The organism is Bacillus sp. GC_Bacil_1 (assembly GCF_026540675.1).
GTDB lineage: Bacteria > Bacillota > Bacilli > Bacillales > Bacillaceae_G > Bacillus_A > Bacillus_A cereus.
In genome coordinates, this window is the sequence record NZ_JALNUG010000024.1 from 1 (window position 1) to 86918 (window position 86918).

Below are 86918 nucleotides of genomic sequence, written 5' to 3' on the forward strand. Positions count from 1 at the left end.
ACTGCTCCACCCCGCGATAATACTATTCATATAAAATTCATATGGTGGAGGATGACGGGATCGAACCGCCGACCCCCTGCTTGTAAGGCAGGTGCTCTCCCAGCTGAGCTAATCCTCCGAAGTGGTGACCCGTACGGGATTCGAACCCGTGTTACCGCCGTGAAAGGGCGGTGTCTTAACCACTTGACCAACGGGCCAATATGTATGGCAGAGAAGAAGGGATTCGAACCCTCGCACCGCGTTAGCGATCTACTCCCTTAGCAGGGGAGCCCCTTGAGCCACTTGGGTACTTCTCTGTATGGCTCCGCAGGTAGGACTCGAACCTACGACCGATCGGTTAACAGCCGATAGCTCTACCACTGAGCTACTGCGGAATAATGAAGACAATTTGTATCTTATAAAAATTCTTTCTGTAAGTCAAGAAGTTTTTAACAACATCTTGTTCAAACGTGACATGTTTATAATATACTGGATTGCGTTTTTACTGTCAAGATGTTTTCGATATCGGTTTGAGTTTCCCTTTACACTTTCCGCAGACATATCTTTTTGTATTTATTTGACGCCTTCTTACATATTGAAGTAAACACTCCATACATTCATACTTATAAATCTTTTTTTCCTTCTCTTCATTAATCATTCGTTTACAAAAACGAGGTGCATCAACTTTCTTTAACAACTCACGAAAATCTCTGTCCCTGTGCTTATACCCTCTTCCTGTAATATACAAGTGATAATGACACAGTTCATGTTTGATGATTCCGATTAACTCCTCCTTACCATACATTTCGTAATATCGATAATTCAGTTCAACATTGTGACTCTTCAACAAATAACGCCCACCAGTTGTACGCAGCCTACTATTGAACGTTGCTTTATGTAAAAACGGCATTCCGAAGTATTGTAGCGATACTTCTTCCACTAGCCGTTGAATTTCTCCCTCGCCCATTCTCATTCCTCCTAAACAAAAAAATATTTTTACACTTTTCACGCTTCTTATACATATATTAAATAGTACATATACCCATCCTCATTCAAGACGCGTGGTTTCTAAAAACACAACATGAATAGAAATCCACTCACCAACCTCTCATCAATAGCACTTTAGATTTTTGAGAGTAGGATTAAACAAGGAGGGATTCCTATGCCTACGTGGCTAAAAAAACAGATGCAACGTGCATATTTCGAAAAAAACCGGTATCAAATTAAATTGCTAAATGAATGCTGGTTTTATTATAGCAAAATACATCAAAACTCATAATCCATTACACTTTTTATTCTATAAAAAAAGAGCAGTTTCATCTGCTCTCTTCTCTTACTATTCAATCGGCAACATAGATAGTGCAACGCGTCCTTTTTTTGTATCAATATCATCTACCCATACTTTTACAATTTGTCCTACTGATACAACATCTAACGGATGCTTTACAAACTGTTTACTAAGCTTAGAAATATGCACTAAACCATCTTGCTTTACGCCTACATCAACAAAAGCACCAAAATCAACAACGTTACGCACTGTTCCTTCTAGTTCCATACCACGTTTTAAATCTTCTAATTTCAAAATCCCTTTTTTCAGAAGTGGTTTAGGCAACTCATCCCTCATATCTCGTTCTGGGCTAATGAGCGCATCTATAATATCAACTAACGTCGGCTCCCCAACCCCCGTTTCTTGAGACAACTTAGAAATCTCTACTTCTTCCAATCTCTTTTGTAATTGCGGTTGTCCTACGTCATCTATCGATAACCCTAAACTCTTCAATAACAATTCAACATTTTTATATTGTTCGGGATGAATACCTGTTCGATCTAATGGATTCGCTCCTTCTAATATACGCAAGAAACCTATACATTGTTCGTACGTCTTTGCACCTAAACGTGGGATTTTCTTTAATTCCGTGCGCTTTGTGAATTTCCCATCCTCTTCTCTCTTTGCCACAATATTTTTCGCAACAGTTTTCGATAAACCTGAAACATATTGTAACAATGCAACCGAAGCCGTATTTACATTAACCCCAACTTGGTTAACAGCTGTCTCTACTACAAATGTTAATGACTCATTCAATCTCTTTTGAGATACATCATGTTGGTATTGTCCAACCCCAACTGATTTAGGATCAATTTTCACAAGTTCAGCCAGTGGATCTTGCAGACGTCTTCCAATAGAAACGGCACTTCTCTCTTCAACCTGTAAATTCGGGAATTCTTCACGAGCTAAATCAGAAGCTGAATATACACTAGCACCCGCTTCATTTACAATAATATAAAAGACTTCCTGTTTCACACTTTGTAATACATCTACTATAAATTCCTCTGTTTCTCTAGATGCTGTCCCATTACCAATTGCAATCATTTCAACTTGATATTTATCTATAATAGAAAGAACTTTCGTTTTTGCGTCATCATATTTACGAACAGGCGGATGCGGATAAATAACATCAATATGTAGTACTTTCCCCGTATCATCTACTACAGATAATTTACAACCAGTTCTATATGCCGGGTCTACTGCTAGCACGACTTTCCCTTTCATCGGAGGTTGTAATAATAAGTTACGTAAGTTCTCAGAGAAAATATGTATCGCTTGTTCTTCAGCTGTTTCTGTTAATTCTTTACGAATTTCTCTTTCAATTGAAGATTGAATTAATCGTTTATAACCATCTTCAATCGCTAATTGTACATAATGCGCACTTTTAGAATCGTTATCACGAATTACTTTCTTATATAAGAAATTTAATATCTCATCTACTGGTGGGACAACAGAAACTCTCAATATATCTTCTTTCTCACCGCGATTCATTGCTAATACACGATGTGGTACTACTTTTTGCAATGGTTCTTCATAACTGTAATACATTTCATATATATTCTTTTCATCTTTTTCTTCACCTTTTACAGACGAAGACATAATACCTTTTCTAAAAGTAATATTTCGAATCCAACTACGATATGTAGCTTCATCTGAAATCATTTCTGCAATAATGTCTTGTGCACCTTGTAAAGCTTCTTCTGCAGATTGCACTTCTTTCTCTGCATTAATAAATTCCACTGCCTTTTTAGCCGGATCTTCTTTCTTATATAACAACAACCATTCAGCTAACGGTCCTAACCCTTTTTCTTTTGCAATCGTTGCTTTCGTTCTTCTTTTCTCTTTATATGGACGATATAAATCTTCTACTTCCTGCAACTTTGTAGCTTTAACAATTTGCTGTCTCAGCTCTCCTGTCAGTTTTCCCTTCTCATCAATAAGACGAATAACTTCTTCCTTCCTATCTTCAAGTTGCATCATATATTGCCATCTCTCTAAAATCGCACGAATTTGCACCTCATCTAAAGAGCCTGTCCATTCTTTTCGGTAACGAGCAATAAATGGAACTGTGTTACCTTCTTCTGTTAATTGAATAACATGACGAACTTGCTTTTCGCTAAAGCCTAATTCTTTCACTAACATTTTCATTAACGCTTGTCGATTATCTACCATTTCCATATACAACCGTAACCTCCTCTATAATAAAAAAAGTTGCCCTTCAAAGAGAGCAACTTAAACTGCCGATTTAAAAATCTATTAGTCCTAAACTAATTTGTAACGCTTCATCTACACGACTCATCATCACTTCATCTAAATGAGTGATTTTGTCCGTTAAGCGTTGCTTATCGATTGTTCGAATCTGCTCAAGTAAAATAACAGAATCTCTCTCAAAACCATACTTTTTCGCATCAATTTCCACATGAGTGGGTAATTTCGCTTTTTGAATCTGTGCAGTAATAGCCGCTACAATCACCGTTGGACTAAAACGATTTCCGATGTCATTTTGAATGACAAGAACCGGACGAACGCCTCCTTGCTCAGAACCAACAACTGGGGAAAGGTCTGCAAAATACACGTCGCCGCGTTTTACAATCAAAATATTACCCCCCGCTAACTAAGCGTTCTACTGTATGAGCTGCTTCATACTCCGCTAAGAAAGCTTCAGATGCAATACCAAGATTAATTTTTCCCATTTCAATATACCCACGTCGCATTGATTCATGTTGGTAGCGTTTCTTCGTCTTATGTTGACGCAATAACAATTGTGTTGCCTGGCAAATTAGTTCATGGCGATTCTTATTCTCTTGTTTTCCAATTCCGTCCAATTCCGTTACCATTTGCTTTGGCAACCGAACCACGATTTCAGTAGTTACACTTGATTCGGACACAAAAATACACCTCCACCGTCAACTACACACCCAAATATATATATGACACCTATTGTAATAATACCATTGTATGGAGCCTGTTGCAAAGACTTCCTTATTCCTTGCTTATGTTTTCCAATTCATAAACAAAACATTCATCTTCTTAAATTTTTTATCTCATAACTAACTAAAAACAATAGAACTCCTCTTCAAAACTTACGTGTAACTTATATAAAAAATGATTATAAGTAAAAAGCTTCTCATCAAAAAGAGCTTATTATCCAGCAATGAACAGTCACTCCAATGACAAGAAGCAATCATACTACCTTCTATATATTGTTCAAGTAATTAATTATCTCTACAACCTTACCATTCCGTATAAATATTCTTGGCACACGGAAACTGATCGTTGCAATAATTTCATAATTAATAGTCCCTGAATATTCCGCAACCTCTGTAGCGCTAATATACTCATCTCCCTGCCTTCCAATAAGCGTAACTTTCGTACCAAGCGGCACTTCACAAGGAAGATGAATCATGAACTGATCCATTGTTACTCGCCCTACAATCGGTACCCTTTTACCATTTATAAGCACTTCAAATCCTTGTAATCTTCTAAGCCATCCATCTGCATAACCAATCGCTACAGTCGCGATCCATTCTTCAGTTTTCGTTCGATAAGTGACGTTATAACTAATTCCATCACCTTTAATCACCTGTTTAATATGAGCTACTTTCGTATGCAGTGATAGCGCCGGTTCTAATTCAAATGGTAAAAAAGGACGTATTTCTACAGAAGGAGATAATCCATACATTGCAATCCCAATTCGCACTGCATTAAATGTAATCCCTTGAAAACGTAACGTGGCAGCACTATTAGCTGTATGGACAAACTTAGGATCCACTCCGAATTCTTTCAACCAACTTAACTGCTCTAAGAACGTGTTATATTGCTTATCAAAATACGAAGTCTCTACCTCATCTGCCGTTGCAAAATGCGTGTATACTCCTTCTAACTCTAAAAACGGTGCACCTTCTAAACTCTTTAAAAATGCTTTCAGTTCTTTTCTTTCACGTATTCCAATTCTCCCCATACCACTATCAAAGTTAATATGGAATTTCATCACAGATGAACCATCCCAAAGTTTAATTGCTTCGTCCACCCATTCTTTTTGAAAAACAGTTAGCGCTACATCATTTTCAGCAGCTACATTTACATCACGCGGCGGCGAGGGACCTAACACTAAAATCGGCACAGTAATACCAGCCCTCCGAAGCACTAAAGCTTCATCTAAAAAAGCCACAGCTAACCTTGTTGCACCCGCTTCTAATGCCGTTTTAGCCACCGGTACATAATCGTGCCCATACGCGTTTGCTTTAACTACAGCAAAAATCTCTACATCACTTGGGATGAACTCTTTAATATGTGTAACGTTGTTATAAATGGCATCTAAATCCACTTCCACCCAAGTGTCACGGTAAAATGGTGCTTCTTCCATAAATACACTTCCTTATACACGATATGCGAAGCTTATTCTTTTATATGCTTCTTTTATGAAATCCACCTTCAAACTAAGAAAAGACGTGGTGCACATATATCACCACGTCTAAGAAGTCTACTTCACCTGCTTCGCTGTAACTGAACGAGCAACCATTAGTAGCTCCTTCGGCTCTAAACCTTTAGACACGAGCATATATTCTACTCCGTTATGCGACCACGTTACAGAGTCTTTCGTCAATGCACCAATCGTAAACCCAAGATCAACTGGTTCTCCACTTACACTTACCGCTGATGAAGCCTCTGCAACTTTTGCCTTTTCTTGTATTAAAGTAAAGGATTTCTTATTTCCAGTGTATGTGAGTATCGCACGCTTGCCACTGTCTGTCTTCAACTCTTTTTCATCTTGCAGAGTCATACCTTGCGGTGTATCAAGTGGATACAAAATAGCAAACGGTTTGTCTTCTTTCGCTGTTGTTTGAACATCTACCTGCGCTCTAGACATATTTTGTTTCGTATCAAATGCACCTTTATCAAATTTCGCATCGAATTTCACCTTAGAGAAATCTACTTTTACAAGAACATTTTGATCATTATCCATTAACTTCACTGAAACTGGAGTCAAATCGCTCTTCTTCAGCGTAATCTCTTGTTTCGGCAACATATTTTGATGTTGATAGTTTGTTTTTGTTTTAAAAATATAATACTTATCTATTTTCTCGAAAGTAAGGTTTTTCTTATCCTGCAAAATATCTCTTACAAGTGATTCATATAAATAAGCCTGGCTGCTATTTTGCGGCCAATCACTTTGAAAACGGAAGCTCTTATTAAGTGCTGGCGTTAATACAAATACACCTTCTTCATTTCTTAAAATGATTTGGCTCTGATCTTTTTTTGCATTCTTTAAATTCACACGATAAAAAGACGGTTCCTTATGCCAAATCTCTACATTATACTCCTGAGGCTCATTTCCTGTTTTAATAGATAATTTCGCTTCAGCTTGATAACTTTTCATCCCTTTTACTTTCGCCTCTAAATCTCTCACGACATCATCTTGTTTCTTTTCCACACAACCCGCCAACACAAAAACGGTCAACAAACCGACAAGAACTAAAAACAGACGCCTTTTCATCACTTCAGCCCCTTTGCCCCTATAAATGAATGGAAGATGTACCTTCCTTATCGCTACCTCAAATATATGAGACAAAGATATAAAATATGCAGACTAGCGTGACGAGCTTTCTAAAACAACTTGAGCAACAGCAAATTCCTTACTATGACTAATTGATAAATGAACAACACACTCTGCACTTGTAATCAGAATCGGCTTACCTCTTTCATCATTTTTCACTTCAATATCTAAAAAGCTCACTTCTTTCCCGATACCAGTACCTACAGCTTTTGAATACGCCTCTTTCGCTGCAAACCTTCCAGCTACAAACTCTGTAAGACGACTTCCTTTCAGCTCCATAGCAACATTACGTTCATTTTCTGTTAAAATACGTTCCATAAATTTAAGCTTTCCATCTAGCATTTTTTCAATACGATTTAATTCAATAATATCGATTCCAATCCCTATAATCATTTCAAAATCCCCTTCTTCTATTTAACTTTCTTCTTTCATATTGATAAGAATAACAGAGAATCTTTCTGATGCAAAAGGGGTGATAGTAACCGTATGCTAATAAGATCTACTCAAATTTCTTTACAACCGACTATTCTCACCTTACTTTTTATTCACTTAGTCATGATGATATTAGGCGACTTTTTCCTCTTCCCACTGGCAGCCTCTAATGAATATATCGCTAAAGGAGAATGGTGGCGTGTCATAACTTCCCTTCTGGTACACGTAGACTTACAACATTTTCTTTCTAATAGTATTTTTTTGTTTGCACTTGGTTCTTCTATCGAAAAGCAACTCGGACACTTTTCTTTTTTTATTCTATTTTTTCTTTCTGGAATTTCCGGAAATATTTCTTCTTATATTATTATGCCTCCTGAATATATTCACGCAGGTGCATCAGGTGGTATTTTCGGACTATTAGGCGCACAATTATTTTTATTGTACAATCGATACCGCTCTTCAAAACCAAAAGAAATTGCCATTTTCTCAATTGTGATACTTCTATTACTGTTATTTACTTTCTTTAATCCTTCCGCCAATCCGATCAGTCATTTAACAGGTCTAATAACCGGCGGCATTTTAACTCCCTTTTTAACAAAAAAAAACGATGGTGCAAAGCTTATTTAATATAAAAGCTTGCACCATCGATAATTTCTACATCTACCTGTTCGTTTAAATCCCTCATTAATTGAAATAAAGACTCATCCTTCATCTTCGCCTCAATCATACAATCAATTTGCGGAACACTTCCCTTTATCCTTCTTAAAAAAGATAAAAATGCGTCTACATTAATATAATCTGCATGAGCTCTTGGATCTTTTCCCTCTCTAGGGCTAGAGATATGCATTTTAACCGGTAACAAAGATGTTTCCCACGTATGAACAACACGTGCCCAATCTTCATACCAATCTTCTTGCTCATTATTCATCATATGGTGATGCAAATCAAACACGACGGGAATATCTAATTTTTCTCCTAAATATAATGTTTCCTCTAACGTAAAAGTTGTATCATCATTTTCTAATATAATCATTTCTTGAATACCCCTTGGGACATTAGACCAATTCTCTATAAAACGCTCTAATGCAAGTTCTTTATCTTTATACCCTCCTCCAACATGTAGTACACATCGTTGCTTATGTTCAATCCCCATGCCTTTTAATAATTTTTTGTGCATCTGCAATGTCTTTACAGATTGTTTAAAAACACTCTCCTCAGGTGAATTTAGTACAACAAAATGATCTGGATGGAAATCAATTCGCATATTCATATGAATTGCATATTCACCTAATTCTTTCAATTTTTCTTTTAAAGGACGAATATAGTTCCACTCTAGCAATTCCTCATGATTCGCTAAAGGAATGAGCTTAGAACTAAGCCGAAAGAAAGATATGTCATGTCCCTTATTATGCTTTAATAAACGTAAACAATTTTCCAAATTGGAATTAGCAATTCTTTCAAGTTTACGAATTGCAGCATCACGATCATCTATTTTCTGAAACTGTGCGTACGTCATCGTTTGAGATGGGGATGCATTCTTCAAATGCACACTCATCGCAACGTAACCAAGCCTTACAAGCATATAACAGCCCCTTTTCTATCATAACTACTATGTAGTATGCACAATTACAGAAATAAAAAAAGAGAATGCCAACAAAGGGCATTCTCTTTTTTATTAAGCTTGTGGACGGCTATGATGTTTTCTTTCGCCGCGTCCATTTGAAGATCCTGGGCGACCTTGACCTTCACCTCTACGACCACGACTGCCACCATCACGATTACGATCACGGTTTCCATCACGATTGCGATCACGGTTTCCGTCACGATTACGTCCATCACGGTTACGACCATCGCCACCGCCACGTCCGTCACGACTACGATTACGGTTACCATCACGGTATCCGCCTCCGTTACCGCCACGTTTTTTAGAACCGCCACCTCTTGAAACAACTGGTGGTTCTGATGTTAAAGCGATCGGAGTTGTATCCGGCTCTTTAGTCATCATTTTTAAAGCAGCAGCTACTACTGTTACAGAGTCATTCTCTTCTAACATTTCTTCTGCAATACGCTTGTAGTATGATAAGTTCTCATTTTGGATTGTGCTTTGAAGTTTTTCAGCGATTAAACGTTGTTGACCTTCTAATGCCTCATCAAGTGTCGGTGCTTCCATACGATCAACTTTACGCTTTGTTGTACGCTCGATATTTTTTAATTGTCCTGATTCACGTGGTGTTACAAATAACATTGCAATACCTTTTTTACCTGCACGGCCAGTACGACCGATACGGTGAACGTATGATTCTGGATCTTGTGGGATATCGAAGTTGTATACGTGTGTTACGCCTGAAATATCAAGACCACGTGCAGCAACGTCTGTTGCAACAAGAACTTCAATAGCACCTTCTTTAAATTTACGTAATACAGACATACGTTTCGCCTGTGTTAAGTCACCATGAATACCTTCTGCTGCATAACCACGTAAGTTTAATGCTTCTGATAATTCATCAACACGACGCTTTGTACGACCGAATACGATCGCAAGCTCTGGAGATTGAATATCTAGTAAGCGTGTTAACACGTCAAACTTTTTCTTTTCTTGCACTTCTAAATAGAACTGCTGAATGTTTGGCATTGTTACTTCTTTTGCTTTTACTTTAATGTGTTGAGGCTCAGTCATGAAACGCTCAGCAATACGACGGATTGGATCTGGCATTGTCGCTGAGAATAATAATGTTTGATGTGTTTCTGGCACATCTGTTAAAATCGCTTCAATATCTTCAATGAAGCCCATGTTTAACATTTCATCCGCTTCATCAAGAACAACAGTCTCTACGTTTTGTAAGCGAAGTGTTTTACGGTTAATATGATCTAAAATACGACCCGGCGTACCAACAATAATGTGTGGGTGTTTTTTTAGAGCACGAATTTGGCGGTTAATATCTTGACCACCATAAATTGGTAGAATACGAACACGTTTATGTTTACCAATTTTGTATAGCTCTTCTCCAACTTGAATTGCTAATTCACGCGTTGGCGCGATAACAATACCTTGAACTGCTTCTTTATTTGTATCCACTTTATCTAATAGTGGTAATCCGAATGCTGCTGTTTTCCCTGTACCTGTTTGCGCTTGCCCAATAATATCCTTACCTTGCAATGCATGTGGAATTGTTTCAGCTTGAATCGGCGTAGCCTCTTCAAAGCCCATACTTTCAACCGATTGCAGTAAAGACTCACTTAATCCTAATTCTCGAAATGTTGTCAATGTTACTTCTCCTTTTCTATCCTATACTTATCATTTAAAAAAAGGCGTTTTCCGAATTTGCGGAAAAGCCCTTTTCCTGAATGCTCACGTATATAACCGGGCGTATATTCTTCACGAAAATACTTCTAAACGTTATTACACTTTATCAATTATAAGTTTTGTATGTGTAAAAAGCAAACCCAACTGTTACCTTATTTTATATTCAGGGCCTTTTTCTTTACTTTTATTTTTTTATCATTTACTGTAAGCGCTTATTATAAGTTTCTTCTATTTTCGTGACTATCATCCCTATTTATATACACCAATTATTTCAACATCGTAATTACTTCTTCTAATTTCATACCGCGAGATGCTTTTATTAATACAACATCTTTCGCATCGACTACTGCTTGTAAATCTCTTACTAACTCTTCTTTATTATCATACGCCTTTACACGTTCATTAGGGAAATTAATTTTTGCTCCTTCAGCAATTTGAGCTCCTAATCTACCGTATGTGAATACATGTGAGATTTTTGCTGGATCGATTAATTTACCTACCTCATAATGGAACTGCACTTCTTGATTTCCAAGTTCTAACATATCACCAAGCACAACGATTTTTTTAGTAAACCCATCTAAACCATTCATTAAATGGAACGCTGCCTCCATAGCCGTCGGACTTGCATTATAAGCATCGTTGATAATTGTTAATCCACTATCTGTTTTTACAATCTCCATACGCATGCCCGTCATTTGAAGTGTTACTAAACCTTGTTTCATTTCTTCCCACGTCACACCAAAATGTGTCGCAATTGCCATTGAAGCAAGTGTATTGTACACATTATGTTTCCCTAACACCGGTAGGTAGAATGAAATATTTTCATCTCTATTCATTTTAAAATGTGTCCCAGTTGCCTGTAATGTTACAGTTGTTGGATAGTAATCGTTGGCTCTTGCATCACCAAACGTAACTGTTTCCGCTGCTAAATTCATTTCAGGAACACGATTCGTTAATAACGGCTCATCTCCATTATATACGAACACGCCACCTTCTTGTAACCCTGTAACAATTTCTAATTTCGCTTCAGCAATGGCCTCACGAGATCCTAAATCCATTAAATGTGCTTCACCAATATTCGTAATGATAGCTGCATTAGGACGAGCTAACTTAGATAAAAATTCAATCTCTCCTCGGCTTGACATACCCATTTCTAATACAGCTACTTCTGTATTTTCTTCTAAGTTTAAAATAGTGAGAGGTAACCCAATATGGTTATTGAAATTTCCTTCTGTTTTTTGAACTTTGAACTTAGTCGCGAGAATACTTGTCACAATATCTTTCGTGGATGTTTTACCGTTACTACCTGTCACACCAACAACTTTAACATCCAATTGATCGCGATAGTTTTTCGCTAACATTTGCAGTGCAGATAGCGTATCTTCTACAAAAATAACCGGAAGATTCTCGGGTGGGTTTGCTACATCTTTCATCCACAATGTAGCTACAGCTCCATTTTCAACTGCTTTATCTACAAAAGCATGTCCATCAAAACGCTCCCCTTGAATCGGAACATATAAGTTTCCTTTTTCAATTTTTCTCGTATCAATAGACACGCCTTGAATAATAGTTCCCTCATATTGCTCTGCTAATCCAGTACCATTTACCATCTGTTCTACTTGCTTTAACATTCGCTTTATCATATAGAAACGCTCCTTACATAGAGGAAGCACTATTCCTACGAATAGTGCTTCCTCCTTTTTTTGTTAGATTGTATATTTAATTTTTTGTTTTTCTTCGTGACGTTCAATCGCTAAACGAATTAACTCTTCGATTAACTCTGGATACGGTAACCCAGTATGTTGCCATAATAGAGGGAACATACTAAACGGTGTAAATCCTGGCATAGTGTTTACTTCGTTAATATACACTTCTCCGTCTTTCGTTAAGAAGAAATCAGCTCGCGTTAAGCCTGCACCATCTAATGATTGGAACGCAATAATTGCATCACGCTTAATCACATCAGATTCTTCTTCTGTCATTTCAGCTGGAATAATTAACGCCGTATCACCATCGATATATTTCGACTTATAATCATAGAAGTCCTTTTTCGGAACGATTTCACCTACAACTGAACATTTCGGCTCATCATTACCTAGTACCCCAACTTCTACTTCACGACCTACAATATTTTCTTCTACAATAATTTTGCGATCAAATTGGAATGCCTCTACAAATGCATTCTCAAGTTCTTCACGATTTTTACACTTATTAATACCAACACTTGAACCAAGGTTTGCTGGTTTTACGAAACAAGGATATCCTAACTTATCTTCTACTTTAGAATAAGCTTCCTGGCGATCTTTTTCCCATGCACTGCGAATGAAAGACGCATATTTTGCTTGTTTTAAACCAGCCTCTGCAAAGATGTTTTTCATAACAACTTTATCCATACCAGCAGATGATGCTAGAACACCATTTCCTACATAAGGAATATTCATCAATTCTAATAATCCTTGAACCGTTCCATCTTCACCGTTTGGTCCATGTAGTAATGGGAAAATAACGTCAATAGCGTTTTCCTCAGAAGCTGCAGATGGAATAATCTCTGTACTTAATGATAACGGAGAAATCGCATTTTCTGCACTACTCATTTTTAAAGCTTCAACATCTGTTACTTCACCTTCAATACGCTCACCACGTACCCATTGACCTTGTTCTGTAATATAAATTGGATGAATCTCGAATTTATCTTGATTTAACGCTTTAATAGCAGCAAGAGCCGTCTGTAACGAAACTTGATGCTCAGCTGATTTTCCACCATATAATAAACCTAATTTAATTTTTGTCACTGAAATCACCCTAACCAATTGTTTTCATTTTTCTATTTTAGCACTTTTTATAAAAATAGGTAGTTCCTATTTGAAATAAAATGTAACTTCCACAAATAATTAAATGACACTACTTATTGGTTTTCTACACTTTTTCTATTCCACTACTATACAAAGGTGAATTTTAAAATGAAATGGTAATCCTATCTAGTTATGTACCTAAAATATGTAGAAATCCCCTTTTTTGTGTATGTCACCTATTTACTAAGAAGATTGTTTGGTTAGTGTATCTTTTTGCCTTTGCTCAACAAGGCGATCTAAAGAAATATATACAATACCTGCAACTACACATCCTACAGCTAAAATTGTAAATAGCAAGTGGCCAAGTAATCGATCTAATAAAAAGCCTCCCAAAAGTGGACCAAATGCGCTTCCTGTAATCCACTGCAAACTTGCAGCGCCCATATAAGTCCCTCTCAAATGCTCAGGGGCCAAGTTTGCTACAAATGTCATCTGTACAGGCGACATAATCATCTCACCTAACGTATATATAGCATAAACGAACAGTAGTGTTATTAAAATAACTGTAGCATTTGTATTAAACTCTCCAAACCACTTCGGTAACCACCCTATAAAAAATAATCCAATCCCGAACAAACATGCACCATATAACATCGTCTTCCCGACTGGTTTATCCGTAGCCCATTTTGAAATTTGAAATTGGAATAAAACAACTAATAGTCCGTTTAACGCCATTAAATATGGATATGGATTATTCGCTCCAAAAATACGCTTCATTTCGTTATCAAAATGTAGTGGCAACATGCCTTCTGTTTGAGAAAACCCCATCGAAATGATAATACCTGCTAATAAGTAAATCATTAATGCCTTATCTCGCATGACAATTTTCCAAACTGCCCCAGATTCCTTTTCTTTATGTTCTTCCTTATCTGTCCTCTTTGGCATCGTCTCTTGAATAAGAAGTAATACAAGTAACGCATAAAATAGCATTGTAGAAGAGGCAATAATAAACACAAGATTCTTTGACAACACAACTACTGATGCTCCCATTATCGGACCAATCGCAGCACCTATATTGTGTCCCATTCGTAATAAACCATATGCCTCTGTTCTTTTTTCTGGTGCCGTTACATCTGCGACCATAGCTGATGCAGCTGGATGAAATAAAGAATTACTCAATCCTAAAAAAATAGATAAAATTGCATATGGAATAAATCCTTCTATAAATAGAAAACCGAGCATTAATAATGCATTACTTGCCATAGAAAATATCATAATCGGCTTTCTTCCATATATGTCAGCAATTCTCCCTCCTATAAGTGAACCAAAGCTCGCAGCAATTGGAGAAAGCGCCATAATAACCCCAACTTCCAACAACGAATCTACCTTATCTTTTAAATATAATGCAAAAAAAGGCATTAACATCATCATTGCAATTCCATTTAACGTCTCTCCAATAAATCGAATCCATACGTTACGGTCCATCTCCCTTAACTCACGCCACGTATTTTTCATCATTTCACTCCTTTAGTTAGCCAACAATTATCTTATAATAAATTCATAAAAATGTAAATTTTCAAATAAAAATCCATTCTAACAGAATTAGAATGGATTTTTTTCGCTTATAAATTCGCAACATCTTCTTCTTTTTTACTATTATTTAAAGCACTATGTTTTCGGCTATATAAGAAGTAAACCGCTATACCAATAACCATCCATATCCCAAAACTAATCCATGCTGTCCCCGATAATTGAAGCATTAAGTATAAACAGAAAATCACTGTTAACGCTGGTAAAAATGGTACAAGCGGAGCCTTAAATGCCCTTGGTAAGTCTGGATGGGTTCTTCTCATTACAATTACCGCAACAGCTACGAGTGCAAATGCTGACAATGTCCCCATGTTTACAAGATGTGCTAAAACATTTAAATCTATTAATCCTGAAATCAGTGCCGCAATAATTCCCGTTGTCCATGTATTTAAAAATGGCGTTTTAAATTTCGGATGAACTTTAGCAAGACGCTTCGGTAATAAACCATCTCGGCTCATCGCATAAGAAACACGAACTTGCCCATACATCATAACTAGCATTACTGTTGTAATCCCTGTAATTGCTCCTACTGAAATTACCCCCGCTAAGCCATCTTGTCCAATAAATTGCAGTGCAAAAGCAACTGGATCTGATATATTTAGCTGGCCGTATGGAACAATTCCTGTCAAAATAAGCGAAACAACGATATAAAGAACTGTACAAATTAATAACGATGCAATAATACCAATTGGTAAATCACGTTGCGGACGTTTCACTTCTTCTGCCGCTGTTGAAACTGCATCAAATCCTATAAATGCAAAGAATACTGTGGCCGCTCCAGCCATTACACCATCTAAACCAAATGGCATAAAAGGCGTCCAGTTTTCAGGTTTCACATAATTAAAACCAGCAAAAATAAAAATAAGAACAACTGCTATTTTAATAAATACCATAACGTTATTTACTCGTGCACTTTCACGAACACCTCTAGATAAAAGAACTGTCATCACTAAAATAATTAGAACTGCAGGTAGATCAATTATCCCACCCTTTCCTGTACCAGGAGCCGAGGAGAGAATAGTCGGAATGTGGATTCCAAACCCCTTTAATAAAGATTGAAAATATGCAGACCAACCGTTTGCTACAGCAGATGTAGCAAGTAAATATTCAAGCATTAAGTCCCAGCCAATTAAAAATGCGAATACTTCCCCCATCGTCGCGTATGTATACGTATACACACTGCCCGAGACAGGAACTGAAGAAGCAAATTCAGCATAACAAAATGCAGCAAAGGCACAAGCTAGCGCGGCAATCGCAAATGATAATATAATAGCTGGCCCAGAATGTTTCGCTGCCACAACACCCGTTAGAACAAAAATACCAGTTCCAACAATTGCTCCGATTCCAAGCATAGTTAAATCTAGCGCGCCCAATGTTCTTGCTAACGTTTTTTGCTTACTTTCTTGCATTAACTTTGCAATTGGCTTCTTTTGAAAAATTTGCTTCATCTTTCACTCCTCCAAGTTTTAAATTTTCTGAAAATTTTTAATTCGCTTTTTTATTTTACTCATTACGCTTTTCCTAGTCAATACTTTTGTCGAAACAAGTAGAAATTCTTCTGAATATGCACTATCCTTATCATTCTTTCTATATATCTTTCGACAACTCTTTTTGGTATTATTATACATGTCGATTCCACAAAAAAGGCATGCTCCCTTATTGAGAGCATGCCTTTTTTTACTTATTTCACAGTATATGAACCTTGTTCAATCCAGCTATACATATACTTTTCATCTTCTGTTTCATGTGCTTGTTTTACAATACGAAGCGGACGGAATGTGTCTATCATAACAGCTAATTCAAGTGTCTCTTTCTTCCCTATACTTGCCTCTGTTTTCCCCGGATGCGGCCCATGGGGAATTCCGCTCGGATGAAGTGTAATAGAACCTTCTTCCACACCTTTGCGACTCATAAAGTTTCCTTCTACATAGTAAAGAACTTCATCACTATTAACATTACTATGATAATATGGTGCCGGAATTGACTCTGGATGATAATCGTATAAACGTGGTACGAAAGAGCAAATAACAAAATTATGCCCTTCAAATGTTTGATGTACTGGCGGTGGCTGATGAATGCGCCCTGTAATTGGTTCAAAATCCTCTACATTAAATACCCACGGATATAAATAGCCATCCCATCCAACAACATCTAACGGGTGGTGTCCTAAAACATGTTTATGCATATAGCCTCTTGACTTTGTCATTACGACAAACTCGCCTTTTTCATCATAGGTCTCTAATTTTTCTGGACCACGAAGATCTCTTTCACAAAACGGACTATGCTCTAACAATTGTCCATATTCATTTCGATAACGACGCGGCGTTGTAATTTGGCTATTCGCCTCTACAACGAGAAACTTAGTCTCACCTTCATCTGGAATAACACGATAAATCGTTCCAATTGGGATCGTTACATAGTCGCCTTTTCTATAGTGTATCGTTCCAAACATCGTTTCAATTTTCCCTGTTCCATAATGAACAAATAACATTTCGTCGCCATCACCATTACGATAGAAATAATCCATTTTTTCTGTTGGGCTCACTACTCCAATTAACAAATCTTCATTTCCAAGTATGAAATTTCGTCCACTTATTGCATCACCACTTTTTTTATTTTCTTTCGTTCGGAAGTGGCGATGAGAAAGAGCAACATCCTCTTCATACTGCAACTGACAAGAATGCGATAATGCAGAATGACCTACTTCTGTTGGCATATAGTGATGATACAAAATAGACTGCGTACCAGAAAATCCTTTCGTTCCCATTACCTGTTCACGATAAAGCGATCCATCTTTTTTACGAAATTGTACATGTCGTTTATGAGGTAGTTCTCCCATGTGACGATAAAACATGCCCATCACCCGCTTCCTTTTCTTTTTTGATCGTATTACGTAGTGTACCTAAACCAGTAATCGACAGCTCTACAACATCTCCATCTTGTAGCCACTCTTCTGTACCAAGTTCTAAAATACAGCCTGTTCCTACTGTCCCAGAACCAATCACATCTCCTGGATATAACGTCACGTCCTCTGAAGCACGTTCAATCATTTCAGCAAATGTATAGTAAATATCTTGGAAGTTTCCCTTTGATAATAGTTTTCCATTTACATGAGCAGTCATTTCTAAATCATATCGATCACCATTACGATAAACATCTAATTCCTCTTTCGTAACAAGATGTGCTCCTAACGAAGTTGCAAAGTCCTTTCCTTTCGCAGGACCGAGACCTACTTTCATTTCTGTTGCTTGTAAGTCTCTCGCACTCCAGTCGTTCATAATACAATAACCAAAAATATATTCCTCTGCTTGCTCACGAGAAATATTTCGCCCTTCTCTTCCTATTACGCAAGCAATCTCCAACTCGTAATCAAGCTTTTTAGACTTTTTCGGACCAATTACAAAATCACCGGAACCAATTACAGCACGATGATTAGTAAAATAAAAAACCGGAATATCATACCATTCAGGCACAACATCTAGTCCTCTTCGTCCACGAGCTGTTTTTACATGTTGTTCAAATGCGTAAAAATCTCGAATACTACTCGGATTAGGAAGAGCAGCTGTCAATTGTACTTCTTCTAAAGCATATATACCCTTATTTGGATTCTTAATATTCCGTACTACTTCTACATACTCATCCGTTTTCTCTAAAAAAGCCATTATAGAAGAAGGGATTTTCCCTTCACTAGCAAGATTCATATCTATTACTTTGTCACCTTCAAGCCATCCAGCCCGTATTTCTTTTGAAGGAAGACGAAATGTAACAAATTTCATCCTGATTCCTCCTTATAAAAATGAAATTTCCACCAGCAAAGGGACTTTTGCTGGTGGATATAAATCTTATAAGTTTCCGCGACGCTCTTGTTCTCTTTCAATTGATTCGAATAACGCTTTAAAGTTTCCTTCACCAAATCCACGAGAACCTTTACGTTGAATGATTTCAATAAATAAAGTCGGGCGATCTACAATTGGTTTCGTAAAGATTTGTAGTAAGTAACCTTCATCATCACGATCTACTAAGATCTTTAATTCTTTTAATTTATCAATTTCTTCATCGATTTTTCCAACTCGTGCAGTTAACTCATCATAATAAGTATCAGGTGTATCTAAAAACTCCACCCCATTTGCACGAAGCGCTTCAACCGTTTTAACAATATCACTTGTTAATAAAGCAAGATGCTGTACACCAGCTCCATTATAGAATTCTAGATACTCTTGAATTTGTGACTTTCTCTTTCCGTCTGCTGGTTCGTTAATAGGAAACTTAATACGGCTTCCATTTGTCATAACTTTCGACATTAAAGCCGAATACTCTGTACTAATATCATCATCATCAAAATGAATCATTTGTTTAAAGCCCATGACATTCTCGTAATAACTAACCCACTCTTCCATTTTTTCAACATTACCAACTACATGATCGACAGCAATTAAGCCAGACTCTTCAAATGGAATATTAAACTCTACCTTTTGGAATCCTGGCATAAATGCCCCTTTATAATTTTTACGCTCTACAAGCGTATGAATTGTATCACCATACGTACCAATAACTGCTTTTTTCAATGTACCGTCCTCATCTGTTAATTCCTCTGGTGGAGCAATTGCGACGGCACCACGTTTCACTGCTTCTGAGTATGCTTTATCAACATCATCAACAAGTAGTGCCACATCCTTCACGCCATCACCATGAGTCTTTACAAACTCTGCAATACGATTTTCACTACTTAAAGCTCCAGACACAACAAAACGCATATTTTTTTGCACAAGAACATAAGATACCTTTTCACGGTTTCCAGTTTCTAATCCAGAGTAAGCCACAATTTTGAATCCGAATGCTCTCGCAAGATAATAACTCGATTGCTTTGCATTCCCTACGTAAAATTCTAAATGATCTACATCACGTACTGGAAAAAAGTCCTCCATTTGTGCAGCTAGCGTATCCATAGATTTTTGTTTCATAATATCTTCATCCCCCTGTAAATAGATTAAATGGTCCATACTTAAAACCGACCGAAAACGCTTCCAACATAAATAAATAGAAATTAGTTAGCAAGCTAACAAATTCTGACCTTTAAAATTTTCTATCTTTTCTGTCAAATTCCTCTTTTTTTCTTACATATAAAATTCGACTTTTTTCTCTTTGAAATAAAGTGAAACTTTAATCAGCCCTCACCAATTAGGCTTTTACTCAGTGGATTTTTGATTACTCGTTGAATCAAGTTGCAACCGCAGCGTCTAATTAGCCATGGATGCTAAATAATGAGGTAACTTTAATACTTGAAGGTATATAAGAAGAAAATAAAAAAGACTCCAACATATTAACTACTTACTAATACGTTAGAGTCTTTATTTTTTTTGAATGGTTGTATTTACATATATCATACTAATACACTTGCAAGGAATAGAATAAATGATGTTAATATTACCGCTCCACCTAAGGATCCTAATAAATCTGTTTTTGTTACTTGAAACACTTGTTCACTGTTCATATCCCTCATTCTCCTTCCATTTTTGTTTGATTTAAAACTTCTATTATACTAATACACTTGATAGAAATACGATTAATGCTGTTAATACTACTGCTCCACTTGCTGATCCTACGAAGTCACCTTTTGTTACTTGTAATACTTGCTCTTTCATATCTTTCATTCTCCCTTCTTTTTCTTTTGTTACAAAGTTTCTATTATACTAATACGCTTGATAGAAATACGATTAATGCTGTTAATACTACCGCTCCACTTGCTGATCCTACGAAGTCACCTTTTGTTACTTGTAATACTTGCTCTTTCATATCTTTCATTCTCCCTTCTTTTTCTTTTATTACAAAGTTTCTATTATACTAATACGCTTGATAGAAATACGATTAATGCTGTTAATACCACCGCTCCACTTGCTGATCCTACGAAGTCACCTTTTGTTACTTGTAATACTTGCTCTTTCATATCTTTCATTCTCCCTTCTTTTTCTTTTGTTACAAAACTTCTATTATACTAATACGCTTGATAGAAATACGATTAATGCTGTTAATACTACCGCCCCACTTGCTGATCCTACGAAGTCACCTTTTGTTACTTGTAATACTTGCTCTTTCATATCATTTATCCTCCCTTTTCATAAGTTATCTATATGTAATTTCTAAGAAATGTTTATTTCATAGTTTTTATGTTAACGTTACATTAAATTCGATAACGTAACGTTTGTAACATTAATGTAACATAACTATTGTTACGTTGCAATATAATAACGTGAAATTTATTACACTTTTTTTACGTTTTTTTATAACACTCCCCAAAAACCCTTATTTAATGCACTTTTCACTAAGCTCACACTTGTAACATTCTTGTAATATTAAAGTCATAAAGTGAAATGTAGTCATCCTTCTCTCTATTTTTGTTACAAACAGTTTATTTAGTGACACTAAACCTATCTAATCTTTACTTACTTTTAATATGAGATAAAATACCGTCTTTCCAAGATAAGTTTATATGTTTCCTCTATATAACTATGTATAATAAAAACAAAGAGGTGGTCATTTTGAAATTAATCGCATTAGATATGGATGGTACACTACTATCATCTAATCTTGAAATCTCCAAAGAAAACCTACAAGCAATCCAAACTGCACAAGAAGCTGGTCATATTGTAATGATTTGTTCTGGTCGTGCGAAAGAGGATGCTTTAAAGCTATTGGAAGAATATAAATTATCTCTTCCAGTCGGAGCAAGCAATGGGGCTATTGTTTATGTGGATGGAAAAGTAATTAACTCTCGTTGTATACAAAACGACAAAGTGTACAAACTTGCAAAATTACTAGAATCTGAAGGTTTCCCATATAAGCTATATACGAATAAAGGAGTTTATTCTCCATATACATGGCAAGATCAAGTGATGCAAGCGTTCGAAGAAAATAAGCATGCGCTCGATGTTACATTAGAGGAGCTTGAACGAATTACAGAAAAGCAAAAGAAATCAAACCTAATTACTGATTTCAAAAAAATAGAAGATGTTGTAAATAACCAAGAACTAGAAATATCTAAATTCTTCATTTCAACATTTAATGCAGCGCATCGCGCACAGCTATTAAGCGTGTTACAAGAAGACGCTGATATTATGGTTACAGCATCAGCTCCTACTAACTTAGAAATTATGGATAAGAATGGACATAAAGGAAACGGGCTACAGCAGATGGCAGCTCATTTTAATATCCCTATTGAAGATACAGTTGCTATTGGTGATAATTTTAATGATGTACCAATGCTAGAAGTAGCAGGCTTATCTGTTGCAATGGGCAACGCTGAAGAAGATGTAAAAAAACTATGTGATGTTGTAACACTAACAAACAATGAACATGGTGTTGCTCACGCAATCGAGCAATTTGTATTGAAACAAACTTCATCTAGTAAATAAAAAAAGGACTCTTTCAATTTGAAAGAGTCCTTTTTTTATACATGATGACAAGAAACAAAATGATTATCACCAACATTACGAAATTCTGGTATTGTTTTTTTACAAACATCTGTTGCAAACGGGCAACGTGTATGAAAACGACAACCCGAAGGTGGACTTGCTGGACTTGGAATATCCCCTTCTAGTATAATTCGCTCTCGCTTCACTGTTGGATCTGGTATTGGAACAGCTGATAACAATGCTTTTGTATACGGATGTAGCGGATTGGTAAATAACTCATCACGCGGCGCCGTCTCCACAATTGTACCTAAATACATAATTCCGATTTTCGTACATAAATGTTCTACTACACTCAAATCATGTGAAATGAATAAATAAGATAATCCCTTTTTCTCCTGTAACTCACTAAATAAATTAATAATTTGTGCTTGGATAGATACATCTAGTGCCGCCACAGGTTCATCAGCTACAATGAATTCTGGATTTAATACCATAGCCCTTGCTATTACGATACGCTGACGTTGTCCACCAGAAAACTCATGGGGATACCGGTCAATATGATAAGGAGCTAAGCCACATAACTCCAATACTTCAATTACCTTTTCACGAACATTTTCTTTCGTCGCTAATCCGTGGGCCAACATCGGCTCTCCAAGCGCTTCACCAATTCTCATTCTCGGATTTAATGAGCTAAATGGATCTTGGAAAACGAGCTGCATATTAGGGCGATGTTTTCTCAATTCATCCTTGGATAAAGAATGAACATCTTTCCCTTTAAACTTCACTTCCCCCTCCGTTTTTTGAACGAGACGTAAAATTGTTTTTCCTATCGTTGTTTTTCCGCTCCCTGATTCGCCAACGAGACCAAACACTTCACCTTTATTAATAGTAAAACTTACTCCATCAACTGCTTTTACATGCCCGATCGTTCTACTAAATATGCCACCTTTAATTGGAAAATATGTCTTTAGGTTTTTCACCTCTAATAATGGTTCACTCATTGTTCCGCACGCTCCTCATATAACCAGCAAGCTACTTTATGATTTTCATCATTTACATTTAGATTTGGGGCTTCTTTTTCACATATTTCCATACAATGCTCACAACGCCCACTAAAGTAGCAAAACTCACCTAAACCAACTAAATTCGGAACTTGCCCTGGAATAGAATATAGTTTATCTATTCGTTTTCCCATTACTGGTTTTGATTTCAACAATCCTTTCGTATAAGGGTGTTTTGGATTTTGGAATATCTCTAGTACTGGAGCTTCTTCAATAACTTTCCCGCCATACATAACGACAACGTAATCAGCCATTTCTGCTACGACACCTAAATCATGTGTAATTAATAAGATTGACGTTTTAAATTCTTCTTTCACTTGTCTTAGTAAATCCAATATTTGAGCTTGAATCGTAACATCAAGAGCTGTTGTTGGTTCATCTGCAATTAATAACTTAGGATTACAACTAAGCGCAACAGCAATCATAATACGTTGTAACATCCCGCCGCTCAGTTCATGCGGATAAGAATGAACAATTTCATTAGCACGGGCTATGCCAACTTTACGAATTAACTCAATTGCTTTCTTATACGCTTCATTTTTACTAAGTAATTCATGCTCCCTTAGCGTTTCTACAATTTGCTCACCTACAGTGAAGACCGGATTTAGCGATGTCATCGGTTCTTGGAAAATCATCGCAATATCATTGCCTCGTAAACTACGAAGTTCTTTCTCTTTCATTCCTAAAAGACTTTTTCCTTCATATAAAATGTCTCCACCTACTACACTGCCAGATTCAGCAATAAGCCCCATAATAGATAAAGCCGTTACACTCTTCCCGCAACCTGATTCTCCTACTACACAAACCGTTTCACCTTCTCGAACAGCAAAGCTAACATGGTTTACAGCCTTCACTGTCCCTTCCTCCGTTTGAAAGTGTGTTTGTAAGTCTTTTAGCTCTACTACCGCTCTACTCATACCTTCTCACCTACCGTCTCATCTTTGGATCTAACGCATCACGAAGTGCATCACCAAGTAAATTAATTGATACAACTGTTATAAAGATTGCAAAACCAGGCGGAATCCATAACCACGGACGCTTTTGGAAATCAATTAATGAGTTAGCTGCGCTAATCATGTTCCCCCATGATGGCGTAGGTGGGACGACGCCGAGACCTAAGTAACTTAGTGCAGATTCACTTAAAATAGATCCAGCCACACCTAGAGTTGCTACAACAATAAGTAACGGAAAGACGTTAGGAATTAGATGATGAATGATTTTCCGAGAATCTTTTAATCCTAATACATCTGCCGCTTGCATAAAGGCTTGCTCCCGCAATGTTAAAATTTGTCCCCTCACAAGACGGGCAAGTCCTGGCCATCCTACTAAACTTAAAATAATCATTACAACATATAAACGGTACTCCGATGGTAATTTCCATTCTGATAAAATTGCTCCCATTATAATAAGTAGTGGTAATCCTGGAATGGACATTAACACATCTGCAACACGCATAATTAAATGATCTACAACTCCTCGATAAAAACCAGCAATTGCTCCTAATAGAGCTCCTAGTATAACGGATAGTAGCATCGACGCTAAACCGATTGTTAATGAAATACGCCCTGCTTGCATAAGTCTAGTTAAAATATCCCGTCCCAACTGGTCTGTCCCAAGCCAATGTGACAGGCTGGGTGGTTTATTAATTTGTGTTACTTGTACTTTCCCATCAGCATACGGTGAAAAGATTGGACCAATAAAACTAAATAAAAACATAAATATTAAAACGTATAAGCCACACAGTGCCATCTTATTTTTCTTGATTTTTTTATACGCTTGGCGCCATGGTGATGATTCATTTCTCTTTTTCCGTTCTTTCTTTTTCTCTATTATAGGTGTAATAGTCTCCATATCTTTCCCCCTTACTTCAATCGAATTCTTGGATCAACAAACGCATAGACAATATCAGCTAAGAAATTAGCCATAATTGTTAAACAAGAAAGAAACATTGTAAAGGCCATTAATACCGTATAATCACGAAAGTTTAATGCTTCTAATTGAATACTCCCAATCCCTGGCCAATTAAAAATCTGTTCAATAATAATGGCTCCTGAAAATAAACCCGGTAATTCAAAAGCGAGTAATGTAATTGCTGGCAAAATTGCATTTTTCAATGCATGTTTATAAATAACGGTTCTTTCTTTTAAACCTTTTGCACGAGCAGTACGAATATAATCTTGCCTAATAACATCCAACATGCCCGTTCTAAAATAGCGTGTTAACGATCCTACACCAAGAAGCGTTAAAATAAATACAGGTAGAATCATATGACGTAATACTTCTAATATGTATGCTATCCCTGTTGAGTTACTCCCAATATCAATCATGCCACCAATAGGTAATAACTTTAAATCAACTGCTAATAATTTAATTAAAAATAGTCCGATAAAGAATGATGGAAATGACATTGCTGCAAAGACACCAATTGTTACCAATCTATCAAACCAAGAATGCTGCTTTGTTGCAGAAATAACCCCAATAATAAGAGCAATAATCCAAGTGAAAAATAAAGCTGCAGCAGCAACAATAAATGTATTCCAAATGAATTTATTAAGTAATGAAGTTACCGGTTCTTGGTACTGTAAAGAAAATCCAAAATCACCATGCAAAGCATTCACTAGCCAATGAAAATACCTTTCAATAATCGGTTTATTTAAACCGTACAACTCTCTTAATTCTTGAGCTCTCTCTGGTGTTAATTTTGGATTTGAATCGATATAATCACCCGGTAAGAGTGCAAATAAGAAAAAGATAATAATAGACGTACCAAACAATGTAGGAATCATTTGTAGAAACCTACGAATGATATATGTTTTCACCTTTTGTCTCCCCAATCCTATTTACTTAAAAATAGAAGAACATTTTTTCAAAACAGCTACCATTCCATTGCTGTGTGAAAAAACGTCTTCTATTATTTAGGTCAACCCTTATTGTTCAATAGATAACACTGGTAAGTTGGAACTGATGCTATCGTACTTTTCTGGATCAATTCCTTTTATACGTGCATTATGAGCATAAAGTAGTTTACGATAGTTTAATAAAATAACTGGTGGATCATCACTTAACTCTTTATACAGCTCTTTATAAATCGCTTTACGTTTTTCAATATCTGTCGTTCCTATACCTTTTACAATCAAATCATCTACTTTCGGATTATTATAACCCGTATCACTTTTTGGATTAGTTGATAAGTACTCACTTACAACTTCACTTGGATCACTAATTCCTGGTGTTGAAACTGCCGCTAAATCGTAGTCACCTTTTCCTACTTTTGAAAGCATCGTATTAAAGTCCATCAACTCTGGATTTAATTCAACACCAATTTCTTTGTAACTTTCTTTTGCAATTGGAATAAAGATATCATTTGTTTTACCTGTATTTGATGCGTAGTATGTTAATTTTAATTTTTGACCATCTTTTTCACGAACCCCGTCAGAACCTACTTTCCAACCAGCCTCATCCAATAATTTTTTAGCCTTTTCTACGTCGTGCGGATATTTATTAATACCTTCTTCTGTATATGCCCATGAAACTGGAGCAATTGGTACGTTAGCGACAGAGCCATAGCCTTGTAAAGCTGTATCCACATACTTCTTACGGTCTAATCCATAAGTAAGTGCTTGGCGTACCTTTTTATCTTTCAAATACGACTTCTTATTATTTACATAGATATAAGCAATATCACTTGATGATTCAAGATTAATATTTGCAAACTCCAATCCTTTTAATTGGTCTATATTTTCAGGGTTCGCTCTAAATCCACTATAGTCCAGTTCACCTGTTTGGAATAATTGGAATCCAGTATCACCTGATGTGATTTTGTAAATAAAGTTTTTAATTTTTGGTTTACCTGCATAATAATTTTCGTTAGCAACAAAGCGGACTTCTTGACCTGGAACATATTTTTCAAATTTATATGGACCCGCTGCAATTGGTTGCCCATATAATGCTTTTAAATAGTCTAAACTTGTATTTTGTTTATAATCTTTTCCATAATAAGCTTTTGATAGCACTGGGCCACCTAAATTCGTTAGCGCCTGTGAATTAACTTTTTCAGTTGTAATTTTAATTGTCTGTGGATCAACAACTTGGATTCCTTCAATAGAAGTTGCTTTTCCTTCTTTATATTCTTTCCCACCTTTAACAGCATACTGAGCAATATCCAATCCACCTTCATACGCTTTATCATGAAGTAGTGTTAATGTAAATGCTACATCATCCGCTGTTAGAGGCGACCCATCACTAAATTTTAAATTTTTACGTAAATGGAATGTATATGTTAACTGGTCAGCAGAAATATCCCATTTTTCTGCAAGATCCGGAACAGGTTTACTTTGTTTGTCTGTTGTTACTAATGAAGCAAAAATAACCGACGTTACATTTCCATCCCAACCATTATCTTGGAAATACGGAAGGAAAACTCCCCCTGGCTTAGAAATGGCTGTAATGAAAGTATCTTTTCGTTGATTTGCTTTCTCTGGACTTTTCTTTTTATCTGTAGCTGGAATTGATTCAATCTTAGAATCTTTTAAATCCTGCTTTTTTACTGGTTCTGTAGAAGCCGTATCCTCCTGTCCCCCACAAGCAGACAACAGAAGCGAACTACTCATTAATACTGAAAATACACCAGCCCATTTTATTGTCTTTTTCTTCATTGTCCCCACCCTAACTGTTTAATAGTTATACCCTTTGAACTTATTAGCTTATGTATGCCTCCCACAGCACATTTATAGCCAATCGGAAAAGTCGGTTTTAATCAGAAAAAATAGATGTTTTTGAGGGATAACAATCTTATTCCGACCTTTCCGGTAGACTTTATGGTTATTAGCTTATATCGTTCAGTATATTTTGTCAATTCTTTCTAAATAAATATTTTGAGAATTTTTCCAAAATTATCACTCTATCCTTATACTTTAAGAAAACTCAGCTATAATTCGTATTAAAAACTTAAAAATCTACTTCTATTTCTTCAGCATGAAACATAGAATACTAATAACCAATTACCAAAAAGGGGGGCGAAAATATGGACAACCTATTCCAATACGTCCTGCACTACGTATTATTAACAATTATGATAGTCGGGGCGCTATTACTATTCCCGTTCTTCCCAAAGTTCGTCCTCTTTTTAGCTTTTTTTATCATGCTCGGGATCGCTATTATAATTTCAACAAGAGAAGATGCCACGCAGAAAGAGAGCAGAGTTCAGCGCGTGAAGCTGTAACTTTGCTCTCTTTTCGTTTTCAATCACTAGTCTCTGTTACACATATTTATCCCGCTATTTGCCGGGCAGTAACCCCCCACTGATTAAAGTTTCACTTTATCTCTCGGGAAATAATTAGCCTTTGTTTTTGTGATTACTCCTATTGAAAAGCCACTAATGACATTTATTTTTCACCTTATCATTTCATACGCTTCACAAGCTATGCAAATTGAGGAACACAGATTTATCTAAGTTACTGTTTCACGTGAAACACATCGCTTCATTTAATCTTTAAAGCAAAATATCATTATGAAAAAGCCACTTCCTTCAGCAAAACTGAAAGGAAGTGGCTTTCTACTCTTTACTCCACAATATTCTCTAACTCACTATATAACTTCGCTCGTAACAACTCTTTCATCGTTTTTTCCTCATATAATTTTTCAAGTCTTTCAACATTAGCTACATGTTCCATTTCACATTCTATTGCATATATATCTTCTTCTACATGCATTAACTCATTTTCAATCTCTTCAAGATTCCTAGCTTTTTTCTCTTTTACTGGAACCATTTCAACACTCTTTCTCCCTTGGCGTTTTTGCTTTATTACTTGCTTCTCAAGCTTTTCTTCCCATTTTTGACGAGCCCATGCATAGTTTCCTGCAAACTCAAATAATTTACATTCATCAATCCAGTACGTCTTTTCAAATAACTTATTTAAAAAATAACGATCATGTGAAACAGCTAGGATTGTTCCATTATATTGCTCAAGGGCTTCCTCTAAAACTTCCCTTGATTCAATATCAAGATGGTTTGTCGGCTCATCTAAAATTAGAAAATTGATGTCTTGATACATAAGTTGCGCAAGTCTTAACCTCATTTTTTCTCCACCGCTCAGTTGCGTTACTTTCTTAAATACTGCTGGACCATAAAATAAAAACTTAGCCAATATATGCCTTGCTTCTCCTTCGGTTACAGCTACATACTCTCTAAACGCTTCTAATACATTACTCTTCACATTTCCATACGTATGCTGTGATAAATAACCAATTTTGACACTACTACCAATTCGAATTTCACCAACGTCTGGATTTATTTCTTCTAATAGTAGTTTTAATAATGTAGTCTTTCCTGTACCATTACGACCAACGATAGCCGCACGCTCTTGAAAACGAACATGTAAATTCGCTTGTTCAAATAAAGGTCGTCCAGCAAAACCTTTACTCACTTCTTTCATTACAACAACATCTTTCCCGCTTCTCTCTTGCCCTTCAAACTGAAGACCCATCTGTTTTCGTTCTAAAATTGGCTTCTTTAATTTCTCTATACGTTCTAACGCACGTTCCATATTTCTCGCTCTTTTATGCAATCCTTCATTCGGAGGGTTCGCTTGATTTGCCCATTCACGTAGACGCTTAATTGCTTCTTTCATTTTCTTTATTTTCTTTTGTTGCTCCTGATAAGCTTGAAACTCTTGAAGTAATCTTTCTTCCTTCTCCTCAACGAACTGAGAATAATTCGTATGGTACACGTGAATCTCTCCATCTTCCAAATCAAAAATTTTCGTTACAACTTCATCAAGGAAATAGCGATCATGTGAAATAACCATAACTGTTCCAGTGTATTCTTTTAAAAATTGCTCTAACCATTCAACTGCAAATAAATCTAAATGATTTGTTGGTTCATCTAATAGAAGTAAATCTGGTTTCTGCAATAGCATATATGCAAGGCTTACTTTCGTCTGTTCTCCTCCACTTAATTCCGTAAATACTCTTGAAAATAAGTCTGTCACTTGTAAGCCATTTGCTACCTTCATTATATTTGCCTCGATTTCATAACCACCGAGAAATGCAAATTTTTCTTGAATGACTCCGTACCTCTCCATTAGCTTTTCCAAAGCAGATTGTTCCTGTTCCACCGCCATATTTTTTTCTAAAGCATGCATTTCTTTTTCTAATTCCTTTTCTACTTTAAAAGCAGAACTCAATACATCATATACAGTCATAACCTCATCAAACTTCGGAATTTGTGCGACATGACCAATACGTGTACCTTTCTTCATATGAATGGCTCCTGCATCCAAACTCTCCATTCCAGTTAGAAGCCCAAAGATTGTTGTCTTCCCACTACCGTTACGACCAACTAATCCAACACGTTCACCATTCTTTATTTCAAGCGATATATTTTCAAATATGGTGTTTCCACCAAAAGATTTCGTTACATTATTTACACTACAAATAGTCATTTTCCGTACTCCTTTCAATATAAAAAACCATGAGAAAGAAACATTCCCCATGGTTTTTCGGCATAGAAAAAGGAAGCCAAATAGCTCCCTTTTCACACGTTTATTAAAAATGGGTGAAGAGATTTCTATCGTTCAATAGTCACTATGCAATTGTTAAAAAAGGGCATACGTATCCCGTTAACAACTACATCATGAAAAATCGCACGACAAAAATAGATAAAATCTAAAAATTTGGCACGTGCAGCTAAAGAACGTTTCATCTCATTCACCCCTTTCGTACGGAATTTAATACTTACTTCTTTATTATACTTTCCAATTTCATGTTTGAATAGTCATTTTTCTGAAAATAATGAAGATAGACTAAACATTTCAATAAGTGACATCAAATCTTACAAAACTGTTATGTTCACGTAATGGAAAGCGATAGTACGAAAAGATGCCTCCCTATACAATAAAGATGTAAACAAGAGAGACAAACAAAAGGAGGAAACAAACATGATGAAAGAAATCGTAAAAGCAATCTTTGAGGTATTAGTGAACGGACAAGCAGTTGTAAAAGAACTAAATGAACTATAAAAAGGAGTGAAGAAATATGATGAACATGGTGAAAATGATTTTACACGCTTTAGTCGATGCAAAAGCAGTTAGCCAAGAATTAAACCAACAATAAAAAGGGGTATATGAATATGAAGAAAGCCATTATTATCATTGCAAGCACAGCAATTACTTTATACACAATAACAAATAGAAAAAAGAAAAATAATGAAAATGTTCTATATTATCCATACACACTATTAGAGAAAAAATAAAAGACAAGGTACCCTATCGTAATGAGGATATCTTGTCTTTTATTTTTTCCATATTTCCTTTAGAGGATTTCCTTCTCCTTTTCCCGAATGTATTAAGCGGGATTTTTACACATATTTTAAAGGGGCATATATACAAATGGATACACAACAACTATATTTTTTAAACGATATCGGTAAACAAAAACCAGAAAGTATTCGGAATAGAAGCGCTGCATGTCCATTTTGCGATAAAGAACATTTAACGGATATTTTAGCAACTGATGGTTCTATTATTTGGTTGAAAAATAAATTTCCTACATTACAAGATACATTTCAAACAGTGTTAATCGAAACCGATAATTGCGAAGATCATATCGCAACATATACAGAAGAACATATGCGGAAATTAATGCAATTTTCTATTCAACATTGGTTACACTTACAGAAGAAAGAAGAGTTCGCGTCTGTGATTTTATACAAAAATCACGGTCCATTTTCAGGTGGAAGTTTGCATCATGCACACATGCAAATTATCGGAATGAAACATGTAGATTATCTTGAAAATATTGAAGAAGAAAATTTCCAAGGGGTAATTGTTCAAAAAAACGAACGCATTGAGCTTAACATTTCAGAGCGTCCCATTATTGGCTTCACTGAATTCAATATAATCATTGATAATATTTCATATATAGATGATATGGCAAATTACATTCAGCAAACTGTACGTTACATACTGACAGATTTCCATAAAGGATGCAGTAGTTATAACTTATTCTTCTATTACTTAAATGGAAAAATTATTTGTAAAGTTGTTCCTAGGTTTGTCGTTTCACCGCTGTATGTAGGATATAAAATACCTCAAGTTTCTACAAAACTAGAAGACGTAAAAATACAACTAGCGGAGTATTTCACAAAATGACACGATTATCAAAAAAAATAGAGTAGGTTAAAACCTACTCTTTTATTACACCTTTATTTCGATAGTACACATCTTCTAATCCGATGTTATACTTCATGTTATTATCCGTCCACTCTGGCCCTAAATTCCCTGGCCATCCAGATGTATTCGCTATATATTTCAGTAATACAAAATCAGTCAAACCTTTTTGCACCCCGCGCTTATATCCTTTCAGTAAATGCGGCATTGCAATTTGTGCATTTGTACGTGGATCTTTTAGCTCATCATCAGTTAAATGTTCTGGTGCAAGCCCGCCGCCGCGGTGTAGTTGAAACAATCCGAATGAAGTTCCATTATCTCCAACACTCCTTGGATTTAATCGACTTTCATGCTCAGCAATTGCAAGAGGTATCCATTCCGGAAGATTTACTTTCTTCGCTTCCTCTATAATGATTTGTTTCACCTGTTTTGCTTCTTCTGAATCAACATAACTTGTTCCATTCACTAGCTTATCCATTCCTTCAGACTTTCCTTGGAAATATAAATATACTCCAAGAACAACTAAAAATCCTACAAAGAATTTCTTCACTACCTCTACCTCTTTCTCCGCTGAAATTTTTCCCCTTTCAGCCTTCCCTTTACAATTACCTACATTCTATTACTCTTTTATCATAGCAAATAACTATACATATTATCATCATGCTTTAGACCGATTTTGTGAAAAAACAGCTGGTAAATACGTGCAAAAATGTAACTTTCATAGACTATAACGCATTTATTGTATATAATTGTAAATTGAATTCTAAATATAAACTAGGAGAATAATAATATGAAAAAATGGCTGTTACTCTTATTTAGTTTACTACTATTAATTCCTGTCCCTATTTCCGCACAAAAAACTGAACAACCAAAAACCCTTATTTTATATAGTTCAAACGATGATCAAATTACAAGCGATATCCAAATACTTAATACACAAGTAGGGCATTTCACTAATAATATAACAATTAAAAACATAAAACAGTTAGCTGAAATAACTGATAAATCTTCGTATACACATGTTATTTACATGGGTGAAAAACAACAAGAACTTTCTACTGAAGCAAAGGAATTTCTAGAAGGCTTCCCAGGACCATTACTAGTTTTAGGTCAAAATATAGAACAGTTATCTACTCGTTTTTCATTTATCACACTTAAAAATGAAGATATAAACTCTGATACAATTGAATATCCAACACGTAAACTAAAGAATATATTAGAAGAAGAAAGATCAATTAAACAACTTGATACAAACGGAACAATTCTCGCACATGCTTTAAGAGGAAATAATACTTATCCATTAATTGTACAGCAAAATAATTCTTATTATGTAGCTACTTCTAACCTCTTTGATTGGATATCTTATTATATTGGCGAAAGCCTATTTTCTTATTTTCAGCAAAAACCCGAAACCAATAAAAAATTAGCTTATTTACGTCTTGAGGATGTTCACCCAGCAGCAGATATAAATCAATTGAAAGAAATTGCTGAATTACTAAAAGAGAAGAAGATCCCTTACATGATCACTGTTATTCCTGTATATACAGATCCAGATACAGGTAAAACACTACATTTAAAAGATAAACCCGAACTAGTCGATCTTTTACGATCTATGCAAGATGATGGTGCAGCAATTATTATGCATGGTTATACTCACCAATTTTATGACAGCGAAACAGGTGAGGGCTTTGAATTTTGGGATGTAAAAACAGATCAACCAATTCGCCAACCGAAGCATGAAAAACCGAAGACAAAAGATGACTTTCCAAATATAGAGGCATATAACCAATATGTAAAAAAAGGGGAAGAGTTTGAGGAAAAATATACGACAGATCATATCGAAAAGGGGATTCAAGAACTTGTAGATGCTAAACTATATCCTGTCGCCTTTGAAGCACCTCATTACACAATGTCTCAAAAAGGGTATGAAATATTATCAAGATACTTTTCAACTTATGTAGGACAACTACAGTTAAGTGATACAACTTGGAAATCCATGCACTCTCCAGCATATAGAAGTACACCATCATTTCTACATGGAATGAAATTAATGCCTGAAACAGTCGGTTTTATTGAAGAAGATAAGCCACAAGCTATTGCTAAAATGAAAGCAAATGCTTTATCTGTTGCTAAATTATCCGATGGGATTATTGGAGCATTCTATCATCCTTACTTAGGTGTGAAACCATTAAAAGAAGTGTTAAAGGATCTAGAGAGTATTCCAAATATAGAATGGATTGATTTACAAAAGGAAAAGAATGAAGTAAAAATGAAAGATATTCATATTACTACGAATAAAGACGGCATTCACGTTAAAAAACCAACAAGTGCAAATGACATAATTGATTATATAAAGCAATATGGCTTCTTCCTTATACTAGGATTCGTTATCATTGTCTTTCTTTTATTATTAAAACGTGCGAAAAAATTAGAATCCTAATACAAAACCACCGAGCGGAACGCTTGGTGGTTTTTTGTCATATATCAAACCGTGGCATTTTACTAAATAAATTCAACTTTTACTTTTTCCGTTGCATGATTAAAACTATAATTCCCCTATCCTTTCAAATAAAATTGACTTGTATTTTCATATATTGTTTTTGCGACCTTATCAATGGATATGTTTTTTATAGAACTAATTTCCTTTAATACCTCTCGAATCATTCTTGGGTGCGTTATAACATCCTCTTGAAATTCCCACGGACCATCTGTTTCTACCATCATATATTCAAGCGGATAATACGAAACGATTTTTCTAATCTTCTCCTTATGTAAAACATCCGGTGTAATCGAAATATAATAACCATTTCTCATCATCCGTTTCATTGTTTCATCGCTTCCTTTAAACCAATGGAAGTGTGCACGTGAAACTTTATATTTCTCTAGCAAATCACATACAATGTCAGCATCTTCATAAACTGCGTGTAATACAATCGGCAAATTATACTTACTAGCTAGTTCTATAAATTTTTTCAATACAGCTATGTATGGATCTGCAGCAATTCTTTCATCTTCTTTTCTCAAATAATAGGGCAAACCTACTTCACCAATCGCAACAATTTCCTCTGCGTTCTGTTCAATAAGTTGATAAATCTGTTCACACTCTTCTTTATGAATCTGTTGCTCTGGATGAAACCCTATCGCTGGATATATAAAGGGATACTTCTTCGCTAAAGATAACGTTTCCTTACAAGATTGATAATTCATAGATACCGCAATAAGCCCCTTTATTTCTTTACTATTTTCCACCTCTTTTAGTAATCTGCTCTTCTCTTCATCCTTATATTGATCAACATGTATATGACTATCAATCCATTTCATCTTTATGCCCCCATAAAAAAAACAAGAAAGGACTTCCTTTCTTGTTTTAGCATCTATATTATTTAACAATTAAGTTTGTTATGATATCAAATAATCCAATACACACTACGGCAACAGTAAAGTAGCTACAGAAATCTTTAATTGGTAACTTCACTACTTCTTCTTTACGCATCCCATTTTTCTCCCTTCTTACTAGATCCCTAATTATTTTTCTATCTGTATCTATTATGCAAAAAATATGACAAATTTACTATCGAATTAACTTACGTAAACCTTACAATGTTGTAAGGTTTAAAAAAGATCCCCATCTTTATTCAGATGAGGATTATTAAAAATTAGTTGGTTTTTCATTCTTCATTACAAACAGAAAGTAATACATTGATACTTTCTAGTTACACTATATGAAAATTACTATCTTTTAACTATCGAATTACATTACAGAAGGCTTACATGTTTGTAAGTTATGTGTAATGTAATTCGATAGTTCTCCTTACTTATATTTCGTACAATAAAGTTAGAAAGTAAGCCAAATAAGAAGAACAATCACATAACCAAATTACATTGCTAGTAGCTACTCTTCTTATACCTTTCACCCATGCTACTACAATGTACCCCCTTCCCCTTTATATAACAAAAAAGCCTTAGTCTATATCGACTAAGGCTTTTTTGTTAACCTTAAAAATACCCTTACCCAGTATTTTTATTTTCGACAAAAAATAGCTGGGGGTATATTTCGCTATCTCACCGTTAAAAGTTTACTCTTCGCATTTATAGGAATATTTGCAACCTCAATCTCTTCAATGGACTCACCGTAACGCCCTTTTGCAAAAACCTTTAATGCTTCATCTCTCTTTAACATATGCTTAACCGTTTTCTTTATTTTCTGCTCTCTACCACGTTCATCGAATGCAATAAATTCATATTCATACCACTCATCACCGATATGCTGACCAATTGTATTCACAACCGTATAGTATTCTTTCGTCTTATAAAATGGATTATATTTATCGATAACCGGTCCAAGTTTCGTAGGCAGTAACATTACTACTATCACTATCATCGCTATTATAGTAGTGATCATTTTTTTCTTCATAATAAACATTCCTCCTCTGCAGGATATATATACATCCATTTTAAAAAGGGGGAATAAAATCTACTATTGAATCTCATTACATTACACTTACATTTTTGTAAGAATTAAAAAAGGTGAACGAATTTACTCGTTCACCTTTTAGCTTGCTTTAAAGCCACCGCCAAGTACATCACGTACATCATGTATAACAACGAAAGCATCTTCATCTACCCGGCTAATAACTTGTTTTAACTTAACAAGCTCTTGTTTATTAATAACAACATATAAAACTTCTTTATTTTTACCAGTATATCCGCCGCGCCCTTCTAATACAGTAACACCGCGTGTCATATTTTTCGTAATAGCTTCACGAATTAAATCTGGTTGATTCGAAATAATCGTAACAGCCGTTTTTGTGTCCATTCCTTCTACAATGAAATCAATCACCTTCGCTCCAATGAACACAGCCACAAGTGTATACATCGCCTTTTCTTGCCCTATTATAAATACAGAACCAGCAATTACAACAATATCAATAATTAGTACGCCTTTCCCTACACTCCAACCTAAATATTGATTTGCTAACTGAGCTAAGATTGCTGATCCTCCCGATGTACCTCCGGCTTTGAACATACAGCCTAATCCAATGCCCACAAATAAACCAGCAAATAAAGCTGCTAATAATGTATCACTATTTACATGATACTCAATATGTTCTGTAACGTATAAAAACAAAGATGTTTCTACAATCCCTAAAATTGTATAAATCATTGTTTTCTTATCAAAAAATTTATAACCAACAGCTAGTAAAATTGCATTTATAGCAAAGTTCACAATTCCTGGTGACCAATCAAATAAGTAGTACGTAACAACCGTTAAACCAATAATTCCACCTTCCGATAAACGGTTTGGAATTGCAAAGTAATTAATACCAATTGCGAATAATAATGAACCAATTGTAATTAGTGTTATTTCCTTTATACGTTGATTAACCATAGTTCATACCCTCCCCCCATTTGACATTGTATCACTATCTCCTAGAGGTTTAGAAGTGGTTTTTATTCCGCATTTTCCCTCTTAAAAATTGAAATATTATGTTTAAACAGAGGGTTGATTAATTATTCATATTTGCTCTAACTGCACGGACAAATCGCTCCACATTCCCTTTCTGAATATACTTAGCGCGAATGGTTTCATGACTACAAGTAAATTCAAAATACGGATGAAAATCTATGCTATCTATATGCAAATATGAATACTCTTTAAATGTTGAAGAATAGTACGGAAATTTCCCGTAAAAAAGGAGACGTCTAGTAGTGGCAACAAAAACCCCATGTTGATACGATAATATAAAATTATCCTTCTCAAATATCCCTACCACAAAAGCCAGAATCTTTTCATCATCATCTACATACTTTTTCATACTCGATAAAAGTTCATTCATGCATATTCCTCCAAATTCTATTCACTGCATTAACACTTGAAAAGAATCCATGGATTATTACAGACCGGTTTAACTCCTTTATAAAGTATGAAACGCGTTTCCTGTCAAAGATATTTCAAAAAAATAATCCGTTATGCGATTATACACATAACGGATTACGATTAAACTGTAGAGCGTTCCACAAGTTCGTATGGAATTTCCAGCTTTTCTTGTTCAGAACTCTCGTCATTCACTTTTCTATGCAACATTTCAAAAGCAGTTTTCCCTATCTCCTTTAAATTTTGATCAATAGTTGTCAATTGTAACACTTGCGAGATAGGTTGATTATCAAAGCCAATAATCGCTAAATCCTCAGGAACTTGAATCCCTAATTTTTCAACCTCTGTCATAACCCCAATCGCAACTTCATCACCTGCTACTATTAATGCTTCAGGAAGATCCTGCATCTCTTTTAACTTATGAGCCACTTTTACACCATCTTCTAGTGTAAAACATTCTGTAAAAATCCATTCTTCATTAACCTCTTCGTCTATAGATTGCAATTGCTGTTTATAAACATCAAAACGTTTTTGGCTACTTGGCCCTAATTTCCTTCCCGTGCAATAACCAATTTTTTTATAACCTTTCTCAATCAAATAATCCATTCCTAATTGAAAGGCCGCTGAATGATTCGTATATACACTTGAGATGTTTGAAATATCATTGTCTTCACAAGCAATTATTGCGCCGTAAGAAGCATACGGTTCTATCGTTTCCCAATCATTTGCACGTGAACAAATAATAAGACCATCCAATTGTTTTGTTTTTAACATATGTAAACTTTTCATTTCTTCTTTTTTATTATAATTCGTTTGGCAAAGTAGCACCCTGTAATTATGCGCTAACGCAGTCTCCATCATTCCGCTCACCATCGCATCAAAACACGGATGATTAATATACGGTAAAATCACACCAACAATATTCGTTTTTCCTTTTGATAAATGAACAGCATTTGCGTTTTGCGAGTAATTCAATTTCTCAACTATCTCTATAACCGCTTTCCTTTTTTCTTCACTTACATATGGGTGATCATTCAACACTCTCGAAACAGTCGTAACTGAAACTCCCGCCATCTTTGCAATATCTTTAATATTAGCCATACACTCACCTCTACCTTTAACTTAATGAATCTCATGAACATATGTCAAATCTTCTTATCATTACACCTTCATTCGTTTCTCTTACAAAAGTGTAATTTTTCTGTAAGCTAATTCGATAGTTACTTTCCGCAACATTTCATACAATGGAGTCAGAAACAGGGTAACAACTATTCGAAAAGGAGCGGATTAATATGCTGAACAAAATGAAAACGAACAATTTCTTAAATACAATGGGCATGGTATTTTCCGCTCTTATCGACGCAAAAGCTGTTGCTTCTACATTAAACAAGTAAGGAGAATATATTATGAATAACATCACTTTTAACAAATTAGATTTTTTAGGACTAGCTAGTGGCTCGCTTCTTCTTACTGCTTTTATTTACGCCGCTACGCTTGTATAACTTTGTGTCCCCTTTCCCCTTTATTATAAATAGTAATAGAAAAGACGACCGTCTATGCCCGGTCGTCTTTTCTTATTTTTGATTTGATTGCAAAGCTTCTTTTAACTCCTCAAACTTCTCATTTAATTGATCTGTCATCATTTTCATAGCGGTTTTTCGATCTATTTGTTCTCCAGCCTCAATTTGAATTGGATCTCCAAAAATCAATTGTGCCTTTTTCCCCTTTATTAATTCTTTTACACTTGATGGACCAACATAAGCTGCTGGTACTAACGGAACATTAGAACGCATCGCAATTGTCACAGCACCCGCTTTTAATGAAACATCTTCCGCTGATCTTGTTCCACTCGGAAAAATCCCTACTACCTTTCCTTCTTTTAATAAACGTGATGGAATTTTAAGTGTACTTGGTCCTGGATTCGCACGATCTACAGGGAATGCATTTACATTTTTAAAGAACCAATTTTTGAATTTCCCTTCAAATAATTCTTTTTTGGCCATGTAATGAATTTGAGTTGGATACATCCCTGTAGCTAACATTAATACATCCATAAAACTTGTATGTGTACATGCAACAACATACGGTCCACCTTCTGGTAACTTTTCTCTTCCTTGTACTTCTACTTTCCCAGCTGTTTTAAATATATATTTCAACAAAAATGTAATTGGTTTATACATTTATTTCGTTCCTTTCTAAACATCCGAAGTATAATCATATTCTTATAATAATTATAACACTAAGTTTTAGGAGTTGGTAATAAAATTAAGGATGAATTGTTAAATTTCAATTCTTACAAAAGTGTAATTTTCTTGTAAGCTAATTCGATAGTTACTTCTTACTATATTTCATACAATTAAGTCAGAAACAGGGCAACAATTATTCGAAAAGGAGTGGATCAATATGATGAACAAAATGAAAACGAACAATTTCTTAAATACAATGGGCATGGTATTATCGGCTCTTTTCGATGCAAAAGCTGTTGCTTCTGCATTAAACAAGTAAGGAGAATGTATTATGAATAACATTACTTTTAACAAATTAGATTTTTTAGGATTAGCTAGCGGCTCTCTTCTTCTTACTGCTTTCATTTACGCTGCTACGCTTGTATAACTTTGTGTCCCCTTTCCCCTTTATATAGAAAAAGACGACCGTCTATGCCCGGTCGTCTTTTTAATTTTTTCTTTCTTTCAATTCTTTTAAAAGCTGTATCAGCTCAGCTTGTTGTTTTATCTTTTTACGACCATTTCGATTAATTGCTGCAAGCTCACAGGCAACTCCGACGGCGAAGAAAAACAATAAACTTTCTAACATATGAAATCCTCCATTTGCCTATTAAACAGCTTGACGTAATTGTTCTTCTTGTAAAACTCTCTTATTTATATTTTCTTCTTTTCTCTGGCAAACGTTATTGCGAATAAGCGCTGCAATAACAAGTACAGTCCCTATAATATCAAACATTGTGATCTGATACCCTTGCATCATCATAATAACTAAAGTCGTAATTGGTACAAAATTAATAAATAAAATCCCATTAATGGATGATAAAATTTTCACACCATAGTTCCAAGCAAGTAGCGCTACAATACCTGGCAATGTCATCATAAATAACAAATCATACTTCACAATAGAAATCGTTCCCATACTAGGAACTGAAACATATCCAAGCGACGTAATAATTACCGTTATAATTCCTGTAACAGTCGTACCGAATACACACGTCAACGTAGAATAACGTAATGTTGACCAATCACTACACGTTTGACCACCCATCGTATAAATAACCCAGCCTACAACACCAATAAATATAAATGCTAATGAGAACATATTATCTTTCAATGTTACAAAGAAACTCATATCACCTTTTGTAATAACAAACACAGCTCCTACAAAAGCAATAACCATACTCGTTATCATATACTTCTTCGGTTTTATATGCTTATATCCCCATAAAATACAAATAGAAATCATCGGCATAAGTGATTCCATAATGGAAGCTACCATTACACCCGACTTACCCATTAACATTTGCCCTAAAAATATGAGGACATTATATACTGTAAATGCCATCGTTCCAAAAAAGACGAGTAACTTTCCTCTTCCCTCTAAACGAAATGCCTGTTTTCCTTCTTTCATTAACAACAATACAATCAGCATTATCGCCACTGCTCCATAACGAATAAGCGAAAAATAAAATGGATCTATGTATTCTAGCGCATGATCAGCAACTGGAAACATCGCTCCCCATGACATACTCGCAATTAAACACGCTAAAGCCCCTATTATCATTTGACCTCTTCTCACCGCAATCCCCCGTTTCTTTCTATTTGCACAAAGAGAATTGTAAAAGAAAAAATATATCACGTAAAATGATTCAAAATGATGTTAACTATCATTTATAATGATAGTTAACATCAAGGGGGATTACAAAATGGAATTAAGAGACTTACAAATCTTTAAAAGCGTTGCCGACCAGGGTAGTGTAAGTAACGCAGCAAAGGAATTAAATTATGTACAATCAAATGTAACTGCACGTATTAAACAACTAGAAAACGAATTAAAAACCCCACTCTTTTACCGCCATAAACGAGGAATGACTTTAACAGCTGAAGGAAGAAAAATGCTCGTTTATGTTAATAAAATTTTGCAAGATGTCGACGAACTAAAACAAGTATTTTTAGATAGTGAAACACCCTCCGGTATATTAAAAATCGGTACAGTAGAAACAGTAAGTACATTACCTACCATTTTATCTTCTTACTATAAAAGCTATCCGAATGTCGATTTATCATTACAAGCGGGTCTAACAGAAGAATTAATTAGAGAAGTACTTGATCATCAATTAGATGGTGCCTTTATATCAGGTCCTATTAAACATCCACTAATCGAACAATACGATGTTAGTACAGAAAAATTAGTGCTTGTAACACAAAATAAAGCTTTTCATATAGAAGAATTTACAACAACGCCTCTACTCGTTTTTAACCAAGGATGCGGATACCGTTCCAAACTAGAACGATGGCTGAAAGACGAAGGTTTGCTACCAAAAAGAATTATGGAATTCAATATATTAGAGACAATATTAAACAGCGTTGCACTCGGCCTCGGAATTACACTCGTACCACAGTCTGCTGTCCATCATCTTTCTAAAGCAGGTAAGGTACATTGTCATGCAATCCCTGAAAAATACGGCAGTATTTCAACGGTTTTCATACGCCGTAAAGATAGCTATATGACGAATTCAATGCGTAGTTTTTTAAAAACAATTGAAGAACATCATCATATCAATATGCTGTGAAAGACATTCTTACAGGAATGTCTTTTTTTCTTACAAAAGTGTAAGTCTTTCGTAAGCTAATTCGATAGTTGCAAGTGGACATATTTCCTATAATTAAGACATAAGCAGGGCAACAACAATTCGAAAAGGAGCGGATACGCATGATGAACAATATGAAATCAAATAAATTTTTAAATACAATGGGCATGGTGCTATCCGCACTTGTCGATGCAAAAGCTGTTGCAACTACATTAAACAAATAAGGAGAGATTATAATGAACAACATTACTTTCAACAAATCAGACTTTATCGGACTTGCAAGTGGAGCTACTCTTCTTACGGCTTTCATTTATACACTTGCTCAAGGTCTTGTTTAACACTTTGTTTCCCCAAACCCCTTTATATAGAAAAAGCTGCTCGTCTTATAGACAAGCAGCTTTTTAGTTTGTTTCATATATAATTTGACCTGTTTTCGTAATATCATATCCGCCAATTGCATTTAATTCATTATGAAATTCTTCCGATTGCAGAATGTCTTTCACGACTTCAATCAGCTCTTCATTTTCTTTATTCTTCAAAATTACTAAATCATACTGTTCTTTCATGATTGGAATAAAGTCCACATTTACAATTTGCGAAAACTTTTCTGAACCTACTCCTACATCAGCTTTTCCATTTGCAACTTGCGTGGCAACACCCAGATGATTCGATTCTTCCCATTCATATCCACTAATATCAGCTTTATTTAATTTTTGGATTCGTAATTGTTCATCCACTAACACTCTAATACCAGAACCCTTTTCTCTATTTACAAACTTTATAGTGGATCTGGATATATCGGCCCATGTCTTTATTTTCTTCGGATTTCCTTTTTGGACATAAAATCCTACATTTCTGGACAATAAATTAATCATAATACATGGCTGGCCTACTAAAATGCGTTTTACATAAGGAACATTATATGTACCCGTTTCACCATCAAACAAATGCAAACTAACGATACTTCCTTCTCCTTGATACATTTTCACTAAACTTGTTAAGCTACCTTGATACGCCCTTAAAACATTAGAACTTGGCAAACGATGTTCTATACGTTTAGCTAACATATCTAACGTTAGTTCTTGACCACTAATAATACACGTGTTCAAGATACTACTACCATCGTTTTTTACAGGAGTAACTTGTACCTTTCCTGTTTTCATTTGTTTTATATATTGATCTAAATCTGCTGCATCAATGCGCATCTGTCTACCAACTCTATAAGAAGGAAGTTCTCCTTTTTTAATTAAGTCGTATACAGTTAATTTTGATACTTTTAATCGCTTTGCTACTTCTTCCGTTGTGTAGGAATGATGATCCATAGACGATTCCTCACTTTCTTCTTTCATTGTAACAAAGAAAAGAATATTTCTCCTATTTTTTAAAAATAGATATATGTTCAAATTATATTCAATTATAACTAGTTATATTTAGTTATATTTAGTTATAATTAGATGTGTCAAAACGAAAGGGGATTTTTTTATGAATAAATTTACATTACGTTCGATTGGGGCACTTATACTTTCTTTCCTTCTTATATTTAGCGCTGCTTGTACAAGTGGAGAAAAGCATACAAAGTCAGCTGCTAAAGAGGATAAAACAGTTGAACTCACTATCTCAGCTGCTGCCAGCTTACAAGATGCATTAAAAGAAATCGAAAAACAATATAAAGAAAAAGAGCCAAATATTAAACTTTCTTTTAACTTCGGTGCTTCTGGAGCACTTCAACAACAAATTGAACAAGGTGCACCTGCTGATTTATTCTTCTCTGCTGCAGAAGATAAATTCCAAATCCTTGTAAAAAAAGGATTCATTAATGAAAAAGAAGGGAAAAATCTTCTTGGAAATGAACTAGTTCTAGTCATCCCTAAAGATAGTTCTCTTACGAAATTTCAAGATTTAAAAGATGAGAAAATCAAAAAAATCGCACTTGGTACACCTGAATCTGTACCTGCTGGCAAATATGCAAAGGCCTCTCTAACACACGAAAACCTTTGGAATGATGTTCAAAATAAAGTCGTATTTACAAAAGATGTTCGCCAAGTGTTAACATATGTAGAAACAGGAAATGTCAATGCTGGTATCGTATACAAAACAGATGCTCTCATTTCAGATAAAGTAAAAATTGGTGAAACAGCAGCAGCTACTTCTCATGAGCCAATCCACTATCCTTTAGGTGTTATAAAGGAATCTAAACATAAGAAAGAGGCGACTTCATTTTATGAGTATTTGCAGTCAAAAGATGCACAATCTATCTTTAAGAAATATGGATTTACAGTCCTGTCGTAATTACTATGAGCATTGATGCTATTATATCGCCTGTCTTTCTATCTTTAAGAGTAGCTGCGTGTGCCACTATTCTCGTTACAATTTTAGGGACGATTGTCGGGCGAGCACTAGCTCGCTCCTCATGGCGATATAAAGTACTATTAGAAACCATATTTTTATTACCAATGGTACTTCCACCAACTGTTATCGGCTTCTTTCTCATTATCATCTTTGGAAACAACAGCCCGATCGGAAGGTGGGTTGAATCATTATTTCAGCAGTCTATTATGTTCACATCTACCGCTGCGATCATCGCTTCTACAGTTGTTGCATTTCCGCTTATGTACCAATCAGCGAAAACGGGATTTTCTATCGCAAATGTACAAATTGAAGAAAGTGCTCGTGACCTTGGCGCAAGTGAATATCAAGTTTTTCTGCACGTTACACTTCCGCTCGCATTTCCTGCATTACTAAGCGGGATGATTTTGAGCTTCGTCCGCGCGCTCGGTGAGTTTGGTGCTACACTCATGTTTGCCGGGAATATCCCTGGTAAAACACAGACAATCCCGACTGCAATTTACATGGCCATTGACGCAAGTAATATGCAACTCGCCTGGACACTTGTGGTTATCACTATTAGTATGTCACTCCTATTTCTGCTATGTATTCAGCTTATTAACAAAAGAATTACTAACCCTTAAAGCAGCTTTTTTGGAAGCTGCTTCTTTATTTCTTAGGAAATAAAATATACCACCGGGAAATAACTGAATTTTACCTCTTATTTAAATATACATTTTATTTGAATTCACTTTCTAAAATAGGCAATTTCCTGTTATTATATGGAGGTGTTTCAAAAAATGAAGAAATGAAAACGCATTTATATCGTGAATTCTTCATCCTGTTTTAGCGATCGGTAATCTTCTACTCTATTAGTGGGGCATTACCGATCGTTAGAACGATATGTAACTATATTGATATAGCAAACCGAAGGGAGTCTTGTAATGGACATTTTATTAGCGCTTCTTCCTGCAATTGCATGGGGAAACATCTTATTAGTAAGCGTAAAAATGGGCGGTGGTGCATATAGCCAAACGGTAGGTATGACAATCGGTGCTCTATTCTTCGCAACAATTATGTATGTATTTACTCAACCAGCTTTAACAATGACAATCTTAATTGTTGGGTTTATTTCAGGTTTATTCTGGGCTTTAGGACAAGTAAACCAATTAAAAACAGTTGAAAAACTAGGTGTTTCAACTACCGTAACAATTTCTACTGGTATGCAACTTGTTGCAACTTCTATCTTTGGGGTTATCGCTTTCCGTGAGTGGACTACTACTACAACGATTATTCTGGGAACGATTGCAATCCTATTAATCGTAGTTGGTGTTGTATTCACATCACTAGATGATAAAGAAAATGCTCAGCCACCAGGACAATTGAAAAAAGGACTTCTTACTTTAATTGTTTCTACTTTCGGCTATCTTGTATATGTAATTATTATTCGTTGGTATAATATCGATGGTTGGTCTGCTATTTTACCACAAGCAGTTGGTATGTTTGTTGGTGCGGTTGTACTGACGTCTAAACATAAACCATTTAACAAATATGCAATCCGTAATGCTTTATCTGGTTTACTATGGGGAACTGGAAACTTATTCTTACTTCTTTCATTACCACGTGTTGGAGTAGCAACAAGCTTCCCATTATCTCAAACTGGAATCGTTATCTCAACATTCGGTGCGATTGTATTCTTGGGTGAAAAGAAAACAAAACGTCAATTGATCTTTATTGCACTAGGTAGTGTTTTAATTATCGGCGGCGCTGTACTACTTGGTATGACAAAAGCTTAATCTTATATTCTATTAGTAAACCCCTGAAGCATATATGCTTCAGGGGTTTTTTAATTCTAATTATTTTCTAGATATAATTATTTGTATGTTCTTGCCCCTTATAATTGCTCTTCCACTCTAGCAAACCAGCTACACATATAAAGAGATTAATAATAGCTAATATTAGCATGACGTATAAACCAGTAGAAATATAAATTACAATGCTAACTACGTTATATAAAATCCATAAATGCCAGTTTTCTAATATTTTTCGACTTAACATAAATTGAGCCACTAGTCCCAATACGGCATTTAAAGCGTCTAAATATGGACTTGTTGACTCTAAATAACGGACTTGATAATAACCCCAACCAATCCAAGCAACTAAAATAAAACTTATATAAAAAGTCCACCCTTTCAAATCTAAACGAACTGTTGCTTTTACCTCTCCCTCCCCACTTCGTGCAATCCAATAATACCAACCATATACATTAAATATAAATTGAAAAGCGGCTAATACTGCCATTGCATATAAACCTTGTGTAATAAAAATGTATAGAAATACCGCAACAGTAATCATGCCAAATAAAAAGTTGGATACTTTTTCTCTCGCTAATAACCAAACATTAATGATTCCCATAATTGATGCGAAAATTTCAATATAACTCGATTGAATATACAATCCAACTAATACACAAATAATACTAGAAACAAGTAAAAAAAGTGGACTTCTAACCATATTTATCTCTCCCCAGATGTGTAATAAATTCCCTATCACCAGTATAAGGAATAGCCCTTTCCTTTACCATGAATTTCCGTCTTCTCATTATCCATTCCATCTACGGTAAGTCTTTTCTTTTTACAAAATTCTCTTAAAGATGATATCGTTTTTATAACATATCTCTACTAGAAAGGAATAAAGGATATGCCTAACAAACATCGAATTTTATTTATTGGCGCTGGTCGTATGGCAGAAGCTATATTTTCCGGATTACTTAAAACAAGCAAAGAGTACATCGAAGAAATTATTATCTCTAACCGAAGCAACGTAGAAAAGTTAGAACAATTACAAAGGCGATATAATGTGTCTATTACAACGGATTGGAAGCAGCATATTACATCTGTCGATACGGTTGTTTTAGCAATGCCACCTTCTGCTCATGAAGAATTATTAGCTGAGCTATCTCCGTTAATATCAAATCAACTTGTCGTAACAGTAGCAGCTGGCATTGGACCATCTTATTTAGAAGCTAGACTCCCAAAAGGCACACCTGTTGCTTGGATTATGCCTAATACAGCTGCTGAAATTGGAAAGTCTATCTCCTTATATACAATAGGACAATCAGTAACCGAGATGCATCAAGAAACCCTGCAACTGCTTTTAAGAGGTATTGGTACTTCGCAACTTTGTACTGAGGAAGAAGTTCATCAGCTTACTGCAGTTACTGGAAGTGCGCCAGCCTTCCTTTATTACTTTGCTGAAAGCTTAATTGAAGCAACAAAAAGTTATGGAGTCGATGAAGAAACCGCAAAACATCTTGTCATTCAAATGATTTCTGGCTCTGCTTCTATGCTCGAGCAAACGCAAAATCCAGCTAACCTCCGCGAACAAGTAACAACGCCAGGTGGTTCCACAGCTGAGGGTCTCAAAACTTTATACGAATATAATTTTTCAGAGGCAATTCAAAAAGCAGTAGAAGCAACAAACAAAAAAGCTAGGGGGAAATAATATGATTTTAACAAGTTTAAAAGATTATACAACATTACATAACGGTGTAAAAATGCCTTGGTTTGGTTTAGGTGTTTTTAAAGTAGAAGATGGTTCAGAAGTAATTGATTCTGTAAAAGCAGCAATTAAAAATGGCTACCGCAGCATCGATACTGCAGCAATCTATCAAAATGAAGAAGGCGTTGGACAAGCGATTCGTGAATCCGGTGTTTCACGTGAAGAATTATTTATTACCTCAAAAGTATGGAATAGCGATCAAGGATATGAAACAACACTTCAAGCATTTGAAACTACATTAGAGAAATTAGGTCTAGAATATTTAGATTTATATTTAGTACATTGGCCTGTAAAAGGGAAATATACTGAATCATGGAAAGCATTAGAAAAACTTTATAAAGATGGCCGTGTTCGCGCTATCGGTGTGAGTAATTTCCACATTCACCACTTACAAGACGTATTTGAAATTGCTGAAATTAAGCCAATGGTTAACCAAGTGGAATATCACCCACGTTTAGCACAAGAAGAGCTACATGCATTCTGTAAAGAACATAATATCCAGCTTGAAGCTTGGTCACCATTAATGCAAGGACAACTACTAGATAATCCAACGTTACAAGAAATTGCGACAAAATATAATAAATCAACTGCGCAAATTATTTTACGCTGGGATTTACAAAACGAAGTTGTAACAATCCCTAAATCAATTAAAGAACATCGCATTATTGAAAATGCAAACATCTTCGACTTTGAATTAAGTGCTGATGATATGAAAGCAATTCAAGCTTTAAATGAAGATCGTCGCGTTGGTCCAGATCCAGATAACTTTAACTTCTAGTAGAAAAACCACTGCCATATGCAGTGGTTTTTTTGTTTAATAAAACTGAAAATTTAAACTATATTCCATTTGGTTGACACTTCATTATTCAAGGTGTAAGATTTTGAATTATCAAAGAAACACAAAAATTAATAAAATTTATTCGTTTACTCATTGTATCAAGAGAGGTGGAGGGACTGGCCCTTTGAAACCTCGGCAGCAGGTTCATTTTGAATACTGTGCCACTTCCTGCAAGCTTTATGCTTGAAAGATAGAATGAGGGACTTCGTTTATATACGGGTGCATAACTTGTACGTAAAAATCCCTCTTTCTCAATATGAAAAGAGGGATTTTTTATTTTTCATTTCCCTCATCATCATCCAAACTTAATTATTTAGGAGGAAAATCAAATGAAAAAGAAGTTTGTACCCGGTATTGCATCAGTTGTAGGAGTAAGTATTTTATTAACTGGTTGCGGTAGTTATAAAAACGAAGCAAGCGGAGCAAATGCAAAAGACGAGGCACCTAGTAAACAGGTTTTAAACTTATCTTCACCTACTGAAATACGAACAATGGATACGGCTCGTGCTACAGATACTGATTCTGGTCAAGTAATGAGAAACGTATTTGAAGGTTTGTATAATCTTGGTGAAGGTAACAAACCTGTTCCTGGTGTTGCAAAATCTCATGAAGTAAGTGGCGATAAAACGAAATACACATTCCATTTGCGAGATTCAAAATGGTCAAACGGCACTCCTGTTACAGCGAAAGATTTTGTGTTCGCTTGGCAACGTGCCGTAGATCCAGCAACAGCCTCTGAATATGCATTTCTATTCTTTGATATTAAAAATGCAACAAAAATTAACAACAAAGAACTTCCAGCCGACCAACTTGGTGTAAAAGCAGTTGATGACCATACGTTTGAGGTAGAATTGGAGCGTCCTGTTCCGTATTTTATTAGCTTAACAGCGTTCCCAACATTTCTACCAATTAACGAGGAATTCTTTAAAGCACAAGGTGATAAGTACGCTTTAGAAGATAATACAATCTTGTACAATGGAGCTTTTACACTAAGCGATTGGAAGCACGAACAAAGCTTTAAATTTAAGAAGAACCCTACCTATTGGGATAAAGATACTGTCAAACTAGAAGAAATCAATTTTAACGTCGTAAAAGAAAAATCAACAGAAGTAAATTTATTCGAGTCAAAACAATTAGATCGTATAAAACTAACATCTGACTTCGTTGATAAATATAAAAAAGATGCTAACTTTAAAGAACGTCCAAATGTAGGCGTACAATTTTTACGCATGAATCAACAAAACAAAGTACTTCAAAACGTTTCTGCACGCCAAGCAATCGATCAAACAATTGATAGAAAATCCTTTGTAAATACGTTATTAAATGATGGCTCTACACCAACATTTGGTCTCGTTCCAAAAAACTTTGCAAAAGGACCTGAAGGAAAAGACTTCCGTACTGCAAACGGCGATTTAACAAAAGTTGATACAAAATCTGCACAAGAATTATGGAAAAAAGCTAAACAAGAGCTTGGTTCTGAAAAGATAACATTAGAATTATTAACGAGTGATGCTGACCTTGATAAGAAAACTGGTGAATTCTTAAAAGGGCAACTAGAAAAGAATCTAGATGGATTAACAGTAAATATAAAACCGCAACCGCGTAAGCAACAAGTTTCGCTTTTATTAAAAGGTGACTACGAAATCGGAATTGACGGCTGGAGTCCTGACTTTGCGGATCCAATTACATTCCTTGAGCTATTTACAACGAATAACCCTTATAACTTAGATCATTACTCTAATAAGGAATTCGATGAAACAATAGCAAAAGTGAAAACAACTTTAGCTGGTGATGAAAAAGCTCGCTGGGAAGCATTACTAGAATCCGAGAAAATATTATTTAAAGACTCTGTTATCGCTCCTCTTTACCAAAAAGGCGAATCTTATTTAGAACGTTCTTATGTGAAAGGAATTGTGCAAGTAGACTTTGCGGGTCAATTAAACTTCAAGTGGGCAAAAATTGAAAAATAAAGTAAAACCGTAATAAGTGGGGGTTCTTCATCCCCACTTATTATTAGCCCACACCAATTGTTTTTTTAGCAAAATATATTAAAAGTAGGTTCTCTCACACAAAAGAATCTACTTTTTTAATATATTATTCTAAGAAATTAACATTCTATTTTTATTATTGACATATAGTTCTTTCCAGTGTTAATATTCTAAATAATCAAAGAAACAAAATATTTCACCATCAAAATATAATGTCTACTAAGTTGAAACATATAACGATAGATTATAGCTCAACATGTATATACATATAGAACACCTGATTACCTATAAACAAATATTTATAATAGGTTCTATCTCCTTCTATAGCTACTTCAAGACATGGACATTATGACGTTACGAACAACACATTTAGGGAGGAACGAACAATGAAGAAAAAAGTTGTACCTGTTGTTGCATCTGTTTTAGGGGCAAGTCTATTACTAACTGCTTGCGGGGGAAATAAAGATAATGCAGGCGGAGCGAAAGCAAACGATAAAGTACCTGATAAACAAGCAATTAACTTATCATTCGCTTCAGAAATTCCAACAATGGATGTTGCAAAAGCAACGGATGGGGAATCCATGAATGTAATGCGCAATGTTTTTGAAGGTTTATATGCAATGGGAGAAGATAATAAACCGATTCCTGGTGTTGCTGAGTCGGTTGACATTAGTCCCGATAAAACAAAATATACATTCCATCTGCGTGATTCAAAATGGTCAAACGGTACTCCTGTTACAGCAAAGGACTTCGTCTTTGCTTGGCAACGTGCCGTAAATCCTGATACAGCAGCTGAATACGCATTCTTATTCTTCGATGTACAGAATGCGAAACAAATAAACCAAAAACAATTACCAATTGATCAACTAGGGGTCAAAGCTGTTGATGACAAAACGTTAGAAGTACAACTAGACCGTCCTGTTCCTTACTTCTTAAGCTTAACGACATTCTCAACATTCTTGCCAATTAATGAAGAGTACTTAAAGTCTCAGGGCGATAAATACGGTTTAGAAACAAATCATTTAATTTACAACGGTGCTTTCACATTAGATAACTGGAAACACGAACAAAGTTTCCAATTGAAGAAAAACCCTAACTATTGGGATGCTAAAACGGTAAAATTAGAAGAAATCAACTTCAATGTCGTTAAAGATAAGTCTACAGAAGTGAACTTATATGATTCAGGACAAATTGATCGCGTTGCTTTAACTGCAGAGTTTGTTGATAAATATAAGAGCGATCCAAACTTCAAGGAACGCGCTGAAGTCGGCATTCAATTCTTACGACTAAATCAGAAAAATGAAACATTAAAAAATCAACATGCACGCCTTGCTATTAACGGCGCAATGAATAAAAAGGCTTACGTAGAAACAATTTTAAATAACGGTGCTATTCCAGCTGAAGGAATGGTTCCTGCGAAATTTGCAAAGAGTCCAGAAGGCAATGACTTCCGTAAAGAAAATGGAAATCTAGTCAAGGATGATGTGAAAACAGCGAAAGAAAACTGGAAAAAAGCAAAACAAGAACTTGGTACTGACAAAGTAACAATCGAACTATTAACAAGTGACAATGCTTTAGCTAAAAAGACTGGTGAATATTTAAAAGGTGAATTAGAAAAAAACCTAGATGGATTAACAGTGAATTTAAAACCACAACCACGTAAACAACAGTTGAAACTACTATTAAGTGGTGACTATGAAATTGGTATTGACGGCTGGGGCCCTGACTTCGCTGATCCAATTACATTCTTAGATTTATTTACAACAGATAGTGCTTATAACTTCGATAAATACTCTAACAAAGAGTACGATGAGCTAATTCATAAAGTGAAAACAGATTTAGCTGGCGATGAAAAAGCACGCTTTGAAGCAATGAAGCAAGCTGAAAAAATTCTATTACAAGACGGCGCTGTCGCTCCTTTATACCAACAAGGTCGTTCTTACTTACAACGCTCTTTCATTAAAGGACTTGTAACGACTGACTTCGGCGGTGAATTTAACTACAAGTGGACAGAAGTTGCAAAATAACAAAAGTAAAAAGGTATCCTACGAAGGATACCTTTTTACTTTTATACAACTTTAACTACAGAGCTTCTTCTTCCCTTTACCATTCCTTTTATAGCTAAAGTCTTCACTGCTACTAATTGTGTAACCAATACAATAACTAATAATGAAATAATATTTCTCTCTAAACTAACTCCTCCGAATATTATTGTATACTAGCCATTTGCTGCATATGTTGCTTGAAATAATTCACCGATCGTTTGATACGTTTTAGAAAGCATTTCAGTACCTCCTCACAACTTCAATTTACCATATACATACAAATCATTTTTGATTTAAATTGCGGATGAGTCCTTGTGACTGCAGGATAATAATTTATTTTCAACACATACATAATTACATGTTTTTGGGAAAAACTTGTATAGAACGAATTTACATAAGGAGGAATTTATAATGAGAATTCTACTATCAGTTTTATTAGCTCTTATGCTAGTACCTGCATTAACAGGATGTAAAGCCCCTGCAAAAGAAGACACAACTTCTAATAAAAAGACGACTGAAGAAGCAAAAAATGAGGCTCCTGCAGATTTAAAACTAAACTTTAATGAATTTAGTTTAGATGCTGACTATCAAGATACGAAGAAAGACTACGAAGCTGATTATAAGAATGTAGCCGCTGATAAGAAAATGGAAGCAAAGCTTGAAGACCATAAAACAAATGCAAAGTTTACAGGTGACGAGGCTATTACAAAATTAAGCCCCCTTCTACAAGAATTAAAATTTGATAAAGATACTGCTGACCAAGAAGTAATCGATCAAGTAGTGAACGTGTTCAAACTTGATAAAGACTATCAAAAATTTGATTTAGAAGTTGTCTTCTCTGATGGAACGAAAAAAGAATATAAAAGAGAAATAAAATAAAGAAGTAGGCAATTGCCTACTTCTTTATTTTTTAATTTTTGCGTATCTTAGTTCTGGACTAGAACCGATAATGAACTGAACACCAGATACTGATGGTTTTTGTAAATATGAAGCACTTGGGAAAATAATTGGGATTAATGGTGAATCTGTAAACATAATATCTTCCGCTTTATGCAATAAGTCAAAACGCTTATCTTCGTTTTGTTCAACTTTTGCTTCTTTTACTAAAGCGTCAAATTCTTTATTATGCCATTTTGCATAGTTATTCGGACCATCACCTGCATATAAATCTAGTTTAGTAATTGGATCTAATAAAGAGCCGCCCCATCCCATATAAGCTAATTGGAAATCACTTTGCTTGTATGTATCGATGTAACTCTTCCACTCTTTATTTTCTAATTTAATATCTACGCCAAGATTTTTCTTAAACATTTCTTGCATTGCTTCTGCTACTTTTTTATGTTGTGTATCTGTAGTGAATTTTAATGTTACTTCAGGTAATGTAGACCACCCTTGTTCTTTCATACCTTCTTCTAATAATTTTTTCGCTTCTGATGGATCAAATTTAACGTAATCACCTTTTTCTTTACGGAAATCACGACCACTTTGTGTTTTTGCTCCTTCTGGAACGAATGCATATGCTTCTTGCGCATTATTTTTATACAGTTTTTCAACGATAAATTTACGATCAACCGCTAATGAAAATGCTTTACGTACTTTCGCATTTGTAAACGGCTCTTTTTCTACGTTAAACGAATAAATATAAGATGAGAATCCTGCAACACGCTTATATTCTTTATTTCCTTTTTCTTTTTCAATCATCTCTTGTGGTAAACCACTTAGTAAATCTAATTCTTTTGATTTAAATAATTGATACGCTGTTTTAGAGTCTGGAATAATACGAAACTCAATTTCTTTTAATGTTACCTTTTTATCGTAGTATTCTTTATTTTTTTGTACTGTAATAGCCTGGTTATGCTTCCACTCTTTTAACTTGAATGGTCCATTCGTAATTAACTCTTTTGGATCTGTTTTTAATTTATTATTATCATCAATCGACTTTTTAGCTAATGGAATAAATAATGAGCTTGCTAATTTCTGTTTAATAGAAGCAACTGGATGTTCAAGAGTTACCTTTAATGTTTGAGGATCAACGACTTGAATACCAACTTGTCCCTCTTCACCTTTTCCAGTATTATATGCCTCTGCCCCTTTAATGAAATACATTTCTGTCGCATTCATAGAACCCGTTTTCGGATTTAATAATCGCTTCCATGCAAATTCAAAATCATTTGCCGTAATAGGAGAACCATCTGACCATTTAATATCTTTCTTCAAATGGATTGTATATTCAGTTCCATCAGCATTTACTTCTTCTTTCTCTGCTAATTCATTTTGATATTTCCCATCACTATCTTGCGTATATAAACTTGAAAACAACTGCCCAATGATATAACCTGACGTGCTATCTGTTGCAATAGCAGAATCAAGTGTGTATGGATCACTACTAATATTCGTTACTAATCGATCGCCTTCTCCCTTACCAGCACTCGCCTTTTGCGTCTCTTTCTTACCGCAAGCGACCGAAGTAATCGCTAAAACAGTCATAATGATAAACAGTAAAAACTTCTTCATCCTATATTCTCCTTTAACCCGAAATTTTTGGTGTTGATGCTAACAATGTTTTTGTATAAGAATGTTGTGGATTACGGAACACTTCGTCCGTATTTCCAAATTCAACAAGTTCTCCTTTATATAAGACAGCCACTTTTTCACATAAATAGTGAACCATCGGCAAATCATGCGCGATGAATAAATATGTATAGCCTTGTTCCTTTTGAATTTTTTGCAGCAGATGTACAATTTGAATTTGCAATGAAACATCTAATGCTGAAATTGGTTCATCAAGAATCAATACTTCTGGCTCACACAATAACGCTCTTGCAATAGCAATTCGTTGACGTTGTCCTCCGCTAAATTCGTGCGGATAGCGATCGATATATCGTCTATCTAATCCCACACGTTCTAGCGCATCACCTGCTACTTTATCCTTTAATCCTTTATCACCTAAACCGAATGAAATATAACCTTCCGTTACGCTATCGCGTACTTTCCAGCGCGGATTTAATGCTGCTGTGGAATCTTGAAAAATGAACTGTACTTTCTGTAAAAAATCTCGCCTATGAGCTGATTTCAGCTTGTGAACGACTTGACCGTTATAATCAATTTCACCAGACGTTGGACTCTCAATCCCTGCTATGAGCTTTCCAAGTGTTGTTTTTCCTGAACCACTTTCACCAATAATGCCAAGTGTTGTTCCTTTCGGAATAGAAAGTGATATGTCTTTTAACGCTGTGATTTCTTTACTTTTACTTCCATACGTTTTCGTTACTTGCTTTATAGTAATTAAATCTGTCGTCATGAGGCATTCACCTTCTCTTTTGATTTCGCTTTATTATGCTCTAGAACATGTTGCCAACAATGTGAACTATGCTCCTTAGAATATGTGGTTCTCTCTGGAAAACGATGAATACATTCTTTTATCGCTACTGGACAACGATTTACAAAAGGACAACCAAAGCTATTTAATGTTTCAATGGAAGGTGTCGTTCCTTCTATAGCACGTAATACCTTTTCGGAATCATCCATATTCGGAATTGCTTGTAATAAACTTTTCGTATATGGATGTTTAGGAGAACCTATTACCTCCTGTATCGTTCCTTTTTCAACGACACGTCCCCCATACATAACAACTACTCGATCAGCTACTTCACGTACAAGTGCCAAATCATGTGTAATTAATAAAATACTCGTATTTTGTTTTTCTTTTCTTTCTTTTAATAGCCCCATAATTTGTTTCTGAATCGTTACATCTAACGCTGTTGTCGGCTCGTCTGCAATTACAAGCTTTGGGTGACAAGCAAACGCAATTGCTAAACAAATACGCTGCCTCATACCTCCGCTTAATTGATGTGGGTACTGTTCAAAGCGTTTCTCTGCTTCATGTATCCCTAAATCTGTTAACAAGTTAATCGCAATTTCCTTTGCTTCTCTTTTCGATTTTTTCCCATGTTGCAAAACTACTTCTGTAATTTGTTTGCCTACCTTCATCGTTGGGTTTAAAGATGAAAGCGGATCTTGAAATATAAAGGAAATATCTTTTCCGCGAATTTGATTCCATTCTGAATCTTGTAAATTCGTTAATTCCTTTGCTTGGAAAGCTATATTCCCATCATCGATATGAATTGATTCTTGATTCAAGCCGATAATGGATTGTGCTGTGACACTTTTTCCTGAACCACTTTCTCCTACAAGTGCAACTATTTCACCTTCGTTAATAGAAAAGGAAACATGTTTCACAATCGCTTGCTTAATATTCTCTTTTTCAACGGCTAACGTTACGTTTTCTAAAGATAAGATTTGTGCCATGTTTTTTCTCCTTTCGATTCCGTTTGACGATTTTTGGATCAATCGCATCTTGCAAACCATCACCAATTGCATTAAATGCGAACATAATGAGTGCAATCATGATTGCCGGGAAAAATAGCTGCCACCATTCTCCGCTCAATAATGTCCCGAGTGCATCATTCGTCATCGTCCCCCAACTTGCCGCTGGTGATTGTACTCCAAGTCCTATAAAGCTTAAAAATGATTCTGAAAAAATAGCTGCTGGAATTGTAAATGATAAATTCACGATAATAACCCCTGTTAAATTCGGAATTAAATGCCCATATATAATTTTCATATGTGATGTACCTAATCGCTCTGCTGCAATAACAAACTCTCGTTGTTTTAAAGACAATACTTGTGCTCGAATGAGACGAGCCATTCCAATCCATCCCGTTAATGCAAGGGCGATAATAATGGTGAAAAGACCTGGTTTCATAACAATTAATAGCAAAATAACAATTAATAAATATGGGATGCCATATAATACTTCAATTCCTCTTATAATCCACTCATCAATTAACGTTCCAAGGCGATTACGCCCTCTCACATATCCACTAAATCCACCAATCAGTACACCAAGTCCTATATCGAGGACAGCTGCTACTAATCCAACTGTTAGTGAAATCTTCCCACCAGCCCAAGTACGTGCCCAAATATCTCTCCCTAGATCATCTGTTCCAAACCAATGTTCACTACTCGGCGGTAAATTTGTTGCCTCTTTTACTTGTTCACTCGCAGTAAATGAAGTTAAACTTTCGCCAATAAGCGAGAAAACAATAATTAGCAATAACGTCACTGTTCCTAAAACTGCGATTGGATTCGATATAAACTTACGAAACACTTCTTTCTTTCTGCTAATTGTTTGCCGATTTTTATTTATCGTTAATTCTTTTTTCTCTTCTTTCGTTAATAACTGTTCATTAATCTCATAAGCTCCCATTTAAATATCCCCCCTCCTTATGTAATAGAACGAATACGCGGATCAACAATACGATGAATAATATCTGTAATAAAAATACATACAATTAAAAGTGCACTATAAAAAATGGTTGTTCCCATAATCACTGGATAATCTCGGTTAAAAATACTATCTACAAAATATTTTCCTAGGCCAGGAATTGAAAAGATTTTTTCAATAACGAAAGTCCCTGTTAAGAGTCCAGCCATTAACGGTCCAACAAATGTAAGTACTGGAACAATCGCATTTCGAAGAGCGTGTCTTATAATAATCTTCTTAATTGGTATACCTTTTGCTCTTGCTAGCTTAATATAATCACTCTGCAGTACTTCGATCATATTAGAACGAACAAACCTTGTAATAACTGCGATTGGCCCTAACGCTAATGCAAAGGATGGCAATACCGTATGTTCGAATGTTCCCCAAGAGGCTACTGGTAAAAACTCAAATTGGATAGCGAATACTTGTATAAATAGTGGCGCTAAAATAAAACTTGGAATAGAAATACCTAAAATTGCGAGCAAACTCACACTATAGTCAATTACTCTCCCATGATAGAGAGCAGCAAATGTCCCTGCCGCAATTCCTACTAACAATGAAATAACAAGTGCTTGTAGACCAATAATTGCTGATGGACCAAAGCCAGTTGTTATAATCTCTGATACACCTTGCCCGGTTGATTGAACAGATTCACCAAAATCAAAATGAACTACACCGTCTAAATAAGCAACATATTGATTCCATAACGGTTCATCAAGGTGATACTTCGCTCTCATGTTTTGGATCACTTCTTCAGGAAAGATTTTTGCATCTGATGAAAATGGATCTCCCGGAATAATATGCATAATTAGAAATGTCACTGTCGTAATAACCCATAGTGTGAACACCATAACCGATAATTTTTTAATTACATACACTTCAATAACCCCCTAAACACATGAATTTACTTTGTTTTATGAACGTACTTTTTCCATTACTCCCTTTTCTCTTTTTAGAATACAAAAAGCCTTGATCTTAAAAAATAAGATCAAGGCTTAACAAACAAAGGCCCATCACTTATCTTTCAAGACTTGCTTGCTGGAATTAGCACGGTGTTCCTATTACAGAACCCGCTGCTGAGGTGTCATAGGGCCAGTCCCTCTACCTCTCTGGATAAGTAAATTGCTATATTATTATTTGGTTCAAATTGTATATTTCGAATTATAATTCTGAAAAATTGAAAAGTCAATCAGATTGGATAAATTTAGAAAAATCAGTTTTTAATTCATTTATCGAAATTACAGTTTTCGGCTTATAATAAAAAGAAATGATGTTAAAGGGGTTATAAGATGGACCCCTTACTTCTTGCTACTATAGGATTAACCTTAACAATCGTTATACTTGTCATCATCGGCTCCTATAAACTCTTTAGTAAAAAGAAACGTATTACTTCTTTTTATACTCCTTTCGATAATATTACCGGGCAAACTATTTCCGAATTTCACGAAGAACAGAAAATATTAGTATCTGAGGATGAAGACGGAGATGGCAAGAAGAAAAAATAACCCTGCACAGGCAAGGTTATTTTTTCGTTTCTGCTTGAAAACGTTTATAGTATGTCGATGCTGTTGCAAAATTAATTTCTATATCACGAATCAACGATGAATCTTCTTCTTTAGCTAACTTCTGTAATTTTTTCATCGCTTGTTCTGATTCATTCAAGAAACCAATATATACCTCATGTTCTTGCTCTTTCGACTTCGGAACACGAATTTCTTTACGTATATGATCAATATCTTCTAACATGCTCGTTGTTACCTTTTGCACGTCTTCTTTATATGTAGCATTCGTTATTTCCTTACCGCCCTTTTCTTTTGCCACTTCAAATAACTGCAGTGCTTTATTAATTTCTTTATTCATTTTTATATCGTATTTTTCATGTACTGCAAGGTATTCTTTCATCTCTTCTGTTTGTTCAGTAGATTGCTCTACCTTTTCTTTCGGTTCTTTCGTATCTTTATTTCCATTACATCCTGCTAGAAGGATCATACTTCCCATTACAGCAATACCCAAAACCTTCTTCATCTCTTCTTCTCCTTTTATCTACAGCTATTACTCATTATAGTTTCTTTTATCTCCACTTGTTATTATACCGAGAACGCCCTACTTTTTACACTTAAGACGACATCGTAATATATATACCAACATGTTTGTCACAGTATCGTCACTTTATACAAATAACTTTTGCAATGCTTTACTACATCACCTTACAAAACTGTAAGCACACATAAAGAACAAACCATGCTAGACTTACATATGCATAACGCAAACATATGTAAGGTTTTAAGGAGAATCATCTATGTACAACACAATGCCTTTTATGGGAGAAGATATTCGTGTCCTTATTCGCGAAAAATCACTTCATATCGAAAATACAGAGAGCCTTCGCCGCGTATTAAAGAAGAAGCATGCTCCATTTAAGTTAGCTCAATATTTAAAACAACAACATACAAATCAATTTCATACCGCGCTAAATATATCGGATAAATCATTAACAATCGAAATCATCGGTCATGTCTACATTGGAAACTTTGCAGATACCTTAAAGGAAATCCCACGTATACCGAAGATTGCTCCTATTATCGTTAAAAAAGCGTATAAAATTACTGACCATACCGATATTATCGACTGTGGGGAAAAAGAAGTCGATAGTAATCGCTGGGTGTGGGATAAACTTGCTGTTTTATATGATACGATCATGAATAATATGTATGAGGTATTTCAAAGAAATGAAAAAAAGAACTGATTCAAACATTCCCTTTGAATCAGTTCTTTTTTGTTAAGCCTCTAAATTTTGTCTTTGTTGCAGTTCAAACTGCTTCTCACTTCTTCTGGCCATAAATAGATAACATAATACTGCTCCTACTTCACAAAGCGCAATAACAACACCCATCGGTAACGCTGTATTACTCCCACCAATACCTACTAGCGGAGCGACAAGCGCTCCTGAAATGAACTGTAATAAGCCTAATAAAGCTGACGCTGTTCCTGCAGCTTGCTTCTGATTTCTCATCGCTAATGAGAACCCAGTTGTTGATACAACCCCGACACTTGATACAACAAGGAATAACGAACATAAAACACCGATTAAACCTATTCCTAGTACGATTGTCAGTAGTAAAGATAGGCCACCAACAGCTGCGATAATAATACCAGCAACAAATAATGTCTTCTCATTCACTTTCCCCGCTAAACGACCCGTTACCTGACTAGCAATAATAATACCGATGCCGTTAATCGCAAAGAATAAACTAAATTGCTGTGGTGATGCTCCGTATATGTTCTGCAACACAAATGGTGAGCCCGAAATGTATGCAAACATTGCCGCTGTTACTAATCCTTGTGACAATGCATATCCCATAAACAGACGGTCCTTTAACAATTTTCCGTACGTCGCCAAAGTCCCTGACAAACCACCCGTTTCTCTTTCTTCAGGAGGTAATGTTTCACGCAATACAAAAGTAGCTGAGATTAACATGAATACGCTAATTGCTCCAAGAACGATGAAAACACCGCGCCACGTTGTAAACTGTAATAATTGCCCCCCAATAATCGGTGCCAAAATAGGTGCTGCTCCGTTTACTAACATAAGCAGTGAGAAAAACTTCGTCATTTCAGAACCTGAGTACATATCACGTACCATTGCACGTGATATAACAATCCCGGCTGATCCTGAAGCTCCTTGTAGGAAGCGCAATAATACTAATGTCCAAATAGATGGCGCAATAGCACAAAGTAAAGAAGAAGCAACATAAATAATAAGAGCAATAATAAGTGGTTTGCGTCTTCCGTAAATATCGCTAATTGAGCCAACAAATAATTGTCCTACTGACAGCCCAAGCAAACAAGCTGTTAATGTAAGCTGCGCTAAGGATGCACCTGTTTGCAAATCATCCGTTAACTTCGGTAATGAAGGCAAATACATATCAATAGATAATGGCCCAATCGCCGTAAGTGTTCCTAATACAAGAATCATCCATAACCTGTTTGCCTTTACAGGTTTATATATTTCGTGATTAACTTCATTCACTTTTTCAATTCACCCTTTCCTATACACACTGAATCGTAACAATTATAGTTACATCATAAACATACGTCAAGTACAGCGCATTTTCCTCTTTCATAATGTAAAAAAAGCGATAGAAATTCTATCGCTTTACTTTTTCACATTGCTATTCGCAAATTTAGATACCGAGGCCATCGTCTCTCCTGTATCTAAATATGTAATTTGAATTGGGTCTCCTACTTCTGTAAACATAGCATACGGGAATTTCTTCACTGGTATCATAAATACCTTTTGTTCATTCTCTAAAAGTACGTACACGATTGTATTTTCACCTGATTTCTCTTTATATACACGTTGTACAATACCTTCTTTTTGCGCTTCTTTTCCTGTTGAGGTTGGTCTAAAGGTATCACCATTACCGCTCATTACGTTTTTATAATTCTCAAGCGCTTCTTTCTGCGTCGAACCTGTCGCAAATATTTTTGCATTAGCAGCATATACAACTGTATGTGCACGTACTAGGCCTCCGTCATCAACAACCGGAATAATCCAAGCTGGTTTTCCGTATACGTTATAAATGACAGGCATTGTCCCATGCCATTTCTCTCTCTTAAAGGAATTATCCACTACTTCTGTAGCTGCTGAACCATCCATAATTCCCTTTACTTCTTTGCCGTTATAGTAATATAACTTACCTGTACGCGCATCAATAAGCGAGTAACCTAACGCAGAATCTACTCCTTCTTTCGGAGAGGTGAAATCAGTAAAGTAATATAACGTTCCATCCTTACCAAAGATTGGTGTAACTCCTTCTTTCGTTCCCCACTCAGTCGGAATCTTCATATCAGTTTGCGAGAATTTCGTATTCCAAAATCCGTGAATATATTTACCAAAGTACGTATTTAACGTAGATGCAGTCTCATGATTTAATACACCATCAACAAATTTAGGTGCCTTTCCTTTATCATACCTTTTCACTTCACCTGTTTGTGCGTCTACTACGACAACACCTTCTACCTCAAATCCAGATCTTCCTGAAATAAATTCACCATACGTCATTGTATAATATGGTTTCCCTTTATCATCAACCTCAAATTTAGGTTTCCCTTTAAAGATTAAATTTGGTTCTGCTTGCCTTACCACACGTTCTAAATTATTACCAAAAAACATGCTCGGTACATATTTCATTTTATAACCGAGGTGTAATTTCGCTTCCGCATCAGGATTCGTACCTGACATCGTTACATACCCTGGAATTGTCTCAGCTTTACGCGCTTTAAAAAATCCTGAAACTTCAATCGGCGCTACATATAAAGCTTCGCCGTTTACCATTTGTGGCGTTAATTCTCCTAGCTCAAAATAAGCTACTTTCGGAATATCACCAAATACTTTTTTCATCTTATTCTCCGCTGTCTTTGGCGGCACTGTAAACGGCTGGTCATTTTCAGTAAATGGCTCTGAAATATCTTTCTCTATCTTAACAACAGAATCATATTTCTTTTGCGAGATTACTATATCGTGCAAATAACCAAAGTAGCCGTAACTTGCGAGTAAAATAAACATTAGAAGTCCTTTTAATGTACCTTCTAATTTCCCTATTTGATCTTGTGAAAATAAAACAAGCCCAATTAAAATTGCTACTGCAACAGAATAATGAGTAAGAATCGAGTCTACTCGATCATCAATTAGCCAAAAGTATTCATAGATTGCAATACCTATCCAAAATAAAACAGGAATAACTAAAATAGATGATTTCTTACCCTTTACAACCTTCTTATCTCCCTTCTTATCCACTGCTCGAAGCTTACTACTACTTCTTGTCCATGGAATCAAAAACAAAGTAAGAATAGCTAAAACTACAAATTTCATCAAAGGCACTGTCCCCTTTTCTTTTGTATTCCCTTTTAGTATAACAAATAAAGGGTATTAAGGTGAAAATAGGAATAGTTATATTTTTTTACTACTTAATACAATCCCGCTCACTACATATAGAATAGATGCAATATAAAAAATTGTACCGATCGTAAAGAAATCTACTAAATATCCCGTGGCAATAACCGCTACTGCTCCGCCAATGGATGTCCACACATGGTATTTTCCAATCTCATAACCAGCCTTTTCCTGCGCAACCTTTCGTGCTAATGAAGTCTTCTCAGTATTACGCTGCACAGCACCTAAAACTCCCATTACAATTTGAAGAATATACACATGCCATACTTCCGTGGCAATCGGAAAGCAAAGCATTAAGATTGCCATGGACCAAGCGTATATGATTAATAATTTTTTATCACCTACTTGATCAGATACCTTTCCCACTAGTGGATATACAAGTGCTGATGTTAAAGCAAATAAGCCATACGCCCAGCCAAATTGCGAGAAGCTATTTCCAACGTTTCGAAGTAATAATATATAAAAAGGAAATACCATACTTCCTGCCATCATGATAATACTTTGCGAAGCCACAAATCTTCTATATGTCATTTCGTATACTCCCTATAAAATAAATTAACAAATCTCTCTTCTGAATCTACTTCCTTCTTTTTCTTGAGAAATTCTTCAATACGAGGATATGCCCTTTTTAACTGCTCTTTCGTTGGATAAGAATAGTACGGCAAATAGTAACTACCGTTATGCTTTAAAGTAACATCAATCATCTTCCGAATGACATCCTCTGTTTTCTTTATCTCACTCTCTGAGCGTCCCTGGTTAATCAAAAGAACCAGCGCAAACATATCATCTTTCGCATAGGACAAAACTGCATTTTCATTCTTTTCCACGTAACGAATCGTAATGTTGAGTAAATTAAACTCTTCTTCATTTAATGCGTTACGTAAATCATCTATATACTCCGCGAAAGCATCTATAGGCACAAAGTATTCTTGTAACACTTCGGTCCTATTTGGATTTTCATATTCCATAAAAGCACTATCTGATCTCATAACATTATTACGCGTCTCATACTTTCCATCTGTACGTTCAAAATAACCTCTTTGTATATCCCAAAATGTATTCTTTCCCCAATCACTATAACGTGATAACCCAAGTAAAAATTTAGGTGCAACTATAATATTTTCTTCCTTTAATTCACTGTACTCTTCTCTCATATTTTGATTTTGTGCCAAAGTATAATCCGTCACATACATCTCTTTTAAAAATGAATTTGGAGCAACAGAAATACGCGCTAAGTGCATACGAACATTCTCATCTCTTTTCACTTTCTCTTTGAAATAAGATGCGTATTCTTTATAATCTATCATTCTCGTGTGCATTTCATATAATTCATCATCTGTTAACTTCAGCGTCACATCTAAAATAACTCCAAATAAACCGTAACCCCCAATGACATATGGAAATAACTCTGCATTTTCTTCTCTACTTACATTACGTACCGTGCCATCTGCCATTAACAATCTAAATGAATCTACTGTATCAATTAGTGCCTCATGACGAATATCACGCCCATGTACATTTACACTTAATGAACCACCAACAGTAAAAATATTTTGAGACTGCATGACCTGTACCGCAAGGCCATATGGATTTATTTTCTTCTGAATATCATTCCACGTGACACCACTTTGAACTGTAATACGCTTCTTCTCTGGATCGAATTCTAATATTTTATTATATCCTTTCATATCGAGCATCGTGCCATTCGGATAATATGTCTGTCCTCCTTGGCTATGTTGCATGCCTGCAATGGAAATTTTCTCTCCTGAAACTTTTGCATCTCGCACTAATTTTATTAACGAGTGCTCTTCCGTAGCACTTTCAACACGTTTTATTTTTGTCGGAAGCAATTTACCTACATCACTCATAATAGGATGATCAATTTGTTTTTTATACGTATGTACAGACGTTGCAAGCAAAACCGTATATGCGACAATGACCACTACTATCTTTCTTTTTTTCAAAGGACACTCTCCTTATTAGCAACAAAAAGAGATACCCGTTCTTTCAGGTACCTCTCTTGACAGTGATTACTTTGCTGCTGGCAATTGTATTGGATCAAATTTATCATACGATGTAAACTTCGCATCCGTAATAATGTGCGCTTTATCCTCACCATTGCTACTCATAACCATATCTATCTTTGCTGATTCATATTTAAAATCTTTTGTAATAATATATTCTCCATCTATTTCTTCTATCTTTGCATTTTGGCCTTGTAGCATTTGTTTCTGCTTTTCATCCATACTAGCTAACATACTCTCTGTCTCTTGCCCTTTTAATGCAAACTTCAGCTTATAATTATCTCCACTTTTCTCCATCTTCACTTTATTTAAAATTTCCGATGGAATCTCTAAATTATCTACCATTCCTTGAGTCGCATTCATTCCGTTAGCATTTAATTGTTCCTCTGGTACAGACATCACTTCACCCGTATTAGGATTTTTCAACTGACCAGCAATTTTGCCACCCACATCATAAACAACAACCTCTGTACCAGAAACATTCATTTCAGAACGAGAATTTTTTTGCTTCGGCTCTAATTGCATTTTGGCCTTTATTACATTCATCTCTGTTCCTTCAGCCTTTATTCCCACATCATATGTCATCGTTACATTTTCTTCGTTTTTAAAAGCTTCATTCGCTTTATTGAAAACATCCTTCGCTGTTAATTCCTTTTCTTTCTGCACAGCTTCTTTTTTCGGCTCATCAGTCTTTTTTGTTTTCTCATTACTACACCCTACTCCTAGACCGACTGCAAGTACTAAACTTGAAATTAAAATAAATTTTTTCATAACGTCCCCTCCTTCCCAAAAATAATATCATCTCTTTTCCTATGAAATCTATATAATTCGTAATATTCTTCTTTAAATTTATTTCCTATATAGCAACATGTTTGAGAAAAAGTTTAAATATGATGTAAATAATAACAACTCATTTCAGGAGGTCATTATGAAAGCTATTATTTGCACAAAGTATGGACCACCTAATGTTCTCCAGCTTCAAAATATAGAAAAGCCTAAACCTAAGAAAAATGAAGTATTAGTTAAAATTCACGCAACAAGTGTATCGACTGGAGATTGTAGAATACGTGGCTTTAATAGCCCCCTCTTATTTTGGATTCCTATGCGGATCATATTAGGTTTCAGAAAACCGAGAAAACCTATACTTGGCGTAGAGTTATCCGGTGAAATCGAAGACATTGGATCAGATGTAACACAATTTAAAAAAGGAGATCCAGTTTTTGCATTAACAGAACTAAACCTTGGTGGTTATGCGGAATACACATGCGTGCATGAAAGTGGATTAATAGCATTAAAACCTACCAATGTGACATATGAAGAAGCTGCCGTTATTCCTTTTGGCGGAACTTCAGCATTGCACTTCCTTAGAAAAGGACAGATAAAAAAAGGGCAACGAGTACTTATATACGGCGCCTCTGGGTCAGTAGGGACAGCTGCCGTACAGCTTGCTAAATACTTCGGGGCGACTGTCACAGCCATTTGTAGTAGTTCGAATTTCGATTTAGTAACAAATTTAGGGGCAGACAACGTAATTAATTATATGAAAGAAGATTTTACTAAGCGGGGCGATCACTACGATATTATATTTGACGCAGTTGGAAAATATAATAAGTCTCTTTGTACAGATGCATTAATGCCTAATGGAAAATATGTATCTGTGAACGGAATGATGGCAAAGGTCAGTAAAGAAGATATGAACCTACTAAAACAACTAGCTGAAACAGAAAAGCTAAAACCTGTTATTGATAGAACTTACCGATTAGAAGAAGTTGTAGAAGCCCATACGTATGTAGAAATGGGCCATAAGAAAGGAAATGTTTCGATTACCTTAAAATAAAATATATTCTGAAAATAACATTGACAATTCTTTTTGTACGATTTACTATTAGTACCATATTCAAAACTACATACACATACTCTTATCAAGAGTGGCGGAGGGACTGGCCCGATGATGCCCGGCAACCGAGCTTATGACGTATAAGCTAAGGTGCTAATTCCTGCAAAACGAGTTTTCGTTTTGGAAGATAAGAGAGGAATCTATTTCGTCTATTCGGCACCTCTCTTATTTTTGGGAGGTGCTTTTTATTTTGGAACGTATATGAAGGGGGATTTATAGATGAAAAAGGTATTATTAAGCATTGTAAGCGGAGCAGTATTATTATTAGGCGCATGTAGCGTGAGTTCAGATAAAGAGGTAAAAGCATTAGACGAGAAAAAGATTACTGTCGGTGTAACAGGTGGGCCGCATGAACAAATTTTTGAAAAGGTAAAAGAAGTTGCCGCAAAAGATGGCCTCGAAATTGATATAAAAGTATTTAATGATTATGTAGCGCCAAACGTATCTTTAGATGAAAAAAGCCTTGATGTAAATAGCTACCAAACAAAATCGTATTTAGATGTATTTAAAGCTGAACGCAATATGAAATTAGCTGAAGTATTTTCAACAGTAACATTCCCTATGGGCGTATATTCTAAAGATATAAAAGATGTAAAAGACTTAAAAGACGGCGATGCAATTGCTGTACCAAATGACCCAACGAATGAACTGCGAGCTTTAAAATTATTTGAAAAAGCAGGGGTTTTAAAAGTTGATCCAAAGGCTACAGAAAAAGCGACTGCAAAGGATGTAATTGAAAACCCGAAAAATTTAAAGATTGTTGAATTAGAGGCATCTCAATTACCAATACAACTAAGTGAAGTGAAAGCAGCCGCAATTAACACAAACTTTGCATTAGGTGCAAAATTAAGTCCGGCGAAAGATTCTATTTTCCGCGAAGGAAAAGATTCACCATATGTGAACTGGGTCGTTGTTCGTACTGAAAATAAAGATGATGCCGTTGTAAACAAATTAAAGAAAGCTTATCAATCTAAAGAAGTAAAAGAGTTTATCGAGAAAAAATTTGATGGTTCAGTTTTACCATCTTGGTAGGAGCTGACGATAATGATTGAATTAAAAAACATATCCAAAGTATTTTCAACAAAAAAAGGGACTGTTGAGGCTCTTAAGTCTACTTCCCTTAAAGTAGAAAAAGGCGAGGTATTTGGAATCATTGGGTATAGCGGCGCTGGTAAAAGCACATTGATTCGATGTGTAAATTTATTAGAAAAACCAACGACAGGAAATATCATTGTAAACGAACAAGACTTAACAACGTTATCGACAAAAGAACTAGCAAAAGCGAGACAAAAAATCGGAATGATCTTTCAAGGATTCAATTTACTTAAAACTGTTACCATCTATGAAAACATTGCATTACCTTTACGCCTTGCTGGCATTCCAAAAGCGGAAATTAAAAAAAGGGTAGAAAAATATTTACGCATTGTCGATCTTTTCAATCGAAAAGATGCTTATCCAAGTGAACTTTCTGGCGGTCAAAAACAGCGCGTTGCAATTGCACGTGCACTATCACATGAGCCTGAAGTGTTATTAAGTGATGAAGCAACGAGCGCTTTAGATCCAGAAACAACTGATTCTATTCTTGATTTGTTATTAAAGATTAACGAAGAAATTGGAATTACGATTTTACTCATTACACACGAAATGAACGTTATCCAACGTATATGCGACCGCGTTGCCGTTATGGAACATGGATCTGTAGTCGAAAGCGGGACTGTGAAAGATATTTTCACAAACCCACAACATGTAACAACGAAGAAATTTGTAAATAGCGCCTTTGCAGCTAAAATTCCAGAAGAGGTACAGAAAGAACTACAGAATACTGGAGAAATTGTAACACTTTCATTTATTGGCACTACTTCAGGTGAACCTGCCTTGGCTGTTGCCACAAAACGTTTCCAAGTGTATCCGAATATTTTATCCGGTAATATTACGCAGTTAAAACATGAAGCATATGGGAAACTAGTCGTTCATATGCAAGGAGAACAAAATGAAATCCACCGTGCTTTATCATTTTTACAAGAGCAAGGAATCATCGTAGAAGGAGGTAGAACAGATTATGGGAAACAAGTCCTTTTTGGATGAATGGGGTAAAGTCATATGGGAAGCCACAATTCAAACCTTTCAAATGACATCTATTTCATTACTCATCTCACTCCTTATTGCACTGCCACTTGGCGTCACACTTGTTTTAACGAGACCTGGTGGGCAGCGTGAAAATAAAATCATCTATCCTATTCTTAATACAGTTATTAATATCATTCGCTCTCTTCCATTTATCATTCTATTATTCTTCATCTTACCTTTTACAAAGTTTCTAATGGGAACATCCATTGGCGTGCAAGGTGTTATCGTACCACTTGTCGTCTTCACAGCTCCCTATATCGCACGTTTAATGGAGACAGCCTTACTAGAAGTAGATCGAGGGGTTATTGAGGCCTATCAAGCGATGGGAGTCTCTACTATAAAAATCATTTGGCACGTCATGGTTAAAGAAGCTCGTCCCTCCCTTGTACTTGGATTAACAATTGCAACGATTGGCTTAATCGGCGCAACAGCAATGGCTGGTCTTGTAGGTGCTGGCGGGCTAGGGGACTTAGCATATCGCTTCGGACATTTACGCTATGAACCTGAAGTAATGTATGCAACCGTCTTTATTCTAATTATCCTCGTTCAAGGATTACAGTCTTTAGGTAATGGGGTTGCACGAAGACTGAAGAAAGATTAAAAAAGAAGGTATCTCACCAGGGTGAGATACCTTCTTTTTATCTTTTAAATCCGCCTTCTGAATGAATAACTTGCCCCGTAATCCACTCAGCTTCTTCACTTACTAAAAATTTAATGAGTCTAGCTGCATCCTTTGGCTCACCAATTCTGCCAAAAGGAAACATAGGCTTTAACCCTTGTTTTATCTCTTCAGTCATCCATCCTGTATCGGTTGGTCCTGGATTAATTGCATTCACTGTTATTCCTAATTGAGCTACTTCTGCTGACAACGTACTAGTAAGAGCATCAATAGCTCCCTTCGTTGTCGCATAAGCTAGTTCTCCTGCCATAGGACCTTGAAATTGCCCCGAAGTCATATTAACAATTCTACCACCAGATTTCTTATCAAATCCTCGGGCAAATTGACTACTGAGCAATGTAGTCGCACGAATATTAACCATATAATGCTTATCTAATTCTTCAGCAGTCAACGTAGAGAAATCATTATTCGTAGAATATGCTGCATTATTAATTAATATATGAGGGTACCCTAATTGTTCAGTAACTTTATTTAAAAGCTCTTTCGGTGCATCATTCCGAGTTAAATCTAACTCCATGCTCAATACTCTAACACCTTTTTGTAATAGCTCTTCTTTTAATTGTATTTGTTCATTTTTATCAACGCCCCAAGGCATCTCTTTATCATAATCCGTCCAATACGTAAAAAATATATCGTATCCTGCCTCAGCTAATTCTTTACAAATCGCTGCTCCTATACCGTCTAGACGACTTACGCCTGTAACAACTGCTACTTTATTTTTTAATTGGTTCATCATATACTCCTCCAAGTTTAAAGGACGCATATTTTATATAAGAGATATAAATTTCCCCACCTAGACCTCTGTCCTTACAAAAAGGATGTACAAGCCAACTATGCAGTCCTTGCATGATTTACAAATAGCTAAATAAACCCTCACTTATGAGAGAAAAATTCATCTATCCAATTTCTAATCATTACAAGTTCATCCACATATCGAGTCCTTGTCTCCTTTCCATATATCTCTGTTTCTATCATACCAATATGATGTACTATTTCAAATGATAAAAAAATAAAAACCAATATTCCATTCCAAACTTCTATCGAATTTATTTTATTATAATATAATAAATAATGAAAATAATCAGAAAAATACTGGCAAATATTGACTAACCTTCTTATAATAAAACGTGGGGCTAATGTGAGAATTTAGTTTTAAACAAATAGGGGGAAGAAATATGTCAAAAAAATTACTTTCTTTATTTTCTGCAGTAATCGTAGCAGCTTTTGTAATAACCGGCTGTGGTCAAAGCGATACGACAAATAAAGAACAAAAAGAGAATGCAACAAAAGAAAGCAAAACGGAAAAAACAGATACAACGAAAGAAAGTAAACCTACTGAAAAAAAATCCGAAGATAAAAAAACTGAAGATAAAAAGCCTGAAAATACAGCTACTGGATCAAGCGACTACTCTAAGCTGATTTCCTATATGGAAAAAGAAACAGGTGGTAAAACAAAAGTTCTTTTTGAAAATAAAGAACCACAAGTCTATAAAGCTGAAGATGTTTCAGTATCAATGAATAGTTACACATTAGTTGAATTAAATGGATTCCATACAAACTTCGATATTCCGTTTAATCGTCAAACAGAAGGCGGAGTTATTCTTGTGAACTACAGCGTAAAAAATAGTTCAGCTAAAGATATTTATTATATGCCAGCATTGGACATGTCATTTACTGGCGCGCAGAAAGCATATAGTAACTATAAAGATTTAATTCCAAAAGAAGATCAGCTCCCAACTAAACTTGCTCCAACGAATGATTACTTAGTAAAAGCAGGAGAAACTATTTCTGGTTATATCGCTTATCCATTCGGAAAAGATGATCTAGCGAAAATTTCAAGTCTCTCAACAGTCTCAGTCACAGTCCCAACTGCACAAGCTAATAAAGGAAAATTTGATGCTCCAATCGGAAATCCTGGAAGCTTTTCATTAAGTTTAAACAAACAGGGTGCTGAAAAAGTTGCAACAGATAATACTTTCTACCAAGATAAAGCTACAGCTAATAACATGGGCGATAAAAAAATGTTAAAAGAGAAATCAAGTATTAATAACAATCAAGAATTAGGCGCTGTTAATGTTACATTAGACGGATACCAATTCACTCAATTCACACCAAATTCCGTCGAAGCTCCACGCTTTGCAAATTTTAAAAACGGTCTTGTTCTGTTAACAGTAAAATTCAAGCTTGATAACAAAGATGCTCAAGACGTTTCACTGTCTCCTATAAGCTCTACATTGAGAGTGAATGATGGTACACAATATACGATTAATGAAGGTATGCTATTAAATTATGACTATAATGCTTCAGTCAAAACAGGAACATCTGGAGAGTTACTACAAGTATATATTTTAGATCAAGAGCAGTATGAAAAGATTTGGAAAGACAAAAGCTTTGAGATTGAGTTAGGACCTATGAGAAATAAAGAAGCTAAAGATATTTCACAAGGTAAAAAAGCTAAATTTACATTACCTAAATAAATTAATAAATATATAATAGAAAAGGCATATAACATATGATTGTTATATGCCTTTTTCATTTTATAAAAACACCATTTTTGTTCACACTTTATCCATTGTGAATTTTTTCACAATGGATATATAATAAACATGTAAATAGAATATTGGAGGGATTTCAATGGTTATCAATTTTTTAAGAACTGATAAACGTGCTGCTTTCATATTATTATTTTTACGATTTTACATAGGATATGCATGGCTCGCTGCTGGGATAGGTAAAGTTTTCGGACAATCTTTTGATGCAAGTGGTTTTCTAAAGGGCGCTATCGCTCAAGCATCAGGTGACCATCCTGCAGTACAAAGTTGGTGGGCAGATTTTCTTCAAAATTTTGTTCTTCCAAACGCAGACCTATTTAGCTTTTTAGTTCAATGGGGAGAAATTTTAGTAGGTCTAGGTTTAATTTTAGGCGGATTAACAAAAACAGCTGCATTTTTCGGAATCATAATGAATCTTTCATTTTTATTAAGCGGAACTGTTAGTGTAAACCCAAATCTGCTTATTTTAACTATGTTCATTTTAGTTGCAGGGCAAAACGCTGGACGTATTGGATTAGATGGCTATGTTTTCCCTAAACTTTTCCGTAAAAATAACCACGGAACATATAAATTAAGTAAAACTGCGTAGTAACAGTTTACTTTTAAAATATAAATAAGAAAAAGAGCCTGAGTATAGGCTCTTTTTCTTATTTATCCTAATTTAAACTTTTAACGAGCCACGAAAACCTCTGGCAGCATAGTAAGAGTCTGCTCCATTGTGGTACACGAAAACATGTCCGAAGCGATAATCGCAAAATAGAGCACCACCGAGTTCTCGAATATCTGAAGGTGTTTGTACCCAACTTGATGATTTCATGTCAAAATCCCCAAGTTGTTGCAATTCCCGATATTGTTCTTCCGTTAATAGTTCAATGCCCATAGCATTTGCAACATCAATAACATTATTTTCTGGTTTATGTTTTTTTCTTGATTCTAACGCTTCAAGATCATAACAAAGACTTCTGCGGCCTTTAGGACTCTCCTTTGAACAATCATAGAAAGTATATTCGTCCTTTTCTTCATCATAACCAACAACATCCGGCTCACCGCCAGTTACTTCCATTTCGTTAAGTGACCATAATTTTTCAGCATTAGCTTCTATCTTAGCTTCAACCTTAGCCCATTCAAGACCTTCATGGCGGTTCATATTTTTCTCAAAACGAGCTTGCAATACTTTCAATAACTCTTGACGTTTTTCTACTAGTAAGTCATTTTTATTTCCTGTCATATTAGTCCTCCCTGATGTGTGTACAGATATTAGTTTAAGTATATATTTTATAATAAATCATCTCAAGATGAAGACCGTTTCAGCCTTATGTCTTGTACAAACATCCATTATAAAGTTCTAAAACCCTCCATACTTTCTCCAAGAATATAGTGTGAAAACCACATCAAATTCTGCTTCATAATAGCTACATTCATTCCCGGCTGATTAGGACTATATGCCATTCCTTTAAATATAATTAATTCTGTATCCACTTCCATATCCATTAATCCTTGATATAGATCATATGCATTTGTAATTGGAATTCTTGCATCCTTTTCTCCATGCTGAATTAAGGTAGGCGTACAAGCTGATTCAATATACGTCATAGGTGATGTCTTCGTATATATCTCTGGATCATCCCATGGAGTATTTCCTAAATACATTCTAATAAAGTAAGGTATATCTGTATTTACATAATGGGTACTCCAGTTAGTGATTCCACCGCCAACTGAAATAGCTTTAAATCGACTACTAAATGTAGAACAGAAAGCTGATACATATCCACCGTTGCTCCATCCCATAACTCCTACTCTATCCTTGTCTACCATCCCTTTTTCTACTAGTTCATCCACTCCAGATATAACATCATCGTAGTCAGCAATCCCCTGTTTTCTATAGTTAGCTTTTAAAAATTCATTACCATAACCTGAACTTCCTCTGTAATTTGGTTCTAAAACGATAAAGCCTTTTTCAATAAACTGTTCAATCGGATATTTCTCATTGAAGCAGTCTGAAAATATCGGAAAAGACGCCCAAGCCGGACCGCCGTGAATTACTACTAATAAAGGATATTTTTTATTAGTATCAAACTCTACTGGCGTTGATAAAACACCTTCTATTTCAAGACTATCGCTACTTTTCCATGAGATGATTTCCCTGTTACTTCTAAGTTTCCCTTTGAAAAAGCTATTTTCATCCGTTATTTTTTTATCGTCTAAATAGATTTCAAAGGTTTCATTTGTTATTGCCTTATTGTAGGATATATATTTGCCATCCTTTGTTATAGAAGCATCCATTATAAAGCCATCTACTTTTTCGCTTAATATTTCCACAGTTCCATCTTCAGCTAGCAACCCAATAAGATAATTCGTTTTATTCTGCCATCTAATTAAAATCCCTTTAGCTGTCCACTGTAATGGCATAACCGTACTATCAAAATCTGTTAAAGGTTGAATTAGCTCTCCATTATGAATATCATATATCTCTAACGTACTATCTTGTATATAGTTTCTATAGTAATCCCTCTCTCTTATGCTTGCTGAGTAACAAATTTTGCTGCCCTCTGGAGAAAAGCAAACACTCCCTCCCAACAATTTATCCACATTCAGCTTTTGTAGCTCTCCAGGTTTAATATGGAGTATGTATAGATCTCCATTTATATAATCTGCCATATTTGAGCTTGGTGTCGCCATAAATACAACCTTTTTACCATCATTTGAAATATCAAATTCATGGATATGAAAATCCTTACCATCAGTTAATCGATAAACAACTCTGTTCTCATGTTCATCTGTATCACTTTGTATCACCTTTTCTATTTCAATGTAATATAAACAATTATTCTGGTGTTCCTTACTTACATGATGGAAATCTCCATATAATTCCTTACGTTTCTTTATTTCCTCACATTCTTTTGACTGTGCAACATAATAAAAACCTTTGCCAGCAGGATCCCATTTGAATGTACTAATTCCTTCCTTCTCATCAGTAATTTGAACCTCGCTATAACCATCTAGCGACTTAACAAATATCTGATTTTTCCCATCACCAACTGGACTAAGATATGCGATACACTTAGCATCTGGAGACCATAATGGGTGTGTACTATCTATATCCCCATTTGATAATGGGTAACTCTGCTTCTTATCTTTTTCATATATCCATACATGATTCCTATATGTATTGTCTTTCCAATCAGCCGTCTTCTTTACAAATGCTACGTTTTTACCATCATCACTTATGTTTGTACTTGATAAGGTTGGTAATGAAATAATCTCTTCTATACTTAGATATGTTTTTTTAATCGTTTTCATCAATATCCCCCCTGAAATGTCCATAAATCTCTCGTCTCTTTTTGTCGTAATAAAAGAAATTGTTCATGAATACTTAAAATAATAACGAAAAATTCAGATAAATAAAAGTGAATTCGATAAAGTAAAACTTTAATCTATAGGGTTCTATCCACTTACCAATTCTAGATGTTATTTTTCGACACAAAAACACCCCTTTAGATAAAATATCTAAAGGGGTGCAAATTTGTAAATTTATTTTAAAGCTACAACTATATTTATTAACCTACCAATCTCCTACTCAACAGTAACAGACTTAGCTAAGTTACGTGGCTTATCAACGTCACACTCGCGGTGAAGTGCTGCGTAGTATGAAATAAGTTGTAATGGAATAACTGCTACTAGCGGTGCTAGTGCTTCGTGTACAGCTGGTAATACGAAGCTGTCTCCTTCCATTTCTAAGCCTTTCATTGAGATGATACATGGGTTAGCTCCGCGTGCTACTACCTCTTTCACGTTGCCGCGAATTCCAAGGTTTACGTGCTCTTGTGTAGCAAGTGCGATAACTGGTGTACCATTTTCGATTAAAGCGATTGTACCGTGTTTTAACTCTCCTCCAGCGAATCCTTCTGCTTGGATGTAAGAGATTTCTTTTAGTTTTAACGCACCTTCTAATCCTACGTAGAAGTCTACGCTACGTCCGATGAAGAAACAGTTACGCGTTGTCGCTAAAAATTGTTTTGCTAATGCGTCCATTTCTTCTTTTTGATCACAAAGTTCTATCATTGCATTTGCTACAAGTCCTAGTTCGTGTGTTAAATCGAAATCAAGAACTTCACCTTTTGCTTTAGCAATATCAGCTGCTAAAATTGAAAGTACTGCAAGCTGTGCTGTGTAAGCTTTCGTTGATGCAACTGCAATTTCTGGTCCAGCATATAACGGAAGTGTATAATCAGCTTCACGAGAAAGAGTAGAACCAGGCACGTTTGTAATTGTTAATGCTTTATGACCCATTTCATTTGTTTGTACAAGTACTGCACGGCTATCAGCAGTTTCACCACTTTGTGAAATGTAAATGAAGAATGGTCTTTCTGTTAATAATGGCATGTTGTAAGAGAATTCACTTGCTACATGCACTTCAACTGGCATTTTTGCAAACTTCTCGATAAATTGTTTTCCAACAAGACCTGCATGATAGCTCGTTCCACATGCAATGATGTAAATACGATCGCTATCTAAAATCGCATTTCGAATGTCTTGATTTAATTCAATCTCGCCATTTTCATCTTGATACTTTTGAATTATATTACGGATTACAAGTGGTTGCTCATCGATTTCTTTAAGCATGAAATGAGGGTATGTTCCTTTTTCAATATCACTTGCATCTAATTCCGCTGTAAACGGTGCACGTTCAATCGTTTCACCTTGTAAGTTTTTAATTGTAATACTTTCTTTCGTTACGATTACGATTTCTTTATCCATTAACTCAATAAATTGATCTGTAACTTGTAACATCGCCATAGCGTCGCTCGCCACAACATTAAAGTTGTCACCAACACCTACTAATAGCGGGCTTTTGTTTTTAGCAACATAAATCATGTTTGGATTTTCAGCATCAAGTAATCCGATTGCATAAGAGCCATGTAAAAGAGATAGCGTATTACGGAACGCTTCTTCTACACTTAATCCTGTGCTCACTTGTTGTTCCATAAGCTGTACGATAATCTCTGTATCTGTTTCACTTACGAACGTTACATCTTGTAAATATTCCTTTTTCACTAATTCATAGTTTTCAATTACACCGTTATGAACTAGTGTAAAGCGTTTTGATGTACTTTGATGCGGATGCGCGTTTACTTTACTTGGAACACCGTGTGTAGCCCAGCGTGTGTGTCCGATACCTACGCTTGCTGCTACATTCTCATCTACGATTTCACGAAGTTTTGCGATACGGCCTTTTTCTTTGTATACAACAACACCGTTCTCTGCTTGTACTGCAATACCTGCTGAATCATATCCACGATATTCTAGCTTTTCTAAACCTTTTAATAAAATTTCCTTTGCATCTTGCTCTCCAATAAATCCTACGATTCCACACATGTTTAGTCGCCGTTACAAATGCTTACACTGCTCTGCGAACATGTAACGACATAGTCCGATACCATTTTTATTTATACTAAAAAACGGATTACATATTGCTAGCCCTGTAAGCTTGTAACGGCTTTCACCTTCCTCTCGATTGGGTTTAAGTCCGTATATACTTATACAGCTAGTTTTCATCCGTTCCTCTTCTCTCATCACACTTTCACCTTTGTCCACTAAGTCACCTTAATGATTTAAGTAAAAGTTTGCGGTTGTGATGAACAACCGGGAGTCATCCGCCGAAATCTCGATAAACCCCACCTCGTCAACTACACTATTTGTAGTTCTGGCGCTTTTATAATTTACAATATTTCCTTTGAGAAAAAGAACAAGACCATCTTATAACAAACATGGATAAACCGTCAATGAAATTTTTTTCATCGTCTATAAAACATATGAAAAAGGAGCACTTTTTGTGCTCCTTTTTCATATAAATTCAGCTAATTACTCAGCGCCAACTTCGGCTTTCACAACTTCTACAATGCGATGTACATATGCATCACAAACTTCTTGTGTTGGTGCTTCTGCCATTACACGAATAAGTGGCTCTGTTCCAGATGGACGAACAAGAATACGGCCATCACCGTTCATTTCTTCCTCTACAACACGAATAATTTCTTTAATTTTTTCATTTTCTAATGCTAATTTTTTATCTGTTACACGAACGTTTACTAGCAATTGTGGGAATTTCGTCATTTCTCCTGCAAGCTCAGATAATGGTTTTTTCGTCATTTTCATGATGTTTACAAGTTGAAGTGCACTTAACATTCCGTCACCAGTTGTAATGTAATCAAGTAAGATAATATGGCCTGATTGTTCTCCACCTAAGTTGTAACCACCGCGTTTCATCTCTTCCATTACATAGCGGTCACCAACTGCTGTTTTATCACTTGTAATATTGTTTGCTTCAAGTGCTTTGTAGAAACCTAAGTTACTCATAACAGTTGAAACAACTGTATTATGTTTTAATTGACCAGTTTCTTTCATGTACTTCGCACAAATAAACATAATTTGATCACCGTCAACGATGTTTCCTTTTTCGTCTACAGCAATTAAACGGTCGCCATCGCCATCAAAAGCAAGTCCAATATCCGCACCTTTTTCTTTTACCAATTCAGCTAAGCCTTCTGGATGTGTAGATCCTACACCCTCGTTAATATTCATACCGTTTGGAGAAGTTCCCATTGTTGAAATATCAGCTTCTAGGTCTGCAAATAAGTATGGAGCTAGAGAAGAAGTTGCACCATGTGCACAATCTAAAGCGATATGTAGGCCAGAGAAATCTTCTTCAACAGTTTGTTTAATGTACTGTAAATATTTTTGTCCACCTTCAAAGTAATCGCTCACTTGTCCAAGATTAGTACCTGTCGGACGTGGTAGTTCATCAACTTCTTTGTCTAATAAAGCTTCAATCTCAGCTTCTTGCTCATCTGTTAATTTAAAGCCGTCTGAACCAAAGAATTTAATACCATTATCTTGTACTGGATTATGAGATGCAGAAATCATAACACCTGCTTGTGCATCTAGTGCTTTTGTTAAATAAGCAACGCCCGGTGTAGAAATAACGCCAAGGCGCATTACTTCTGCTCCAGTTGATAATAGACCTGCTACTAAAGCTCCTTCTAACATATGGCCAGATACACGTGTATCACGACCGATAATTACTTTTGGACGATCTGTATCTTTTGTTAATACATAACCACCAAAACGCCCAATTTTGAAAGCTAATTCAGGTGTTAACTCCTTATTTGCAACTCCACGTACTCCATCTGTACCAAAATATTTACCCATTATGATTCGCTCCTTTTTCTTGCTCTTTTTGATTATGGTTATCTACCGTTGGTTCTTGACTAGTTTCTTTATCTTTATCTTTATCTTTATCTTGATTTTGGTTTTGATTATTTTCCTGTTCCGTTTCTTTTTCTTGATTGGATTCAGGATTTTTTGGCTTCTCATTTTGATTTTCTTGATTGGTGTTTGAATCCGGTTGTTGACCGTTACCTTGTACTTCTTTATCTGGTTTTTCTTTCTTTACAATAGTAACTTTAGCACTTTTTTGTTTTGGCTCTATTGAAATATTACCAGGTCCACTCACTTGAATAGAAATATCTTTCGTCCCTGAAGATACATTTTGCAAATTAATTACCGCTGTTATTTGGGCAGCTGTTATTTTATCTACTATACTTGCTTCTCCTGAAATATCAACACTTATCTTTCCATCTTGCGGCGAAATTAGCTGAGCCGTAACATCTTTAGAAAGTCCATTTTTTTGGATTGGGATGCCATCAATCGTTTTTGTTTTCGTTTGTTTTGTTTTTTGCACTCCCACCGAAACCTTCACTTGATTCGGTTTTGCACTGGTTACACCCTTGGGTAATAAAACAGAGGCATCGAATGTTGTAGACTCTGTCAATTGACTAAGATCTACTTCGACCCCCTCTAGCGATTGTATATTATCCAAAATATCTTTTGGACCAGCTATTGTTACTTCTCTCGGCTCGACACTGATATTTGTAACTGCCAATCCTTCTGCTAAACTCCCCTTCTTCGTATACGTTACAGGAACAGTTTTTTCAGTATTATTGGCTGTAGTTTGCGTTGCCACATTCAATGTTACACTAATTTTAGATGGACTTGTTCTTACATTTAAACGTTTTCCTTCTTTATTGTATAATGTAACTTCGGGCGTTTTTGTAACAGTTTTATTAACACCTTTTAAATCAACATACGCTTTGGCAGATGAAATGCTTTCAATTTCTTCTTTCGTCCCAACTACCTCAACAGTATCCGGTTTAATGCTTGATTTTTCGAGAGTAGCCCCCGCTGGCATTTGATCCTCATTTGATAATTTCAAATCTACATGAACATATTTTCTCGCCTTTTCATGAAGAGTAACTTTAATTGTTGATGGCTGAACTGTTCCTTTCACATCGTCTGGAAGCCCGTTCGTTTTTAAAGAAATCTCATAAGTTCCTTTTGGACTATCTCGCAAATCAATTGGTATGTCAAATTGTTTTTTTGCTTTTGCTGTAGCAACTGATGCTTTTGGGCCTTCTAACTTCACCTTAACGCCCTCTGCTGGAATACCACTTACAATATATTTCTCCTCATCATACTTAAGATTAATCTCATAATTAGTTAATGTTTCTTTCGTATCATTTGCAAAAGGTAATATACCTGATGTCGTATTTTTCTCAGTTAACGTCGCTGACATAAAAAGCATACACGCCAATAGTAATGAGATCCCTTTTAAAAACCAATGATTCTCCATTAACTTATCCATGACGCTTTCTCCTCCAATTCCATAAAGACGAAGAAGTCGTTTTTTCGTTCCCACTAAATTCAGCTAATAACATATCCTTCAGCTGTTCTGTCTTCAAATCACGATGCAACTTACCATTTTTCGTTAAAGAAATTTGACCAGTTTCTTCAGACACAACTACTGTAATACTATCAGTAACTTCACTAACTCCCATTGCAGCACGATGCCTAGTTCCTAATTCTTTAGAAATAAACGGACTTTCTGATAATGGAAGATAGCATGCTGCTGCTTTAATTGTACTTCCTTGCATAATTACCGCTCCGTCATGAAGAGGTGTATTTGGAATAAAAATATTAATAAGTAATTCCGATGATACGTTTGCATTCAGCGGAATACCCGTTTCCACATAATCACCCATACCGGTCTCTTTTGACAAAGTAATTAATGCACCTATTCTACGTTTCCCCATATATTCGGTTGCTTTTGCTATCGCTGTTGCAACCATTTCAGGTTCATCATCCTCATGCGGTCCAACACGCGAAAATAAACTCCCGCGCCCTAGCTGCTCAAGTGCTCTTCGCAATTCTGGCTGAAAGATAATAATAACGGCTAAAAATCCCCATGTTAATACTTGTTCAGTTAGCCAAGATAACGTATGCAATTCAAGGAAAATACTAATCATCTTAACGACAATGATAACTGTAATCCCTTTTAAAAGTTGAACAGCTTTCGTCCCTCGGATTATGAGAATCAGCTTATATATAATAAACCATACAATGGCAATATCTAATGCCGTACTAAGATATTTCAAAATGGTCGTATCTTCAAAAGGCATGCTATCCCTTCCTCCTACTTACGAGCAATTCTATCCATATATTGAAATATTGTTTTATGCTCTATCTGTATGTATTTCCAACAACTAGTTAATTATACCATACATGAAACAAACGACAATTACAAACAACCCCCTTTAGCTCAAATTAGTAAGATGTCAAACATTTTTATCTTACAGTATAATATAAATCATTATTATACGCCTATTTTCAAATAAAAAAAGCAACTTCTCAGTTGCTTTTCTTACATTTATTTTAGTTTTTCACCGAATAAAGAACCCATTAAAGCAACTGCTGTTGTTGCCGTTCTATTTCTCTCATCTAAAATCGTATTTACCTCAACAAATTCAGCAGATGTGATAATATCCGCTTCTGCTAACATTTCCATCGCCAAGTGGCTTTCACGATAAGATAAACCACCAATTACAGGCGTCCCAACACCTGGTGCATCATGAGGATCAAGACCATCTAAATCTAATGATAAGTGTACACCATCAGTATGAGATAAATATGCGATTGTTTCTTCCATAACAGCCGTCATCCCCATACGATCAATTTCATGCATTGAGAACACTTTAATACCTTCATTGCGAATGAAATCTTTTTCTCCTTCATCCAATGCACGCGCACCGATAATTACGACATTCTCTTTTTTCACCTTTGGATATGCTCCATATAAATCTACAAGTGAAGAATGTCCATAACCTAAACTTGCTGCAAGTGACATACCGTGAATATTTCCAGATGGTGAAGTTTCCTCTGTATTTAAATCACCGTGTGCATCATACCAAATAACACCTAAGTTTTTATAATGTTTTGCTACACCAGCTAATGTACCGATAGCAATACTATGGTCACCACCTAATACAAGTGGAAAACGACCTTCTTCTATAATATGATCCACCTTACTTGCTAATTCATTACATACAGTTGCAACTTGTGTAAGGTTTCTTAATTTTGTATTTTCATCTATCTCTTTTTCTCTCTCTATACGTATATCTCCCATATCTTTAACGTTATATCCAATTTCTTCAATTCTTTCAATTACCCCTGCATAACGGATTGCGCTCGGTCCCATATCAACGCCACGACGCATCTGCCCTAAATCCATTGGAACTCCAATAACTGAGATTTCTTTTTTCATAGATAGTATCCCCCTTCTGTGCCTTCACTAAATATTTTAAATCTTTTATATAGTCTGACTCAACTCGACATTTTTCTGTATGGATATACAAATTATTCACTTATATTCACGTTGAAAATCAAATTTCAAGACTATTCTATGTATAAAGTTAACTTAATGAAACAATCACAATCACTATTATTAAATAATAATAAAAAAACACCCCTACATTTAGAAGTGTTTTTCTGACGCTATTTTCCATACTGTTGCAATATTCTTCGTTGTCATTTCAATATTTTCTTCTACTACTCTATATGCTTCTTCTAGTGTCATCGGTCTCGTTGTAATACTAAATACCGCAGCTATTCCTTTCTCGTACACGGCTGAATAATCAGATGATACAGACCCTCCAATAGCAATTACAGGCACAGAAAAACGTTTCGCACGCCCCGCAACACCAACAGGAGCCTTCCCATATGCAGTTTGTTCATCTATTCTACCTTCACCAGTTATAATGAGATCTGCATCTTCTATATGTTTATCAAAATTTGTATAATCCAATACAATTTCAATGCCCCTTCGCAAGTCTCCCTTTAGCACTGAAATAACAGCCGCTCCCATTCCTCCTGCTGCCCCTGCACCAGGTATTTCAGATACATCAGAAGATACATATCTTTTAAGGATATTCGCATAATGTTTTAAATTCTCATCTAGCTCTTTCATCATCTCTACATTCGCACCCTTTTGTCTCCCAAATACGAAAGATGCTCCCTGCATTCCGACTAATGGATTATCCACATCACATGCCGCTTCTATCTTTACCCCCTTTAAGCGTGGGTCCATTTGTGAAAAATCAATAGCAACAATCGAATGTAACGTACCTCCAGATGGATCTATTACTTCACCCTTATCATTTATAAATCTTACTCCTAAAGCTGCTAACATGCCTGCCCCACCATCATTTGTAGCACTTCCTCCAAGTCCTAAAATAATGTACTCCGCCCCTTGATTTAGCGCATGTAATATAAGTTCTCCTGTTCCTTTTGTCGTTGTAATAAGTGGGTTTCGCTTTTCAACTGGAACGTGCTGTAATCCTGATGCTGCTGCCATTTCAATAAACGCTGTCTTTTTATCTTTAGACACGCCATAAAAAGCTTGCACACTTTCTCTAAGCGGTCCTGTCACACTAATTGATATAATTCTCCCCCCTGTAGCATCAACAAGCGATTCAACCGTCCCTTCTCCTCCATCTCCAATTGGTATTTTCACATACTTTGCATTAGGAAAAATTGCTCTAAAACCTCTTTCAATAGCTTCACATACTTCTATAGCTTTTAGGCTTTCTTTATATGAATCAGATGCAATAACAACTTTCACAATTATCCCCCATCCCTTATTTTTACGTTTTCTTCATTTTAAACGATAAATATAAAAGTTGTCTTTTTAAACACAAAAAAGCTTACATCATATGATGTAAGCTTTTTCTATTTAGATGGAGCCTAGCGGGATCGAACCGCTGACCTCCTGCGTGCAAGGCAGGCGCTCTCCCAGCTGAGCTAAGGCCCCTTAGTAATAAAGCGGAAGACGGGATTCGAACCCGCGACCCCAACCTTGGCAAGGTTGTATTCTACCACTGAACTACTTCCGCGAAAATG

The 86918-nt window shown here is 35.6% G+C and carries 87 protein-coding genes, 6 tRNA genes, 1 pseudogene and 3 riboswitches; of the genes and pseudogenes, 27 read left to right on the top strand and 67 right to left on the bottom strand.

Annotated features, from left to right (window positions below; translation table 11 throughout):
- Positions 1 to 42: 42 nt before the first annotated feature.
- The 5 genes from OXT04_RS25965 to OXT04_RS25985 form a co-directional block, all read right to left on the bottom strand.
- Positions 43 to 118: transfer RNA gene (locus tag OXT04_RS25965), tRNA-Val, on the bottom strand.
- A 4-nt stretch (positions 119 to 122) separates the two neighbouring features.
- Positions 123 to 197: transfer RNA gene (locus tag OXT04_RS25970), tRNA-Glu, on the bottom strand.
- A gap of 8 nt (positions 198 to 205) precedes the next feature.
- Positions 206 to 296: transfer RNA gene (locus OXT04_RS25975), tRNA-Ser, on the bottom strand.
- 3 nt (positions 297 to 299) lie between these two features.
- Positions 300 to 374, bottom strand: a tRNA-Asn gene (locus OXT04_RS25980).
- Positions 375 to 487: 113 nt separating this feature from the next.
- The gene (locus OXT04_RS25985; RefSeq protein ID WP_267418606.1) at positions 488 to 946 is read right to left on the bottom strand and encodes a SprT family protein; all 459 of its coding nucleotides are present in this window, start codon (positions 944 to 946) and stop codon (positions 488 to 490) included.
- Positions 947 to 1141: 195 nt separating this feature from the next.
- On the opposite strand from OXT04_RS25985, the gene cmpA reads away from it, so the two are divergent.
- Entirely contained in the window at positions 1142 to 1258 is a 117-nt protein-coding gene (gene cmpA, locus OXT04_RS25990; protein ID WP_001143640.1) for a cortex morphogenetic protein CmpA, read from the top strand.
- Between the two features lie 57 nt (positions 1259 to 1315).
- Here cmpA and OXT04_RS25995 read toward each other — a convergent pair whose 3' ends face one another.
- From OXT04_RS25995 to acpS, 6 genes are all read right to left on the bottom strand, one after another.
- Positions 1316 to 3484, bottom strand: coding sequence for a Tex family protein (locus OXT04_RS25995; RefSeq protein WP_267418608.1), 2169 nt, complete (start codon positions 3482 to 3484; stop codon positions 1316 to 1318).
- A gap of 67 nt (positions 3485 to 3551) precedes the next feature.
- Positions 3552 to 3902: a type II toxin-antitoxin system endoribonuclease NdoA gene (ndoA, locus tag OXT04_RS26000; RefSeq protein WP_000635965.1), complete on the bottom strand. Its 351-nt coding sequence runs from the start codon at positions 3900 to 3902 to the stop codon at positions 3552 to 3554.
- 4 nt (positions 3903 to 3906) lie between these two features.
- Positions 3907 to 4194, bottom strand: coding sequence for an antitoxin EndoAI (locus tag OXT04_RS26005; RefSeq protein ID WP_000004570.1), 288 nt, complete (start codon positions 4192 to 4194; stop codon positions 3907 to 3909).
- A gap of 308 nt (positions 4195 to 4502) precedes the next feature.
- The gene (gene alr / locus OXT04_RS26010; protein WP_000390593.1) at positions 4503 to 5672 is read right to left on the bottom strand and encodes an alanine racemase; all 1170 of its coding nucleotides are present in this window, start codon (positions 5670 to 5672) and stop codon (positions 4503 to 4505) included.
- A gap of 117 nt (positions 5673 to 5789) precedes the next feature.
- Entirely contained in the window at positions 5790 to 6740 is a 951-nt protein-coding gene (locus OXT04_RS26015; protein ID WP_267418631.1) for a LolA family protein, read from the bottom strand.
- Positions 6741 to 6896: 156 nt separating this feature from the next.
- A complete protein-coding gene (acpS, locus tag OXT04_RS26020) occupies positions 6897 to 7256 on the bottom strand; it encodes a holo-ACP synthase (protein WP_000583414.1) in 360 nt (119 codons plus the stop codon).
- Between the two features lie 93 nt (positions 7257 to 7349).
- Here acpS and OXT04_RS26025 point away from each other — a divergent pair, with 93 nt between their 5' ends.
- The gene (locus OXT04_RS26025) at positions 7350 to 7922 is read left to right on the top strand and encodes a rhomboid family intramembrane serine protease (RefSeq protein ID WP_000908526.1); all 573 of its coding nucleotides are present in this window, start codon (positions 7350 to 7352) and stop codon (positions 7920 to 7922) included.
- On the opposite strand, the gene uvsE is transcribed toward OXT04_RS26025, so the two are convergent.
- From uvsE to OXT04_RS26095, 14 genes are all read right to left on the bottom strand, one after another.
- Entirely contained in the window at positions 7915 to 8877 is a 963-nt protein-coding gene (gene uvsE / locus OXT04_RS26030; protein WP_000961144.1) for a UV DNA damage repair endonuclease UvsE, read from the bottom strand. The two genes, OXT04_RS26025 and uvsE, sit on opposite strands and share 8 nt — an antisense overlap.
- Positions 8878 to 8970: 93 nt before the next feature.
- Entirely contained in the window at positions 8971 to 10560 is a 1590-nt protein-coding gene (gene cshA, locus OXT04_RS26035) for a degradosome RNA helicase CshA (protein ID WP_000206602.1), read from the bottom strand.
- A 305-nt stretch (positions 10561 to 10865) separates the two neighbouring features.
- A complete protein-coding gene (murF, locus tag OXT04_RS26040; RefSeq protein ID WP_000595969.1) occupies positions 10866 to 12242 on the bottom strand; it encodes a UDP-N-acetylmuramoyl-tripeptide--D-alanyl-D-alanine ligase in 1377 nt (458 codons plus the stop codon).
- Between the two features lie 63 nt (positions 12243 to 12305).
- On the bottom strand, positions 12306 to 13391 hold the full coding sequence (locus tag OXT04_RS26045) for a D-alanine--D-alanine ligase (RefSeq protein WP_000161433.1): 1086 nt from the start codon (positions 13389 to 13391) through the stop codon (positions 12306 to 12308).
- A gap of 243 nt (positions 13392 to 13634) precedes the next feature.
- On the bottom strand, positions 13635 to 14906 hold the full coding sequence (locus OXT04_RS26050; protein ID WP_000799720.1) for an MDR family MFS transporter: 1272 nt from the start codon (positions 14904 to 14906) through the stop codon (positions 13635 to 13637).
- A 107-nt stretch (positions 14907 to 15013) separates the two neighbouring features.
- Positions 15014 to 16429, bottom strand: a complete 1416-nt coding sequence (gene bcaP, locus OXT04_RS26055; RefSeq protein WP_000809371.1) for a branched-chain amino acid transporter BcaP — start codon at positions 16427 to 16429, stop codon at positions 15014 to 15016.
- Positions 16430 to 16662: 233 nt separating this feature from the next.
- Positions 16663 to 17835 (bottom strand): homogentisate 1,2-dioxygenase, encoded by a 1173-nt coding sequence (locus OXT04_RS26060; RefSeq protein ID WP_014481934.1) that lies wholly within the window; start codon positions 17833 to 17835, stop codon positions 16663 to 16665.
- Positions 17801 to 18757 (bottom strand): fumarylacetoacetate hydrolase family protein, encoded by a 957-nt coding sequence (locus OXT04_RS26065; protein ID WP_086422752.1) that lies wholly within the window; start codon positions 18755 to 18757, stop codon positions 17801 to 17803. Before OXT04_RS26065 ends, OXT04_RS26060 begins: the two co-directional genes overlap by 35 nt.
- Positions 18758 to 18823: 66 nt before the next feature.
- The gene (hppD, locus tag OXT04_RS26070; RefSeq protein WP_000810920.1) at positions 18824 to 19942 is read right to left on the bottom strand and encodes a 4-hydroxyphenylpyruvate dioxygenase; all 1119 of its coding nucleotides are present in this window, start codon (positions 19940 to 19942) and stop codon (positions 18824 to 18826) included.
- A gap of 419 nt (positions 19943 to 20361) precedes the next feature.
- A complete protein-coding gene (locus OXT04_RS26075; protein WP_001083691.1) occupies positions 20362 to 20472 on the bottom strand; it encodes a DUF3948 family protein in 111 nt (36 codons plus the stop codon).
- A gap of 43 nt (positions 20473 to 20515) precedes the next feature.
- Positions 20516 to 20632 carry a DUF3948 family protein gene (locus tag OXT04_RS26080; protein ID WP_000654250.1) on the bottom strand — a complete coding sequence of 39 codons (117 nt, stop codon included), beginning with the start codon at positions 20630 to 20632 and terminating at the stop codon, positions 20516 to 20518.
- Positions 20633 to 20666: 34 nt separating this feature from the next.
- Complete coding sequence (locus OXT04_RS26085) at positions 20667 to 20774, bottom strand: DUF3948 family protein (RefSeq protein WP_000664237.1); 108 nt, start codon at positions 20772 to 20774, stop codon at positions 20667 to 20669.
- A 43-nt stretch (positions 20775 to 20817) separates the two neighbouring features.
- Positions 20818 to 20934 carry a DUF3948 family protein gene (locus OXT04_RS26090; protein WP_000654250.1) on the bottom strand — a complete coding sequence of 39 codons (117 nt, stop codon included), beginning with the start codon at positions 20932 to 20934 and terminating at the stop codon, positions 20818 to 20820.
- A 34-nt stretch (positions 20935 to 20968) separates the two neighbouring features.
- A complete protein-coding gene (locus tag OXT04_RS26095) occupies positions 20969 to 21076 on the bottom strand; it encodes a DUF3948 family protein (RefSeq protein ID WP_000664237.1) in 108 nt (35 codons plus the stop codon).
- A gap of 441 nt (positions 21077 to 21517) precedes the next feature.
- Here OXT04_RS26095 and OXT04_RS26100 point away from each other — a divergent pair, with 441 nt between their 5' ends.
- Positions 21518 to 22390 carry a Cof-type HAD-IIB family hydrolase gene (locus OXT04_RS26100; protein ID WP_000766424.1) on the top strand — a complete coding sequence of 291 codons (873 nt, stop codon included), beginning with the start codon at positions 21518 to 21520 and terminating at the stop codon, positions 22388 to 22390.
- A gap of 35 nt (positions 22391 to 22425) precedes the next feature.
- Here the strand turns inward: OXT04_RS26100 and OXT04_RS26105 are convergent, their stop codons facing one another.
- The 5 genes from OXT04_RS26105 to OXT04_RS26125 all read right to left on the bottom strand — a co-directional run bounded on the left by OXT04_RS26105 (position 22426) and on the right by OXT04_RS26125 (position 28106).
- Positions 22426 to 23391, bottom strand: coding sequence for an ABC transporter ATP-binding protein (locus tag OXT04_RS26105; protein ID WP_063546235.1), 966 nt, complete (start codon positions 23389 to 23391; stop codon positions 22426 to 22428).
- A complete protein-coding gene (locus tag OXT04_RS26110; protein WP_065229648.1) occupies positions 23388 to 24368 on the bottom strand; it encodes an ABC transporter ATP-binding protein in 981 nt (326 codons plus the stop codon). The genes OXT04_RS26105 and OXT04_RS26110 overlap by 4 nt, the downstream gene beginning before the upstream one ends.
- A 10-nt stretch (positions 24369 to 24378) precedes the next feature.
- Positions 24379 to 25302, bottom strand: coding sequence for an oligopeptide ABC transporter permease (gene opp4C, locus OXT04_RS26115; protein ID WP_000447957.1), 924 nt, complete (start codon positions 25300 to 25302; stop codon positions 24379 to 24381).
- Positions 25303 to 25313: 11 nt separating this feature from the next.
- Complete coding sequence (locus tag OXT04_RS26120) at positions 25314 to 26270, bottom strand: ABC transporter permease (protein WP_000860687.1); 957 nt, start codon at positions 26268 to 26270, stop codon at positions 25314 to 25316.
- Between the two features lie 108 nt (positions 26271 to 26378).
- On the bottom strand, positions 26379 to 28106 hold the full coding sequence (locus OXT04_RS26125) for an ABC transporter substrate-binding protein (protein WP_267418618.1): 1728 nt from the start codon (positions 28104 to 28106) through the stop codon (positions 26379 to 26381).
- Between the two features lie 368 nt (positions 28107 to 28474).
- Between OXT04_RS26125 and OXT04_RS26130 the strand changes: the two genes are divergently transcribed.
- Positions 28475 to 28672, top strand: coding sequence for a hypothetical protein (locus OXT04_RS26130; protein ID WP_000369254.1), 198 nt, complete (start codon positions 28475 to 28477; stop codon positions 28670 to 28672).
- 340 nt (positions 28673 to 29012) lie between these two features.
- Here the strand turns inward: OXT04_RS26130 and abc-f are convergent, their stop codons facing one another.
- Both abc-f and OXT04_RS29845 read right to left on the bottom strand, forming a co-directional pair.
- Positions 29013 to 30944, bottom strand: coding sequence for a ribosomal protection-like ABC-F family protein (gene abc-f, locus OXT04_RS26135; RefSeq protein ID WP_267418619.1), 1932 nt, complete (start codon positions 30942 to 30944; stop codon positions 29013 to 29015).
- A 74-nt stretch (positions 30945 to 31018) separates the two neighbouring features.
- The gene (locus OXT04_RS29845; protein WP_000830643.1) at positions 31019 to 31153 is read right to left on the bottom strand and encodes an RAxF-45 family protein; all 135 of its coding nucleotides are present in this window, start codon (positions 31151 to 31153) and stop codon (positions 31019 to 31021) included.
- A gap of 420 nt (positions 31154 to 31573) precedes the next feature.
- Between OXT04_RS29845 and OXT04_RS26145 the strand changes: the two genes are divergently transcribed.
- A complete protein-coding gene (locus tag OXT04_RS26145; RefSeq protein WP_267418620.1) occupies positions 31574 to 31702 on the top strand; it encodes a spore coat protein B in 129 nt (42 codons plus the stop codon).
- Positions 31703 to 31838: 136 nt separating this feature from the next.
- A complete protein-coding gene (locus OXT04_RS26150; protein WP_053565419.1) occupies positions 31839 to 32600 on the top strand; it encodes a DUF4931 domain-containing protein in 762 nt (253 codons plus the stop codon).
- A gap of 34 nt (positions 32601 to 32634) precedes the next feature.
- Here the strand turns inward: OXT04_RS26150 and OXT04_RS26155 are convergent, their stop codons facing one another.
- A complete protein-coding gene (locus OXT04_RS26155; protein WP_267418621.1) occupies positions 32635 to 33168 on the bottom strand; it encodes a transglycosylase SLT domain-containing protein in 534 nt (177 codons plus the stop codon).
- Between the two features lie 240 nt (positions 33169 to 33408).
- Here OXT04_RS26155 and OXT04_RS26160 point away from each other — a divergent pair, with 240 nt between their 5' ends.
- Positions 33409 to 35058 carry a polysaccharide deacetylase family protein gene (locus OXT04_RS26160; protein WP_267418622.1) on the top strand — a complete coding sequence of 550 codons (1650 nt, stop codon included), beginning with the start codon at positions 33409 to 33411 and terminating at the stop codon, positions 35056 to 35058.
- 116 nt (positions 35059 to 35174) lie between these two features.
- Here OXT04_RS26160 and OXT04_RS26165 read toward each other — a convergent pair whose 3' ends face one another.
- The 5 genes from OXT04_RS26165 to OXT04_RS26185 all read right to left on the bottom strand — a co-directional run bounded on the left by OXT04_RS26165 (position 35175) and on the right by OXT04_RS26185 (position 39594).
- Positions 35175 to 35939, bottom strand: a complete 765-nt coding sequence (locus OXT04_RS26165; RefSeq protein ID WP_053565421.1) for a TatD family hydrolase — start codon at positions 35937 to 35939, stop codon at positions 35175 to 35177.
- Positions 35940 to 36675: 736 nt separating this feature from the next.
- Entirely contained in the window at positions 36676 to 37032 is a 357-nt protein-coding gene (locus OXT04_RS26170) for a YxeA family protein (RefSeq protein WP_000728423.1), read from the bottom strand.
- Between the two features lie 138 nt (positions 37033 to 37170).
- Positions 37171 to 38007: a YitT family protein gene (locus OXT04_RS26175; protein WP_000248045.1), complete on the bottom strand. Its 837-nt coding sequence runs from the start codon at positions 38005 to 38007 to the stop codon at positions 37171 to 37173.
- A 118-nt stretch (positions 38008 to 38125) separates the two neighbouring features.
- Entirely contained in the window at positions 38126 to 38455 is a 330-nt protein-coding gene (locus OXT04_RS26180) for a PH domain-containing protein (RefSeq protein ID WP_001004245.1), read from the bottom strand.
- A 161-nt stretch (positions 38456 to 38616) separates the two neighbouring features.
- Complete coding sequence (locus OXT04_RS26185) at positions 38617 to 39594, bottom strand: LacI family DNA-binding transcriptional regulator (RefSeq protein WP_001273903.1); 978 nt, start codon at positions 39592 to 39594, stop codon at positions 38617 to 38619.
- A gap of 305 nt (positions 39595 to 39899) precedes the next feature.
- Between OXT04_RS26185 and OXT04_RS26190 the strand changes: the two genes are divergently transcribed.
- The gene (locus OXT04_RS26190; RefSeq protein ID WP_001060007.1) at positions 39900 to 39995 is read left to right on the top strand and encodes a DUF3948 family protein; all 96 of its coding nucleotides are present in this window, start codon (positions 39900 to 39902) and stop codon (positions 39993 to 39995) included.
- A 72-nt stretch (positions 39996 to 40067) separates the two neighbouring features.
- Here OXT04_RS26190 and OXT04_RS26195 read toward each other — a convergent pair whose 3' ends face one another.
- Positions 40068 to 40673, bottom strand: coding sequence for a lysophospholipid acyltransferase family protein (locus OXT04_RS26195; RefSeq protein ID WP_000277778.1), 606 nt, complete (start codon positions 40671 to 40673; stop codon positions 40068 to 40070).
- A 337-nt stretch (positions 40674 to 41010) separates the two neighbouring features.
- On the opposite strand from OXT04_RS26195, the gene OXT04_RS26200 reads away from it, so the two are divergent.
- Entirely contained in the window at positions 41011 to 41106 is a 96-nt protein-coding gene (locus OXT04_RS26200; protein ID WP_001060007.1) for a DUF3948 family protein, read from the top strand.
- Between the two features lie 60 nt (positions 41107 to 41166).
- On the opposite strand, the gene OXT04_RS26205 is transcribed toward OXT04_RS26200, so the two are convergent.
- Positions 41167 to 41307 (bottom strand): YrzO family protein, encoded by a 141-nt coding sequence (locus tag OXT04_RS26205; protein WP_000894065.1) that lies wholly within the window; start codon positions 41305 to 41307, stop codon positions 41167 to 41169.
- Between the two features lie 21 nt (positions 41308 to 41328).
- A complete protein-coding gene (locus OXT04_RS26210) occupies positions 41329 to 42297 on the bottom strand; it encodes a DMT family transporter (RefSeq protein WP_002004285.1) in 969 nt (322 codons plus the stop codon).
- A 127-nt stretch (positions 42298 to 42424) separates the two neighbouring features.
- Between OXT04_RS26210 and OXT04_RS26215 the strand changes: the two genes are divergently transcribed.
- Both OXT04_RS26215 and OXT04_RS26220 read left to right on the top strand, forming a co-directional pair.
- Positions 42425 to 43291 carry a LysR family transcriptional regulator gene (locus OXT04_RS26215; protein WP_016513341.1) on the top strand — a complete coding sequence of 289 codons (867 nt, stop codon included), beginning with the start codon at positions 42425 to 42427 and terminating at the stop codon, positions 43289 to 43291.
- A 254-nt stretch (positions 43292 to 43545) separates the two neighbouring features.
- The gene (locus tag OXT04_RS26220; RefSeq protein ID WP_001060018.1) at positions 43546 to 43647 is read left to right on the top strand and encodes a DUF3948 family protein; all 102 of its coding nucleotides are present in this window, start codon (positions 43546 to 43548) and stop codon (positions 43645 to 43647) included.
- Between the two features lie 63 nt (positions 43648 to 43710).
- Here OXT04_RS26220 and OXT04_RS26225 read toward each other — a convergent pair whose 3' ends face one another.
- Positions 43711 to 44631 (bottom strand): substrate-binding domain-containing protein, encoded by a 921-nt coding sequence (locus tag OXT04_RS26225; protein WP_267418624.1) that lies wholly within the window; start codon positions 44629 to 44631, stop codon positions 43711 to 43713.
- A gap of 160 nt (positions 44632 to 44791) precedes the next feature.
- Here OXT04_RS26225 and modA point away from each other — a divergent pair, with 160 nt between their 5' ends.
- From modA to OXT04_RS26240, 3 genes are all read left to right on the top strand, one after another.
- Complete coding sequence (gene modA, locus OXT04_RS26230; RefSeq protein WP_071713803.1) at positions 44792 to 45598, top strand: molybdate ABC transporter substrate-binding protein; 807 nt, start codon at positions 44792 to 44794, stop codon at positions 45596 to 45598.
- A gap of 5 nt (positions 45599 to 45603) precedes the next feature.
- A complete protein-coding gene (modB, locus tag OXT04_RS26235) occupies positions 45604 to 46278 on the top strand; it encodes a molybdate ABC transporter permease subunit (RefSeq protein WP_002152004.1) in 675 nt (224 codons plus the stop codon).
- 300 nt (positions 46279 to 46578) lie between these two features.
- The gene (locus OXT04_RS26240; protein WP_000353544.1) at positions 46579 to 47430 is read left to right on the top strand and encodes a GRP family sugar transporter; all 852 of its coding nucleotides are present in this window, start codon (positions 46579 to 46581) and stop codon (positions 47428 to 47430) included.
- A 67-nt stretch (positions 47431 to 47497) separates the two neighbouring features.
- Here OXT04_RS26240 and pnuC read toward each other — a convergent pair whose 3' ends face one another.
- Entirely contained in the window at positions 47498 to 48148 is a 651-nt protein-coding gene (pnuC, locus tag OXT04_RS26245; protein WP_000252484.1) for a nicotinamide riboside transporter PnuC, read from the bottom strand.
- Between the two features lie 186 nt (positions 48149 to 48334).
- Between pnuC and proC the strand changes: the two genes are divergently transcribed.
- From proC to OXT04_RS26265, 4 genes are all read left to right on the top strand, one after another.
- Positions 48335 to 49138, top strand: a complete 804-nt coding sequence (proC, locus tag OXT04_RS26250; protein WP_063546217.1) for a pyrroline-5-carboxylate reductase — start codon at positions 48335 to 48337, stop codon at positions 49136 to 49138.
- A 1-nt stretch (position 49139) separates the two neighbouring features.
- Entirely contained in the window at positions 49140 to 49973 is an 834-nt protein-coding gene (locus tag OXT04_RS26255; RefSeq protein WP_000604196.1) for an aldo/keto reductase, read from the top strand.
- A gap of 152 nt (positions 49974 to 50125) precedes the next feature.
- A riboswitch (SAM riboswitch) is annotated at positions 50126 to 50230 on the top strand.
- A 132-nt stretch (positions 50231 to 50362) separates the two neighbouring features.
- Positions 50363 to 52003 (top strand): peptide ABC transporter substrate-binding protein, encoded by a 1641-nt coding sequence (locus tag OXT04_RS26260; RefSeq protein WP_053565427.1) that lies wholly within the window; start codon positions 50363 to 50365, stop codon positions 52001 to 52003.
- Positions 52004 to 52407: 404 nt separating this feature from the next.
- Positions 52408 to 54048: a peptide ABC transporter substrate-binding protein gene (locus OXT04_RS26265; RefSeq protein WP_000731063.1), complete on the top strand. Its 1641-nt coding sequence runs from the start codon at positions 52408 to 52410 to the stop codon at positions 54046 to 54048.
- Positions 54049 to 54089: 41 nt separating this feature from the next.
- Here OXT04_RS26265 and OXT04_RS26270 read toward each other — a convergent pair.
- Positions 54090 to 54308: pseudogene (locus OXT04_RS26270) on the bottom strand (hypothetical protein); the annotation flags it as partial.
- A 169-nt stretch (positions 54309 to 54477) separates the two neighbouring features.
- Here OXT04_RS26270 and OXT04_RS26275 point away from each other — a divergent pair.
- A complete protein-coding gene (locus OXT04_RS26275; protein WP_053565429.1) occupies positions 54478 to 54945 on the top strand; it encodes a YusW family protein in 468 nt (155 codons plus the stop codon).
- Positions 54946 to 54969: 24 nt separating this feature from the next.
- On the opposite strand, the gene OXT04_RS26280 is transcribed toward OXT04_RS26275, so the two are convergent.
- From OXT04_RS26280 to OXT04_RS26300, 5 genes are read right to left on the bottom strand one after another with little or no spacing between them, the layout of a single operon-like run.
- Positions 54970 to 56580, bottom strand: a complete 1611-nt coding sequence (locus tag OXT04_RS26280; RefSeq protein WP_071713801.1) for a peptide ABC transporter substrate-binding protein — start codon at positions 56578 to 56580, stop codon at positions 54970 to 54972.
- A 13-nt stretch (positions 56581 to 56593) separates the two neighbouring features.
- The gene (locus tag OXT04_RS26285) at positions 56594 to 57367 is read right to left on the bottom strand and encodes an ABC transporter ATP-binding protein (protein WP_000205647.1); all 774 of its coding nucleotides are present in this window, start codon (positions 57365 to 57367) and stop codon (positions 56594 to 56596) included.
- Positions 57364 to 58374 (bottom strand): ABC transporter ATP-binding protein, encoded by a 1011-nt coding sequence (locus OXT04_RS26290; RefSeq protein WP_267418625.1) that lies wholly within the window; start codon positions 58372 to 58374, stop codon positions 57364 to 57366. Before OXT04_RS26290 ends, OXT04_RS26285 begins: the two co-directional genes overlap by 4 nt.
- Positions 58331 to 59335, bottom strand: coding sequence for an ABC transporter permease (locus OXT04_RS26295; protein WP_267418626.1), 1005 nt, complete (start codon positions 59333 to 59335; stop codon positions 58331 to 58333). The genes OXT04_RS26290 and OXT04_RS26295 overlap by 44 nt, the downstream gene beginning before the upstream one ends.
- Positions 59336 to 59352: 17 nt before the next feature.
- Positions 59353 to 60270: an ABC transporter permease gene (locus tag OXT04_RS26300; RefSeq protein ID WP_097997501.1), complete on the bottom strand. Its 918-nt coding sequence runs from the start codon at positions 60268 to 60270 to the stop codon at positions 59353 to 59355.
- Positions 60271 to 60406: 136 nt separating this feature from the next.
- Positions 60407 to 60512: riboswitch (SAM riboswitch) on the bottom strand.
- Positions 60513 to 60681: 169 nt separating this feature from the next.
- Here OXT04_RS26300 and OXT04_RS26305 point away from each other — a divergent pair.
- On the top strand, positions 60682 to 60897 hold the full coding sequence (locus tag OXT04_RS26305) for a DUF3951 domain-containing protein (RefSeq protein WP_267418627.1): 216 nt from the start codon (positions 60682 to 60684) through the stop codon (positions 60895 to 60897).
- A gap of 16 nt (positions 60898 to 60913) precedes the next feature.
- On the opposite strand, the gene OXT04_RS26310 is transcribed toward OXT04_RS26305, so the two are convergent.
- Positions 60914 to 61417: a hypothetical protein gene (locus OXT04_RS26310; RefSeq protein WP_000756522.1), complete on the bottom strand. Its 504-nt coding sequence runs from the start codon at positions 61415 to 61417 to the stop codon at positions 60914 to 60916.
- Positions 61418 to 61691: 274 nt separating this feature from the next.
- Between OXT04_RS26310 and OXT04_RS26315 the strand changes: the two genes are divergently transcribed.
- Complete coding sequence (locus OXT04_RS26315) at positions 61692 to 62138, top strand: hypothetical protein (RefSeq protein WP_061660787.1); 447 nt, start codon at positions 61692 to 61694, stop codon at positions 62136 to 62138.
- 33 nt (positions 62139 to 62171) lie between these two features.
- On the opposite strand, the gene OXT04_RS26320 is transcribed toward OXT04_RS26315, so the two are convergent.
- The 5 genes from OXT04_RS26320 to OXT04_RS26340 form a co-directional block, all read right to left on the bottom strand.
- The gene (locus OXT04_RS26320) at positions 62172 to 63431 is read right to left on the bottom strand and encodes a multidrug effflux MFS transporter (protein WP_229190176.1); all 1260 of its coding nucleotides are present in this window, start codon (positions 63429 to 63431) and stop codon (positions 62172 to 62174) included.
- Positions 63432 to 63548: 117 nt separating this feature from the next.
- The gene (locus OXT04_RS26325) at positions 63549 to 65267 is read right to left on the bottom strand and encodes a DUF3981 domain-containing protein (protein WP_000674039.1); all 1719 of its coding nucleotides are present in this window, start codon (positions 65265 to 65267) and stop codon (positions 63549 to 63551) included.
- A gap of 78 nt (positions 65268 to 65345) precedes the next feature.
- A complete protein-coding gene (locus OXT04_RS26330) occupies positions 65346 to 65879 on the bottom strand; it encodes an MFS transporter (RefSeq protein WP_000222367.1) in 534 nt (177 codons plus the stop codon).
- The gene (locus OXT04_RS26335; protein ID WP_267418628.1) at positions 65876 to 67312 is read right to left on the bottom strand and encodes an FAD-binding oxidoreductase; all 1437 of its coding nucleotides are present in this window, start codon (positions 67310 to 67312) and stop codon (positions 65876 to 65878) included. The genes OXT04_RS26330 and OXT04_RS26335 overlap by 4 nt, the downstream gene beginning before the upstream one ends.
- A gap of 66 nt (positions 67313 to 67378) precedes the next feature.
- Positions 67379 to 68143, bottom strand: coding sequence for a DUF6612 family protein (locus OXT04_RS26340; RefSeq protein ID WP_000713524.1), 765 nt, complete (start codon positions 68141 to 68143; stop codon positions 67379 to 67381).
- Positions 68144 to 68300: 157 nt separating this feature from the next.
- Between OXT04_RS26340 and OXT04_RS26345 the strand changes: the two genes are divergently transcribed.
- The 4 genes from OXT04_RS26345 (at position 68301) to OXT04_RS26360 (ending at position 71997) form a co-directional block, all read left to right on the top strand.
- A complete protein-coding gene (locus OXT04_RS26345; protein WP_267418629.1) occupies positions 68301 to 69209 on the top strand; it encodes an NAD(P)-dependent alcohol dehydrogenase in 909 nt (302 codons plus the stop codon).
- Positions 69210 to 69288: 79 nt separating this feature from the next.
- Positions 69289 to 69403, top strand: a riboswitch (SAM riboswitch).
- 85 nt (positions 69404 to 69488) lie between these two features.
- The gene (locus OXT04_RS26350) at positions 69489 to 70301 is read left to right on the top strand and encodes a MetQ/NlpA family ABC transporter substrate-binding protein (RefSeq protein WP_023520834.1); all 813 of its coding nucleotides are present in this window, start codon (positions 69489 to 69491) and stop codon (positions 70299 to 70301) included.
- A gap of 12 nt (positions 70302 to 70313) precedes the next feature.
- The gene (locus tag OXT04_RS26355) at positions 70314 to 71354 is read left to right on the top strand and encodes a methionine ABC transporter ATP-binding protein (RefSeq protein WP_016084002.1); all 1041 of its coding nucleotides are present in this window, start codon (positions 70314 to 70316) and stop codon (positions 71352 to 71354) included.
- The gene (locus tag OXT04_RS26360) at positions 71329 to 71997 is read left to right on the top strand and encodes a methionine ABC transporter permease (protein WP_061660792.1); all 669 of its coding nucleotides are present in this window, start codon (positions 71329 to 71331) and stop codon (positions 71995 to 71997) included. The genes OXT04_RS26355 and OXT04_RS26360 overlap by 26 nt, the downstream gene beginning before the upstream one ends.
- Positions 71998 to 72034: 37 nt before the next feature.
- Here OXT04_RS26360 and OXT04_RS26365 read toward each other — a convergent pair whose 3' ends face one another.
- A complete protein-coding gene (locus OXT04_RS26365; protein WP_002094237.1) occupies positions 72035 to 72811 on the bottom strand; it encodes an SDR family oxidoreductase in 777 nt (258 codons plus the stop codon).
- 439 nt (positions 72812 to 73250) lie between these two features.
- Between OXT04_RS26365 and OXT04_RS26370 the strand changes: the two genes are divergently transcribed.
- Entirely contained in the window at positions 73251 to 74552 is a 1302-nt protein-coding gene (locus OXT04_RS26370) for a DUF5068 domain-containing protein (RefSeq protein WP_000038602.1), read from the top strand.
- Between the two features lie 157 nt (positions 74553 to 74709).
- Positions 74710 to 75216 carry a DoxX family membrane protein gene (locus OXT04_RS26375; protein WP_000236337.1) on the top strand — a complete coding sequence of 169 codons (507 nt, stop codon included), beginning with the start codon at positions 74710 to 74712 and terminating at the stop codon, positions 75214 to 75216.
- A 72-nt stretch (positions 75217 to 75288) separates the two neighbouring features.
- Here the strand turns inward: OXT04_RS26375 and OXT04_RS26380 are convergent, their stop codons facing one another.
- The 11 genes from OXT04_RS26380 to OXT04_RS26430 all read right to left on the bottom strand — a co-directional run bounded on the left by OXT04_RS26380 (position 75289) and on the right by OXT04_RS26430 (position 86911).
- Positions 75289 to 75855, bottom strand: a complete 567-nt coding sequence (locus OXT04_RS26380) for a DUF4256 domain-containing protein (RefSeq protein ID WP_000147403.1) — start codon at positions 75853 to 75855, stop codon at positions 75289 to 75291.
- A 107-nt stretch (positions 75856 to 75962) separates the two neighbouring features.
- Positions 75963 to 77927, bottom strand: a complete 1965-nt coding sequence (locus OXT04_RS26385; RefSeq protein WP_141505589.1) for a S9 family peptidase — start codon at positions 77925 to 77927, stop codon at positions 75963 to 75965.
- Positions 77928 to 78200: 273 nt separating this feature from the next.
- Positions 78201 to 80003, bottom strand: coding sequence for a glutamine--fructose-6-phosphate transaminase (isomerizing) (gene glmS / locus OXT04_RS26390; protein ID WP_000334155.1), 1803 nt, complete (start codon positions 80001 to 80003; stop codon positions 78201 to 78203).
- A gap of 12 nt (positions 80004 to 80015) precedes the next feature.
- Positions 80016 to 80201, bottom strand: a complete 186-nt coding sequence (locus OXT04_RS26395; protein WP_001206405.1) for a hypothetical protein — start codon at positions 80199 to 80201, stop codon at positions 80016 to 80018.
- Positions 80202 to 80489: 288 nt separating this feature from the next.
- A complete protein-coding gene (gene glmM / locus OXT04_RS26400; RefSeq protein ID WP_000521476.1) occupies positions 80490 to 81836 on the bottom strand; it encodes a phosphoglucosamine mutase in 1347 nt (448 codons plus the stop codon).
- On the bottom strand, positions 81829 to 83328 hold the full coding sequence (locus OXT04_RS26405; protein WP_097913981.1) for a CdaR family protein: 1500 nt from the start codon (positions 83326 to 83328) through the stop codon (positions 81829 to 81831). Before OXT04_RS26405 ends, glmM begins: the two co-directional genes overlap by 8 nt.
- The gene (gene cdaA / locus OXT04_RS26410) at positions 83321 to 84142 is read right to left on the bottom strand and encodes a diadenylate cyclase CdaA (RefSeq protein ID WP_001115694.1); all 822 of its coding nucleotides are present in this window, start codon (positions 84140 to 84142) and stop codon (positions 83321 to 83323) included. Before cdaA ends, OXT04_RS26405 begins: the two co-directional genes overlap by 8 nt.
- A 248-nt stretch (positions 84143 to 84390) precedes the next feature.
- A complete protein-coding gene (gene rocF / locus OXT04_RS26415; RefSeq protein ID WP_000711581.1) occupies positions 84391 to 85284 on the bottom strand; it encodes an arginase in 894 nt (297 codons plus the stop codon).
- 210 nt (positions 85285 to 85494) lie between these two features.
- Positions 85495 to 86640 (bottom strand): glycerate kinase, encoded by a 1146-nt coding sequence (locus tag OXT04_RS26420; RefSeq protein ID WP_267418630.1) that lies wholly within the window; start codon positions 86638 to 86640, stop codon positions 85495 to 85497.
- Positions 86641 to 86756: 116 nt separating this feature from the next.
- Positions 86757 to 86829: transfer RNA gene (locus tag OXT04_RS26425), tRNA-Ala, on the bottom strand.
- Between the two features lie 10 nt (positions 86830 to 86839).
- Positions 86840 to 86911: transfer RNA gene (locus OXT04_RS26430), tRNA-Gly, on the bottom strand.
- Between the last annotated feature and the right edge of the window lie 7 nt (positions 86912 to 86918).

Bases quoted from the DNA above. Each gene is read 5' to 3' on its own strand.
- opp4C (WP_000447957.1), bottom strand. From the start codon at position 25,302: ATGGAGACTATTACACCTATAATAGAGAAAAAGAAAGAACGGAAAAAG.
- proC (WP_063546217.1), top strand. From the start codon at position 48,335: ATGCCTAACAAACATCGAATTTTATTTATTGGCGCTGGTCGTATGGCA.
- OXT04_RS26050 (WP_000799720.1), bottom strand. From the start codon at position 14,906: ATGAAAAATACGTGGCGTGAGTTAAGGGAGATGGACCGTAACGTATGG.
- OXT04_RS26150 (WP_053565419.1), top strand. From the start codon at position 31,839: ATGGATACACAACAACTATATTTTTTAAACGATATCGGTAAACAAAAA.
- OXT04_RS26265 (WP_000731063.1), top strand. From the start codon at position 52,408: ATGAAGAAAAAAGTTGTACCTGTTGTTGCATCTGTTTTAGGGGCAAGT.
- OXT04_RS26380 (WP_000147403.1), bottom strand. From the start codon at position 75,855: ATGACAGGAAATAAAAATGACTTACTAGTAGAAAAACGTCAAGAGTTA.
- glmM (WP_000521476.1), bottom strand. From the start codon at position 81,836: ATGGGTAAATATTTTGGTACAGATGGAGTACGTGGAGTTGCAAATAAG.
- OXT04_RS26395 (WP_001206405.1), bottom strand. From the start codon at position 80,201: ATGAGAGAAGAGGAACGGATGAAAACTAGCTGTATAAGTATATACGGA.
- glmS (WP_000334155.1), bottom strand. From the start codon at position 80,003: ATGTGTGGAATCGTAGGATTTATTGGAGAGCAAGATGCAAAGGAAATT.
- OXT04_RS26090 (WP_000654250.1), bottom strand. From the start codon at position 20,934: ATGAAAGATATGAAAGAGCAAGTATTACAAGTAACAAAAGGTGACTTC.
- OXT04_RS26345 (WP_267418629.1), top strand. From the start codon at position 68,301: ATGAAAGCTATTATTTGCACAAAGTATGGACCACCTAATGTTCTCCAG.
- OXT04_RS26240 (WP_000353544.1), top strand. From the start codon at position 46,579: ATGGACATTTTATTAGCGCTTCTTCCTGCAATTGCATGGGGAAACATC.
- OXT04_RS26165 (WP_053565421.1), bottom strand. From the start codon at position 35,939: ATGAAATGGATTGATAGTCATATACATGTTGATCAATATAAGGATGAA.
- OXT04_RS26180 (WP_001004245.1), bottom strand. From the start codon at position 38,455: ATGAATGAACTTTTATCGAGTATGAAAAAGTATGTAGATGATGATGAA.
- OXT04_RS26095 (WP_000664237.1), bottom strand. From the start codon at position 21,076: ATGAAAGAGCAAGTATTACAAGTAACAAAAGGTGACTTCGTAGGATCA.
- OXT04_RS26185 (WP_001273903.1), bottom strand. From the start codon at position 39,594: ATGGCTAATATTAAAGATATTGCAAAGATGGCGGGAGTTTCAGTTACG.
- OXT04_RS26350 (WP_023520834.1), top strand. From the start codon at position 69,489: ATGAAAAAGGTATTATTAAGCATTGTAAGCGGAGCAGTATTATTATTA.
- OXT04_RS26225 (WP_267418624.1), bottom strand. From the start codon at position 44,631: ATGGATCATCATTCCTACACAACGGAAGAAGTAGCAAAGCGATTAAAA.
- OXT04_RS26360 (WP_061660792.1), top strand. From the start codon at position 71,329: ATGGGAAACAAGTCCTTTTTGGATGAATGGGGTAAAGTCATATGGGAA.
- OXT04_RS26275 (WP_053565429.1), top strand. From the start codon at position 54,478: ATGAGAATTCTACTATCAGTTTTATTAGCTCTTATGCTAGTACCTGCA.
- OXT04_RS26355 (WP_016084002.1), top strand. From the start codon at position 70,314: ATGATTGAATTAAAAAACATATCCAAAGTATTTTCAACAAAAAAAGGG.
- OXT04_RS26205 (WP_000894065.1), bottom strand. From the start codon at position 41,307: ATGTTAGAAAGTTTATTGTTTTTCTTCGCCGTCGGAGTTGCCTGTGAG.
- OXT04_RS26280 (WP_071713801.1), bottom strand. From the start codon at position 56,580: ATGAAGAAGTTTTTACTGTTTATCATTATGACTGTTTTAGCGATTACT.
- OXT04_RS26365 (WP_002094237.1), bottom strand. From the start codon at position 72,811: ATGATGAACCAATTAAAAAATAAAGTAGCAGTTGTTACAGGCGTAAGT.
- modA (WP_071713803.1), top strand. From the start codon at position 44,792: ATGAATAAATTTACATTACGTTCGATTGGGGCACTTATACTTTCTTTC.
- OXT04_RS26145 (WP_267418620.1), top strand. From the start codon at position 31,574: ATGAATATGAAGAAAGCCATTATTATCATTGCAAGCACAGCAATTACT.
- OXT04_RS26260 (WP_053565427.1), top strand. From the start codon at position 50,363: ATGAAAAAGAAGTTTGTACCCGGTATTGCATCAGTTGTAGGAGTAAGT.
- pnuC (WP_000252484.1), bottom strand. From the start codon at position 48,148: ATGGTTAGAAGTCCACTTTTTTTACTTGTTTCTAGTATTATTTGTGTA.
- hppD (WP_000810920.1), bottom strand. From the start codon at position 19,942: ATGAAACAAAAATCTATGGATACGCTAGCTGCACAAATGGAGGACTTT.
- OXT04_RS26200 (WP_001060007.1), top strand. From the start codon at position 41,011: ATGAATAACATTACTTTTAACAAATTAGATTTTTTAGGATTAGCTAGC.
- OXT04_RS26305 (WP_267418627.1), top strand. From the start codon at position 60,682: ATGGACCCCTTACTTCTTGCTACTATAGGATTAACCTTAACAATCGTT.
- OXT04_RS26130 (WP_000369254.1), top strand. From the start codon at position 28,475: ATGGACAACCTATTCCAATACGTCCTGCACTACGTATTATTAACAATT.
- modB (WP_002152004.1), top strand. From the start codon at position 45,604: ATGAGCATTGATGCTATTATATCGCCTGTCTTTCTATCTTTAAGAGTA.
- OXT04_RS26110 (WP_065229648.1), bottom strand. From the start codon at position 24,368: ATGAGTAGAGCGGTAGTAGAGCTAAAAGACTTACAAACACACTTTCAA.
- OXT04_RS26175 (WP_000248045.1), bottom strand. From the start codon at position 38,007: ATGGTTAATCAACGTATAAAGGAAATAACACTAATTACAATTGGTTCA.
- OXT04_RS26385 (WP_141505589.1), bottom strand. From the start codon at position 77,927: ATGAAAACGATTAAAAAAACATATCTAAGTATAGAAGAGATTATTTCA.
- OXT04_RS26190 (WP_001060007.1), top strand. From the start codon at position 39,900: ATGAATAACATCACTTTTAACAAATTAGATTTTTTAGGACTAGCTAGT.
- OXT04_RS26285 (WP_000205647.1), bottom strand. From the start codon at position 57,367: ATGACGACAGATTTAATTACTATAAAGCAAGTAACGAAAACGTATGGA.
- OXT04_RS26060 (WP_014481934.1), bottom strand. From the start codon at position 17,835: ATGTTTTATCGTCACATGGGAGAACTACCTCATAAACGACATGTACAA.
- OXT04_RS26085 (WP_000664237.1), bottom strand. From the start codon at position 20,774: ATGAAAGAGCAAGTATTACAAGTAACAAAAGGTGACTTCGTAGGATCA.
- bcaP (WP_000809371.1), bottom strand. From the start codon at position 16,429: ATGAAGCAAATTTTTCAAAAGAAGCCAATTGCAAAGTTAATGCAAGAA.
- OXT04_RS25995 (WP_267418608.1), bottom strand. From the start codon at position 3,484: ATGGAAATGGTAGATAATCGACAAGCGTTAATGAAAATGTTAGTGAAA.
- OXT04_RS26295 (WP_267418626.1), bottom strand. From the start codon at position 59,335: ATGGGAGCTTATGAGATTAATGAACAGTTATTAACGAAAGAAGAGAAA.
- OXT04_RS26075 (WP_001083691.1), bottom strand. From the start codon at position 20,472: ATGAACAGTGAACAAGTGTTTCAAGTAACAAAAACAGATTTATTAGGA.
- uvsE (WP_000961144.1), bottom strand. From the start codon at position 8,877: ATGCTTGTAAGGCTTGGTTACGTTGCGATGAGTGTGCATTTGAAGAAT.
- OXT04_RS26105 (WP_063546235.1), bottom strand. From the start codon at position 23,391: ATGAGTGAACCATTATTAGAGGTGAAAAACCTAAAGACATATTTTCCA.
- OXT04_RS26375 (WP_000236337.1), top strand. From the start codon at position 74,710: ATGGTTATCAATTTTTTAAGAACTGATAAACGTGCTGCTTTCATATTA.
- rocF (WP_000711581.1), bottom strand. From the start codon at position 85,284: ATGAAAAAAGAAATCTCAGTTATTGGAGTTCCAATGGATTTAGGGCAG.
- OXT04_RS26080 (WP_000654250.1), bottom strand. From the start codon at position 20,632: ATGAAAGATATGAAAGAGCAAGTATTACAAGTAACAAAAGGTGACTTC.
- OXT04_RS26065 (WP_086422752.1), bottom strand. From the start codon at position 18,757: ATGAAATTTGTTACATTTCGTCTTCCTTCAAAAGAAATACGGGCTGGA.
- OXT04_RS26370 (WP_000038602.1), top strand. From the start codon at position 73,251: ATGTCAAAAAAATTACTTTCTTTATTTTCTGCAGTAATCGTAGCAGCT.
- OXT04_RS26315 (WP_061660787.1), top strand. From the start codon at position 61,692: ATGTACAACACAATGCCTTTTATGGGAGAAGATATTCGTGTCCTTATT.
- OXT04_RS26215 (WP_016513341.1), top strand. From the start codon at position 42,425: ATGGAATTAAGAGACTTACAAATCTTTAAAAGCGTTGCCGACCAGGGT.
- acpS (WP_000583414.1), bottom strand. From the start codon at position 7,256: ATGATTATAGGGATTGGAATCGATATTATTGAATTAAATCGTATTGAA.
- OXT04_RS26255 (WP_000604196.1), top strand. From the start codon at position 49,140: ATGATTTTAACAAGTTTAAAAGATTATACAACATTACATAACGGTGTA.
- OXT04_RS26125 (WP_267418618.1), bottom strand. From the start codon at position 28,106: ATGAAGAAAAAGACAATAAAATGGGCTGGTGTATTTTCAGTATTAATG.
- OXT04_RS26325 (WP_000674039.1), bottom strand. From the start codon at position 65,267: ATGAAATTTGTAGTTTTAGCTATTCTTACTTTGTTTTTGATTCCATGG.
- OXT04_RS26160 (WP_267418622.1), top strand. From the start codon at position 33,409: ATGAAAAAATGGCTGTTACTCTTATTTAGTTTACTACTATTAATTCCT.
- murF (WP_000595969.1), bottom strand. From the start codon at position 12,242: ATGATAAAGCGAATGTTAAAGCAAGTAGAACAGATGGTAAATGGTACT.
- OXT04_RS26025 (WP_000908526.1), top strand. From the start codon at position 7,350: ATGCTAATAAGATCTACTCAAATTTCTTTACAACCGACTATTCTCACC.
- alr (WP_000390593.1), bottom strand. From the start codon at position 5,672: ATGGAAGAAGCACCATTTTACCGTGACACTTGGGTGGAAGTGGATTTA.
- abc-f (WP_267418619.1), bottom strand. From the start codon at position 30,944: ATGGGGAATGTTTCTTTCTCATGGTTTTTTATATTGAAAGGAGTACGG.
- OXT04_RS26405 (WP_097913981.1), bottom strand. From the start codon at position 83,328: ATGGATAAGTTAATGGAGAATCATTGGTTTTTAAAAGGGATCTCATTA.
- OXT04_RS26310 (WP_000756522.1), bottom strand. From the start codon at position 61,417: ATGAAGAAGGTTTTGGGTATTGCTGTAATGGGAAGTATGATCCTTCTA.
- OXT04_RS29845 (WP_000830643.1), bottom strand. From the start codon at position 31,153: ATGAAACGTTCTTTAGCTGCACGTGCCAAATTTTTAGATTTTATCTAT.
- cdaA (WP_001115694.1), bottom strand. From the start codon at position 84,142: ATGCCTTTTGAAGATACGACCATTTTGAAATATCTTAGTACGGCATTA.
- OXT04_RS26195 (WP_000277778.1), bottom strand. From the start codon at position 40,673: ATGTATAAACCAATTACATTTTTGTTGAAATATATATTTAAAACAGCT.
- OXT04_RS25985 (WP_267418606.1), bottom strand. From the start codon at position 946: ATGGGCGAGGGAGAAATTCAACGGCTAGTGGAAGAAGTATCGCTACAA.
- OXT04_RS26170 (WP_000728423.1), bottom strand. From the start codon at position 37,032: ATGAAGAAAAAAATGATCACTACTATAATAGCGATGATAGTGATAGTA.
- cmpA (WP_001143640.1), top strand. From the start codon at position 1,142: ATGCCTACGTGGCTAAAAAAACAGATGCAACGTGCATATTTCGAAAAA.
- OXT04_RS26330 (WP_000222367.1), bottom strand. From the start codon at position 65,879: ATGACATATAGAAGATTTGTGGCTTCGCAAAGTATTATCATGATGGCA.
- OXT04_RS26290 (WP_267418625.1), bottom strand. From the start codon at position 58,374: ATGGCACAAATCTTATCTTTAGAAAACGTAACGTTAGCCGTTGAAAAA.
- OXT04_RS26220 (WP_001060018.1), top strand. From the start codon at position 43,546: ATGAACAACATTACTTTCAACAAATCAGACTTTATCGGACTTGCAAGT.
- OXT04_RS26340 (WP_000713524.1), bottom strand. From the start codon at position 68,143: ATGAAAAAATTTATTTTAATTTCAAGTTTAGTACTTGCAGTCGGTCTA.